Source organism: Bacillus sp. GW821-FHT11D08 (assembly GCF_058808515.1).
The window spans coordinates 399,474-514,816 of sequence record NZ_JBXARS010000003.1; the positions used below are offsets into that span (position 1 = coordinate 399,474).

The 115,343-nt window shown below is 46.6% G+C and carries 113 protein-coding genes, 2 pseudogenes and 2 other annotated features (2 of these 117 cut by a window edge); of the genes and pseudogenes, 35 read left to right on the forward strand and 80 right to left on the reverse strand.

Annotation, left to right across the window (positions count from 1 at the left end; all coding sequences use genetic code 11):
* A protein-coding gene (dnaE, locus tag AC1RRX_RS08900) for a DNA polymerase III subunit alpha (protein ID WP_119026854.1) crosses the window boundary here: on the reverse strand, positions 1 to 2,670 show its 5' portion. The gene continues 669 nt to the left of window position 1, outside the view; 2,670 of the gene's 3,339 nt are visible here — the first part of the coding sequence; its start codon is at positions 2,668 to 2,670; its stop codon lies beyond the left edge, outside the window.
* 142 nt (positions 2,671 to 2,812) lie between these two features.
* Between dnaE and ytrH the strand changes: the two genes are divergently transcribed.
* The 3 genes from ytrH to AC1RRX_RS08915 all read left to right on the forward strand — a co-directional run bounded on the left by ytrH (position 2,813) and on the right by AC1RRX_RS08915 (position 3,951).
* Positions 2,813 to 3,154, forward strand: coding sequence for a sporulation membrane protein YtrH (gene ytrH, locus AC1RRX_RS08905; protein WP_003152438.1), 342 nt, complete (start codon positions 2,813 to 2,815; stop codon positions 3,152 to 3,154).
* Complete coding sequence (gene ytrI / locus AC1RRX_RS08910; RefSeq protein WP_007408062.1) at positions 3,151 to 3,654, forward strand: sporulation membrane protein YtrI; 504 nt, start codon at positions 3,151 to 3,153, stop codon at positions 3,652 to 3,654. Before ytrH ends, ytrI begins: the two co-directional genes overlap by 4 nt.
* A 105-nt stretch (positions 3,655 to 3,759) precedes the next feature.
* The gene (locus tag AC1RRX_RS08915; RefSeq protein ID WP_007408061.1) at positions 3,760 to 3,951 is read left to right on the forward strand and encodes a YtzJ family protein; all 192 of its coding nucleotides are present in this window, start codon (positions 3,760 to 3,762) and stop codon (positions 3,949 to 3,951) included.
* Positions 3,952 to 3,968: 17 nt separating this feature from the next.
* Here AC1RRX_RS08915 and AC1RRX_RS08920 read toward each other — a convergent pair whose 3' ends face one another.
* Entirely contained in the window at positions 3,969 to 4,910 is a 942-nt protein-coding gene (locus tag AC1RRX_RS08920; RefSeq protein WP_003152435.1) for a DHH family phosphoesterase, read from the reverse strand.
* Between the two features lie 116 nt (positions 4,911 to 5,026).
* Between AC1RRX_RS08920 and AC1RRX_RS08925 the strand changes: the two genes are divergently transcribed.
* On the forward strand, positions 5,027 to 5,329 hold the full coding sequence (locus AC1RRX_RS08925) for a YtpI family protein (RefSeq protein ID WP_003152434.1): 303 nt from the start codon (positions 5,027 to 5,029) through the stop codon (positions 5,327 to 5,329).
* Positions 5,330 to 5,357: 28 nt separating this feature from the next.
* Here AC1RRX_RS08925 and AC1RRX_RS08930 read toward each other — a convergent pair whose 3' ends face one another.
* From AC1RRX_RS08930 to sppA, 14 genes are all read right to left on the reverse strand, one after another.
* Positions 5,358 to 6,674 carry a CBS domain-containing protein gene (locus tag AC1RRX_RS08930; RefSeq protein ID WP_012118175.1) on the reverse strand — a complete coding sequence of 439 codons (1,317 nt, stop codon included), beginning with the start codon at positions 6,672 to 6,674 and terminating at the stop codon, positions 5,358 to 5,360.
* Between the two features lie 138 nt (positions 6,675 to 6,812).
* Positions 6,813 to 7,499, reverse strand: a complete 687-nt coding sequence (locus AC1RRX_RS08935) for a metal-dependent hydrolase (protein ID WP_007613083.1) — start codon at positions 7,497 to 7,499, stop codon at positions 6,813 to 6,815.
* Positions 7,500 to 7,559: 60 nt separating this feature from the next.
* A complete protein-coding gene (locus tag AC1RRX_RS08940) occupies positions 7,560 to 8,327 on the reverse strand; it encodes an SDR family oxidoreductase (RefSeq protein WP_012118176.1) in 768 nt (255 codons plus the stop codon).
* A gap of 137 nt (positions 8,328 to 8,464) precedes the next feature.
* A complete protein-coding gene (locus AC1RRX_RS08945; RefSeq protein WP_007408056.1) occupies positions 8,465 to 8,593 on the reverse strand; it encodes a hypothetical protein in 129 nt (42 codons plus the stop codon).
* A gap of 73 nt (positions 8,594 to 8,666) precedes the next feature.
* Complete coding sequence (gene argH, locus AC1RRX_RS08950; RefSeq protein WP_020956195.1) at positions 8,667 to 10,043, reverse strand: argininosuccinate lyase; 1,377 nt, start codon at positions 10,041 to 10,043, stop codon at positions 8,667 to 8,669.
* Positions 10,040 to 11,251: an argininosuccinate synthase gene (locus AC1RRX_RS08955; protein WP_042635418.1), complete on the reverse strand. Its 1,212-nt coding sequence runs from the start codon at positions 11,249 to 11,251 to the stop codon at positions 10,040 to 10,042. The genes argH and AC1RRX_RS08955 overlap by 4 nt, the downstream gene beginning before the upstream one ends.
* Positions 11,252 to 11,403: 152 nt before the next feature.
* Positions 11,404 to 11,916 carry a MogA/MoaB family molybdenum cofactor biosynthesis protein gene (locus AC1RRX_RS08960; protein ID WP_007408054.1) on the reverse strand — a complete coding sequence of 171 codons (513 nt, stop codon included), beginning with the start codon at positions 11,914 to 11,916 and terminating at the stop codon, positions 11,404 to 11,406.
* A 100-nt stretch (positions 11,917 to 12,016) separates the two neighbouring features.
* The gene (locus tag AC1RRX_RS08965) at positions 12,017 to 13,204 is read right to left on the reverse strand and encodes an acetate kinase (protein ID WP_007408053.1); all 1,188 of its coding nucleotides are present in this window, start codon (positions 13,202 to 13,204) and stop codon (positions 12,017 to 12,019) included.
* 310 nt (positions 13,205 to 13,514) lie between these two features.
* On the reverse strand, positions 13,515 to 14,501 hold the full coding sequence (locus AC1RRX_RS08970; protein ID WP_144464205.1) for a class I SAM-dependent methyltransferase: 987 nt from the start codon (positions 14,499 to 14,501) through the stop codon (positions 13,515 to 13,517).
* A gap of 61 nt (positions 14,502 to 14,562) precedes the next feature.
* On the reverse strand, positions 14,563 to 15,066 hold the full coding sequence (gene tpx, locus AC1RRX_RS08975; RefSeq protein ID WP_007613091.1) for a thiol peroxidase: 504 nt from the start codon (positions 15,064 to 15,066) through the stop codon (positions 14,563 to 14,565).
* Positions 15,067 to 15,181: 115 nt separating this feature from the next.
* Complete coding sequence (gene ytfJ / locus AC1RRX_RS08980; protein WP_003152423.1) at positions 15,182 to 15,622, reverse strand: GerW family sporulation protein; 441 nt, start codon at positions 15,620 to 15,622, stop codon at positions 15,182 to 15,184.
* Positions 15,623 to 15,634: 12 nt separating this feature from the next.
* Positions 15,635 to 16,324, reverse strand: a complete 690-nt coding sequence (locus AC1RRX_RS08985; RefSeq protein ID WP_007408049.1) for a DUF2953 domain-containing protein — start codon at positions 16,322 to 16,324, stop codon at positions 15,635 to 15,637.
* A gap of 77 nt (positions 16,325 to 16,401) precedes the next feature.
* Positions 16,402 to 16,893 carry an RDD family protein gene (locus tag AC1RRX_RS08990; protein ID WP_007408048.1) on the reverse strand — a complete coding sequence of 164 codons (492 nt, stop codon included), beginning with the start codon at positions 16,891 to 16,893 and terminating at the stop codon, positions 16,402 to 16,404.
* A 13-nt stretch (positions 16,894 to 16,906) separates the two neighbouring features.
* Positions 16,907 to 17,914: a signal peptide peptidase SppA gene (sppA, locus tag AC1RRX_RS08995; RefSeq protein ID WP_053103928.1), complete on the reverse strand. Its 1,008-nt coding sequence runs from the start codon at positions 17,912 to 17,914 to the stop codon at positions 16,907 to 16,909.
* Between the two features lie 181 nt (positions 17,915 to 18,095).
* On the opposite strand from sppA, the gene AC1RRX_RS09000 reads away from it, so the two are divergent.
* Complete coding sequence (locus AC1RRX_RS09000) at positions 18,096 to 18,902, forward strand: NAD kinase (protein WP_017418362.1); 807 nt, start codon at positions 18,096 to 18,098, stop codon at positions 18,900 to 18,902.
* A 16-nt stretch (positions 18,903 to 18,918) separates the two neighbouring features.
* On the opposite strand, the gene AC1RRX_RS09005 is transcribed toward AC1RRX_RS09000, so the two are convergent.
* From AC1RRX_RS09005 to AC1RRX_RS09025, 5 genes are all read right to left on the reverse strand, one after another.
* Positions 18,919 to 20,514, reverse strand: a complete 1,596-nt coding sequence (locus AC1RRX_RS09005) for an amidohydrolase (protein ID WP_053103927.1) — start codon at positions 20,512 to 20,514, stop codon at positions 18,919 to 18,921.
* Between the two features lie 23 nt (positions 20,515 to 20,537).
* Positions 20,538 to 22,124, reverse strand: a complete 1,587-nt coding sequence (mbcS, locus tag AC1RRX_RS09010) for an acyl-CoA synthetase MbcS (protein ID WP_007408044.1) — start codon at positions 22,122 to 22,124, stop codon at positions 20,538 to 20,540.
* Between the two features lie 148 nt (positions 22,125 to 22,272).
* A complete protein-coding gene (locus AC1RRX_RS09015) occupies positions 22,273 to 22,494 on the reverse strand; it encodes an alpha/beta-type small acid-soluble spore protein (protein ID WP_007408043.1) in 222 nt (73 codons plus the stop codon).
* Between the two features lie 80 nt (positions 22,495 to 22,574).
* On the reverse strand, positions 22,575 to 23,780 hold the full coding sequence (gene thiI / locus AC1RRX_RS09020) for a tRNA uracil 4-sulfurtransferase ThiI (protein ID WP_007408042.1): 1,206 nt from the start codon (positions 23,778 to 23,780) through the stop codon (positions 22,575 to 22,577).
* Between the two features lie 3 nt (positions 23,781 to 23,783).
* Positions 23,784 to 24,929: a cysteine desulfurase family protein gene (locus AC1RRX_RS09025; protein ID WP_007408041.1), complete on the reverse strand. Its 1,146-nt coding sequence runs from the start codon at positions 24,927 to 24,929 to the stop codon at positions 23,784 to 23,786.
* Between the two features lie 193 nt (positions 24,930 to 25,122).
* On the opposite strand from AC1RRX_RS09025, the gene brnQ reads away from it, so the two are divergent.
* Positions 25,123 to 26,463 carry a branched-chain amino acid transport system II carrier protein gene (brnQ, locus tag AC1RRX_RS09030; protein ID WP_007408040.1) on the forward strand — a complete coding sequence of 447 codons (1,341 nt, stop codon included), beginning with the start codon at positions 25,123 to 25,125 and terminating at the stop codon, positions 26,461 to 26,463.
* 111 nt (positions 26,464 to 26,574) lie between these two features.
* Here brnQ and ezrA read toward each other — a convergent pair whose 3' ends face one another.
* Complete coding sequence (ezrA, locus tag AC1RRX_RS09035; protein WP_144464207.1) at positions 26,575 to 28,266, reverse strand: septation ring formation regulator EzrA; 1,692 nt, start codon at positions 28,264 to 28,266, stop codon at positions 26,575 to 26,577.
* Positions 28,267 to 28,461: 195 nt separating this feature from the next.
* On the opposite strand from ezrA, the gene hisJ reads away from it, so the two are divergent.
* Positions 28,462 to 29,274, forward strand: coding sequence for a histidinol-phosphatase HisJ (gene hisJ / locus AC1RRX_RS09040; protein WP_047936030.1), 813 nt, complete (start codon positions 28,462 to 28,464; stop codon positions 29,272 to 29,274).
* Here hisJ and refZ read toward each other — a convergent pair.
* The gene (gene refZ / locus AC1RRX_RS09045) at positions 29,264 to 29,887 is read right to left on the reverse strand and encodes a forespore capture DNA-binding protein RefZ (protein WP_007408038.1); all 624 of its coding nucleotides are present in this window, start codon (positions 29,885 to 29,887) and stop codon (positions 29,264 to 29,266) included. The genes hisJ and refZ overlap by 11 nt on opposite strands.
* A 125-nt stretch (positions 29,888 to 30,012) precedes the next feature.
* On the opposite strand from refZ, the gene AC1RRX_RS09050 reads away from it, so the two are divergent.
* Positions 30,013 to 30,495 carry a GAF domain-containing protein gene (locus AC1RRX_RS09050; RefSeq protein ID WP_007408037.1) on the forward strand — a complete coding sequence of 161 codons (483 nt, stop codon included), beginning with the start codon at positions 30,013 to 30,015 and terminating at the stop codon, positions 30,493 to 30,495.
* A gap of 34 nt (positions 30,496 to 30,529) precedes the next feature.
* Here the strand turns inward: AC1RRX_RS09050 and AC1RRX_RS09055 are convergent, their stop codons facing one another.
* Positions 30,530 to 32,278, reverse strand: a complete 1,749-nt coding sequence (locus tag AC1RRX_RS09055; protein WP_144464209.1) for a sensor domain-containing diguanylate cyclase — start codon at positions 32,276 to 32,278, stop codon at positions 30,530 to 30,532.
* Positions 32,279 to 32,568: 290 nt separating this feature from the next.
* Here AC1RRX_RS09055 and rpsD point away from each other — a divergent pair, with 290 nt between their 5' ends.
* Positions 32,569 to 33,171: a 30S ribosomal protein S4 gene (rpsD, locus tag AC1RRX_RS09060; RefSeq protein WP_003152406.1), complete on the forward strand. Its 603-nt coding sequence runs from the start codon at positions 32,569 to 32,571 to the stop codon at positions 33,169 to 33,171.
* A gap of 255 nt (positions 33,172 to 33,426) precedes the next feature.
* Complete coding sequence (locus tag AC1RRX_RS09065; RefSeq protein WP_144464211.1) at positions 33,427 to 34,797, forward strand: aldehyde dehydrogenase; 1,371 nt, start codon at positions 33,427 to 33,429, stop codon at positions 34,795 to 34,797.
* A gap of 136 nt (positions 34,798 to 34,933) precedes the next feature.
* Here AC1RRX_RS09065 and AC1RRX_RS09070 read toward each other — a convergent pair whose 3' ends face one another.
* The 4 genes from AC1RRX_RS09070 to hmpA form a co-directional block, all read right to left on the reverse strand.
* Positions 34,934 to 35,491, reverse strand: coding sequence for an SMI1/KNR4 family protein (locus tag AC1RRX_RS09070; protein ID WP_144464213.1), 558 nt, complete (start codon positions 35,489 to 35,491; stop codon positions 34,934 to 34,936).
* 336 nt (positions 35,492 to 35,827) lie between these two features.
* A complete protein-coding gene (locus AC1RRX_RS09075; protein WP_007408033.1) occupies positions 35,828 to 36,235 on the reverse strand; it encodes a hypothetical protein in 408 nt (135 codons plus the stop codon).
* Positions 36,236 to 37,088: 853 nt separating this feature from the next.
* A complete protein-coding gene (locus AC1RRX_RS09080; protein ID WP_492870897.1) occupies positions 37,089 to 38,192 on the reverse strand; it encodes a collagen-like protein in 1,104 nt (367 codons plus the stop codon).
* Positions 38,193 to 39,731: 1,539 nt separating this feature from the next.
* On the reverse strand, positions 39,732 to 40,922 hold the full coding sequence (hmpA, locus tag AC1RRX_RS09085) for an NO-inducible flavohemoprotein (RefSeq protein WP_085342258.1): 1,191 nt from the start codon (positions 40,920 to 40,922) through the stop codon (positions 39,732 to 39,734).
* 236 nt (positions 40,923 to 41,158) lie between these two features.
* On the opposite strand from hmpA, the gene AC1RRX_RS09090 reads away from it, so the two are divergent.
* The 3 genes from AC1RRX_RS09090 to AC1RRX_RS09100 all read left to right on the forward strand — a co-directional run bounded on the left by AC1RRX_RS09090 (position 41,159) and on the right by AC1RRX_RS09100 (position 42,345).
* Positions 41,159 to 41,386 carry a hypothetical protein gene (locus AC1RRX_RS09090; RefSeq protein ID WP_007408759.1) on the forward strand — a complete coding sequence of 76 codons (228 nt, stop codon included), beginning with the start codon at positions 41,159 to 41,161 and terminating at the stop codon, positions 41,384 to 41,386.
* Between the two features lie 169 nt (positions 41,387 to 41,555).
* Positions 41,556 to 42,065, forward strand: a complete 510-nt coding sequence (gene yraA, locus AC1RRX_RS09095; RefSeq protein ID WP_007408760.1) for a cysteine protease YraA — start codon at positions 41,556 to 41,558, stop codon at positions 42,063 to 42,065.
* A gap of 151 nt (positions 42,066 to 42,216) precedes the next feature.
* Positions 42,217 to 42,345: a hypothetical protein gene (locus AC1RRX_RS09100; RefSeq protein ID WP_007408761.1), complete on the forward strand. Its 129-nt coding sequence runs from the start codon at positions 42,217 to 42,219 to the stop codon at positions 42,343 to 42,345.
* A 15-nt stretch (positions 42,346 to 42,360) separates the two neighbouring features.
* Here AC1RRX_RS09100 and AC1RRX_RS09105 read toward each other — a convergent pair whose 3' ends face one another.
* The 4 genes and pseudogenes from AC1RRX_RS09105 to AC1RRX_RS09120 all read right to left on the reverse strand — a co-directional run bounded on the left by AC1RRX_RS09105 (position 42,361) and on the right by AC1RRX_RS09120 (position 44,677).
* Entirely contained in the window at positions 42,361 to 43,113 is a 753-nt protein-coding gene (locus tag AC1RRX_RS09105) for an SGNH/GDSL hydrolase family protein (protein ID WP_007408762.1), read from the reverse strand.
* A gap of 197 nt (positions 43,114 to 43,310) precedes the next feature.
* Entirely contained in the window at positions 43,311 to 43,538 is a 228-nt protein-coding gene (locus AC1RRX_RS09110) for a hypothetical protein (RefSeq protein WP_144464219.1), read from the reverse strand.
* A 47-nt stretch (positions 43,539 to 43,585) separates the two neighbouring features.
* Positions 43,586 to 43,636, reverse strand: a pseudogene (locus AC1RRX_RS09115) (hypothetical protein); the annotation flags it as partial.
* Positions 43,637 to 43,807: 171 nt separating this feature from the next.
* Entirely contained in the window at positions 43,808 to 44,677 is an 870-nt protein-coding gene (locus tag AC1RRX_RS09120; RefSeq protein WP_014418648.1) for a cation diffusion facilitator family transporter, read from the reverse strand.
* Between the two features lie 222 nt (positions 44,678 to 44,899).
* On the opposite strand from AC1RRX_RS09120, the gene AC1RRX_RS09125 reads away from it, so the two are divergent.
* From AC1RRX_RS09125 to AC1RRX_RS09135, 3 genes are all read left to right on the forward strand, one after another.
* The gene (locus AC1RRX_RS09125) at positions 44,900 to 45,706 is read left to right on the forward strand and encodes a TrmB family transcriptional regulator (RefSeq protein WP_007408765.1); all 807 of its coding nucleotides are present in this window, start codon (positions 44,900 to 44,902) and stop codon (positions 45,704 to 45,706) included.
* Positions 45,707 to 45,778: 72 nt separating this feature from the next.
* A complete protein-coding gene (locus AC1RRX_RS09130; RefSeq protein ID WP_003152395.1) occupies positions 45,779 to 46,510 on the forward strand; it encodes an AzlC family ABC transporter permease in 732 nt (243 codons plus the stop codon).
* Positions 46,507 to 46,830 (forward strand): AzlD domain-containing protein, encoded by a 324-nt coding sequence (locus AC1RRX_RS09135; RefSeq protein ID WP_007408767.1) that lies wholly within the window; start codon positions 46,507 to 46,509, stop codon positions 46,828 to 46,830. Before AC1RRX_RS09130 ends, AC1RRX_RS09135 begins: the two co-directional genes overlap by 4 nt.
* 40 nt (positions 46,831 to 46,870) lie before the next feature.
* Here AC1RRX_RS09135 and sr7p read toward each other — a convergent pair whose 3' ends face one another.
* From sr7p to acsA, 3 genes are all read right to left on the reverse strand, one after another.
* Complete coding sequence (gene sr7p / locus AC1RRX_RS09140; RefSeq protein ID WP_007408768.1) at positions 46,871 to 46,996, reverse strand: small protein SR7P; 126 nt, start codon at positions 46,994 to 46,996, stop codon at positions 46,871 to 46,873.
* 119 nt (positions 46,997 to 47,115) lie between these two features.
* The gene (gene tyrS, locus AC1RRX_RS09145; RefSeq protein ID WP_144464221.1) at positions 47,116 to 48,381 is read right to left on the reverse strand and encodes a tyrosine--tRNA ligase; all 1,266 of its coding nucleotides are present in this window, start codon (positions 48,379 to 48,381) and stop codon (positions 47,116 to 47,118) included.
* Between the two features lie 50 nt (positions 48,382 to 48,431).
* Positions 48,432 to 48,664, reverse strand: a binding site (T-box leader).
* A 53-nt stretch (positions 48,665 to 48,717) separates the two neighbouring features.
* Entirely contained in the window at positions 48,718 to 50,436 is a 1,719-nt protein-coding gene (acsA, locus tag AC1RRX_RS09150) for an acetate--CoA ligase (RefSeq protein ID WP_144464223.1), read from the reverse strand.
* A gap of 158 nt (positions 50,437 to 50,594) precedes the next feature.
* Here acsA and AC1RRX_RS09155 point away from each other — a divergent pair, with 158 nt between their 5' ends.
* Genes AC1RRX_RS09155 through AC1RRX_RS09165 form a run of 3 tightly spaced genes read left to right on the forward strand, consistent with a single transcriptional unit; the run spans position 50,595 to position 53,059 of the window.
* Positions 50,595 to 51,227 (forward strand): GNAT family N-acetyltransferase, encoded by a 633-nt coding sequence (locus AC1RRX_RS09155; RefSeq protein WP_007408771.1) that lies wholly within the window; start codon positions 50,595 to 50,597, stop codon positions 51,225 to 51,227.
* Between the two features lie 24 nt (positions 51,228 to 51,251).
* On the forward strand, positions 51,252 to 51,896 hold the full coding sequence (locus tag AC1RRX_RS09160) for an acetoin utilization AcuB family protein (RefSeq protein ID WP_144464225.1): 645 nt from the start codon (positions 51,252 to 51,254) through the stop codon (positions 51,894 to 51,896).
* Positions 51,893 to 53,059 carry an acetoin utilization protein AcuC gene (locus AC1RRX_RS09165; RefSeq protein WP_144464248.1) on the forward strand — a complete coding sequence of 389 codons (1,167 nt, stop codon included), beginning with the start codon at positions 51,893 to 51,895 and terminating at the stop codon, positions 53,057 to 53,059. The genes AC1RRX_RS09160 and AC1RRX_RS09165 overlap by 4 nt, the downstream gene beginning before the upstream one ends.
* A gap of 9 nt (positions 53,060 to 53,068) precedes the next feature.
* On the opposite strand, the gene motS is transcribed toward AC1RRX_RS09165, so the two are convergent.
* The 12 genes from motS to AC1RRX_RS09225 all read right to left on the reverse strand — a co-directional run bounded on the left by motS (position 53,069) and on the right by AC1RRX_RS09225 (position 64,682).
* Entirely contained in the window at positions 53,069 to 53,758 is a 690-nt protein-coding gene (gene motS / locus AC1RRX_RS09170) for a flagellar motor protein MotS (RefSeq protein ID WP_144464227.1), read from the reverse strand.
* A complete protein-coding gene (gene motP / locus AC1RRX_RS09175; RefSeq protein ID WP_007408775.1) occupies positions 53,748 to 54,563 on the reverse strand; it encodes a flagellar motor protein MotP in 816 nt (271 codons plus the stop codon). The genes motS and motP overlap by 11 nt, the downstream gene beginning before the upstream one ends.
* Before the next feature lie 68 nt (positions 54,564 to 54,631).
* Positions 54,632 to 55,636: a catabolite control protein A gene (ccpA, locus tag AC1RRX_RS09180; protein ID WP_012118209.1), complete on the reverse strand. Its 1,005-nt coding sequence runs from the start codon at positions 55,634 to 55,636 to the stop codon at positions 54,632 to 54,634.
* Between the two features lie 278 nt (positions 55,637 to 55,914).
* Positions 55,915 to 56,991 carry a bifunctional 3-deoxy-7-phosphoheptulonate synthase/chorismate mutase gene (locus tag AC1RRX_RS09185; RefSeq protein WP_003152383.1) on the reverse strand — a complete coding sequence of 359 codons (1,077 nt, stop codon included), beginning with the start codon at positions 56,989 to 56,991 and terminating at the stop codon, positions 55,915 to 55,917.
* 236 nt (positions 56,992 to 57,227) lie between these two features.
* Positions 57,228 to 57,554 (reverse strand): bacillithiol system redox-active protein YtxJ, encoded by a 327-nt coding sequence (gene ytxJ, locus AC1RRX_RS09190; protein WP_023357089.1) that lies wholly within the window; start codon positions 57,552 to 57,554, stop codon positions 57,228 to 57,230.
* A gap of 25 nt (positions 57,555 to 57,579) precedes the next feature.
* Positions 57,580 to 57,993: a YtxH domain-containing protein gene (locus AC1RRX_RS09195; RefSeq protein ID WP_003152380.1), complete on the reverse strand. Its 414-nt coding sequence runs from the start codon at positions 57,991 to 57,993 to the stop codon at positions 57,580 to 57,582.
* A 32-nt stretch (positions 57,994 to 58,025) separates the two neighbouring features.
* Entirely contained in the window at positions 58,026 to 58,448 is a 423-nt protein-coding gene (locus AC1RRX_RS09200) for a DUF948 domain-containing protein (RefSeq protein WP_007408777.1), read from the reverse strand.
* 155 nt (positions 58,449 to 58,603) lie between these two features.
* Positions 58,604 to 59,902 (reverse strand): UDP-N-acetylmuramate--L-alanine ligase, encoded by a 1,299-nt coding sequence (gene murC / locus AC1RRX_RS09205; RefSeq protein WP_144464229.1) that lies wholly within the window; start codon positions 59,900 to 59,902, stop codon positions 58,604 to 58,606.
* A gap of 240 nt (positions 59,903 to 60,142) precedes the next feature.
* The gene (locus AC1RRX_RS09210; protein ID WP_007408779.1) at positions 60,143 to 62,746 is read right to left on the reverse strand and encodes a DNA translocase FtsK; all 2,604 of its coding nucleotides are present in this window, start codon (positions 62,744 to 62,746) and stop codon (positions 60,143 to 60,145) included.
* Positions 62,747 to 62,913: 167 nt separating this feature from the next.
* On the reverse strand, positions 62,914 to 63,519 hold the full coding sequence (gene ytpR, locus AC1RRX_RS09215; protein ID WP_022552814.1) for a YtpR family tRNA-binding protein: 606 nt from the start codon (positions 63,517 to 63,519) through the stop codon (positions 62,914 to 62,916).
* 14 nt (positions 63,520 to 63,533) lie between these two features.
* The gene (locus AC1RRX_RS09220) at positions 63,534 to 64,343 is read right to left on the reverse strand and encodes a DUF1444 domain-containing protein (RefSeq protein WP_012118213.1); all 810 of its coding nucleotides are present in this window, start codon (positions 64,341 to 64,343) and stop codon (positions 63,534 to 63,536) included.
* A gap of 15 nt (positions 64,344 to 64,358) precedes the next feature.
* Positions 64,359 to 64,682, reverse strand: a complete 324-nt coding sequence (locus tag AC1RRX_RS09225; RefSeq protein ID WP_003152373.1) for a thioredoxin family protein — start codon at positions 64,680 to 64,682, stop codon at positions 64,359 to 64,361.
* Between the two features lie 197 nt (positions 64,683 to 64,879).
* Here AC1RRX_RS09225 and AC1RRX_RS09230 point away from each other — a divergent pair, with 197 nt between their 5' ends.
* On the forward strand, positions 64,880 to 65,326 hold the full coding sequence (locus tag AC1RRX_RS09230) for a YtoQ family protein (protein ID WP_014418659.1): 447 nt from the start codon (positions 64,880 to 64,882) through the stop codon (positions 65,324 to 65,326).
* Positions 65,327 to 65,359: 33 nt separating this feature from the next.
* On the opposite strand, the gene AC1RRX_RS09235 is transcribed toward AC1RRX_RS09230, so the two are convergent.
* Positions 65,360 to 66,433, reverse strand: coding sequence for a M42 family metallopeptidase (locus AC1RRX_RS09235; protein WP_003152370.1), 1,074 nt, complete (start codon positions 66,431 to 66,433; stop codon positions 65,360 to 65,362).
* A 158-nt stretch (positions 66,434 to 66,591) separates the two neighbouring features.
* On the opposite strand from AC1RRX_RS09235, the gene AC1RRX_RS09240 reads away from it, so the two are divergent.
* Entirely contained in the window at positions 66,592 to 66,909 is a 318-nt protein-coding gene (locus tag AC1RRX_RS09240) for a PepSY domain-containing protein (RefSeq protein WP_003152366.1), read from the forward strand.
* Between the two features lie 55 nt (positions 66,910 to 66,964).
* Here AC1RRX_RS09240 and AC1RRX_RS09245 read toward each other — a convergent pair whose 3' ends face one another.
* From AC1RRX_RS09245 to trmB, 3 genes are all read right to left on the reverse strand, one after another.
* A complete protein-coding gene (locus AC1RRX_RS09245; RefSeq protein ID WP_144464231.1) occupies positions 66,965 to 68,662 on the reverse strand; it encodes an NAD-dependent malic enzyme in 1,698 nt (565 codons plus the stop codon).
* Between the two features lie 78 nt (positions 68,663 to 68,740).
* Complete coding sequence (locus AC1RRX_RS09250) at positions 68,741 to 69,586, reverse strand: YtnP family quorum-quenching lactonase (protein ID WP_053103920.1); 846 nt, start codon at positions 69,584 to 69,586, stop codon at positions 68,741 to 68,743.
* A 58-nt stretch (positions 69,587 to 69,644) separates the two neighbouring features.
* Complete coding sequence (gene trmB / locus AC1RRX_RS09255; RefSeq protein ID WP_020956224.1) at positions 69,645 to 70,298, reverse strand: tRNA (guanosine(46)-N7)-methyltransferase TrmB; 654 nt, start codon at positions 70,296 to 70,298, stop codon at positions 69,645 to 69,647.
* A 185-nt stretch (positions 70,299 to 70,483) separates the two neighbouring features.
* On the opposite strand from trmB, the gene AC1RRX_RS09260 reads away from it, so the two are divergent.
* Positions 70,484 to 70,762 carry a YtzH-like family protein gene (locus tag AC1RRX_RS09260; RefSeq protein ID WP_003152357.1) on the forward strand — a complete coding sequence of 93 codons (279 nt, stop codon included), beginning with the start codon at positions 70,484 to 70,486 and terminating at the stop codon, positions 70,760 to 70,762.
* Here AC1RRX_RS09260 and AC1RRX_RS09265 read toward each other — a convergent pair whose 3' ends face one another.
* The 4 genes from AC1RRX_RS09265 to thpR all read right to left on the reverse strand — a co-directional run bounded on the left by AC1RRX_RS09265 (position 70,763) and on the right by thpR (position 74,323).
* Positions 70,763 to 71,560, reverse strand: coding sequence for a phosphotransferase family protein (locus tag AC1RRX_RS09265; protein ID WP_003152355.1), 798 nt, complete (start codon positions 71,558 to 71,560; stop codon positions 70,763 to 70,765).
* A gap of 270 nt (positions 71,561 to 71,830) precedes the next feature.
* Positions 71,831 to 72,760, reverse strand: a complete 930-nt coding sequence (locus AC1RRX_RS09270; RefSeq protein WP_020956225.1) for a YegS/Rv2252/BmrU family lipid kinase — start codon at positions 72,758 to 72,760, stop codon at positions 71,831 to 71,833.
* A gap of 52 nt (positions 72,761 to 72,812) precedes the next feature.
* Positions 72,813 to 73,745 (reverse strand): hypothetical protein, encoded by a 933-nt coding sequence (locus tag AC1RRX_RS09275; protein WP_144464233.1) that lies wholly within the window; start codon positions 73,743 to 73,745, stop codon positions 72,813 to 72,815.
* A 26-nt stretch (positions 73,746 to 73,771) separates the two neighbouring features.
* Entirely contained in the window at positions 73,772 to 74,323 is a 552-nt protein-coding gene (gene thpR, locus AC1RRX_RS09280; RefSeq protein WP_015418027.1) for an RNA 2',3'-cyclic phosphodiesterase, read from the reverse strand.
* Between the two features lie 89 nt (positions 74,324 to 74,412).
* Here thpR and cysK point away from each other — a divergent pair, with 89 nt between their 5' ends.
* Entirely contained in the window at positions 74,413 to 75,384 is a 972-nt protein-coding gene (gene cysK, locus AC1RRX_RS09285; RefSeq protein ID WP_020954278.1) for a cysteine synthase A, read from the forward strand.
* Between the two features lie 37 nt (positions 75,385 to 75,421).
* Here cysK and pepV read toward each other — a convergent pair whose 3' ends face one another.
* A complete protein-coding gene (pepV, locus tag AC1RRX_RS09290) occupies positions 75,422 to 76,813 on the reverse strand; it encodes a dipeptidase PepV (RefSeq protein WP_020956228.1) in 1,392 nt (463 codons plus the stop codon).
* Between the two features lie 95 nt (positions 76,814 to 76,908).
* Here pepV and AC1RRX_RS09295 point away from each other — a divergent pair, with 95 nt between their 5' ends.
* Positions 76,909 to 78,213 carry an NCS2 family permease gene (locus AC1RRX_RS09295; protein ID WP_014418668.1) on the forward strand — a complete coding sequence of 435 codons (1,305 nt, stop codon included), beginning with the start codon at positions 76,909 to 76,911 and terminating at the stop codon, positions 78,211 to 78,213.
* Positions 78,214 to 78,246: 33 nt separating this feature from the next.
* Here AC1RRX_RS09295 and AC1RRX_RS09300 read toward each other — a convergent pair whose 3' ends face one another.
* Positions 78,247 to 79,407 (reverse strand): ABC transporter permease, encoded by a 1,161-nt coding sequence (locus tag AC1RRX_RS09300; RefSeq protein ID WP_020956229.1) that lies wholly within the window; start codon positions 79,405 to 79,407, stop codon positions 78,247 to 78,249.
* Positions 79,404 to 80,108 carry an ABC transporter ATP-binding protein gene (locus AC1RRX_RS09305; protein ID WP_033574228.1) on the reverse strand — a complete coding sequence of 235 codons (705 nt, stop codon included), beginning with the start codon at positions 80,106 to 80,108 and terminating at the stop codon, positions 79,404 to 79,406. The genes AC1RRX_RS09300 and AC1RRX_RS09305 overlap by 4 nt, the downstream gene beginning before the upstream one ends.
* Positions 80,109 to 80,388: 280 nt before the next feature.
* Between AC1RRX_RS09305 and AC1RRX_RS09310 the strand changes: the two genes are divergently transcribed.
* Complete coding sequence (locus AC1RRX_RS09310; protein ID WP_003152337.1) at positions 80,389 to 80,610, forward strand: DeoR family transcriptional regulator; 222 nt, start codon at positions 80,389 to 80,391, stop codon at positions 80,608 to 80,610.
* 127 nt (positions 80,611 to 80,737) lie between these two features.
* Here the strand turns inward: AC1RRX_RS09310 and AC1RRX_RS09315 are convergent, their stop codons facing one another.
* Together AC1RRX_RS09315 and AC1RRX_RS09320 are read right to left on the reverse strand one after the other, a co-directional pair.
* Positions 80,738 to 81,457 carry a pseudouridine synthase gene (locus tag AC1RRX_RS09315; protein ID WP_007408795.1) on the reverse strand — a complete coding sequence of 240 codons (720 nt, stop codon included), beginning with the start codon at positions 81,455 to 81,457 and terminating at the stop codon, positions 80,738 to 80,740.
* A 56-nt stretch (positions 81,458 to 81,513) separates the two neighbouring features.
* Positions 81,514 to 83,151 (reverse strand): putative polysaccharide biosynthesis protein, encoded by a 1,638-nt coding sequence (locus AC1RRX_RS09320; protein WP_003152313.1) that lies wholly within the window; start codon positions 83,149 to 83,151, stop codon positions 81,514 to 81,516.
* 207 nt (positions 83,152 to 83,358) lie between these two features.
* On the opposite strand from AC1RRX_RS09320, the gene AC1RRX_RS09325 reads away from it, so the two are divergent.
* Both AC1RRX_RS09325 and opuD read left to right on the forward strand, forming a co-directional pair.
* Positions 83,359 to 84,624, forward strand: a complete 1,266-nt coding sequence (locus AC1RRX_RS09325) for a BaiN/RdsA family NAD(P)/FAD-dependent oxidoreductase (protein WP_007408798.1) — start codon at positions 83,359 to 83,361, stop codon at positions 84,622 to 84,624.
* A 179-nt stretch (positions 84,625 to 84,803) separates the two neighbouring features.
* The gene (opuD, locus tag AC1RRX_RS09330) at positions 84,804 to 86,339 is read left to right on the forward strand and encodes a glycine betaine transporter OpuD (RefSeq protein ID WP_007408799.1); all 1,536 of its coding nucleotides are present in this window, start codon (positions 84,804 to 84,806) and stop codon (positions 86,337 to 86,339) included.
* A 35-nt stretch (positions 86,340 to 86,374) separates the two neighbouring features.
* Here the strand turns inward: opuD and AC1RRX_RS09335 are convergent, their stop codons facing one another.
* Positions 86,375 to 86,557, reverse strand: coding sequence for a sporulation protein Cse60 (locus AC1RRX_RS09335; RefSeq protein ID WP_003152309.1), 183 nt, complete (start codon positions 86,555 to 86,557; stop codon positions 86,375 to 86,377).
* Between the two features lie 200 nt (positions 86,558 to 86,757).
* On the opposite strand from AC1RRX_RS09335, the gene AC1RRX_RS09340 reads away from it, so the two are divergent.
* The 5 genes from AC1RRX_RS09340 to melA are packed head-to-tail and all read left to right on the forward strand — an operon-like array spanning position 86,758 to position 92,152.
* Positions 86,758 to 87,783 carry a LacI family DNA-binding transcriptional regulator gene (locus tag AC1RRX_RS09340; protein ID WP_106080244.1) on the forward strand — a complete coding sequence of 342 codons (1,026 nt, stop codon included), beginning with the start codon at positions 86,758 to 86,760 and terminating at the stop codon, positions 87,781 to 87,783.
* A 41-nt stretch (positions 87,784 to 87,824) separates the two neighbouring features.
* Positions 87,825 to 89,102, forward strand: a complete 1,278-nt coding sequence (locus AC1RRX_RS09345) for an ABC transporter substrate-binding protein (protein ID WP_144464235.1) — start codon at positions 87,825 to 87,827, stop codon at positions 89,100 to 89,102.
* Positions 89,099 to 90,013: a carbohydrate ABC transporter permease gene (locus AC1RRX_RS09350; RefSeq protein WP_015240414.1), complete on the forward strand. Its 915-nt coding sequence runs from the start codon at positions 89,099 to 89,101 to the stop codon at positions 90,011 to 90,013. The genes AC1RRX_RS09345 and AC1RRX_RS09350 overlap by 4 nt, the downstream gene beginning before the upstream one ends.
* Complete coding sequence (locus AC1RRX_RS09355) at positions 90,010 to 90,831, forward strand: carbohydrate ABC transporter permease (RefSeq protein ID WP_007408803.1); 822 nt, start codon at positions 90,010 to 90,012, stop codon at positions 90,829 to 90,831. Before AC1RRX_RS09350 ends, AC1RRX_RS09355 begins: the two co-directional genes overlap by 4 nt.
* A gap of 22 nt (positions 90,832 to 90,853) precedes the next feature.
* Positions 90,854 to 92,152, forward strand: a complete 1,299-nt coding sequence (melA, locus tag AC1RRX_RS09360; RefSeq protein ID WP_007408804.1) for an alpha-galactosidase MelA — start codon at positions 90,854 to 90,856, stop codon at positions 92,150 to 92,152.
* Between the two features lie 36 nt (positions 92,153 to 92,188).
* Here the strand turns inward: melA and AC1RRX_RS09365 are convergent.
* From AC1RRX_RS09365 to AC1RRX_RS09380, 4 genes and pseudogenes are all read right to left on the reverse strand, one after another.
* A pseudogene (locus AC1RRX_RS09365) lies at positions 92,189 to 92,739 on the reverse strand (GNAT family N-acetyltransferase).
* Between the two features lie 9 nt (positions 92,740 to 92,748).
* Positions 92,749 to 93,060 (reverse strand): rhodanese-like domain-containing protein, encoded by a 312-nt coding sequence (locus AC1RRX_RS09370; protein WP_038464197.1) that lies wholly within the window; start codon positions 93,058 to 93,060, stop codon positions 92,749 to 92,751.
* Between the two features lie 116 nt (positions 93,061 to 93,176).
* Positions 93,177 to 95,591, reverse strand: a complete 2,415-nt coding sequence (gene leuS, locus AC1RRX_RS09375) for a leucine--tRNA ligase (protein ID WP_038459560.1) — start codon at positions 95,589 to 95,591, stop codon at positions 93,177 to 93,179.
* A gap of 108 nt (positions 95,592 to 95,699) precedes the next feature.
* Positions 95,700 to 95,913, reverse strand: a binding site (T-box leader).
* Between the two features lie 102 nt (positions 95,914 to 96,015).
* Positions 96,016 to 96,351 (reverse strand): DUF4257 domain-containing protein, encoded by a 336-nt coding sequence (locus AC1RRX_RS09380; protein ID WP_015418038.1) that lies wholly within the window; start codon positions 96,349 to 96,351, stop codon positions 96,016 to 96,018.
* Positions 96,352 to 96,739: 388 nt separating this feature from the next.
* Between AC1RRX_RS09380 and ytvA the strand changes: the two genes are divergently transcribed.
* Positions 96,740 to 97,525, forward strand: coding sequence for a YtvA family blue-light photoreceptor (gene ytvA / locus AC1RRX_RS09385; protein WP_007408808.1), 786 nt, complete (start codon positions 96,740 to 96,742; stop codon positions 97,523 to 97,525).
* Positions 97,526 to 97,566: 41 nt separating this feature from the next.
* Here ytvA and AC1RRX_RS09390 read toward each other — a convergent pair whose 3' ends face one another.
* The 15 genes from AC1RRX_RS09390 to AC1RRX_RS09460 form a co-directional block, all read right to left on the reverse strand.
* Positions 97,567 to 98,751, reverse strand: a complete 1,185-nt coding sequence (locus AC1RRX_RS09390) for an MDR family MFS transporter (protein WP_015240418.1) — start codon at positions 98,749 to 98,751, stop codon at positions 97,567 to 97,569.
* 195 nt (positions 98,752 to 98,946) lie between these two features.
* A complete protein-coding gene (locus tag AC1RRX_RS09395) occupies positions 98,947 to 99,666 on the reverse strand; it encodes a YwaF family protein (protein WP_032871662.1) in 720 nt (239 codons plus the stop codon).
* Positions 99,667 to 99,773: 107 nt separating this feature from the next.
* Positions 99,774 to 101,714 (reverse strand): FtsX-like permease family protein, encoded by a 1,941-nt coding sequence (locus AC1RRX_RS09400; protein ID WP_136803459.1) that lies wholly within the window; start codon positions 101,712 to 101,714, stop codon positions 99,774 to 99,776.
* On the reverse strand, positions 101,711 to 102,466 hold the full coding sequence (locus AC1RRX_RS09405; RefSeq protein ID WP_015240420.1) for an ABC transporter ATP-binding protein: 756 nt from the start codon (positions 102,464 to 102,466) through the stop codon (positions 101,711 to 101,713). The genes AC1RRX_RS09400 and AC1RRX_RS09405 overlap by 4 nt, the downstream gene beginning before the upstream one ends.
* Positions 102,467 to 102,568: 102 nt before the next feature.
* Entirely contained in the window at positions 102,569 to 103,573 is a 1,005-nt protein-coding gene (locus tag AC1RRX_RS09410) for a sensor histidine kinase (RefSeq protein WP_032871661.1), read from the reverse strand.
* Positions 103,566 to 104,261: a response regulator transcription factor gene (locus tag AC1RRX_RS09415; RefSeq protein ID WP_007408814.1), complete on the reverse strand. Its 696-nt coding sequence runs from the start codon at positions 104,259 to 104,261 to the stop codon at positions 103,566 to 103,568. Before AC1RRX_RS09415 ends, AC1RRX_RS09410 begins: the two co-directional genes overlap by 8 nt.
* A gap of 63 nt (positions 104,262 to 104,324) precedes the next feature.
* Positions 104,325 to 105,635 (reverse strand): ABC transporter permease, encoded by a 1,311-nt coding sequence (locus AC1RRX_RS09420; protein ID WP_015240422.1) that lies wholly within the window; start codon positions 105,633 to 105,635, stop codon positions 104,325 to 104,327.
* Positions 105,625 to 106,320: an ABC transporter ATP-binding protein gene (locus tag AC1RRX_RS09425; protein WP_007408816.1), complete on the reverse strand. Its 696-nt coding sequence runs from the start codon at positions 106,318 to 106,320 to the stop codon at positions 105,625 to 105,627. Before AC1RRX_RS09425 ends, AC1RRX_RS09420 begins: the two co-directional genes overlap by 11 nt.
* 15 nt (positions 106,321 to 106,335) lie before the next feature.
* Positions 106,336 to 107,316, reverse strand: coding sequence for an ABC transporter permease (locus AC1RRX_RS09430; protein ID WP_136803458.1), 981 nt, complete (start codon positions 107,314 to 107,316; stop codon positions 106,336 to 106,338).
* A gap of 36 nt (positions 107,317 to 107,352) precedes the next feature.
* Positions 107,353 to 108,339, reverse strand: a complete 987-nt coding sequence (locus AC1RRX_RS09435) for an ABC transporter permease (RefSeq protein WP_144464236.1) — start codon at positions 108,337 to 108,339, stop codon at positions 107,353 to 107,355.
* A gap of 15 nt (positions 108,340 to 108,354) precedes the next feature.
* A complete protein-coding gene (locus AC1RRX_RS09440) occupies positions 108,355 to 109,341 on the reverse strand; it encodes an ABC transporter permease subunit (protein ID WP_144464238.1) in 987 nt (328 codons plus the stop codon).
* Positions 109,335 to 110,213, reverse strand: a complete 879-nt coding sequence (locus AC1RRX_RS09445) for an ABC transporter ATP-binding protein (protein ID WP_007613240.1) — start codon at positions 110,211 to 110,213, stop codon at positions 109,335 to 109,337. Before AC1RRX_RS09445 ends, AC1RRX_RS09440 begins: the two co-directional genes overlap by 7 nt.
* Positions 110,206 to 110,598 carry a GntR family transcriptional regulator YtrA gene (gene ytrA, locus AC1RRX_RS09450; protein ID WP_003152275.1) on the reverse strand — a complete coding sequence of 131 codons (393 nt, stop codon included), beginning with the start codon at positions 110,596 to 110,598 and terminating at the stop codon, positions 110,206 to 110,208. Before ytrA ends, AC1RRX_RS09445 begins: the two co-directional genes overlap by 8 nt.
* A gap of 347 nt (positions 110,599 to 110,945) precedes the next feature.
* Positions 110,946 to 111,218, reverse strand: coding sequence for a YtzC family protein (locus AC1RRX_RS09455; RefSeq protein WP_003152272.1), 273 nt, complete (start codon positions 111,216 to 111,218; stop codon positions 110,946 to 110,948).
* A gap of 395 nt (positions 111,219 to 111,613) precedes the next feature.
* Positions 111,614 to 112,711: an ArsR/SmtB family transcription factor gene (locus AC1RRX_RS09460; RefSeq protein ID WP_144464240.1), complete on the reverse strand. Its 1,098-nt coding sequence runs from the start codon at positions 112,709 to 112,711 to the stop codon at positions 111,614 to 111,616.
* 455 nt (positions 112,712 to 113,166) lie between these two features.
* On the opposite strand from AC1RRX_RS09460, the gene AC1RRX_RS09465 reads away from it, so the two are divergent.
* Positions 113,167 to 114,834: an MFS transporter gene (locus AC1RRX_RS09465; RefSeq protein WP_007408821.1), complete on the forward strand. Its 1,668-nt coding sequence runs from the start codon at positions 113,167 to 113,169 to the stop codon at positions 114,832 to 114,834.
* A gap of 86 nt (positions 114,835 to 114,920) precedes the next feature.
* A protein-coding gene (gene mnmL, locus AC1RRX_RS09470; protein WP_007408822.1) for a tRNA modification radical SAM protein MnmL/YtqA crosses the window boundary here: on the forward strand, positions 114,921 to 115,343 show its beginning. Its footprint extends 546 nt past the window's final position; only the first 423 of its 969 coding nucleotides appear in the window; its start codon is at positions 114,921 to 114,923; the stop codon falls past the right edge of the window.

Here is a 115,343-nt window from a genome sequence, read left to right on the forward strand (position 1 = left end):
TTCCAAAAACAATCCCATTTGGTCATCGTCTGCACGAAAAAGTTCAGCGTGCTCTAAAGCCACATCAACGGAGGCCAGCAAGGCGGCGCGATTTTGATTGAATTCGTCCATGGCGCCAGAAAATATAAGGGCTTCGATGGTTTTCCGATTCACGCTTTTTGCAGGTACGCGAAAGCAGAAATCGAAAAGATCCTCGAACGGTTTATGTGTTCTTGCTTTATAAATATCTTTCACTGCCGAGACGCCTACGTTTTTAACGGCCCGCAAACTGTATCTGACGGCTCCGTTTTCCGGCGCAAACGGAAAACCGCTTTTGTTTATTGACGGCGGAAGGACTTGAATCCCGCTCCCCTTCGCTTCATGCAGATATTGCGATATTTTGTCCTCATTGCCGATGACGCTCGTCAACAGCCCGCACATAAAATATAACGGATAATGCGCTTTTAAATAGGCGAGCTGATAGCCGATCATGCTGTATGCGACAGCATGGCTTCTGTTGAATCCGTAGTTAGCGAATTTTACAATCAGATCGTAGACCTCGTTTGCAGTGACTACAGAATACTCCTTTTTTAAGCACCCTTCAACAAAATGGCTTCGCTCTCTGTCCAGAATGTCCTTTTGCTTTTTGCTGACAGCCCGTCTGAGCAGATCCGCTTCACCTAATGAAAACCCTGCCATGCGCGAGGCGATCATCATAATCTGCTCTTGATAGACGATGACGCCGTAAGTGTCACTGAGAATATTTCGTACGTCCTCGTGCGGCACTTCCACACGCGCCCGCCCGTGCTTCCGATCGATAAATAACGGAATATTTTCCATCGGTCCCGGCCTGTAAAGCGCGTTAACCGCGACAATGTCTTCCAGTCTTGACGGCTTCAGGCGCTTCAGCACGTTTCTCATTCCTGATGATTCCAGCTGGAAAATACCCGTCGTATCACCGTTTGACAATAGTGAGAACGTTTTTTCATCCTGATAAGAAATCTCGGAAAAATCAATTTTCGTATTCGTCTCTTTTTCAATCATCGTTTTAATGGATTCAATAAGCGTCAGGTTGCGCAAACCTAAAAAGTCCATTTTTAAAAGACCGAGATCTTCCAAGTGATCCATCGCATACTGCGTTAAATACACGCCGTCATGCCCCTCTTGAAGAGGGACAACTTCCGAAAGCGGCTCTTTACTGAGAACGACCCCCGCCGCGTGTGTTGACGTGTGCCGCGGAAGACCTTCAATTTTCCTTGCGATCTGAAACACTTTATGAAGAACGGCGGATTCGGACAGCCTCCTGTTCAGCTGAGCGGACTGCCGCCTCGCTTCCTCAAGCGTCATTCCCGGTTTTGACGGAATCAGGCGGGCAAGCTGGTCGGCTTCTTTCGGGCTGATTCCGAACACTCTCCCGGTATCCCTTAACGCCGCCTTTGCGGCCAATGTCCCGAAGGTGATAATCTGGGCGACGTGCATGGCCCCGTACTTATTTTGTACATACTGAATGACCTCATCCCTTCTCGTATCAGGGAAATCGATATCAATATCCGGCATGCTGATCCGCTCGGGATTAAGAAATCTCTCAAACAGCAGAGAATGTTTAAGCGGATCCACGTCGGTAATGAAAAGGGAGTAAGCGACAAGCGAGCCTGCCGCGGACCCCCTTCCCGGGCCTGTCACAATGCCCTTTTCATGCGCGTACTTCATAAAGTCCCATACGATGAGAAAATAATCACTGAATTTCATGCGCCTGATGACGTCCAGCTCATATTCAAGCCGGCGGACAGCGCGCTCATCAGGAGTGCCGAAACGGAGGCGCAGCCCCTCATGACAGATCTCCGCCAAATAGTCATCGGCTGATTTGCCGTCCGGCGCCGGAAAAGACGGAAGCTGTGTCTGTCCGAGGCTGACATCGACCCGGCATTGCCGGGCGATACGCGCGGCTGCTTCAATCGCTTCCGGATGCCGCGTGTAAAGCTCTGCCATTTCTTCAGGGGCCCTCAAGTATAAGTCCGGCAGATTCCCGCTCTGATCCTCCCACTTCTCTCCGGCTTTAATAGCGCACAGACAGCGGTACGCATCTTGATCTTCTTTCTTGATATAACGGACATCCCCCGCAGCGCAGACAGCGATTTCCGTCTCGGCTGACAGACGGAGAATCTCTTCTGATAACGTCTCATGTCCTTTAAACGGCTGATACCCTAAATAAAAACGGCCGTCTCCGAACAGCTCCCGGAATCCTTCGGCAGCCCGGACCGCTTCTTCAAACTTCCCGGCTTGAAGCAGGCTTTCAATGTAGCCATTTTCACCGGGCGTAATGGCGATCAGCCCCTCATGATAGCTCTTCATCCATTTTCGCTTCATGCCGCCCTTTGCCATGGATTGCAGCGCACTTGAGATTTTCACCAGGTTCTGATATCCGATGTTTGTCTCTGCTAAAAGAATGAGCGGATGTGCTTCAAGCTCCGTATCGTCCGTGTATATAGAAGCCGTCAGACCGATAATCGGCTTCATTCCGTTTGATTTGCATGCTTTATAAAACTCAATGGCGCCGTACATCACATTTTCGTCCGTCAGCGCCAATGATGAATATCCGAGTTCCTTCGCTTGTGTAACAAGCTCTTTTACAGAAGCGGCGCTGTTTAACAGACTGTAGCCGCTATGTACTTGCAGGTGAACAAAAGACAATGCCGCCACTCCTTTCCCATACGTTCATTTTGCCTTTCTACATTATAAGACGGGTTTTCTTAAGAAACAAATGTTCTTTTTTGACTCATCATCATACTTGTCCGTTTCGCTCAATATGATAGAAAAGTGAGGTGGTGTATATATGGATCAGGAAGCCGGATTTATGGCGAATTTCATCAGCAGTTATTTTATCGCCCTCGGTGTGTTGCTCGGCGGCGCGCTGATCGGCGGCCTCGGAGCTTATTTATCAGGCGAGCCTCCGCTGACGGCGATCACAAAATTGGCGAACAGGCTGAAGATCTGGGCGCTTGTCGCGGCCATCGGGGGAACATTTGACGCGGTATACAGTTTCGAGCGGGGGCTGTTCGAAGGCAACACGCGCGACATCTTCAAACAGCTTCTTTTAATTATTTCAGCAATGGGCGGCGCGCAGACCGGCTGGCTGATTATTTCATGGCTGACCCAGGAGAATATGTCATCATGAGAATTCCCGAGTATTATAAAAAACCGGGATGGCAGCGTTTTTTCGCGGGAATGATGTGCGGAGCCATCGTCAGCTGGCTGTTCTTTCTGTTTACATACGGAACGTTTCAGGAAGAACAAGTGACGTTAATTGAAAAGCAGCGTGAGCACGCGCGGGATTTAAAAAACCAAATCTCCATCTATCAGAAGGATCTTCATAAATTAAATGAGGATAATAAGCAAAGACTTCTCATCCAAAGTGTTGATGTGAAGCTGATCAATGGGGAAAAATACAGAATCGCCCAGCCTGACAAGATGAAATTTGAGGAACAAGTGAAAGATAATATTTCTGAAGTCATCACAAAAGATATTGAAAGCGTGTATAAAACAAAGGAGCTTTTAAAACGGACGATCGAAAACAAAATATACACCATAAATGAGAAGGAATTTAAAGCTGAAGTAAAGGAACTGACGATTTATACGAGATTGTCTGTCGAAATTCATATTTCTTTTGCGACGTAATTATGTCATTTTTAAAAATTTTCCATAGATCTGTCGCTTTTTTCTCCGCTTTTTTATAAACTGTAAATGAGACATTTTCAATGATTCTGAAGGGAGGAAGGGAAAATGGAGGTTTTTAGTGAACGACGCTTGGCAAAAGATCATGCAGCCCGAATCAGACAAGGCTATTCCGCATATGCAGAAACAGACACACTCGCTTCCCTCATAAAAAAAGAACTCCAAATCTGTAATCTCCGCGTCTACGAAGACCTGACTGATTTCGGCTGCTGGTTCATCCCCGTGACAGATGAACACTAAGAAAGAGGGTCTCCCCTCTACTTGTGTTCGTTACATACCTCTTCCAGATCAGCAAGAATCTGATCGGTTTCATCCCAGCTGAAGATGGATGCGCCGGCCGCAAGCGGATGTCCGCCGCCATTGTATTTCCGGGCAATTCCGTTGATGACCGGACCTTTTGAACGGAACCGGACTCTGATTTGATCGTCTTCTTCTACGAAAAACACCCAAGCGCGGATACCCGAAATATTTCCGAGTGTTCCGACAAGCTGCGACGCTTCAGAAGCGGTGGTTCCATATGTCTCCAAAATGTCTTTTTTAATGAACACGGAAGCGACGCCGTTTTCAGACAGTGACACATTTTGATAAATAAAGCCGTTAAGCTTCACCACATTTAATTTTGTTTCATACAATTGATTGAACAGCTCTGACGATGAAAATGGGAACTCAATGAGCTCTCCCGCGTATTTTAATGTCTTTTTTGTGGTGTTCGGGAATAAGAAGCGCCCCGTATCACCGACGATACCCGCGTAGATCAGCTCAGCTGCTTTCGTATTCAGTTTCCAGCCGTGCTGCTTTCCTTCCAGGTACAGCTCATAGATCATTTCGCTTACGGAGCTTGCATTCGTATCGACCCATAACAGATCGCCATACGGATCTTCATTTGGATGGTGGTCTATTTTCATGAGCTTTGCGCCGGAATGGTAGCGCTGATCGTCGACCCTGCCTTGGTTTGCGGTGTCGCACACGATGACAAGAGCATCTTTATAGGTTTCGTCATCCACCTCATCGAGGGAATATAAAAAAGACAAGGACGGCTCAGGCTGTCCGACGGCAAAAATATTTTTTTCGGGATACGTTTCCCGCAGGATTTCCGTAAGGCCGCACTGTGAACCGTAGGCGTCCGGGTCAGGCCTCACATGTCTATGTAAGATAATGGTGTCATATAATGATATGGTTCTGATCAGTTCGGATTTCATCGCTTTCTCCTTTTCGTTTTTATTCATTTAATCATACTCTTTATCCATGGAAAAGGAAAATCTTTCAGCAACGGTATAAACGGTTTTGCAAACTCATATAATGGAGGATTTCATTTATGCTGGTTTTTGTTTTTCTCATCGGGCTTTCTGCCTGCTTTTACGTGTATTACAAAGTAAAAGGAATCCAGACGAAACGGGCGCTGGAGAAGGAATGTTTTTCGGCTAAATCAAGTATGGCATTAGGCGCGCTGGTGCTTTTGTACGGAGTAAACCAAATGATTCTGTTTCACTCCGTCCTGACCCTGGTCATCGGCGGCGTCTTCATTTTAATCGGAGCAGGCAGCGCATGGGCCGGGTATAAAGCCTATAAGCATTATGAGCCCATCCATGCAAAGGAAGCGGAGAGGGACCACGCATAATGAATGCCAAGGGACCCGGGTGCGTCCCTTAACTTCTCTCCATCAGCTGCACCATGAGCATCGCTTTTGAAACGATGCCGCTTTGGCTTGACACTTCCACTTCCATTTTCCCGAATTTCCGGCCCGCCTCTAAAATGCGCGGTTTCACTTCAATGACCGACTCCATCTGTACGGGCTTCAGGAAGAAAATCGTAATGCTTTCAATGACCAGCTCGCCGCGTTTGCGGGAGCGTAAAAATCGGCTGGCGGCCTGGGTTAAAATCGTCGTAAACACCCCGTAAGAAATCGTGCCGAGCTGATTGGTCATTTGCGGCGTGACTTCATATTGATAAACGGCCGGCGTTTTGTCATCTTCGTCTTCTTTAAATCCCCTTGAAACAATATCATCCAGCTTTTCCCCGACCTGAGGCTGCTTTTGAACCATTTGAAGCGCTTTTAAGACATCCTGGCGGCTGATCATTCCGATCAGTTTGTGATGCCCGTCTGTCACCGGAAGCACTTCAATTCCTTCCCAAACCATCATTTGAGCCGCTGAGGCGACAGATGTTTTCCCGATCACCGTGACAGGGTTTTTGGTCATTACTTTTTCAATCGGAACTGACCGGTCATGCCCCGCGATATCTTTCGATGTGAGGATTCCGTGGATTTTCATCTGCTGATCGATCACCGGGAAGCGGCCGTGTCCGGTTTCATAGTTTTTTTCGTACCATTTCTCCAGCTTATCCTTAGGGGACAGCGTCACTGTCCGATCTGCGGGCGTCAAAATGTCTTCCACGAGCACAATCTCTTTTTTTATGAGCTGATCATAGATCGCCCGGTTGATCATCGCGGCTACCGTAAAGGTATCGTAACTCGTGGAGAGAATCGGAAGCTCAAGCATATCGGCCAGCTCGATAATGCTGTCGTCGGTATTAAACCCTCCCGTTACCAAAACAGCCGCGCCCGCTTCAAGCGCCTGGCGGTGGGCGTTGATTCGGTTCCCGACGATTAACAGGTTCCCCGCCGCCGTATAACGCATCATCGCGTCAAGCTCCATCGCGCCGATCACAAACTTATTCAACGTTTTATGCAGACCGGCTTTTCCGCCGAGCACCTGGCCGTCTATCACATTGACGACCTCGGCGTATGTCAGCTTTTCAATATTTTCTTTTTTCTTCTGTTCAATCCGGATGGTCCCCACACGTTCAATAGTGGAAACGAATCCTTTGTTCTCGGCTTCCTTAATGGCTCTGTAAGCCGTTCCTTCACTGACTTTCATTTCTTTCGCAATTCTTCTGACCGAAATTTTTTCACCGACAGGAAGCGAATCTATGTATGATAGGATTTGTTCATGCTTTGTTGCCAAGCGTTTCACCTCTAAGGACAGTCTTCTGCTTTTATTATAAGGGTACGGGGGATTCATTCGCAATGAGACGCCCGAAAAAAGGCGGCATCACAAAAAGACCTTCTGAATGCTTGATTCAGAAGGTCTTTGACACATATGTCAGGCAAGCTCAATGGTCTCGCCGGCCGCCATGACTTTGCCGACGCCTCCGGGCAGACTTTCGGCGAAAGCGTCAGGGTCCTGTTCAATGACAGGAAATGTATTGTAATGAACGGGAACGACCTGTTTCGCTCTCAGCCATTCAGCCGCGAGTTTCGCATCTTCAGGGCCCATGGTGAAGTTATCACCGATCGGCAGAAACGCCAGGTCAATGTGATTCAGTTCCCCGATCAGTTTCATATCAGAGAACAGCGCCGTGTCCCCGGCGTGGAAAATCGTTTTGCCGTCAATCGTCAATAAAATCCCGGCCGGCATCCCCGTGTACGTAATGGTTTTGTTTTCTTCATCAGTGACCGCCGATCCGTGGAATGCCTGTGTCAGTTTCACTTTACCGAAATCAAATTGGCGCGCCCCTCCGATATGCATCGGGTGGACCTTTAAACCTTTAAAGCCGAGATAAACGGCCAGCTCATTCGGCGCAATAACGAGCGCATCGTTTTGTTTAGCGATCTGCTCTGTATCTCCGACATGGTCATTGTGTCCGTGAGTAAGCAGGATGACATCCGCTTTCACTTCTTCCGGTTTCAAATTTGTCAGACTGTTTCCGGTCAGAAACGGATCAAAAATAATGTTATGGGTTTTCGTTTCCACTTGAATGACAGAATGTCCGTGATAAGTCACTTTCATCGTTTTCACCTCATAAAAAATTAATATTTATCAAGTTCCCTTTTTGACAAACGAAAAAACTTACAGGGATTGATGCCTGTTAATCACATTCAGCCCGCCTGTTGCTTCAATGACCGTTCCGGTTACAAGATCGGAATCATCTTCACATAAAAAGGCGATGATTCTCGCAATGTCCTCTCCGGTTCCGGACCTGCCGATCGGCGTCTTTTCTTTGCCGATTTTCCGTCTTGCTTCCTCTATAGACGCTTCTTTCATATCTCCTACAATATCACCCGGGCAGACCATATTGGCCGTAATGCCTGATTCAGCTTCTTCAATCGCAATGGTTTTCGTTAACGAAGCCAATCCGACTTTAGCCGCTCCGAAAGCGGAACGGTGAAGCCAGCCGGGGGCATGGTCCGCTCCTTGAAAACCGTATGTAATAATCCGGCCGAACCGCTGCTGTCTCATGACCGGGATAACCGCTTTAAACAGATGGAAAACGGCGCTTAAATTCCCTTCAAGCATGTCATACCATTCGTCATCGGAGTAATCGGCAAGCTTTTTGCGCTCAAATATGTACGGCCCGGCATTGTTAATCAGTATGTCAATCCTTCCAAACCGCTGAAGGGCTGCATCGGCGATCCGCATGAGATCTTCTTTCCGGGTTACATCGCCCTTAACGAATTGCAATCTGTCATGGCACCCGGGATAATCCGCCTTCAGACAGGCGACCGCTTCTTCGTCTTGTCTGTAATTCACTGTGACAGAAAAGCCTTTTTCCAGAAGCATTTCAGTCACTTTTCGGCCCAATCCCTTTGTACCGGCAGTGATTAGAGCATGTCGCACATTGAATACCCTCCCCAGGCAACGTTGCCGCTTCAATAAAATCAAGACGTTTCTCCCTCTACTTTACTATAAACAAACGGCAATATCACTTTTTTGCACTTCGTCCGCACGAAAAAAAAGCCGTCTTTACAGACAGCTTAATTTTCTGAAGGAGCAGAGGCTTCCTCCATGCCGACATAACCGCTTTCGTATGCCTCTGAGATGAGCCTGGCCGTTTCTTCACTTTCTTTTTCATCATAGATGTAACGGTCTTGTTCTTTGCGCATTCCTTCTACCTCCCATCTTTATAGATGTAGGGTGTCTGATATGACGGGAAAATATGAAGGAAATTTCAGCAAATTAAATGCCGGCGCAGGCTTTTGCTTTTACGAGCGCCTGTTCTACCTGCTGAAAACCCGTTCCGCCGGCGCTCATTCTTTTTTCAACCGCATGATGCGGATCGAGCATGGTATAGATATCTTCTTCAAAGAGACTGCTGGCTTGAAGGAATTCTTCAAATGCCATATCACTTAAATAGATTCCTTTTTCAATGCAGCTGTACACAAGCTTGCCGACCACTTCATGCGCTTCTCTGAACGGCATGCCTTTTTTAGCTAAATAATCGGCAAGTTCCGTCGCGTTTGAAAAATCTTGTTTTGTCGCTTGTTTCATGATGTCTTTGTTTACTTTCATCGTTTCAATCATGCCCGTGAAAATCTGAAGGCTTCCTTCAACGGTTTTCACCGTGTCAAACATGCCTTCTTTATCTTCCTGCAGGTCTTTGTTGTAAGCGAGCGGGAGCCCTTTCATAATCGTGAAAAGCCCCATCATATCACCGTATACGCGTCCGGTTTTACCGCGGATCAGCTCCGCCATGTCGGGGTTTTTCTTCTGCGGCATCATGCTGCTTCCCGTCGCGTACGTATCATCCAGTTCAATGAATCTGAATTCCTGCGAGCACCATAGAATGATTTCTTCTGATAAACGCGAAAGGTGCATCATCAGCATGCTGCTGCCGCTTAAAAACTCGAGAATAAAATCTCTGTCACTGACTCCGTCAAGACTGTTCTCATAAATGGAGTCAAAACCGAGCAGCTCCGCCGAATAGTTACGGTCTATCGGAAACGTAGTTCCGGCAAGCGCCCCGCATCCGAGCGGCGATATGTTAATCCGCTTCATAGCATCCCGAAAACGCTCTTTATCCCGTTCAAGCATCCAAAAATAAGCAAGCAGATGATGGGCGAAAGAAATCGGCTGGGCCCGCTGCAAATGGGTGTACCCCGGCAGAATGGTCTCGACATTGGCCTCCGCTTTTTCGATCAGCGCTTTTTGGAACTGTTCAATCAGCACGATGATATGTGAGACATGATCTTTCAAATACAAATGCATGTCGGTCGCCACCTGGTCATTCCGGCTTCTGCCGGTATGGAGCTTGCCGCCTAGCGGTCCGATTTCTTCGATCAGCATTTTTTCAATATTCAAATGGATATCTTCATAATCAACAGAGAATTCAAGCGTTCCTTCCTCTGCTTTTTGCAGGAGGGTCTGCAGCCCCTGTCGGATGGCGCCTTCTTCTTCTTCCGTCAGAATGCCGCATTTTTTCAGCATTGCCGCATGAGCGAGAGACCCTGTAATATCCTCTTTGACTAAGTTTTGGTCGAATGTGATGGATGCGCCGAACTCATCGACCCACTTTTCCGGTGTTTTTTGAAAACGGCCTCCCCAAAGCTTCTTCATGCTTCAATCTGCTCCTTCTTTTTCACAATGCTGTTTACTTTTGTCGGCAGCCCCCAAAGCTCAATGAAACCGATTGCCGCGTGATGGTCAAAAGCATCGTCTTTTGTATATGTCGCAAGTTTTTCGTCGTAGAGTGAATATTCCGACTTACGTCCTTCTACAATGGCATGGCCTTTAAACAGCTTGACGCGCACGACGCCGGTGACGTGTTTTTGGGTTTCTTTCAAGAATGCAAGCAGCGCGTCTTTTAACGGCGAGAACCATAAACCGTTATAGATGATTTCAGACAGTTTTTGTTCAATTGCCGGTTTGAAATGGGCCACTTCTTTCACTAAAGTCAGATCCTCAAGTTCTTTGTGAGCCGTAATCAAAGTCATGGCGCCCGGGCACTCATAAACTTCACGGGACTTAATGCCGACCAGGCGGTTTTCCACATGGTCAATCCGGCCGATGCCGTGTTTTCCGGCAGTCTCGTTCAGCTTGAGAATTAAATCAGCGAGCGGGTAGGTTACGCCGTCGATTGAAACCGGAACACCGGCTTCAAATGCGATTTCGATGATTTCCGGAACGTCCGGCGTGTTTTCAAGAGATGCTGTCAGGTCATATGCCCCTTCAGGCGGCGCCGCCCACGGGTCTTCTAATATACCGCATTCATTGGCGCGTCCCCATAGGTTCTGGTCGATGGAATACGGGCTGTCAAGATTGATCGGAATCGGTATGCCGCGGTTTGCAGCATATTCAATTTCTTCTTCACGCGACCATTGCCACTCACGGACCGGAGCAATGACCTCCAGATCAGGATTTAATGATTTAATGGATACTTCGAAACGCACCTGATCGTTGCCTTTTCCCGTGCAGCCGTGCGCTACGGCCACCGCGTTTTCCTTTTCCGCGACTTCAACGAGTTTTTTCGCGATTAACGGACGGGATAATGCAGATACGAGCGGATACTTGCCTTCATACATTGTATGGGCCTGCATAGAAATGAGCGCGTACTCCCGGGCGAATTCTTCTTTCGCATCAATCACATAGGAATTTACGGCGCCTACTTCCAGCGCTTTTTGCTGAACGAATGCCAAATCCTTTCCTTCACCTACGTCTAAGCAGCAGGCAACAACATCGTATCCCTGTTCTTGCAGCCATTTTATCGCTACAGAAGTATCAAGACCTCCTGAGTATGCCAATACAACCTTTTTTTGTTCTGCCATGTTAAAAGCTCCCTTTTGTATAAAAATTAGTTTTAATTAATAAAAATGCATTTTGTATGTATACACTGTAACAAGTAAATTCTGTTTTTTCAAGCCTTTTATAAAAAAAACCCCACCCAATTTTTTGAGCGGAGCAGAGCCTTTTTATACATTTATAAATCTTTTCGGATTTCCCGGAGCACATGAGGCAGTTCAGGAATAATCAGTTTACTCATTGCAAGCTTTACGGCGCCTGAGGAGCCGGGCGTGCAGAAGACTGCGGTATTTTGGATCACACCTGCTGCCGCTCTGGACAAAATGGCGGCGGAACCGATGTCCTCCGTATAGCTCAGCATGCGGAACAGCTCGCCGAATCCCGGAAGTTCTTTTGAAAACAGCGGCGTGACCGCTTCAATTGTGACATCCCTTTCGGCAATGCCCGTCCCTCCGTTTAACAGCACCGCATCTGTATATTCATCCATACAGCCGGATAAAACGGCTTTCTGCAATTCATCTTTTTCATCTTTAACAATGTCATAAGCGACCGTTTCAAATCCCGCTTCCCTGAGGAAGTCCATCATGACGCGCCCGCTTTTGTCGGTTTCTTTCGTTCTCGTGTCGCTGACTGTAATCACCTTGCAGCGCACGGCTGACGGGGCTTCTTGTTTATGTTCATGCACACTCATTGCTTCACCTCATCGTTTATGTATTAAACATATCGTAACGTTTGATCCTGGGGCATTCAATAAAAAAGCACACCCTAAAAGGATGTGCTTTTTTTGATCATTACTGTGCAAGGCGGACAACGTCGCGTGCGATCATGACCTCTTCGTCAGTCGGAATGATCATGACTTTGACAGGAGAGTGAGGGTAGCTGATAAACGCTTCCTCGCCGCGCACGTTGTTCAGCGCAGGATCCCAATATACACCCATGAATTCTAAGCCGCGAAGCACGCGTTCTCTGACTTCAACGCTGTTTTCACCGATACCCGCAGTGAAAATAATTGCGTCAACGCCGCTCATTCTCGCAGCGTAAGAACCGATGTATTTATGGATTCTGCTTGCAAACACTTCAAGAGCCGTTTCCGCTCTTTCGTTTCCTTCTTTTGAAGCTTCTACGATATCGCGAAGGTCGCTGGAGAAACCGGATACGCCAAGCAGTCCGCTCTTTTTATTTAACGTATTTAATACTTCATCTGCCGTCTGATCCGTTTTTTCCATAATGTACGGAATCAATGCAGGGTCGATGTTTCCTGAACGTGTTCCCATCGCAACACCCGCAAGCGGTGTGAAGCCCATTGACGTATCAATGGATTTTCCGCCTTCTACCGCCGCGATACTTGCGCCGTTACCGAGGTGGCAGGAAATCAGACGCAAATCTTCAAGCGGGCGGCCGAGAAGCTCAGCTGCGCGCTGTGTCACGTATTTATGAGATGTGCCGTGGAAACCGTATTTGCGAATGCCGTATTTCTCGTAGTATTCGTACGGTAGGCTGTACAGGTAAGATTGTTCAGGCATCGTTTGGTGGAACGCCGTATCAAACACTGCAACCGCAGGCACATTCGGAAGCACTTCTTTAAAGGCTTTAATGCCGACGATGTTAGCCGGGTTGTGAAGCGGCGCTAGTTCTGAAATCTCTTCAATCTCACGGATTGTTTCATCCGTAAGCAAAACAGAATCGCTGAATTTTTCTCCGCCGTGAACCACACGGTGGCCGATTCCGTCAATTTCATTTAAATCCTTTATAATACCGAATTCAGTCAGCTTGTGAAGCAGCATCTTCACCGCAACCGCATGATCCGGAATATCTGTCACTTCTGTATTTTTTTCGCCGTTAACAGAGATTGTGAAAACGCTGTCGGCGATACCGATCCGTTCTACTAAACCTTTTGTTAGCACCTTTTCTGAAGGCATTTCGAATAACTGAAATTTTAAAGATGAGCTTCCTGCGTTAATTGCAATAATTTTAGACATAAATGACGCTCCTATCAAAATTCTTCTTCGTTTGTTCGTTCTTTTTTCCCAGACCATAATTGCAGTCCAAAAAATATCTGACTTTTCCATTTAAACATTGTCAACTCAGCATTTCAAGTCAACATCCACATTGGTACCGCTTACAATATGAAGTCGATATTTTCTGATAAATCTTATTTGTGCCAAATGGACGGCACGGTCTTACGAAATGTTATTTTCTTTCCTTAATTTGTGTTATCGTCCTGATTTCCATTCATTTTAAAAAGCAAAAGCAGTGCGGGATTTTGCATCTCACACTGCTTCTTCGCCATTATTTTTCTTTTTGAATCCATTGATCCAATTTTGCCGTCATCTCCCGCATCGCCTGCTGGTTCGCAAAGGAAGGAAGATTCGCCAAAAGCGCTTGTTTCGGCGGCTTTGCGTCTTCGCCTTTTTTCTGCAAGATTAAAATGCTCTTTGCCTGCGCTTCGTCTTTAAACATAGTAGCCGGCAGCTGAAGAAGGGCGTTGATATACACTTTTTCCGCAAAAAACCGCTTCAGTTTATCGCTTTGCGCGCTGTCAAACAGATGGTTCGGAATCATAAAAAATAAGTATCCGCCCGGTTTTGTATGTTTGACGCTCTGCTCAATAAATAAGTGGTGAGCAAAAGAGTGGCCTTCATCCGCTTTCAGCTCAAACGCTTCAGCGCCTTCGTCATTCGGATAGTAGCCGACCGGCAAATCGCAGATGACCGCATCGGCCGGTTCGATAAATAACGGCTGAAGACTGTCCTGGCAGAACAGCTCCATTTCTTTTTCCTGCAGATTCGCTTGAGCATAAGCGATCTTCAGAAGGACATCGTCGATTTCAATGCCGAAGCTTTTTGCCGCTTTGTCAGAAAGCTGGTTTGCCGCGGTCAGCAGAAGATTTCCGGTGCCGCAGGCGGGGTCCAGCAATGTCAGGCCTTTTCGGCCGCCCGCAAATTTATTCACGAGGTAACTGATGAAAATGCCGATCGTATCAGGCGTCATCTGTCTGTTCGGATGGGACTTATCTTTCAGCCCTTTTAAAATGGCGAGCTGGAACGCCTTGCGGATCCATTCATGCTCCCACTTTCTGAAGTCTGCTTTCGCGAGCAGGCTGTTAAGCTCGCCGGTTTGCTTTTCCTGAAGCGGAAGCTGGTCGGCCTTTTCAAGAAAATACATTTCTCCCGCTTCCGCAAGCCCCTCAATATAAGAAATCTGAAGGCCTTCTGCTATCACTTGGGCGGCTTCATCTAAAAGTTCATAAATCTGACCGACATGGTCGTGTTGCATGCTGTTTCCTCCTTGCCATGAAAAGAGCTCCGCGGCAGCACCCGGAGCTCTTTTTCTCTCTTTACTTGATTAACGCTTTTGCAGCTTCGATAGGCTTTTCATAATTCGGGTGGTTTGTCGCTTCGCTTACGTATTCCGCGTAAACGACTTTTCCGTCCTGATCAAGGACAAATACGGAACGTGCCAAAAGACGAAGTTCTTTGATGTGAACACCGAATGCTTCACCAAATGACATCTCTTTATGATCCGATAATGTTTCCACTTTATCAATTCCGTTCGCTCCGCACCAGCGCGCTTGTGCAAACGGAAGGTCGGCGCTGATTGTATAAACGTTCACATCACCGAGTTTTGCGGCTTCTTCGTTGAAGCGGCGTGTCTGCGCGTCACATACGCCTGTGTCAATGGAAGGAATAACGGATATGATCGTTACTTTCCCTTTCATATCTGCTAATGTCTTCTCTTCTAATCCGTTTGTCAGAACCGTGAAGTCAGGAGCTTGGTCACCCGGTTTCACTTCTTGTCCGATCAGCGTCACGGCTCCGCCTTTAAATGTAATTTCAGCCATTTTGATTCCTCCCTTTATCTATGTATAGCTCTATCATAGTCGAGTTTTATGCAAACTGCAAAGGTTATGCCGCATCGTAAAAAAAGCTAACTGCGGGCGGCAGTTAACTTTTCTGTTATAAATCGATATCCGTTCTTTTTTGGTTCCGGCCTTTTTCATTCTTTTTAAACATATGCTGGATGCGTTCAATCGTTTGAGGCGCGGAGTCTAACAGTTTATCAATCAGATGGGTGTTTTCGTCTAAATGAAGCATGCGCACGCCGTTTGTTCCGACAATCAGAAACGCAATCGGCGTAATGGATACTCCGCCGCCGCTTCCGCCGCCGAACGGGAGCTTCTGCTCTTTTCTTTCATCATCATCGGTTCTTTTTTCAGCCGGCTTTCCTCCAAACTCGCTTCCGCCCGCCGCAAATCCGAAGCCGACCTTTGAAACCGTTAAGATTACGCTGCCGTCAGGCGTTTCAACAGGATCGCCGATGATTGTATTCACGTCAATCATTTCTTTTAAATTTTCCATAGCGGTTTTCATTAAACCTTGAATGGGATGGTCTGCCATATGCGCTCCTCCTTAAACTGATGAATCATTCTTTGAAGCAACCGGAACCGGCTGTTTCTTTCGTATGATAGAAAGTCCGTTCCGCCCGTATTTGAGCAATTTGAAAGCTGCACCTATAAGATGTCCAAAACGAAAAAAGAATATACACTGCAAATGCGTCTTGGATGCAGGCACTTGAAAAGACGGAATGACTTCGCACACCGGTTTATGTATGAAACGCAGATGATCATACAGCATCGCCGTAAGTCCTCCCTTTACGGCCCACAATCCGCCGGCGGCGATTCCAGTAACGGCGGCGTCCTTTATTCCGATAACCGTCACCCATTCGAACTTCGTAACACGGACTCCCGCAAGAAATGAAGCGGCGATTTGGCGCATCTGAAAGACTTGGTGCAGAATCATTTCTATTCTGTGAATGCTCTGTTTGACATCTTCATATGTGATTTTTTTCTTCTCTTTTTTCTGACCTTTCATTTCTGATTTTGTGTCCTGTTTGACATCAATTGACGCGTCTTCGCTGTTTACTTTAATGACGGGCAGCGTTTTTTTAATACGGATCAGCCCGTATAAGGCCGAGATTTTAAACGTCAGTTTGTCGTTATCTTTATCGTGAAGATATTCGAAAGTCAGGTGGATTTTCATCCTCATGAGCAGCCAGGCCAAAATGAGAATGAGAATAACAGCTGCTGCGGCATATCCCATAAGCTTCACTTCCTTAGCAGCATTATCGCCAAAACCAAAAAAAATAAACCCGGACGTTTATTCCGGGTTTACTGCTTTTATTTGCGGTACAGCGCTTCGTGAATCACCGTTGTGTCGGCGATCAGATCATGAATGCCCTGCTTTTTGGGCGTAAACGCAATGACGATATAGAGAATCCAGATTTTATCGATATAACGCCCCACCGCTTCTCTGAAAATGACGGTGCTCCAAGTCAGCGGCTTTCCGGGCGTCAAAGAAGTGACCTTTAACCCGAAGACCATCTTGCCGAGTGTCTGATGAAACCATTTCGTCATGAACACAAAATAGGCGAGGTAGACGATCAGGGTTGTGACGGAATAAGCTGAGATTGTAAACATTCCGCTTGTTGCCGGGAGCTTCATCAGCGTGAAAATCGGTGAAACGATGAGATGGTTAAGTCCCCAGACCACCAGCCAATCAAGAAGAAACGCCCAAAACCTGATCCAAAAGCCCGCATATGCCTGCTCGGGCGCCCTCTGTTGTTCGGCTTCCTCTTCTTTGCCGTGAAAGCCTTCGTAAGTCGCGTCCATTCTTTCTTCCCCCCTACTTTGCATAGAGATACATCATCCGCGGCGAACCGGATTGCGAAATGAGTTCTTTCATATTCAGAAAATCAATTTCGCTTTTAAACATTTTCGCTGCGCTCATGGAAAAGAGCGAGCCTAATCCGAATCCTTCCTCGTATGTGATGACTGAAGCGTTTTTCATATTTTTATGGTCCTTTTTCATCGCGCTGATCGTATCGTCGTAAAAACCGAGCTCATCAACGAGGCCGTTTTTTTTCGCTTGTCTGCCGTCGTAAACACGGCCGTCGGCAATTTTTTTCACATCCGCTTTTGACATGTGCCGGCCTTTTGAAATGACATTGACAAATCCTTCATAAGAATCGTTGACCATTGTCTGCATGATCTTTCTTTCTTCCTTCGTCATGTCGCGGGTCGGGGACATGATGTCTTTATGCGCGCCGCTTTTAATGGTTTCAAACTTGATGCCGAGTTCATCGGCGAGCTTGGAATAATTGACGCTTTCCATGATGACGCCCAGTGAACCCGTGAGCGTTTCCGGTGAAGCATAGATTTTATCGGCGGCCGTTGAAATATAGTAGCCTCCCGATGCCGCCATGGAGCCCATGGATACATAAATCGGTTTCTTGGTTTCTTTCTTTAGTTCTTCCAGTTTTTTATGTATTTCCGCGCTTTCGTACACGCCTCCGCCAGGGGAATTGATTTTCAGCACAATTCCTTTGACGCTTTTGTCTTCTTTCGCACGCTCAACCTGTTTTAAAAATGATCTGTGATCATACCCGCCTGAGCTGAGCAGGCCAGCGGACCCGCCGTTATCCTCAATCGTGCCGTCCACTTCAAGCACGGCGATTTTACTGCCGGGGCTGCCCTTATCCAGCGTCACTTCCTCTGTGTCATCTGTCAGTGATGCAAAGTCAGACCCTGTATCCCCGATATTCTTCAGCACCCCGACGGTCACACTTGCAATGACTGATACGCCGAAAATGCCGAGCGCGATGACGAGCGCAATCCATCTTTTTGCATTCATTTGTTCTCCTCCTTTTCTGTCAATATTCGTACGTTCCCCCGTAAAAAAAGATTCATTTTTTTCATGAAGCGCTTTCCCTTAACGGATAAACAGGAAACATGTTACACTATTGCCACAGGTATTTTAACACAATACCTGCTGGGAGAAAAACGTAAATATGACAGCAAAGGGGAATGGGGATATGACCGATCTTCGCCGCAATGTTTATTTTTTTCACAAACAAAACAACGAAACAAAAGAACAAGTCAGCTCTTTGAAGCAGCTTGCTGAATCGCACGGTTTTACAGTTGCGGCTCAACCGGAGGATGCCGGAATTATCGCCAGCATCGGCAGCGACGGCTCATTTCTGCAAGCCGTCAGAAAAACCGGATTCCGTGATGACTGCCTGTATGTCGGCATCGCTAAAAAAGGGAAAGCCCATTTGTACTGTGATTTTCACAGCGATGAACCTGAAAAAATGGCGGCCAGCATGACCGCGGAACAGCTTGAGGTCAGAAAATACCCGCTCATTCACGTAACGGTGGACGGCAGCAATCATTTTCACTGTTTAAACGAGGTTTCCATCCGTTCAAGCATTATTAAAACGTTTGTGATGGATGTGTTAATTGATGACCTTCATTTTGAGACGTTCAGAGGAGACGGGATGATCATTTCCACCCCGACGGGCAGCACTGCCTACAATAAATCTGTTTCAGGCGCCGTTGTTGATCCTTTGATTTCCTGCATGCAGGTATCCGAACTGGCGTCGTTGAACAACAACACATACCGTACACTCGGATCTCCGTTTATTTTAAGCTCAGACCGGAAGCTGACACTGCAGGTGGTGCAAGACGGCAATGAGCATCCGATTATCGGGCTTGATAATGAAGCGCTCAGCACGCGGAATGTCAAAAAGGTTGAGATTAGACTATCCGATAAAAAAATCAAAACGGTGAAACTGAAAGACAACTCTTTCTGGGAAAAAGTAAAACGATCATTTTTATCATAAAAAAAGAGGACGGGCATCACTGCCTGTCCTCTTTTTCATATACGATACGGCCGCCGACGACGGTTTTGACAGCTTCCAATTCATGAAGCTTTTTCGGGTCCGTCCTGAACGGATCACCGCTGAGTACGGTAAAGTCGGCATCATAGCCGGGGGCGATCCGTCCGCGGCTATGTTCTTTATGGATGATGGCCGCGCTTCCCTCCGTGTAAAGCTGAATGGCTTCGTACACGGTCAGACACTCTTTTTCATAATAGGCCGGACCTTCCGGGTGCTGCTTGCTCGTACGGAGCACAGCCGATTGAATGCCCAGAAGCGGATCGGCCGGCTCAATCGGGGCATCTGAACCTCCGGCGCACAGCAGCCCTTTTGACAGCAGTGTTTTCCAGGCGAAAGCCGTTTTCATCCGCTCTTCTCCGAGCCTGTCAATCACCCACGGAAAATCACTGGCCACAAAATGCGGCTGAAGATCAAGTCCGATCGGCAGCCGGGCGGCTCTTTCAATCAATCCGTCATCTAATACTTGCGCATGAATGAGCCTATCTAGCTGTCCGGGCTTTGCCGGGTATCTTTCGATAACATCCAGCACCTTTTCAAATGCAAGGTCGCCAATCGCGTGCACGGCGATCTCCAACCCTTTCTCTCTCGCTTTATAAACAAGAGCGGCAAGGATTTCGTCATCATGCACCTGAACGCCGGAAACTGACGGATCATCATGATAAGGCTTTTTCAATAGAGCGGTTCTGCCTCCGAGCGCGCCGTCAGCAAAAATTTTCATCGCTCCGTATTCCAGATAAGGTCCGGTCGATTTATCCAGAGCGCTCCAGCTGTCGACGGCTTCGTGATGTACGAGCAGATGGGCGCGAAAAGGATAAAGGCCGCTGCCGGTTAATGACTCGTACGCGGCAACGGGAACGGACGCGTCTCCGTAGTATGCCAGATCTTCTGAATGCCCGCCTGTCAGGCCTTTTGACCAGCAGTCCGTAATCGCCGTTTGAAGCGCGCGTTTGACATAGTGAAGTGAGACGGGCGGCAGGGCCTGTGTCACAAGCTCTTGGGCTTTATCCAGCAGGAGGCCTGTCGTACCGGTGCCGTCCCGGACGATAATCCCGCCGTTTGGATCAGGTGTTTCGTTTGTAATTCCCGCCGCGCGCAATGCGGCCGAATTAACCGCCGCGGCGTGCCGGCATACCCGCTTCAGCAGGACAGGGCGGTCGGGAAAGAGCGGGTCTAGGTCATGCTTCGTGACGTAATCCGGCTGTTCAAACAGATTTTCATCCCAGCCTTCGCCGATCAGCCATTCGCCATCTTCCAATTCACGCTCTGCTTCTTTTGCGGCCCGCAGTATCGCTTCTTTTGACGTCAGCTGCGACAAATCGAGGCGAAGCTGTTTTTCCCCGTGTCCGATTAAATGCATATGACTGTCCGTAAACCCCGGGAACATGACAGCCCCATGTAAATCGATTTCCTCCGTATCAGGCGAACCGTATGTTCCTTGGAGCTCCCGGAAGCTGCCCGTCTGCCTGACGACGCCTTCTTCGGTATAAACGGCTTCAGTGACATGATTCTTGTCCAGCATTGTATAGATGGTGCCGCCGTGCCAAATCGCTTTCATCCCCGCTCACCCTTTATCCTGTATTATGCTTTTTTATCAGCCTTCAGCCGTTCTTCACGCTGTCTCAGCTCCACACGTCTGATTTTTGCGGACGCCGTTTTCGGCAAGCTTTCGACAAATTCAATTTCTCTCGGATATTTGTAAGGCGCCGTAATCGTTTTTACGTGGTTTTGCAGTTCTTTGACAAGTTCATCACTGCGCTTTTCATCGTCTTGTAAAACGACATAGGCTTTTACGATTGAACCTCTGATTTCATCCGGGCTCGCCACGACGGCACATTCTTTCACTTCCGGATGCTTCACGAGCGCGTCCTCTACTTCAAAAGGCCCGATTGTATATCCGGAGCTGACGATGATGTCATCATTGCGGCTCTCAAACCAAAAGTAGCCGTCCTCGTCTTTTTTCGCGCGGTCTCCTGTAAGAAAGTAATCTCCGCGAATCTGCTTTTTCGTTCTTTCGGGATCTTTATAATATTCCTTGAATAAGGCCGGTGTGCTCAGATGCACGGCGATATCGCCCGTTTCGCCTGTTTCGCATATTTCGCCTTTATCGTTTATAATCTCCACTTGATTTCCAGGGGTCGGTTTGCCCATGCTTCCCGGCTTAATATCCATATCCTTCAGGACGCCGACTAACAGGGTGCTCTCCGTTTGGCCGTATCCGTCTCTCACTTTAATGCCGAAATGCTTCCGGAATACGTCAATGACTTCCCGGTTTAATGGCTCACCCGCAGAAACTGCGCTGTGAAGGGCAGAAAGATCATATTTGTCCAACTCCTCCACTTTTGCCATCAGGCGGTATTCCGTCGGGGTACAGCAGAAGACATTTACTTGATGGCGCTCCAGCAGCTCTAAATACGTCTTGGCGCTGAATCTGCCGTGATAAATGACTCCTGTCGCGCCGCTTCCCAGAATTGCGAGCAGCGGGCTCCACACCCATTTCTGCCAGCCGGGCGCCGCGGTGGCCCACACTGTATCGTCTTCAGAAATATCCAGCCATGCACCGGCTGATGTTTTTAAATGGGCAAAGGCCCAGCCGTGTGTATGTACAACGCCTTTAGGCTGGCCGGTCGTGCCTGAAGTATAGGACAAAAACGCCATGTCTTCTCTTGTTGTATCAGCTGTTTGAAAACTGTCTCCATCCGCTTCAATCGTTAGGAGGTTTTTCCAGCCGGCATCATTTTCACCGATTGACAATGTCACCAGCTGTTCGGTATTCACCTCGTCAAACGCGTTTATAAATGAAGGATAAACGATAGCGCCTTTCACTTCGGCGTGTTTGATCCGGTATTCAAGGTCTTTGGCGCGCAGCATTTCCGAGCAAGGAATGACGACCATCCCCGCTTTTAAGATCGCTAAATAAACGGCATACGCTTCAAGCACTCTCGGAACCATGACAATCAGCTTATCGCCTTTTTCAAATCCGAGACCTTTCAGGCGGGCTCCGATTTTATTCGTTTCTTCCATCAATTTTTCATACGTCCAGACTTTCTTGCCGCCTGTTTGATCTTCCCAAATAAGCGCGTTCTTCTCTTTGGAACGGCTGAACTTTTCGATTTCATTTACAAGGTTATAGTTCTTTGGGGCGATTAAATCTTCTCGTTTTAACACGAACAACTCCTCACTTTCTTTCCCCATTATACATAAACATAGGCCATTACAATAAAAATATGCATAAATTGCTTCCCGCCTTCTATCTATACTCATGAAAAAAGAGCGGGGAATTCCCCGCTCTCTTAGCCATTATGTGAAGTTGTGATTAAAACTGCTGCTGGCTGCTTCCGCCCATGCTTTGCTGAGCAAAAGAGACAAGACGTTTTGTGATTTCTCCACCGACAGAACCGTTGGCGCGAGAAGTTGTTTCCGGTCCAAGGTTTACACCGAATTCAGAAGCGATTTCATACTTCATTTGGTCGATAGCTTGAGCAGCGCCTGGCACTAAAAGCTGGTTGCTGTTTCCGCTGTTTGATTGTTGTGACATGTGTATCACCTCCTTGTGAGTATAGAATGTGATAAAACACATGTCTTCATTCAAAAAAACTTTGGTAATTGTATACAGTTTTAAAACAGGCCGGCAAACTTATCGTGAGCTTCCTGCTCTGAGTAAACAGTGATGGTTTCGATGCCGGCGGCCGCCTCTGCAATCAGCGGTTCAAAATCAACGAAGCTTTCGAAGTGCTCGATTTTTTCTTTTTTCGGGCGTGTTTTCGGACTTGGCGGCGTAAAGATGGTGCAGCAGTCCTCAAACGGCTGAATGCTTGTTTCATAAGTGCCGATTTCTTTTGATTTCTCGATGATTTCTGTTTTGTCCATTCCGATTAAAGGGCGCAAAATCGGCGTTGCCGTCACCGCATTGATCGCATACATGCTTTCAAGCGTCTGGCTCGCTACCTGCCCGAGGCTTTCTCCCGTAATGATCGCGAGCGCTTTCCGTTCTTCTCTGATTCTGTCCGCGATTTGCAGCATAAGACGCCGCGTCGCCGTCATCGTATAGTTCTCCGGGATTTGTTTTTGGATGAGTTCCTGCGTCTTTGTAAACGGCACGATATGAAGTGTCATACTGCCGCCGAACTTCGCGAGGCATCCCGCGAGATCCATGACTTTCTGCTTTGCCCGTTCACTCGTATACGGCGGACTGAAGAAATGTACGGCTTCAACTGATAATCCCCGTTTCATCGCGTAAAAACCGGCGACCGGACTGTCAAAACCGCCGGAAAGCATCAGCATCGCTTTACCCGCGGAACCGACAGGAAGGCCTCCGGCGCCTTTTTCGTTGCGAATCGTCAGGAATGTCGCTTCCTCCCTGATTTCAATCCGAAGCGGAATATCGGGATGTTTCACATCGACGGTTAATCCATCCGTGTTTTTCAAAATATGGCCGCCGATTTCAGCGTTCATCGCATTCGTATCTAATTCAAACTGTTTGTAAGCCCGTTTGGTCTCGACCTTAAACGTATTCCCCGGTTTATATTCGCCTTCTATCGCGGCTAAAGCCGTTTTTTTAATGTCTTCCAGCTTGCTTTCGCATTTAATTGCGAGACTAAAGCTTTGAATGCCGAATATATTCTTTAATAAGGAACAAATTTCCTCCGGGTTTTCTCCATTAAGTGTAATTGACATCCGGTCCCGGTTTGAAAAGTATTTTACTTTTTTATAATCCTTTAATACCAGGCGGATATTCTGTTTTAATCTTTCAATAAAACTGCGTCTGTTTTTTCCTTTTGTGGATATTTCACCAAAACGGATTAAAATATGATCGTAATTCATATGCTACCTCATCATTTTTTTTAGTTTTTGAACAGCCGGCACCAGCGCGGCCATAAACGGCTCCGTGATGTCAGCCGTATGGCTGAAGTTCAGGCTGACTCTTATGCTGCTTGATGCAATCTGTTCGCCTTTATTCATTTGCAGAAGAACACGGCTCGGTTTGTGCTCTCTTGCCGAACATGCCGCGGTTGTGGAGACATATATTCCTTTTTCCTCAAGCATGTGCAGCAGCACTTCCGCCTTCACGCCCGGAACGGAAAAATTAATGATATGCGGCGCGCTGCTTTCAGCGGGGGTGTTGATGACGACCCCGTCCGTCCCGCTCAGCCTTTCCATGAGCGCATTCTTGGCAGCCTCCACGGAAGAAAGCTGCTCGTTCATGTCACGCGCGGAAAGATTGATCGCTTTCGCAAGGGAAACGGCGCCTGCCGTGTGTTCCGTTCCGGCGCGGACGCCTTTTTGCTGCGAGCCGCCTGTTATAAGCGGAATGAGCCGCGTTCCTTTTTTGACGATAAGCGCTCCGGTCCCTTTTAAGCCGTGAAACTTATGCCCTGAAACGGTGCAAAGGTCAATGCCCGCTTCTTCTATAGACAGGGGAACTTTATGAATGCCCTGCACATGATCAACATGAAACAGAATATTCCGGTGCTGCTTTAAAAACCCGCCGATTTCCTTTACGGGCTGAATGGAGCCGACTTCGTTATTGACATGCATGACGCTGACGATTATCGTATCCGGCCTGATAGCCGATTTGACGTCTTTCAAAGAAACGAAGCCGTTTTGATCGGCCGGAAGATATGTGACTTCAAAGCCGAACAGCTCTGTCAGCTGATCAAGCGTCTCCGTCACAGAAGGATGCTCAATCGCCGAAGCAATGATATGTCTTCCTTTACTCATGTTTGCCCAGGCTGCTCCCTTTAACGCAGCGTTATTCGCTTCAGTCGCGCCTGATGTAAATACAATATCATAATTTTTTAAACGCAAGGTTTTTTTTATTTGCTGAGCGGCCGCTTCAAGGAGCTGTTCCGTCTCAGTTCCTAACCGGTGCAGAGACGAAGGATTGCCGAAATAACGGCTGCTCGTCTGTTTGTACACATCCAATACCTCTTCATACGGCTCGGTCGTTGAGCTGTTGTCTAAATATATCATTTTTTTTACTCCTTTAATGAAAACGGTACATCGTATGATATTTATGCTACCATAACAAAAGTAAATATAAATTCGCAATAAATCGAGTATTGACTTCTCTGTACATTGCCATATAATAAGTAATGTTCGTTTTGTTATATTATCTGACAATTAATTGACAGAATATTTCAACATAGTATTTAGGAGGATTTTTATGAAACACTCACTACCTGTCAAAGATACCGTTATTATCGGTTTCATGCTTTTCGCACTTTTTTTCGGGGCAGGAAATATGATATATCCGCCGGAGCTCGGGCAAGCGGCGGGGCATAATGTCTGGAAAGCGATGGGCGGTTTCTTACTGACCGGCGTTGGTCTGCCGCTTTTGGGTATTATCGCCATCGCATTAACGGGCAAAGACGCGAAAGGGCTTGCCGATAAAGCTCATCCGGTATTCGGGACTATTTTCACCGTTGTGCTTTATTTATCAATCGGGCCGCTTTTCGCGATTCCGAGAACCGGAACCGTTTCATATGAAATCGGTGCAGTTCCGTTTTTAAGCGGCATTCCGGAAAGATTATCTTTATTTGTTTTCACGTTGATCTTTTTTTCTATTACGTATTATTTAGCTCTTAACCCGTCCAAAATCGTGGACAGAGTCGGAAAGATTTTGACTCCTATTAAATTCGGTATTATTTTAATCATCGTCGTAAAAGCCATTGTCACTCCGATGGGCGGACTGGGCGCCGTACATCAGGCATATTCCGGAACGCCGGTGTTCAAAGGATTTTTGGAAGGCTATAAAACAATGGATGCGCTCGCCTCAATCGTCTTCGGCGTCGTTGTCGTCAACGCTGTTAAAAGCAGGGGCGTCACCCAGCGTAAAGCGCTCGCCGCCGCTTGTATTAAAGCGGGTCTGATTGCAGCGGCAGGTTTGACATTCATTTATTTATCTTTGGCCTATTTGGGAGCGACAAGCACGGATGCTGTGGGGCCGCTCGGCGAAGGCGCAAAGATTTTATCAGCTTCATCTGATTACCTGTTCGGTTCACTGGGAAACATCGTTCTCGGCGCCGCCATCACCGTTGCGTGTTTAACGACAAGCATCGGGCTTGTCACATCTTGCGGCGAATATTTTTCAAAATTGATTCCCGCTTTATCATACAAAATGGTGGTGACGATTGTCACGCTCTTCAGCCTGGCGATTTCAAATTTCGGACTTGCTGAAATTATTGCATTTTCAGTTCCTATTTTATCAGCCATTTACCCGCTGGCGATTGTCATTATCGTCCTTTCCTTTATTGATAAAATGTTCAAGGAAAGACGCGAAGTCTATATCGCCTGCCTGATCGGAACGGGGCTGTTCAGTATCCTGGACGGTTTGAAGGCAGCCGGCATTCCGCTCGGATCATTAGATTCATTCTTAAACGCAAATCTTCCGCTTTACAGCATGGGAATCGGCTGGGTGCTTCCGGGCATTGCCGGAGCGATCATCGGCTGCATCATCACATTTTTTACCAGCCCGCCCATCGAATTAAATAAAGCAAAATCGTAACATTCAGCGCCTGCGGTTTGATGTATATCAGCCGCAGGCTTTTTATATTCCGTGAGAAACTAAAAAACTGCACCTCTGATTTCCATCAGGGTGCAGTTTTTGCTTGTGCGTCTATGAAGCAGATTGATCAGCTTTAATTTTTTTCACGGCGCCGGGAGCTGCTTTTTCAACAGCATCTGCCGCCATCTCATAAGCTTCATTATAGCTGTAAGCGTAAAACAGCCGTTCCGCTTCTTTCAGCTGTTCGGATAAAATATGATTCTGGCTTCGGAAGCGGTTGCCGTACTGGATGATCCGCTCAATCAGCTTCACCTGAATCACAAGATCTTCCGCCTCTTCGCTGACTTCCTCAACCACCTTTTCGGCTTCGGCCAGATGTTTGGCGGCTTCCTCCATGTTCAGCGGCAGCTCTTCCAATTGGCTGACGGTTTCTTCTATATGATGATTTGCCGTCTCGAGCTTGTCCTTGACTTGTTCAGGAATTCCCGGCACGTTGCTTTTTTGCAGCATTCGGGCCGTGTCAGAAATGGTTTTCCGAAGATGCATCAGCGTTTCCCGCGCCTGCAGTTCTTCTTTTCTGAGCGCCTGCAGATTTTCACGGTATTCGGCATGTTCTTTCTGAGCCTCTTCCATCTGCTTTTCGATGGCCTCGACTTCTTCAATCAGCAGCGAGTAAGCTACATGCTCGCCGTCAAGCTTTTCTCTCGCCTGCTCAAGGAGCCGGCCGATCGTTTCCAGCTGTTTTTCGAAGGCATGCTGTCTGCTGATTTCTCCCGCCGTCAGCTGATAGCTTTCCTTGACGAGCTCCGTTTCGGTTTTTGTGCGGTCTTTTTCTTCCTCAAGCTTCTCATACGCGATGATCAGCTCAGGCATTTTGCCTAATACGGACTGTCCGGCTTCCACTTCGCCTTCCAGCTGTTCATACATCGATTGAATGGTTTCATCAATCAGCTGAAGAATGGCGGACGCTTCGTCAACATCCAATTCTTCCAAAAGCGCGTTTTCGGCCCGTTTCACTTGATTTGTGAGGGTCTCCAACTCTTTTTCGATTTGAATATGCTCCAATTTGTAGCCTTTTTCCGTCATTTCCCGGTAGCCGTCTTTCAGCTTGGCAATTTGGTTCGGCACGGTCTGTTTACAGTCGGCGAGCAGTTTCGGAACGTCATCTATGTATGTCTGAAGCTGATCCAGTCTGCGGTCCTGTTCAAGCAGCACTTTTCTCGCTTTGATGTAATTGCCGCTTTCCGTCTCTTCTTCGAACTCTTTTATGCCGCTCCAAATTTCGTCGAGATCCGTCTCCAGGCTGTTATAAAGCTCTCCGTAGAGATGGCTGTACGCCAGAAGGTTTTTTCGCGCTTTTGAATACCGCTCACGCACCTGTTCAATCTCTCCGCGGCTTTTTTCCTCGCTCGTCACAAGGTCGCTGATCTCACGCAGTATGCCTTCTATATTTGATTCGGCAGCAGTGAGGAGGTCGTCGATGTGGACAAGCACCTGATTCGCTTTTTTAAACCGGTATTTGTCGGCGTTCTCTTCGGCATCATAAAGGAGCTCTTCTACTTTCGGCAGATGGGCTGTGACAATTTCATCCCACTCTTCGCGCCATCTTTCAAAGAACTCTTCCGTCTCTCCGGTCATTTTCAGATGTTTGATCTTGGACATTTCTTCCACTATCGAACGGTTTAAAATTTCAATCTTCCATGACTCCAGCCGGTCAATTTCCGTATAAATTTTTTTCCTGAAAAAGTAGCCCGCCGCAAAGAGCGCGAGCAGTATAACCAATAATCCGATGACTAACTCCATAATGAGCCCCCTTGTTGTTCTCTTAATCTGTCAGGGTGTTTTATGTATTCAGAAAGATTTCAATATATGTATTGAGAAAATCTGTCGTTTTCATTGTTATTATGATACCATGTAACCAACATTTTTTGACCAGAAATCAAAAACTTTTTGCATAATTTCGGCAGGATTCTGCAATTTTTTAATGGAGTGACACAAATGGAAAAACGAGACGCTCATATCCACACCCCTTTTTGCCCTCACGGCTCGAAGGATGCGCTGAAACAATATGTCGAAAAGGCCCTGGAAAGAGGCTTTGACTCGATCACATTTACAGAGCACGCCCCCCTTCCTCCGTCATTTCAAGATCCCGTACCGCTTCAGGACAGCGCGATGGATCTCAGACAGATGGAGGTTTATTTGGAGCGGCTGTCACAGCTGAAAAAGGAATACGATGGACAAATCAGCATTCTGACTGGGTTAGAAACCGATTTTATCACAGGGTATGAAGAGGAAACCGCGGCGTTTCTGAACACGTACGGCCCCTCACTGGATGACGGCATTTTATCCGTTCATTTTTTGAAAACCGGTCCGTCTTATATATGCCTCGATTTTGACGAGCACGCCTTTCAGCAGCTTGCCGACCGCTTCGGAAGCGTTGAAGCCGTATATGAACAATACTATGAAACCGTGTATTCTTCCATTGTAACACCGCTCGGCCCCTTTAAGCCAAAACGGGTCGGCCATATCACGCTCGTCAAAAAATTCGCGCGCCTTTTCCCTTACAGCATGTCACCTCAAATAAGAGAGCTTGCGGCCCGCTGTCTTGACGCCGTGAAAGAACACGGAATGGAGCTGGATGTGAATACATCCGGGCTCAGAAAGAAGTTTGCCGGGGAAGTATACATGGAGGATTGGATGGCTAAGACGGCGAAGCAAAAAAAAATCCCGCTCATATTCGGGTCGGACGCCCATCAAGCGGAAGATGTCGGCAGTTCCTACGAAACGTACAAAAACATCATTACTTCATAAGCGCCGCATCAGGCCGTCGGAACACGCTTTCGATCCAGATCTTCACCTCTTCAAAATACCTTTTATAAAAGTACGGCTCATGAGGCTGCATATAGAGCACCTCCGTAATATATTGAGGCTGGAGATACGGCATCATCAAGAGGGATTTCAATTGCAGAATAAAATGCGGGACGGGCAGCGTCAGCCGTCTATGGCGTGACTGCCCTTCTTCAATCACCAGCTGGAAAATATATTTTTCTTTCATTAAGTAAGTAGACATAATTTCCCTGATAAGCACGGAATCAATCGTCACTTCCCGGTATACAAACCGCGTTAATTGACGGTTATCGTGCTGATAGGATAAAATATCGAAAATCACCCGCAGGATGCGTTCCTGCGCGTCTTCACCGTTCATACTGACGGCGGCTTTTTCCAGCGCTTCAGTATAGCCTTCGTAAAACTCGGAAACTAAATGTTCCATTAATCCGCCTTTCCCTTTAAAATAGTAGGAGATGTGCGCAACATTTACATCAGCTGACTTTGCGATTTCACGGACGGACGTGCCGGAATAACCTTTTTGGTTAAACAGCTGGACAGCGGCGTTAATAATTTTGTCTTTGGTGCTTACTTTCATACGGCTCACCCCTTTATGTGTAACAATTCAAGCAGAAAGGCGCCGTTCCTGTAAGAACTTCTCGACAAATGCCGGCAGAACGGCCGGAACTTTGTTTGATATTATAGAAAAAGTGAGGGTTTTCCATGTTTCATGTCGAAAAACAATCCGGAGATAAAGAAAAAAGTTATCAGCTTCTGCTTAAACAGCTCGAAGCCATGACAGAAGATGAAACGGATGCGATCGCAAATTACGCGAATGCGTCAGCGCTTTTATACCATTCATTACATGAAGTCAACTGGGCGGGGTTTTACTTCGCTAAAGAGGGCGAGCTCGTGCTCGGACCGTTTCAAGGACTTCCTGCCTGTGTGCGCATTCCGTTCGGCAGAGGCGTATGCGGCACTGCCTACTCTAATGGCGACGTGCAGCGGATTGCCGATGTGAATGCGTTCCCGGGACATATCGCCTGTGACGCGGCTTCCCAGTCAGAAATCGTCCTCCCGATCCGCGTAAACGGTGAAGTGATCGGTGTGCTGGACATTGACAGCCCCGTGAAAAACCGTTTTGATGAAACGGACGAAACCTATTTAGCAAAGTTTGTTGAAACGCTTGAAAAACGATTAGGATAAAAAAAGGAGCCCGGCCGGCAGGCCGGCTCCTTTTTTATGTCGTCGTGCTGTTTTGATGGATGATCAGCCGGTTTTTGCCGTTCCGTTTGGCGATATAAAGCGCCTCATCCGCTTGCTGAACGAGCAATTTCAACGGCATCGGGCCGGTCTTTGACCAGCAGGAAACGCCGCAGGAAATCGTCACGCGCGGCTCGGTATTTTCCCGGATGGCGCGAACCAGCCTTTTAGCGATGCGTTCTCCGGATGACACGTTGATATTCGGCAGATAGACAGCCAGCTCCTCGCCCCCCCACCTCGCAGCGACATCATGCTCACGAATATGGTTCTTCATAACGGAGGCCACCTGAATCAGGATCGAATCTCCCGTTTGATGACCGTATGTATCATTAATATTTTTGAAATTATCGATATCAACGAGGATGAATACACCCCGTTTATGAATTTTCATGCTGTATTGAATTTTCTCATCCAAATAGGTTCTTGAATACAGCTCCGTCAGCTGGTCTGTCTGAACAAGATGCTCAAGCCTGTCGCGCAGCATGGAGTTCGTAACCGCCAATGTCGCATGGTGAATGAGCGCTTGAAAAAGTTTATACATTTCAAACGTAAAAGCATACAAATCCTTTTTCAATAAAATCGCGAACCCGAAGACGGTGTCATTTTCGATCATCGGCACCGCCATCAGCGAGCCGAAACCGTTTTCGCCGAATACAGTCTTACCGCTGCCGATAAACACGCCCTTTTCTCCCTCGAACAGCTTTTCTTTCACAATGCTGATATAGGGGTTCGCACGTTCTGTCTTAAAAAAAGCGGTATGTCCCGGAAGCAGATTTTGCGTCTCAAAATGATCAATATGAAAAAAAGCCACTTCTTCCGCATGAAACGATTGGGTCATAATGGCGACGAGCTCCCGCATCGTATCAGTGAGTCTGAGGCGCTGATTCAGCTGGCGCGATGTTTCATTAATGAGCTCCAGATTCGCAATGCTTTTTTTCGATTGCTCATAGAGCTGCGCATTTTCAAATGCTTTTCCCGCTGCGCCCGCAAGCAGCAGCATTTCACTGAGAGTACTGCACGAAAGAACGGCATCCTGCAGCCCCTCCGTCTTCAGAACCCCGTAAGTCCCCTGCTGGCCTTTGATCGGCAGATAAGCAGATGACCTGCCTTTTCTGAGCAGTCTCCCCGATAAATAAACCTTCAGGGCAGACGGATCGGCATCTTTTCCGTCCATATGTAATTCTTTTGCGGGAAGCTGTCTGTCCGTATCCTGATCCTGCGTGATAAACAGTGAAAAACGGAAAGACCGGAAAGCCGTACTCAAACTTGCCTGCAGTTTTTCCAAAACCTCATTTTGGTCCAAAAGCGAATGGAACATTTCTGTCATTCTGTGAATTTTCCGCTGATGCTTCGTTTTGTCAAACAGCCCGCTTTGTCTCACAGATTGATTAATAAACTGAGTAACGATCTCAGGCAATGATTCCGGGATCGGCAGCCCGCCTTCCGAGCACAGATAAAAGGATCTGCCGGAGGTCTGATTCCTGATCATAAAACGGCCGTCACTCTCTTTCAGCGGAGCATAATGCGGTTCATCTTCTGTTTTTATGGTGAAACGTGTTGATTCTGCCGGTGAAAGGGTCAATGAAAGAGATGTAAAGCAGGATTCTAGAGCTGAGGCCAGCCATAACAGCGAGTCGGATAATGAGACGGATTCAGATTTCGTTAAGAAAAAAGAAAGCATTTTCTGATGAAAGGCCGTCACTTCATCAATTGTTTGTTTTTTCATTTTTATCACCTAAACATGTACTACTCATTTTTGTACATTATATCATAAACCGGCACTCTTCATGGAGAAATGGTTGACGGCGGCGGGGAAAAATCATATAATGTTCTTTGTGTGAAATATTGCAGCCTTTTTGTTCAGCTTCTGTGTTTGCATTTTGTTCCTTAGCTGTAAGGTGTATCGTGTAACTCTCTGCTGCTGGAGCGAGGATACATGAAAACAAAATGTGCACGGTCGGATCGAACAGACGGTTTTTATTTTCCACAAAATAAAACCAAAGGAGGAGTCACATTATGGCTCGCTATACAGGTCCATCTTGGAAACTGTCTCGCCGTTTAGGAATCTCTCTTAGCGGTACAGGTAAAGAATTAGAAAAACGCCCTTACGCACCAGGCCCCCACGGTCCGGGACAGCGTAAAAAACTATCAGAATACGGTTTGCAATTGCAAGAAAAGCAAAAACTTCGTCACATGTACGGTGTAAACGAACGTCAATTCCGCACATTGTTTGACAAAGCTGCAAAAATGACTGGTAAACACGGCGAAAACTTCATGATTCTTTTAGATGCACGTCTTGATAACGTTGTGTACAAGCTCGGTCTTGCACGCACTCGCCGTCAAGCTCGCCAATTAGTTAACCACGGTCACATCCTTGTTGACGGAAGCCGCGTTGACATTCCGTCTTACCAAGTAAAACCTGGTCAAACAATCGGTGTTCGCGAAAAATCAAGAAACCTTTCTATCATCAAAGAATCTGTAGAAGTAAACAACTTCGTTCCTGAGTACCTTACTTTCGACGCTGAAAAGCTTGAAGGTACATTCACTCGTCTTCCAGAGCGCTCTGAGCTTGCTCCGGAAATTAACGAAGCGCTTATCGTTGAGTTCTACTCCCGTTAAGTAAAACGCTCTTTAAAGAGCATTGGATTAAACCCCGGACATGTTGTGATGACAATGTTTCCGGGGTTTTTCTTTTGGGCTGTCAGAATAATGGACAGATGCTCCCTCTCTTTATTAAAAAAAGCCCCGGACAGGGGCTTTTTTTATGTGCCAACTGGCTTTTCAGCTACATGTACATTAGAAAAACCCATTTGACAAGCAGAAGCGATTTTTTACATAATGAATCATCATACCTTACAAAAAAGGAGCGACTGAATGAACAGCATCCCCTCTATCGTCAGCAAACACAAAGCCTATTTTGCGGCGGGGCATACGAGACAGCTAGAATCGAGACTGAACATGCTGCAAAAGCTGAAACAAGCCATCAAAACACAAGAAGCCGATATAACAGCCGCTCTCTATCAGGATCTCCACAAATCCGAACAGGAGTCGTACACGACAGAAATCGGAATTGTACTGGAGGAAATCAGTTTTGTGATGAAGCGGCTGGGAAAATGGGTCAAACCGAAACGAGTCAAAACGCCTCTGACTCACCTAGGCTCGAAAAGCATAATTATCCCTGAGCCATATGGAACCGTTTTGGTGATTGCGCCCTGGAACTATCCCTTGCAGCTGGCGCTTTCTCCGTTGATTGGAGCCATTGCAGCGGGAAACACGGTCGTTCTCAAACCGTCAGAATATACGCCAGCGGTTTCCGCTGTTCTTTCCAAACTCATCAGCAGCGTTTTTCCTAGTGACTATGTCGCTATGGCGGAGGGCGGGCCCGACGTCAGCACTGTGTTATTACAGCAGCCCTTTAACTATATTTTCTTCACTGGAAGCGTTGCCGTGGGAAAAATCGTCATGGAGGCCGCCGCCAAACAATTAATTCCCGTTACCTTGGAGCTCGGCGGCAAAAGTCCCTGCATTGTCCATAAGGATGCTGATATACAGCTTGCCGCCAAACGCATCGTCTTCGGGAAATTTACAAATGCAGGGCAAACCTGCATCGCACCGGATTATTTATTTGTCCACCAAGATATCAAAACGAAGCTCACAGAAGAAATGAAGCGTGCGATCAGCGAATTTTACGGCCCTCAGCCTGAACAAAATCCGCAGTACGGCAAAATCGTCAGTGAACGCCACTATCAGCGGCTGCTCAGCTTTCTGAATGATGGCATCCCGCTCACAGGCGGACAATCTGATCCCGCTCATCATAAAATTGCGCCGACCATTCTCGAACAAGTGAGGGATGACTCTCCAGTGATGCAGGAGGAGATTTTCGGGCCGATTCTTCCGCTCTTTACATACCGTGATATCGGGGAAGTCATTGAGAAAGTCCAATCGCGCCCAAAGCCGCTCGCTCTTTATGTCTTCACAACAAACAAAGAAACTGAGCGCACTGTTTTAGAGAATCTGTCGTTTGGCGGCGGCTGTGTCAATGATACGTTAATGCACGTCGCAACACCGTATTTGCCATTCGGCGGCGTCGGGGAAAGCGGCATCGGCAGCTATCACGGATTTGACAGCTTTAACACGTTTACGCACAAAAAAAGCGTCGTCAAACAAACGAACCGCTTCGACTTCGCTTTCCGTTATCCTTCTTCCAAAAACGGGCTGCGAATGATTCGGAAAATACTTAAATAAAAAAGCGCAGAGTATCTGCGCTTTTTATAAATCCTTATACACCAATTAATCGGTTCGTCTCCTAAATTAAACCTATTTTTAAAAGTTCAAATCGAAATCTAATAGTAAAGATGAACCAACCCAACTGTAGGAAAGGTTAATCCTCATCACCCTGGTGAGTCCTATAATAATTTTCAGCAGTATAGATATTCCACTCCCAAAAATTTGCTCCTTGAGACATGATATACCTATCTAAGAATATCTCAAAATTAAGTTGCATTGGTTCATACTCAATAAATCCGCGGAACCATAAATAGTTTGGATCTGTGGACATTTTGGTTTTGTGAATTAACAAATAACATCCGTCTAACAGATGTGCGACGGGAATAAACTGAGGCTCTAAAAAACCATTTTGCATATACTTTTCAATCTCTTCTAAATTAAGAATATGCAATCCCCCACCCACATTCTCACCGTAAATCAACAAATCAAATATTCTGGCTCCGTTATGCAATTTTAAAAAGGTTTTATAATCTTCAGGAAGTGAGACTTTTATTTTCTTCTCAAAACTCTCAATCTCCAGATCTGTTGCACCTTTAGAGAAAGTACATTCTGTCTCTAAAAGAGTTCCTTCATTCCCTAAAATTTTTAAGCGGCCTTTTTCATCAATTAATTCTTTTAGACCTTGGAGCGTTTTTTCAACAAAAACTGCCATTGAGCCACCTCTTACTTATTAATATTTATCCCACCAAGGATTTAATAGATTTTGGTGCATATCACGAGGGAGAGGATACAAATTATTAAAGTTATTTTTTCCCCATACTTTAGCGGAAGCACATGGTGAATATCGAATCAACTCCAATTCCACTTTGGATCAACTTTGTCTTTTTAGGATAATACGACTTTGAATATGATTTACCTACTTTAATGTCTTTTCCTAAAAATTCTCTGTTATGGAGAAAAACCCTTCCATATTTTCCGCTATAAGTGTTACTTTCATATAAATCGTTTCTTGCTTCGATAACTATCGGCTTTTCGCCAACTATGCTTGCTATTTTAATTGTGGTTGTGTGGATTTTTTGTTGGGGTCATATATTGTTGTGTAGGACATCGTAACTAAGCTAGCTGCTTTAGTGTGCGCTTTCTCTTCTTTTTTCTCAACGACTGGCACATTAACAATGTTGTTTTCTTCTTTAGCTAAGGGGCTCTTATAGGTTATTTCATTGTGGCTATCCTGTTTGGCAAGTTGTCGTGCCTCCTTAATGACGGAAGCCTGGCCATTATTATTGCTCTTAGCCACTCCATTCTTATTTACTGTTAAAGTTTCTTTTTCTTCAAAGGTTACTGGTTTTGCTAATCCAAACGAGTGCTCTTGTGTTGCTTTCGTTTGCGGCGAAAATCCAATAGCAAACAATAGAGTTGCGACAAGTAAACAGATTGAGTTTTTTAACAACCTCATACAAATCCTCCTTCATTTGTTTTCTGGTCTAACATACTATATTTTTACTTTTATTTAAACAATTTGAAAATTAACCCTGCTCCCTTTAATAGGAGTTCCTTTTTGAGAAGTCCTAAAGTAACTGTTTAGTAGAGATTCGCGCTTTGCTTTTGTTTTAACCCTAAATGCCGTCAGGAATCATGGATTGCATATGCCGTTTGTGAGCCATATACGCCGTTAATAAGTTCTTTACCTTTTTATCTAGGCAATGATGGAGATCTGCTGACAAGCCTAAATCCGAACTGAATTCCTGTAGTTGCGCTGCCATGTCTTTTTTATGGATAATAACAGGGTTGAGATTGGGCACCCTTTCAGCCGCACACCTCACATTCTTTCCTAATTCCTCTAAGGCTTGACTAATTATTTTATGTAATCCCTCCAATCATATTCTTTCTAAACTGCCCCCGTACTCAGTCGTTAACCGCCAATCGTTTATCCCGAGATTTACCGGACGCAGTTTACAGAGAACATAAAACTTTTTTCATTACTCGAGAGACGAATACTGCCATAACTTTCTGGGAATATTTGATTTGTAAGAGAATACTGCTGCTGTACCACCCATAAGAGAAAAGCCTCCTACTGTGTTGACTCGCTTAACAGTTGGAGGCTTTTGTCCTTAAATTTAAAGCACCCTCCCCTGCGGGAAAGCGCCTGCCTGTTTATTACCTATTACCATAATACCTTATATAAAAAAATTAGATGAGTTTGCTTATATTTTAAATTTCTTCATCCTTCTAAAGCTGTATATTAAGCTCTATAAGCTTTTTTAAGTCATTCGCATTTCTTGTTTAATATGGAGATTTAAACCACTTATCTAATTTAATTTTTTGAGAACAATAGAAGCGTTTACGTTTGTTTGCGTTCCCCCTGCTAAAGTTTGAAGAGTAACTGCTGCTGCAGAAGTATGATTTACAAGAGTAAGAATGTCACCTGCTGCTAGAGTAATTATGGCCTGACCATTGTTCTGTTGAGTACCAGCTCCTGAACCGTAAACTGTGTTCGTCACCGGCCCTCCATTTACAAATAAAGTGAATTGGTTAGGCTCTACACCCGAGACTGAAAAAGTGACCTCGTAATCTCCTGGAGTGGTTACTATAATTTGAGCTGTTCCAGGGGCATGTGTAATGCCAGCAGTAGTGATTCCAGTTGAGTCAAAAATTACCGGAGCCTCTATAGCTACCGTTTCTGCACTTAGATTGTACACATAAGCATATTCTGATAGCCCAGATCCTGTGGCTCCGGTCGCTCCAGTGACTCCCGCCGCTCCGGTGGCTCCGGTTGGACCGATATCTCCTGTGGCTCCGGTCACTCCAGTGACTCCCGTCGCTCCAGTTACCCCGGTCGCTCCCGTGGCTCCGGTAGCTCCGGTAGCTCCGGTAGCTCCGGCTGCTCCCGTGGCTCCGGTGGCTCCGGCTGGTCCGGTTGGACCGATATCTCCTGTGGCTCCGGTCACTCCTGTGACTCCCGTCGCTCCAGTTACCCCGGTCGCTCCCGTGGCTCCGGTGGCTCCGGCTGGTCCGGTTGGACCGATATCTCCTGTGGCTCCGGTCACTCCAGTGACTCCCGTCGCTCCAGTTACCCCGGTCGCTCCTGTGGCTCCGGTAGCTCCGGTAGCTCCGGCTGCTCCCGTGGCTCCGGTCGCTCCGGTTGGACCGATATCTCCTGTGGCTCCGGTCACTCCTGTGACTCCCGCCGCTCCAGTTACCCCGGTCGCTCCTGTGGCTCCGGTGGCTCCGGCTGGTCCGGTTGGACCGATAGCTCCGGTGGCTCCGGTCACTCCTGTGACTCCCGCCACTCCAGTTACCCCGGTCGCTCCTGTGGCTCCGGTCACTCCAGTGACTCCCGCCGCTCCAGTTACCCCGGTCGCTCCCGTGGCTCCGGCTGCTCCCGTGGCTCCGGCTGGTCCGGTTGGACCGATATCTCCGGTCGCTCCTGTGACTCCGGTTGGACCGATAGCTCCGGTGGCTCCGGTCGCTCCTGTGACTCCGGTTGGACCGATATCTCCTGTGGCCCCGGTCACTCCTGTGGCTCCGGCTGGTCCGGTTGGACCGATATCTCCGGTGGCCCCGGTCACTCCAGTGACTCCCGCCGCTCCAGTTACCCCGGTCGCTCCGGTGGCTCCCGCCGCTCCAGTTACCCCGGTCGCTCCTGTGACTCCCGCCGCTCCAGTTACCCCGGTTGCTCCTGTGGCTCCGGCTGGACCGATAGCTCCTGTGGCCCCGGTCGCTCCGGCTGGTCCGGCTGGTCCGGCTGGTCCTGTAACCCCTGGAATCCCTCGCACCCCTCGTAATCCTCGTTGTCCTACAATAACTTTTGTATAACAGATGGGACAGCACTTACAGCAGTTTGGTTTCGGTAGTTTTTGTTTACATTTAGGGCATCTTCTATGCTGATCATAACCCATCAGCTGCTCATCTCCCTTAATGATTAATATATCATTATAATATGTTTAATTTATAAATAAGTGAGCACTAGTTTGATCCTCATTAAGTTTGTCAGCTGATCTTATATTATTTATCAATTTCTGTTTATAAATAACTCTTCACATTATTGTAATCCCTATTTGAATCGATGGGGACGCAGAAATATTTTGCCTTCCAGTCTACACTGCGGATTTTATCTGTTTCAACAATAAAAATTACATATTTGGCAAAAAATCTTCTCTTTGATGCGTCTGACCGTTTCGCGGGAAACGCCAGAATGCAGAGCGATTTCACGATATTTCACCCCGTCTACTACAAAGACAGTCCGGTGTTTCTCGTCAACTATTTCTTCAGTAGCTCAATCAAGAAAATCAACAATAGATTCACATTTCCAGAGCCATTTTTCTCGGCGGTCCACTTGGCGTAATTCTGCCTGACGTTCGCCCTCTGATCCCCTCGGCATCCCCGCTTCATCTCAAATCGATTCTCAGATAAAAGAGCACCCCCAAACCTTTTGTTTAATATCAGTAAGCATAGATACAACCCCTCCCTGTACCGATTCCTCAAAAAAGTTACTCACTCTATTATTCCCCTCCCTATACTGCTATCACAAAACCCGAATATATAAATCCCATTGTATCCTGAAACTTTCATTTCTATCAGTTGTTATTTTTAATTTTAAAATACCGATTCCTCTTTTTGCTTTTGCCGCTCGTACACTAGCAAATAAGCGTTCATCCTGTCTTTAAACTTCTTTTACAAGTAAAAGGTCAGCGTCTCTTCCGGATTATGCAGCCGTACCGTTTTTTTCTCACACACCAAAAATCCGAGCAGCAGGATAAGTGAGCAATAAACTCGCGGGCCATGTGTTTTTAACATGCGGCACTTATTTCATTCGATAATTAAGCGAGTTGAGACAAAAAGTGGTTTTCCTCTACAGAGTGATTCCTCAGCAACCCTTCCTTGCAAGAGAATAAAAAAAGCACCCAGTCCGGATGCTTCATACATTAAAATCATCGTCCTTCCTTCTTCAATCACACCATACTCAGCTGCGGTTCAAATAATTCATAGTGAATGGATTCCGGCGGTGTATTGAATTCAGAAATCAGCTTTTTCATTTCTTTAATGAATGACGGTGATCCGCACAGGTAAAAATCAGCATCTTTATCTGTCATCACTTCTTCTAACAGCTGTTTGTCAATCCGGCCTTCCCGAAAACGAATGTTTTCTGAACGGTCTTGTTCGGACGGCTCGCTGTAAATAAAGAGGGTGTCAACGGATGAGTGTTCCGCGGCTTCTTCAGCTTCATGCCGCAACGCATGATACTCTCCGCTCCTTGCCGCATGGATAAAGAGAACGTTTCGCTGCGGCTGGGTTTTGGCAACCGTCTTTAACATGCTGATCATCGGGGTAATTCCGACACCGGCACTGATGAGAACCAGATTCTTTTTGGAATCAGGGTCTAATACGAAATCCCCGGCCGGAGCGCTGATCTCAATTGAATCCTTTTCGTGTAATTGGTCATGCAGATATGAAGAAACAATTCCGTCTTTTTTCACGGAAATCCTGTAATAATCCTTACCGGATACATCCGACAAACTGTACTGGCGGATATGCGTATAACCCGTGTCCGGAATGTATACTTTTACACTGATATACTGTCCCGCTTTGAACTCGGGAAGAACTTGTCCGTCTTCCGGTTTTAAATAAAACGACGTTATCTCCTTGCTTTCTTTTACCTTTTTATCAATTTTAAACGCCTTATAGTCTTTCCAGCCGCCTTTTTGCGTTTCCGCTTGTTCATACATGTCCTTCTCAATTCCGATAAAAGCGTCTGCAATGACGCCGTATGCTTTTTCCCATGCCTGAATGACCTCAGGAGCAGCCCCGTCTTTTAGCACATCCTTTATCGCGATTAACAAGTACTTTCCAACGATTGGGTAATGCTCGGGTTTAACACCGATACTCCGGTGTTTATGGCTGATTTGTTTGACGACGGGAACGATGTTTTCCAGCCGGTCAATATTGGCTGCGGCTACAATCACAGCATTCGACAAGGCCGTACGCTGTGTTTTTTTCTTTTGATTCGTCTGATTAAAGATATTCAGCAGCTCAGGGTGATGCTGAAACAGCAGGTCATAAAATCGGCCTGTGATTTCTTCACCATGCTCTTCTAAGACCGGCACTGTGCTTTTAATGATTTCAATCGTTTTTTCATCGAGGATTCTGAAATCCCCCTAAAGATGTATGCATCTCGATTGACCTGAGAAAAGAATCGTTTTTGAATTCTTTTTTATAGATTTCCCCGCTCAAAAAGGGTTAGCCATTCCAATATGAGGCGGATTCAGGAAAAACCAGAAAAACGAAATTGCATATGAAAAATTGTGGACTTGCCATGGTGTACTTGTCCGATGCAAAATCCTCCTTTTCAGCATTTAATAAAGTACGGGAGGTGAGATGAATGGGTAAAAAATCGAAAGTGTATTACTGTGACCCTAAGTATATTGTGACTGACAAGTATACTGACAAAGAAGTGGTTTACGTCCATCCCATCAAACACATTAACAGAGAGCATATCCGTTATGTTCCCCGCCACGTTTATAAGGAAGAAACAATTCACGAAGTCATTGATCCGGGCGATCCGGGGAAATGCGGGTGTAAAAAGCAGAAAAAAAGACGCAAAAAGTAATTGGTTCGATTTCTTGCCTTATCTCAGGTTAAACACGTAAGTTTAAACAGACCTCCGTACCTTTTGGCTCCTCTTTTTCAGAGGGGTCTTTTTTCATAAGCAAATACGTTGTGAGGCGGGAATCTGCCTGATATTCTTGTCATATACAAATTCACAGGAGGCATGATGTATGAGCAAAAAAATCGCAGTTCTGATGACAGATCAATTTGAGGATATTGAATATACAAGCCCGGCGGAAGCATTTAAAGAAGCGGGCCACAGTGTGGTGACAATAGATTTGGAAGCTGGGAAAGAAGTGACGGGCAAGCACGGTGAGAAAGTAAAGATCGATCAAGCGATCTCAGACGCAGACGCCAAGGAATTCGATGCGTTATTGATTCCCGGAGGCTTTTCACCGGATCTTCTGCGCGGAGATGACCGCCCGGGTGAATTCACTAAAGCATTCGTGGAAAATCAGAAACCCGTTTTCGCGATCTGCCACGGCCCGCAGCTGCTGATTGATACCGACCTTCTTAAAGGAAAAGATATCACGGGATTCCGCAGCATCCGCAAAGATTTAATCAATGCCGGCGCACATTATAAAGATGAGGAAGTCGTCGTGAGCCATAACATCGTAACAAGCAGAACACCTGACGATTTGGAAGCCTTTAATCGTGAATCATTGAACCTGCTGAAATAAGAGAAAAAAAGCACAGACCCGTTCAGTCTGTGCTTTTTTTATGGACTTTTCACCGGCTCTCAAAAAACACCATCAGTTAGACTATTCTCCGGCCCATCCATCATAAGTAAAATAAAAAGAGAATGTTTTAAAACCCGACAGGAGGTTCGCTATGTGGATGATCATTTTGCTGCTTATCATTTTAATCGGTTTTACCGGTAATATCGTCTCGCTTTTGAGAGCGCAAAAACACGCATCTCAAAGAATAATTGAGCTTTTAGAAAAGCAAAGCCGAAAATAATCTGTTAGCGCTGTGTTACCCATAATAGTAATAATAATTCCGGCAGATTTCCTGAAATATGATTTGATGCCCTTTCTCGTTCGGATGAAGACCTTCTGACATGCACATGCTGCGGAAAGCGGGATTATATGGGTCGATGAGATCAGTATCAAATAGATCGGCATATGGTACAGAGAGGAGTGTGCAGGCTTCTTTTTGGGCTTTCACATAGTCAGCCAGCTTCAGGCCCAGTTTATTTTTATCAGTATCACGGCGGACGATTTTTCCTTTTGACATTTTTGCTTGTCTCGTTGGGGTCACCACAATGATGCTCGCGCCTTTATTTCCGCTTCGCAGCTGCTGAATCACTTGGCAGAAGCCTCCGTAAAATGTGGTGATATCCTTTTCATCTGTGCCGATGGGAATGTGGTTGCACCAATCATCATCTGTTCCCTGGACAATGATGACATCATGTCCCTTTGTTTTAAGCGCTTGCTGATAAATGTTATCGCTTCCGTTGTTGCTCATATTAACGCCGCTGACAGACAGATTGGTTATTTCAGCGTTTGTCCGGTCTTTGAGAATGTCACCAAAGCCGTATTCCGCACGCAGCCCCCGGGCGACGCTGTCACCTAAGATCGCGATTTTCGAAGCCTTCCGCAGCCTGCTTATGCTGATAAAGTCAACGCTGATATGCCCGCTGTCCGTGATATGCAAAAGCTTGCTGCTGATGTTTGGCAAAGAGACTGTCTTTCCTTCAGAGTTATAAAAATCCTCATTCAGCTTCATTCGGCGTCATCCCTTCCTTTTTATTCTCCGGCATCTTTTTTGACATAAAAAACGGACACGAACAAACAGCGCCATGTTGTCAGTTCAGTGTCCGCAGATGATGATACTGGATCTTTTATGCAGTTCTCTTGCCATTATAGCAGATCCCCGTTACTTGTAATAGAGTCTGCAGTCAGCATTTAAAACAGCGTTTGCGGCTACGTTTTTGATGAGACCGTCTGCTGCGGGAACGGTGTGTCCGGCGATGCGTCCGTCTTCTGCTGCGGGAACGGTGTGTCCGGTGATGCGTCCGTCTTCTGCTGCGGGAACGGTGTGTCCGGTGATGCGTCCGTCTTCTGCTGCGGGAACGGTGTGTCCGATGATGCGTCCGTCTTCTGCTGCGAGAACGGTGTGTCCGTTTTCTGCTGCGGGAACGGCGCGAACATTTTTTAGAAACCGGTTCTTGGTATAAATACTCCCCTAAACCTTCTCTTTCCGCAACGGCAACTCCATGTTCAATTTCTTTAACAGAAATAGCGTTCAATTCTGTTCACCTCCCTTTTTCTTTACAACATAACGTATGAAATGAACCCCTCACGTGTATAAGCTTATCTCTCATATGAGCGAGAAATAGTCATTTATACAACAAAAAGACCCGTGGGAACGGGCCTTTTGCAGGCATTTTGCCGGGAACAAACGCAAACTTAAGATCGATTTATTTCTTCCTCTCGCTCTCCGGCTCGGGGTGAATCATTACCTGTGCTTGTTTGAATTCATTCGTAATATCTCTTTCAATGCGGTCACACAGGTCATGCACGTCTTTAATCGTCACGTGAGAGGCTACGACCAGGTGAAAATCAATATACTCCTGCGGGCCGGAGCGTCTTGTACGAAAATCGTGAATTTCAATAAATTCCTGTTGAAATGTTTCAATAATCTTTAAAATTGTTTTTTCTTCCTCTTCCGACAAACGGGTATCAATCAGCGGCGGGAATGCTTCTTTCATTAACTTAAACGCTTCATATATGATATACACCGCCAGCACCATACCTATAATGGGATCAAGTATGTACCACTCCGTTACGGTAACGACCAAAAGGCTTGCCGCTACGCCTAATGATGTGTACACGTCAGTCAGTAAATGCAGGGCATTTGATTTCATTGCCACGGAATTAACCTTTTCGGCTTCTCTTTTTACGAACTTCGAAACGATCAAATTAATGAGAGCCCCCGCAAGCATCACAACAATTCCCAATACAGGCAGATGAACCGGCGCCGGGTTCACCAGTTTTTGAACGCATTCATATATCATCCAAATCCCTGCCGCAAAAATCAGAATCGTCTCGATAGTCCCCGACAGATTCTCGACTTTTCCATGACCGTACGGATGCCCTGTATCAGCCGGCTTTTTTGAAATCCTGACGGAGATAAAGGCAATGAAGGCGGCGATCAAATCTAAAAAAGAATGAATGGCTTCAGAAAGTATCGCGACAGATCCGGTTATGATCCCCACCACTATTTTGAGCATGACGACCAGGGAATTGCTTATAACCGATAAAAAAGCGATTTTAGAGGTGTTTTCCACCGTGATCCTCCTCTTTTTAACTTCTTGAATTTATCGTATCAAACGGCATTCGTGTGGGTCTACGGCAACGTTTTTCACAAAAGCCATACATGTAACTCACCATAAACTAAGTTGGAAAGCGACAAAACAGGCGCACCTTTCTTTCAGCACTCAAGTCCCATTGACAAGATATAACCGCTTACATTATAGTAGTTTCATGAATAACCACTACGGAGGATGTTTATGGAGGATGTTCTGAAAGAATTACAGAAGTTTGGATTTTCTCAATATGAATGTAAAGCATATATCGGCTTGTTGAAACACTCGCCTGTTACCGGATATGAAATCAGCAAAAGGTCAGGCGTCCCCCGCTCAATGATCTATGAAGTATTGGGGAAATTAGTTGATAAAGGCGCTGTCCATATTGTGCCGTCTGATCCGGTTACATATGCTCCGCTTGCCGGAAAGGAATTAATCGACCGGCTCCGGCACGATTTCGAGAGCTCATTCGGCTACCTTGAGGAAAAGTTATTGGCACTGGAAAGCGAGCAGGAGATGAATGTCATCCGCCGCATCAGCACGAATGATCATGTCATCAATGAGATGAAGGATATGATTGAAAAAGCCGAGGAAGAGTTGTGGCTGTCTGTCTGGGAACAGCAGATTCCCTTTATTCAAGAAGCCGCTAACAAACGCGCCGCCGAACAATTGCCCGTCTTTTCGATTGTGTTCGGCCCTCCGGAAGTGAAGCTCGGAAATACGACAAATCATAATATGTCTCCTGAAGTGGCGGAGAAACGGATGGGCGGAAGATTAACGATAGCTGCCCGCGATAATAAAGAAGTCTTAATCGCCAATTTTTCTCCGCAGACGAATGCCTGGGCCATTAAATCAGAAGATCCCGCTCTCGTTCTCGTGGCCATGGAATATATGAGGCACGATCTGATGTTCGCGGAGCTTGTGAAAGAAGTCGGGGCTGAGAAAGTTGAAGGCCTGATGAAACAAAACCATTCGTTATTTCATGTCGTCACCGGAAATCGGTTCATATAAATGTGAACCGTATTTTCTTTGATTTTTTCATTAGTCGTTATCATTATAATCTCTATGAAAGGAGTATAAAAAATGATTAACACAGAAGTGCAAAAAACCGCCGTTTCCCGGGAAATGAACGATACGTTTTTACAGGGGGTGCGGGATTGTGTGCCTACGCTGCTGGGCTATATGAGCATCGGTTTTGCTTTCGGCATCGTTGGCGTTGCCTCTCATCTAAGCATTCTTGAAATTTGTTTGTTATCTTTGTGTGTCTATGCCGGCGCCGCCCAATTTATTATTTGCTCGCTCCTTGTTTCCGGGAGTCCGATTTCCGCCATTATTTTAACGACGTTTATCGTCAATCTGCGGCACCTTCTGCTGAGCCTGACCATCGCGCCGTATTTCACGAAATACTCTTTGGCGAAAAATATCGGCTTCGGGGCTTTGCTTACTGACGAATCTTTCGGAGTAGCGGTGAACAAAGCGGCTCAGAACGGCAGGTTATACGATAAGTGGATGAACGGCCTCAATATAACCGCTTACATGTGCTGGGTTATTTCCTGCGTGATGGGCGGGCTTCTCGGACAATGGATATCTGATCCTTACGCGCTCGGCCTGGACTTTGCTTTGCCCGCTATGTTTGCGGCGCTGCTTGTGCTGCAATTGCAATCGTCCGCTTCGGAAAAGCTGAAGCACAGCCTCTCCTTAATTCTCTATATGATCATTTTTATGGTCTTGTTATCGTATTTCGTCCCGTCACACATCGCGGTCATCGTCTCAACCGTGATTGTGGCAACGATCGGGGTGGTGACGGACAAATGAGCATCAGCACACAAATGATCTGGATTATACTCGGCTGCATGATTGTTACACTTGTGCCGCGCATTGTTCCGTTTATATTTGTCCGGAACATTCAGATGCCTGAGTTGGCTTTAAAATGGCTCTCCTTTATTCCGCTTTGCATTTTGACGGCTCTGGTAACGGAAAGCATGATTGTGAAAACAAACAGCGCTTTGACCTTTGATTGGAAAGCAATGATCGTTCTCATCCCGACATTGCTTTGCGCGATGCGGACAAAAAGCTTATCCATCACGGTCATCACAGGAGTCGTGCTGATGGCCGCCGTCAGGCTGATATGGTGACAATCAAAAGCCTCCATTCCGCAGAATGGAGGCTTTCCCTTTATGATGTCGGATTTTCTTCTTCCGTCTCTGATTCCTCGGCTTTGGCTTCGGCGTTTATGCTTTGCTGCTGTTCCCAATGATCCCGCTGCAATCTTTCTTTTGCGATGGTAAACATGAAATTCACGGCGCAGCACCCCTTCCCTGTTTTGCTTATACTATGTACTGTACTCATTTCCCCGTGCAGTATTCACAAAACATAAAAAAGCAGCCTGCCGCATTGAGCGGCCGGACTGCTTTTTATTTTCAGTACGTGATCAGGAAGTATTTTTTCTTTCCGCGGCGCAGTACGGTAAATTGATCTTCAATGCGGTCTTCCGCAGTCAGAAGATGCCCGATGTCCCTCTGGCGCTCGCCGTTAATGTAAACAGCTCCGTTTTGAATGTCTTCGCGGGCCTGCCGTTTTGAAGGCGACAATTTAGATTCCACAAGCACGTCTACTAAAGACAGTTCTTCAGAGCGGTCTTTTTCAAACGAAGGTACATCTTTAAATCCTACCTTGACGTCTTGAGCGGAAAGCTCTTTAATATTGCCGCTGAACAGCGACTGGGAGATATGAACGGCCTGCTCAAGCGCTTCGCGGCCGTGTACAAGAACAGTCACCTCTTCAGCGAGACGTTTCTGCGCTTCTCTTTTCTCAGGAGCCGTCTCCGTTTTTTCAGCATAAGCTTCAATTTCCTCTTTTGATAAGAAAGTAAAGTATTTTAAGTATTTGACGACGTCACGGTCATCTGTATTGATCCAGAACTGGTAGAATTCGTACGGCGATGTTTTTTCTTTATCAAGCCAAATGGCGCCGCCTTCCGTTTTGCCGAATTTCGTGCCGTCAGCTTTTGTGACGAGCGGAATGGTAAGACCGAAAGCTTTCGCCCCTTCTTCTTCTGATTTTCTGATCAGTTCAAGACCGGCCGTGATGTTGCCCCACTGGTCACTGCCTCCGATTTGGAGTTTGCAGTTCTTTTCTCTGTACAGATTCAGAAAATCGTAGGATTGCAGGATCATGTAGCTGAATTCCGTGTAAGAAATTCCGGTTTCAATTCTTGAGCTTACAGTATCTTTCGCAAGCATGTAGTTAATTCCGAAGTTCTTTCCGACGTCACGGAGAAATTCAATAATGCTCAGCTTTCCGATCCAATCAAAGTTGTTCGCTATGACAGCGGGGTTTTCTCCGGCCTCGAAATCTAAAAATCGGGAAAGCTGATTTTTAATTTTTTGCGACCATTCGACAACGATATCCTGAGTATTTAACGTACGTTCCGCTTTTTTGCCGCTCGGATCGCCGATCAGTCCCGTCGCGCCGCCTACAAGCGCAATCGGATGGTGGCCTGCAAGCTGGAAACGGCGCAGTGTCAATATCGGCAGAAGGTGTCCGATGTGCAGGCTGTCAGCCGTCGGGTCAAACCCTGAGTATAAACGGATTTTTTCTTCGTTCAGCTGTTTATTCAGTCCTTCTTCATCCGTCATTTGCTGGATTAAGCCGCGGAATGATAAATCCTCTAATAAATTAGTCATTTTGTCTGCTCCTTTGTTTATGAAAATAAAAAACGCCCCTTCGTTTAAAACGAAGGGACGATATAATCGCGGTACCACCCTACTAATAAAAGCATAAAAAAGCTTTTATCACTCTTTTTGATAACGGACCGTGTCCGTTCTTTCACTACTGAAAGCCTTGGAATGGCTTTGTTCGCAAAAGCGGTTCATGAGTGTATTCGGCATATCTTATGTGCTGATTTTCACCGGCCATCAGCTCTCTTGAACAATCAGATACCCTACTTGTCTCAATCAAAACCTTTTCGTATGAAGCTTACTCATTTTTAACATAAATAAGATACGATGTCAACGCCGTCTTTAATCTTCCATTGTGGACAGGTCGCCTGCCGGCAGGTTCAGCTCCCACGCCTTTAGCACACGTCTCATGATTTTTCCGCTCCGTGTTTTCGGAAGTTTATCTTTGAATTCAATTTCCCGCGGTGCGGCATGCGCGGCAAGCCCCTGTTTTACAAAGAGGCGAATGTCCTCCTTCAGCTGATCGGATGGCTCATGCCCTTCTCTGAGCGCGATAAACGCTTTAATAATTTCTCCCCGGACAGGGTCCGGCTTTCCGATGACGCCGGCTTCGGCAATCGCCGGATGTTCAACAAGTTTGCTTTCGACTTCAAACGGGCCGACGCGCTCGCCGGATGTCATGATGACATCATCGACTCTGCCTTGGAACCAGAAATAACCATCTTCATCCATATAAGCAGAATCTCCGGAAACATACCAGCCGCCCGGCATGAAATAAGAATCATATTTCTCTTTGTTGTTCCAAATGGAATCCATCATCGACGGCCAGCCCTTTTTAATGGCGAGATTTCCCATTCGGTACGACGGAAGCTCATTTCCCTGATTGTCAACGATCGCCGCTTCCACTCCCGGAATCGGTTTCCCCATTGAACCCGGCTTGATCTCCATGCAAGGATAATTGCAAATGAGCTGTCCGCCCGTTTCTGTCATCCACCACGTGTCGTGGATGCGCTTGCCGAATACTTTATGTCCCCACTTGATGACCTCGGGGTTCAAAGGTTCTCCGACACTCAGGACGTGACGAAGTGAAGTAAGGTCAAATCTGGATGCCATTTCATCTCCGGCGCCCATAAGCATTCTGAAAGCTGTCGGAGCGCTGTACCAGACGCTGACACCGAGCTTCTCAATCGTGCCGTACCAGTTTTCCGGACTGAATCTGCCGCCGACGATCACATTCGCCGCTCCGTTCAGCCACGGCGCAAATATCCCGTACACCGTCCCGGTCACCCAGCCCGGGTCCGCAGTGCACCAGTAAATATCGTCTTCTTTAAGATCAAGCACCCACTTGCCGGTCTGGTATTGCTGAATCATGGCTTCATGAACGTGGAGCACACCTTTAGGCGTTCCGGTAGATCCTGATGTGTAGTGAAGCAGGTAGCCGTCTCTTCTGTCCATCCATTCAATATCAAGTCTCGTGCTTTCTCCCTCAGCCGCTTTATCATAATGAATGATTTTATCTCCCGTTTCTTTGCTGCCGCCGACAATGAAAATATGCTCGAGGTCGGGCAGGCTGTCCGCCGGAATCCGTTCGGCCAGTTCAGGTGTCGTCACGACAACCTTTGCCTGGCTGTTCAAGAGGCGGTCTTTGACGGCGCCTTCCATAAATGCTTCAAATAAAGGACCGGCGATCGCACCGATTTTAATTGCGCCGAGCATGATAAAGTAAAGCTCCGGCGAACGCGGCATGAAAATAAAAACGCGGTCCCCTTTTTCCACGTTTCCATACCGTCTCAGTACATTTCCCGCCCGGTTCGATTCCTCCATCATTTCTTTAAATGTGTATTTTTCATCCCGGTTTGCGTCCTTGTAATATAGCGCTACTTTGTTTTTTCGAAATGATTCGGCATGACGGTCAATCGCTTCGTACGCCGCATTCAGCTTCCCCGTCTGATGCCAGGAAAATGCCGCTTCGACCTCTTTCCAATCGAAGCTGCGGTACGTTTCCTCATAATTTCGCAGATGATAATTCCCCTTTTCCGCCGGCAACGCTTTCAAATTCATGCAACATCCCCCTTTGCTTATCTATAGACTAATTATAGTAGATGTTCACAGTTTTCTCAATTTTTAAAATATAAATTACAACACTATTGAAAACGCTTTATATTTTGTTATGCTTAAAAGAGATGTGTTTTTATTAAGAACCGACAGGCGGTGAATCAGTGAAACATCATAAAACGTACCATTCTTCATCAATTCAGACAGCAGCCGGCCCTCTTTTAGTAGAAGGGCCCGTTCCTCCAGGGGATCTAGCACAGTATGAGTTTCATGAAGGCCTGACAGCCTTTCGCCTTCCTCATGAACAGCACAAAGCGTTAATCGAGATCGCCGGGCTTCCTGAAGGTCGGATCATTATTGCCAGGGACGGACAGACGATTATCGGCTATGTGACGTATTTATATCCTGATCCGCTTGAACGATGGTCTGACGGAAATATGGAAGACCTCCTTGAACTCGGGGCGATCGAGGTCGCTCCCGGCTACAGGGGCTGTTCTGTCGGAAAAACTTTGCTGACAGTCAGCATGATGGATGAACAGATGGAACGGTACATCATCATGACGACGGAATATTACTGGCATTGGGATTTAAAAGGAATGAAAAAAGATGTGTGGGAATACAGAAAGATCATGGAAAAGATGATGAATGCCGGGGGTCTTGTCTGGTTCGCAACGGATGAACCGGAAATCAGCTCTCATCCGGCCAATTGTCTGATGGCCCGCATCGGCAGGCACGTCAGTCAGGAGTCAATTGAACAGTTCGACAGGCTTCGTTTTTATCAGCGATTTATGTATTGACTGACATACAAAGGGGATAAAAAGATGATTGCAGAACAAATCATGAAACGGGACGTCATCACCGTCTCAAAACACGACTCCATTGAAACAGCCGTCCGTAAAATGAAGATATATCATATCCGCCATCTCCCTGTCATCGACGACGAGCTGCACGTCATCGGTATTGTCACAGACAGAGACATTAAACAGGCCGGCCCCGGCAGCTTTGAACAAAAGGAACGCGGCGCGTTTCTGACAAACAAAGTGGAGACCATTATGAAGCGCAATGTCATCTGCGCCCATCCGCTTGACTTTGTGGAAGAAATATCCGCTTCCTTTTATGAGCACGGCATCGGCTGTCTGCCGATTACGGTAAACCATAAGCTGACGGGCATTTTAACGAAAACCGACGTGCTCCGGACTTTCGTCAGCCTGACAGGCGCGGCCCAGCCGGGATCACAGGTGGAAATCCTGGTGACGGATATGACAAAAAGCCTTGCTGATCTCAGCTGCATGTGCCGTGATCTTCAGCTGCAAATCCTGAGTGTGCTCGTCTATCCCCATGATTCCGCCGGGTCGAACATTCTCGTCTTTCGGGTGAAGACGATGAATCCGCTCCCTTTTATCCGTGCCGTTCATGAAGCCGGATACAATGTCTTATGGCCGAAACATTTGAGGGATCAGCCATGAGAGACAGCGTTTTTGTTTACTCGCCTTCTTATCAGACGTATCAATTTCATCAGGAACATCCGTTCAATCAGCGTCGTGTGCTTTTAACATACGATCTGCTTCAGGCGGCGGATGCGTTTGACGAAGGAGATATCGTCACACCGCGCACGGCCGCTAAAGAAGAGCTGGCTCTCGTTCATACGGAGGATTATATACAGGCGGTGGAACTAGCGGGTGCGGGCCGGCTCCCTGCCGCAGAAGGAGAAAGCTACGGTCTCGGAACGGAAGACACCCCCGTTTTTGCCGGCATGCATGAAGCCGCGTCACTTCTGGTGGGCGGCACCTTAACGGCGGCTGATTATGTCATGACGGGACAAGCCAGGCACGCCTGCAATTTAGGAGGCGGCCTTCACCACGGCTTCCGCGGCAGGGCCTCAGGCTTTTGTATCTATAATGACAGCGCCGTGGCCATCCAATACATCCAGAAGAACTACGGGGCAAAAGTGTTATACATTGATACAGACGCCCATCACGGCGACGGCGTTCAATTTACGTTTTACGACAGGTCTGATGTCTGCACTGTTTCTTTTCACGAGACCGGGCGTTATTTATTTCCCGGGACGGGACAGGTACTGGAAAAAGGAAGCGGGCAAGGCTACGGCTATTCTTTTAACATTCCGCTGGACGCTTTCACAGAGGACGATTCCTTTCTTCACGCTTACAATACGGCCGCCTCAGAAATCGCGGCTTTTTTCAAGCCGGATGTGATTCTTACCCAAAACGGTGCGGACGCCCATTATTACGACCCATTGACACACCTGTCCAATACAATCTCCATTTATCAGGAGATCCCGCGGCTCGCTCATTCATTAGCCCATCAATATTGCAGCGGCAGATGGATCGCGGTCGGCGGCGGAGGATACGATATTTGGAGAGTCGTCCCGAGAGCATGGAGCCGCATTTGGCTTGAGATGAAAGGGATTGATCCCGGGGAACGCATACCGCAGAGATGGATTGATAAATGGCAGAAGCACTCCCCCTGCACGTTGCCCGCTTTTTGGAGTGATCCTGAACAATTATATCCTCCGATTCCCCGCAAAGAAGAAATTTCAGAAAAAAATGCCCAAACCGTGGAAAAAGCACTTTTTGCCATCCGGTCTGAGCAGCGGTATAAAACAAAATAAAAAACGACCTTATGAGGAGGTCGTTTTTTTGATCACAATTTCTACACGGCGGTTTTCTTTCATATGTCCGGGACTTTTGTTGTCCTTCACAGGTTTCGTATCCGCATACCCGGCAGAGATAAACCGTTTGGCGGAAAAGTCTTCATTCGCGGTAAAATACCGGATCACACTCGCCGCTCTTGCAGACGACAGCTCCCAATTTGACGGAAATTGATAGGTGGAAATCCGGCGGCTGTCCGTATGGCCTTCTACCTGTATGTCATTCGGAATTGTTTTTAAAAGCACCGCGATCTGATGCAGAACCGGCTCGGCGTTTTTCAGCACATCCGCTTTTCCTGTCTGAAACAGAACGGCCTCCTGCAGCACCAGAACCACTCCGCGCTCATCGCGCTTCGCCGTCAATTTCGAACTCAAATGATGCGCTTTTATGTATGTCTTCACGTTTTGCAGGAGCAAATCCTGTTCTTTATGTTCATTTGCTTTGTCTGATGACGCCGGTTCACCCCCGCTGCCTTTTGTATGAATCGATGAAACGGCAGATTGAAATTTTTCCGCGTCTATTTGCGACATCGAAAAAAGCAATATAAAGAACACGAGAATGAGCGTGATCAAGTCAGCGAACGTCACCATCCATCTCGGTGAACCGCCGGAATGTTCCGCTTTGTTTCTTCTTTCAAAACGCTCTTTTCTAAGCTTCATGGACAGCGCCCTTTTTCTTGTTCGCAGGCTGTCCTTTACGCCAGTCTTCTCTTGAGCTGAAGACGACGAGCTGACTTTCGAGGTTGCGGGGATTTTTGCCCGATTGGATGCCGACAACCCCTTCGATCATGACCTGTTTGATGAAAATTTCACTTTCCGTTTTTTCTTCAAGCTTTGCCGCGATTGGGATAAATACCAAGTTGGCAAGCAGCGCTCCGTACAGCGTCGTCAATAGCGCAACGGCCATGTTCGGTCCGAGGGTATGCGGGTCATTTAAGTTTTTGAGCATGAGAACGAGTCCGACGAGCGTCCCGATCATTCCCCAGGCGGGTGCGAAATCACCGGCTTTTTCAAAAACGCGTCTTCCTTTTCTGTGTCTTTCTTCCATTGCGGCGATCTCAGAATCCATCACCAGCCGGATCGTTTCCTCGTCCCAGCCGTCAATCGCAAGCAAAAGGCCTTTTTTTAAAAACGGATCCTTGATCTCACGCGCCTGGTCATCCAGAGACAGAAGCCCCTGCCTGCGCGCCTGCTCCGAAAGGCTGACAAATACTCTGACAAGCTCTTTCACATTGTCATCCTGACGGGAGAATACCTGTTTCAGAACAGAAGGGGTTTTCTTTAAATCCCTCGGCGGAAAGCTGATAAAGATCGCCGCAGCAAGGCCGCCTGTGACGATTAAAAAAGAAGTCAGATCTAAAAATGAACTGATTCCCGCCAGTCCCGTCCCTGACAGAATACCGATTGCGACAATAATACAGCCTAACATAAAGCCAACGGGCGTCAGATAATCAAAACGTTTCATATCTTCTCCTTACTCAAGTAAAAAAGCAAGATTCCACCCCTCAGAGTGAAGCTTGCTTTTCCGTTTTTTTATGACTTGGTTGATTGTCTTAATTCGATGCGGTGAGGCAATTCGACGATCTGCTCTTCAACCGGCTCTTTGTTCATCAGTTTTGTCAAAAGTCTCATCGCCACGGCGCCGATATCGTACGTAGGCTGCACGACTGTTGAAAGCTGAGGGCGGACCATCAGGCTCAATCTCGTATTGTCAAAACCGATAATATCAAGATCATCAGGAATCGAAAGACCTTGATCTTGGGCCGCATGGATAATGCCGAGGGCCATTTCATCCGTCGCAGAAAGAATCGCCGTCGGTTTCCGGTCAAGGCCCATCAAGCTTTGAAGCGCCTCCATACCGGAATCATAGGTGTAATCGCCTTCCGCTACGAATTGCTCATTAAACGGAATCGCCGCTTCTTCAAGCGCCCGTTTGTACCCTTGCAGTTTTTTCGAACGGTTGATCGGCTCTTGCATCGGTCCGGAGACGAATGCAATATCGCGATGCCCTTTATCAATGAAAAGCTTAACGGCATCATAAATCGCCTGTTCGTAATCAATGGCGACAGAAGGCGTCTCGCCCTGTTCTTCCACTGATGCCGCCAAGACGATCGGCACAGGAGAGCGCTTAAATTCTTCGACATGCTCGTCCGTAATGTTGCCGCCCATAAATACGATACCGTCCACTTGTTTGCCAAGCATCGTATTTAACAGATGCAGTTCTTTCTCAAGATTTTGGTCCGAGTTGCTTAAAATAATATTATATTTGTACATCGTCGCGATATCTTCAATTCCACGCGCAAGTTCAGAGTAGAAAATGCTTGAGATATCAGGGATGATGACGCCGACCGTAGTCGTTTTTTTGCTTGCAAGCCCTCTTGCCACCGCATTCGGGCGATAGCCGAGCCGATCAATGGCTTCCAATACTTTTTTTCTGGTCGTCGGTTTTACATTCGGGTTGCCGTTCACGACGCGGGAAACAGTCGCCATACTGACATTTGCTTCTCTGGCCACATCGTATATCGTAATGTTGCTCACTGAAACCACTCCTTTTACTGGATACACTTATCCTTATCTATAGCATAAACACTTTATGTAAAGAAATGTCGTACGATTTCGCATTCTGTCGTTTATGATTGTAAGCGTAAGTCAGTAGTGTACATTATTTTTCATTATTCATCAAATTTAAATATCTCTCATGAAATTATACACGTTTTTCCCAGTGATGAAAACGTTCACTTTCATTTTATAATTAAATAAAATGAAGATACGAAAAAAAGCCGCGCGTGGCGGCCTTTAAAGAGCGGAACGTTGTATTATGCTTTTACTTTCAGCATTGGCTTTAATTCGTTCAGCCATTTCTCGAATTCAGGTATATCCATCTGCTGCGCAGAGTCTGAAAGGGCAACGGAAGGATCAGGGTGAACTTCGGCCATCACGCCGTCAGCGCCGATCGCAAGCGCCGCTTTTGCTGTCGGAAGCAGGAGATCGCGGCGGCCTGTTGAATGTGTGACGTCAACAAACACCGGCAAGTGAGTTTCCTGTTTCAAAATCGGCACGGCAGAAATGTCGAGTGTGTTTCTCGTTGCCGTTTCGTACGTTCTGATACCGCGCTCACAAAGAATGATTTGGTCGTTTCCTTGTGACATGATGTATTCAGCTGCATTGATGAACTCTGAAATTGTTGCGGCAAGACCGCGTTTTAACAATACCGGCTTTTTAACGGAACCGGCGGCTTTCAGCAATTCAAAGTTTTGCATGTTCCGCGCGCCGATCTGAATGACGTCAATGTAATCAATCGCTTGCTCAATGTGGGCGGGCGTTACGATTTCACTGATCACCGCGAGGTCATATTCATCAGCGACACGTTTAAGAATTTGCAGGCCTTCTACGCCGAGACCTTGGAAATCATACGGACTTGTGCGGGGTTTAAACGCGCCCCCGCGCAGGATTTTAATGCCTTGTTTTTTCGCTGCGGCCGCTACTTCGGCAACCTGCTCATAGCTTTCTACGGCACAAGGTCCGACGATGAATCTCTGATCGCCGTCACCGATTTTTTCACCTTTAATGTCAACGATCGTATCTTCTGCTTTTTTCTTCCGGGAGACGAGCAACGCTTTGCTGTGATCCTCTTCTTGAAGTTCAAGTCCGGCTTTGAAAATTTCTTTGAAAATATGCTGGATCGTTGAGTTTTCAAATGGGCCGTCATTGCTTTCAATAATGCGGTTAAGCATTGTACGCTCTCTGACAGGGTCAAATCGGTTGACACCCTGTGCTTCCTTTGCTTTACCGATTTCTTTTACAACGGCTCCGCGTTCATTGATTAATTTAAGGATTTCTAAGTTTAGTGCGTCTGCCTGCTGTCTTAGGCTCTCTAATTCCTTGTTGCTCATCTTTTTCATCCCTTCTATGCTATGTTTTATTTTAATGGTTAACATGCATCTTACTACAGTTATGCGAAAATAGGAATATGAAATAATAAATTTTTTCACATTCGACTTTATCACCAAAACGCTTTTAAGCTTTTATGCGTTGAAGCAGTATATATTGATATCCTACATGATCCGGCTGAAATGATCAATAGTTTTTTTCAAAAAAAAAACCGCCGGTATCAACCGGCGGCCAGCAATTATGAAAGGTGCTGCTCTATTGCGTTTTTTGTGATTTGTGAATGAGACGCGTGCCATTTCACTTCGCCGTTTGCAATGACGAATACTTGCGGGCTTTCATGTTTCACGCCGTATGTCTCGGCGATATAGTTTGAAAGCGGCCGGCTGTCCTGCACCTGCAGGTAATAAGAAGGCACTTCCGAATGCTCCGATGCAAAGGCGTCAAACTCCTGAAACGCGGCTTGGCTGATCGGGCAGGTTGTGCTGTGTTTCAAAAACACGAGCGTGTTTTCTTTCTCAGCGGCATTTTTGAACTCTTCTTCAGACGATATCAGCTGTTTTGTCATGTCGGTTATCTCTCCTTATTGAAGATCAGCGATTTGCCTGACCGGCTTTTTCCCCGGCGTCTTCCGCTTCGGCCTTGATGCTTTGGGCCGTGTCCTGCATTTCGCTTCTCGTCTCTTCGGCTTTCTCGGTTAGTGTGCTCTTAGAACGGTCTTTTAAATCCTTCACTTTATTCATAATCTGGCCTGACTGATCAGCTACCAGCTGGGTGATATTAGATGTTTTGTCTTTGGCGATGCTGACATATTGAGAGCCTTTTTCTTTCGCGTCGGCCGTCATTCTGTCCGTCTTATCCTTTAACGCAGAAGCCTGACTGCCGAGATCGTCGCGCAGCTCCTTACCTGATTTAGGCGCCAGAAACAACGCCGTTGTCGCGCCGATAATTCCCCCGATCAGCGTTCCGATTAAAAAATCCTTACTATTGATTCCATCTTTGCTCATTATGATTCCTCCTTAGTGGATTTTTCTTATGATTAAAGCGATGTTTTTTTCTTTTGCTTCCACTTGTCCCATATTTCCATAGCGGCCTGGCTCCAGGTGACAACCTGACTGATCTTATCCTGATTCTCTCTTACAGAGGCCGTAACGGAACCTGCTGCCTGCTTTATGGATGTATTAAACTGCTGGACGGAAGTTCCCACTTCCTGGACAGCATGGACAACCGTATTTAATTTCTCTGACTTTTCCTGAATGTCTTCCGCGAGACGGTTTGTCTTATGTAACAGCTCGGTTGTCTCTGCGGTAATGCCTTTCATCTGCCCTTCAAGGCCGTCTAAAGTCGAGGCAACGTTTGTTAAAGTCATCTGCACGGACTTTAATGTTTTGGACAGATAGATGACGAGGATGAGAAATGCAACGGCAATGAGTGCAACGCTTAAGTAAAGAATGATGATCATCTAATACCTCCTTAATGCAGGATATAGTGGTATATACCCAATTCTTAAAATGATAAACATATATGAAAGATCTGTATGTATACTATTTCTCCGTTTCTCGGTAAATCCCTTTGCAGCACGCGCAAAAAAGCAGTGAGAGCCCCACTGCTTTTTCGTTACGCTATGACGTTTTCATAGGCTCTCATATATTTTTGAATGTCTCCGGCGCCCATGAAGATCAGGACTGCACCTTCATGCGCTTTTAACACGGATGTGTCATTTTCTTCAATGAGTTCTGAGTTATCGATTTTTTCCTGAAGATCCGTGATCGTGAGCTTGCCGACGTTCTCGCGGGCAGAGCCGAAAATGTCGCACAGATACACGCGATCGGCCGCGCTTAAACTTTCTGCGAATTCATCAAGGAATGATTGCGTCCGTGTAAACGTATGCGGCTGAAATACCGCGATGATTTCACGTTCGGGATATTTTTGGCGCGCCGCCTCAATCGTGACTTTGATTTCAGTCGGATGGTGGGCGTAGTCGTCGATCAATACCTGGCTGCCGATCACTTTTTCATTGAATCTGCGTTTGACGCCGCCGAATGATTCAAGTCCGCGCTTAATCATGTTCACGTCTATCTCTTCATAGTGGCAGATTGCAATGACCGCTAAGGAATTGAGGACATTGTGATGCCCGTATGCCGGGATGTAGAACGTATCGTAAAACGTATTGCGGACAAAGACGTCAAATGTCGTGCCTTCCGTATTTTTCACGATGTTTCTCGCTTGAAAATCATTTTCTTCTCCCGTGCCGTAATACACGACAGGCACATTGGCGTGAATTTTCGGCAGGTACTCGTCATCACCGCAGGCAATGATGCCTTTGTTGACTTGAAGCGCCATGTTTTGGAAAGCATCAAACACATCGTCAATGTTGGCGAAATAATCAGGGTGGTCAAAATCAATATTCGTCATAATCGCATAATCAGGCTGATAGCTTAAGAAATGACGGCGGTACTCGCAGGCTTCAAATACAAAGTATTCGCTGCTTTCATTTCCTCTGCCCGTTCCGTCCCCGATAAGAAACGAAGTCGGCTTCGCCTGCTGCATCACGTGTGCCAAGAGGCCCGTTGTGGACGTCTTGCCGTGTGCGCCCGTTACCGCGACACTTGTGTATTTTTTCATATATTCAGCTAAAAATTTATGATATCTGATGACAGGAATCCCTTCAGCGAGCGCCTTTGCGATTTCCGGATGAGAATCAGGGAATGCGTTTCCGGCGATTACCGTTAAGCCCGGTTTGATGTTATCGGCGCTGAACGGATAGATCGGGATATTTCTTTTTTCAAGGGCAGCCTGAGTGAAAATCTGCTTCTCGATATCCGATCCCTGCACCTGATACCCTGTATCATGCAGGATTTGAGCAAGCGGGCTCATACCTGTCCCTTTTATTCCAACAAAATGATAAACAGTCATAATCGTACCTCCAACAAACGTCTATCTGTTCCCCAGTATATGACGCTCATTTCATTTTGCGACCGCCGCGGGCAAAAAGCCCGCACAGCGGCGCTTCCATTTATTTTTACGTTATCGTCAGTATCTGTAACTTTCTTTTTGATTAAACCTGCCGCATGATATTTCAGCGCGTGACAGTGATGCAGTTTTGATGGTCCATCCACTATCATACCATGTTTGTGAGAAAAATGAACGATATTCTTATTCTTGAGCAATGTCAGCGGCCGTAATCAGCACTTCACGGGGTTTGCTGCCCTTCGCTTCTGAGATCATGCCTTCGGCTTCCATCATGTCAATCAGCCTCGCGGCGCGGTTATAACCGATTCTGAACCTTCTTTGAAGGCTTGAGGTGCTGGCGCTGTTTTGCTCCACGACGAATTGGCACGCCTCAGGAAACAGTTCGTCTTCTTCCTTGAGGGCGGTTCCCTGCCTGATCAGTTCTTCCTGTTCAAACAAATAAGAAGGCGGCAGCTGCTTTCTGACATGAGAGACGACGCGGTCAATTTCTCTGTCGGATACAAAGTTGCCTTGCAGGCGCACCGGTTTTCCGGTACCGTTTTCCCAGTACAGCATGTCGCCTTTTCCAAGCAGCTTTTCCGCTCCCGCCATGTCGATGATTGTTCTGGAATCTACCTGGCTTGAGACGGAGAATGCAATCCTCGTCGGTATGTTTGCCTTGATCATTCCGGTAATGACATCGACAGACGGACGCTGTGTCGCGACAAGCAGATGAATGCCGCAGGCTCTCGCTTTCTGCGCGATTCTGGCAATGCTTTCTTCCACATCGTTCGGCGCAACCATCATTAAATCAGCAAGCTCATCAATGACCACTACGAGGTACGGAAGCTTTTCGCCTGTCTTATGATCGGCGGTTAATTCATTAAAGCGGCCGATATCTCTCACACCCGAATGGGCAAACAGTTCATATCGCCGTTCCATCTCTTCCACAACCCATTTTAACGCGGCGGTCGCGGCTTTGGCGTCCGTGATGACGGGGCTGACCAAATGCGGAATTTGGTTATAAGGCGCAAGCTCGACCATTTTCGGATCAATCAGAAGCATTTTGACATCACTCGGATCCGCCTTATAAAGCAGACTGACCAAAATGGTATTGATGCAGACGCTTTTTCCCGATCCTGTCGCACCCGCTATCAACCCGTGCGGCATCTTTTTCAAATCAATGACGACCGGGTTTCCGGAAATATCGACACCGAGCGCGGCTGTAAGCGGAGACGGATTCGTCCTGAAAGCGGCGCTTCTGATCATCTGCCTTAAATCAACGACTTTGCTTACGCGGTTCGGAACTTCAATGCCGATCGTGTTTTTACCGGGGATCGGCGCCTCAATCCGAATATCCTTGGCAGACAGGCTCAGTTTAATATCATCTGCTAAGTTTGTAATTTTGTTTACTTTCACTCCGGGCTCAGGATGCACTTCAAAACGTGTGACGGACGGGCCTTGTGTGACATGAACGACTTGGGCGCGCACATTAAAGTTTTTCAGTGTAACGTTTAAAAGCTCGCGCTGTTCTTCAATCCAGGATTGGTCGTCATGTCTTTGCGCCGGCGGTACGTCCAAAAGCGACAGATTCGGAAAGGCATAGCTCGCTCCGCCCTCTGACGTCTTCGTCTGCTTGTGTTTATCACTTTTAAGCATCATGACGTTAAACGGAACATTGCGCTCTTTCGGCCGCTCCGCTTTTTTCACAGGCTGAGGCTGTCCGTGATGCTCCGTTTTTTCTTCGGCAGGCCGGGACGGGGCATCGGCAGTCTCGATGCTTGCAGGTTCAGGCTCGGGGTCTGAATGCCGCGTGACTTCATTGTACTCAGGCTGCGAGTCTGTTTCCTGTTCCGCGTCGGTTTCAGCTGATTCGGGCTTGTCTTCAGACTGCGGCTGAACTTCCTCATCGTATCCGGGTTCTGTGTATGTATACACCGGTTCTTCTGCGGTTTCAAAAGGCGGTGCTTTTTCCGGCTCAGGCTCCTGATATTCCTCCTGCGGCGCCGCTTGTTCCTCTGTGTTTTCAGCCGTTCGGGATACTTCATACTCAGGCTCTTTAATAGGCTGCGGGCGGGTTTGTTCATGCTCTTGTTCTTCTGTAAAGCCGGCAGACTCCGCGCTTTCCGTGTGCTCCCGCTCTTCAGTCTGCTGCGGTTCTGCTGCTGCAAACACTTGCTCTTTTGCATTCTCAGCCTCGGTGTGAAGCTCCTCTTTTTTAAAGACCGGGATTTCTTCCGTTTCTTGTTTCGCAAACGGTTCTGGCCGGTCATTCGTCTGTTTTGTTATGCCGGATGTTGTGAAGACGGGCTCTTTTTCCGTTTCCTGACCGGCTTTTGGCGGAACAAATTGCTCCTCTGACAGCAATGTTACGTTCTCTTCACGCCGCTTTTCGGATATAGGCGCTTTTTTTATGCTGTGCTGAGATTGAAAGCCGTAAACCGGTGAAGGAATGGATGACGGTTTAAAGGGCTTTTTCACCGTATCAGGCTCTTTATGTGTATGCTGTTTCCGCTCGGTTTGCTCCTTCCCGGCGGCATAATCCCGGGACGGCTGGCGGCGTTCGTGCCTTTCCCGCTGTCTTTGGTTTTGCTCCGTTCGCTTATAGCCGTCCGGAACGACAGGGAAGCGGAAATTCCCTTTCGGATATTCGTAATATATTTTAGGATCTTCCATGCGCGTGAATTTGCCTTCTGGCTGATCCGGTATCTGCTGTTTCGGGATTTGGGCATGCGTGTTTGGTTCACGTTCATGCTCTTCTTCTTTTTCACCTAAAAATAAGTCAAAAAATTTATTCAGCCAACTCATGTTTAATCACTCTCTAACTCCCTTTTTAGTAGTCTGGGACGATATTTAGTATACCATTGCCGGGCGGCTCAGAAAAGATTAAGCTCCCAACTGAAGAAAGCCGTTAAGCAGGCCTGCTTAACGGCTTTCTCTCACATCATTCGATTCTGTGCGCTTATTTATGGGAGTTAGAATTGAAATGCTTCGCCGGCCTCGCGGCTGTCTTCAAGAACAAGAATCCCTTTTTCCGCCGGCGCATCCGGCAAAGCGAGTTCTTTCGCGGAGCAGATCATGCCGCTTGACGGAACGCCTCTTAATTCAGCGTCTTTAATCACAAGTCCGCTCGGCATCACCGCGCCGACTTTAGCGACGACGACTTTTTGCCCTTTGTCCACGTTCGGCGCGCCGCAAACGATTTGGAGGGTTTCCTCTCCCACATTCACTTGGCAGATATTCAGTTTATCCGCATTCGGATGTTTTTCTTTCGATTCAACGTGACCGACAACAAATTTCGGAGAAAGGTCAACCGTCAGCGTTTCTGAAACGCCGTTTCTGTTCAGTATTTCATTCACATCCTGAACGAATGTCTCAGACAAAGCGACGGGGCCGTTGTCCTCAATCTGTAGATAAGAAGACACATTAAAAATGTTAAAGCCCGTCGTTTCTTTTGTTTCTTTGTTAAAGATTCTGATGACATCGCCTTCTCTTTCATAGGCAATTTCTTCGCGTGCCGCATCTTTAAGAGAGATCAGAAGCGTATCTCCCACACCTTCTTTATTGTAAAAAGCGTTCATAAGAAAAATCCTTTCTAATCCTTTTTCGGCCGGCTTTTCGCCATGATAAACACAGGTTCCAGTCTGCCTTCATTATACAGAAATGAAAGGGCCGTAATCGGCACCGTGCCGCTTGCAAAGAAGCTCATGGACATTTGCCCTAAAATATCATAACCCGATTCATTTCGAATGTCAGCAAGTATTAATACATCCTGATGCGGGACGGAAATCGCCAATTCGCCTTCAGCGGCCTGCTTGTATTCATGAAGAATCGAATCATTGAGAATCCGGCTGGCGTCATAGCCGTCATTCGCCCTGAAAAAATAAAAATAATTGTCCGCAACCGTATCCTGTTTCACTACTGAAGGAAGAGAGCGGAGATTGAATGACGCCGTCTCCCTGATCCGTTCTTTTGTCCAGTTTTCTTTCTCGAGCATACGGCTGTCAATTAAGCGGTACGTCTTGCCGAGGTCAAGCGCGTAGTAGATTCTCGTTTCGGCCGTATGGTCATCATACACGAGGGGAATGCCGTCGCTCGTTTGATCGGGAAATGATGTGGAGCGGATGACCGGATAGATACCGGCTTCCTTTCCGGACATCTCCTGTCCGCTGCCTTCCATCGCCTCCATTGCTTCTGACACATAGTAGACGATTTCGTCGATCGCTTCTTCTTTTTTCGTCTCCCACTTCGCAATGATCGGCGGGAGCTCCAATGTGATGCCTTTTTTGGTCGTTTGATCCTCAACACGGAGGGTGTCTTTTTCTCTGTCAAAAAAGAAGGATCGGTTCTCGTGCTGCAGGCGCTGTTTTAATAAATCCGCCAGCTTCCTTGACGTCATTTTCAAAGCCCGTGGCCTCCTTTATGCTTTAGCAAGGGAATCGGTTAAAAATTGCTCAATTTCTTCTTTTGTTTTACGGTCTTTGCTGACGAAGCGGTTCACTTCTTTTCCTCCGTTAAACACAACAAAGCTCGGAATGCCGTAAATTTCCCATTCCGCGCATGTATCAATAAATTGATCGCGGTCTACGTAGTAATAAGTGAATTCAGGAAAGTCCGCTTCCAGCTCAGGGAGAAACGGCTCCACAAAGCGGCAGTCCGGGCACCAATCCGCTGAAAACATAAATACCGCCCAATCGTCTTGTACCGCTTTTTGCAATTCTTCCGTGCTTTCAATCTTTTTCATTGTCATTCCTCCATCTGGATTATGAGTTTTTTATATGCTGATGTTTGTCCAATTGGATCATACCAGACTGTTTACGGCAAGACCAACTATATGCAATATCATTATCATATTTCATTTGCATTATCAAGCAAGTTTCGTTTACCATTTTGCTTGTAGCCGTACGAAAATATGAATATGTACATAAGGAGGGGCAAAAGATGCAGTTTGTCGTGTATTTAGCGGGTGAAATCCACAGTGATTGGCGGGACGAGATCAAACAAAAAGCAACAGCGCTGGACCTGCCGATTACGTTTGTCGGCCCGATGGAAAACCATGAACGCTCAGACAATATCGGAGAAGAGATTATGGGCGTGCAGCCCGATTCTGTTTTAAAAGACGCCAGAGCTTCTGATATCAACAATTTCCGTACAGAGGTGCTGATGGAAAAAGCCGATTTTGTAATCGCCTTGTTTGGCGAGAAATATAAGCAGTGGAATACCGCGATGGATGCTTCTTATGCCATCGCAAAAGGAAAGCCGCTCATTCTCATCCGTCCGAAAGAACTTCATCATCCGCTGAAAGAGCTTTCCGGAAAAGCGAATATCACGGTCGAAACCGTCAATCAAGCGATGAAAGCACTCTCTTATTTATTTGAAACAGAATAAGCAGGCCGCCTTTATGCGGTCCTGCTTATTTTTTTACACATTTTCTCTGATCGTTTCGACCGTCTGTTTGTCACTCGCCATGACCAGCTTAATGAGCATTTCTTTCGCCGCGGCATAATCATCGACATGGATGATGGCGGCATTTGTATGAATGTATCTTGAACAAATGCCGATGACGGCAGACGGAACCCCGCTGTTTGATATGTGGACCCGTCCGGCATCCGTTCCCCCGCCTGAAGCGAAATATTGATAAGGGATATTGTGCGTTTCCGCCATATCAAGGACGAACTCTCTCATCCCGCGGTGCATGACCGTCGTTCTGTCGAGAATGCGGAGCAGCACCCCCTCGCCGAGACGGCCGAACAGCTCCTTATCGCCGCTCATATCATTTGCCGGGCTGGCATCAAGCGCGAAAAAGAGATCAGGCTGAATCATGTTGGCCGCTGTCTGCGCCCCTCTCAAGCCGACTTCCTCCTGAACGGTGGCCCCGGCGTACAGATTGTTCGGCAGGTCTTTTCCGTGCAGCTCTTTTAATAGTTCAATGCTTAACCCGCAGCCGTAGCGGTTATCCCACGCTTTGGACAATATTTTCTTCTCGTTGGCCATCGGGGTGAACGGGCAGACAGGCACGACCTGCTGTCCCGGTCTGATCCCCATTTTGACCGCGTCCTCTCTGTCATCGGCACCGATATCAATCATCATATTTTTGATCTCCATCGGCTTTGCGCGCTGGGCATCCGTTAAAATGTGGGGCGGGATGCTTGAGATGACGCCGATAATCGGTCCGTTATCCGTCTGCACCTCGACGCGCTGGGCAAGCAGCACCTGACTCCACCAGCCGCCGAGCGTCTGAAATCTCAGCATGCCGTTATCCGTAATCTGCGTTACCATAAACCCGACTTCGTCCATATGGCCGGCTACCATAACGGTCGGCGCATCTTCAGCGCCGCGCCTTACTCCGAAAACACTTCCGAGTCTGTCCTGCACGATGTCATCCGCATATTTCGCAAGCTCCCGTTTCATAAAGGAGCGGACCTGATGTTCATTTCCCGGTGCGCCGGGAAGCTGCGTCAGCGTCCGGAAAAGCGTTTTCGTTTCCTCATTCATATTTTCCCCTCATTTCTATGTAATGCTTTTATTTTATTAGAAAAACAACCGTTTTCCAAGCGCTCAGATTGAATGGGCTGGAAAACCGACGCTTTACTTAACACCGTCTGGCATCTTCTGTATAATAAAAACTACGACATAATTGGAGGTGCTTCATATTGAAATTACGTCATTTTCTCTTAGGTGCAGGAGTCGGATTATGCGCTGCCATCGCAGTGAAAAAGTATGCGATGAAACCTTATATCTCTTCAGAAAAAGCGCTCCGTATCGTGAAAGCGGCTTTTAAACAGCGCGGGCCGATAGACGGATCATGGATTTACACAGAGCCGGAGCCCTACCAGGTAAACGGAGAAACCATCCAGGTATACAAGACCGGCGTGACACGTTCGGCATTCGGCGAACTGGAGCAATATGAAGTTATGGTCAATGCAAAAACAGGCCAGATTGTCGATGTCATTGATTCTGTCGCCTCATAATTCGGACAAGCAAAAAATAAAGCCCAAAACCATCAGCGTTTTGGGCTTTATTCGGTTACATCGGCCGAATTCGTTTATATACGGGGTGCCACATCGCGTCCTGCACCGCTTGGATCAGATCCTCGGGTTCCGTTTCCGCTACACCGTCCTGAATCGCAGCTTTTGCTACAGCTACCGCCACAGTTGCCGATACCGTCCTGAGATCCTCCACTTTTGGAAGCATCGGCGCCCCCGGCTTGCCGACGTCCACCATACCGGCGATGGCATTCGCGCAGGCAACGAACATATTGTCCGTAATGAGCCTTGCTTTTGTCACAATCGTGCCGAGTCCGAGTCCCGGGAATACGAGCGCGTTGTTCGCCTGTCCGATATGGTAGGTAACGCCGTTATACGCAACAGGCGGAAACGGACTACCCGTAGTGACAAGCGCGCGGCCTTCTGTCCATTTAATCAAATCTTCAGGTTTTGCTTCTGATAATGTCGTCGGGTTTGACATCGGCAAAATAGCGGGCCGTTTGACATGCGAGGCCATTTCTTTGACGATTTCTTCCGTAAATGCGCCTGATACGGTGGATGTGCCGATCAGAATCGTCGGCTTGGCCTGACGCACCGTCTCCGCCAGATCAATTGATCCGCCTTCACCGCTGCGGCCGTACTCTTTCACTTCATCAGCAGGGCGCGCGTACGGAACCTGAAAATCACGCAAGTCCTTCATATCATCCGTTAACAATCCGTTTCTGTCGATACACCAAAAATGGCTGTAGGATTCTTCTTCGCTTAATCCGTCATGCACCATGGCTTCGCGCAGCTGCTCAGCAATTCCGATACCGGCCGTTCCCGCGCCGAAGACGACGACTTTATGCTCTTTTAAAGGCACTTTTGATGCTTTTGCACACGCTAAAACAGATGCAAGCGATACCGCGCCCGTTCCTTGAATGTCATCGTTAAACGTACAGACTTTATCTTTATACCGTTTTAATATGCCGCGGGCGTTAGCCGTACCGAAATCCTCCCAATGAAGCAGCGCATTCGGGAATGTTTCCCGGGCAAGCGAGACATACTCATCAATAAAGCGGTCATATTTCTCGCCGCGCACTCTTGAATGCTGGTTTCCGACATACAGCGGGTCATTTAAGAGGCTTTCCTGATTTGTCCCCGCGTCCAATACGACCGCAAGCACTCGTGACGGATCAATTCCTGCCGCCGCCGTATACACCGCAAGTTTTCCGACAGAAATGGCGATGCCGCCGACGCCCCAGTCACCGATTCCCAGAATGCCCTCGGCATCTGTCGCAACGATTAAGTCAATGTTTTCATTTTTTCCGAACTGCTGAAATGCGGCGCGCATTCCTTCAGGGTCATCTATTGACAAATACAGACCGCGGGGTTTTCTGTACTCATGGCTGTAACGCTGGATCGCAGTGCCGACGGTCGGCGTATATACGATCGGCAGCATTTCGCCTAAATGATCATTTAACAGCCTGTAAAATAACGTTTCATTCCGATCATGGAGAGCGGTCAAGTACACATTTTTGCTCAGCTCATCAGGCTGCGAACTGAATTGTTCGTAGGCACGCCTCGCCTGCTCTTCGATTGTCAATACTTTCGGCGGCAGAAACCCCTCGAGCCCGAGTTCCTTTCTTTCCTCCTGTGTAAAGGCCACCCCTTTATTTAAAAAAGGCGTAGAAAGCACTTCTAATCCGCGCAGAGTTGTTTTGATTTCTCCATCTTTGGTCACTTGAAATTGATTCACCTGTCTCTTCCTTTCAAAGCAATTTGTCTTAGGTTTGCTTTTATTCCCGAAATTCATACAGGTAAATCATCGATCCGCTTATTTTCTCTCCCGTTTGACAGATGCAGCCACTTCGCCGTCTTCTCCCCATTTTACCGCTCTGTAAATCGCGTCGTGATAGAAAATCAGCCAGGCGTCTTTTTCTGCCGCGAACGTCTGCCATTTCTGCTTTTCTGGAATAGAGGTCATCGGATAATCATCATAGGCCAGCACCCATAACGGATTTTTATGCGCATTCGTCGGCATCAGGTCGGCAAAATGCACAGCCGTCTCCCCACCGTCTTCTAAGACGATGACGCTGTGGCCGTCGCTGTGGCCGCCGGTGTGGTGCATCGTAATGCCTTCTGTCAGCTGATACTCGTTCTCAAAGGTTTCAACCTGATCTTGTATCGCCTCCCAATTTTCTCTCCAATATGTATTTTTCGATCTGATATTAGGGTTTCTCATTTCGCGCCACTCTGTTGCAGAAGTGATAATGCGGGCATTCGGGAAAACAGAGACAAGCTCCTCTCCGCTGTACTCCGTCAGGCCGCATGCATGGTCAAAATGAAGATGGGTCATCGCGGCGATATGAATGTCCTCACAGGAAAGCCCGAGGTCACGAAGAGATTGTTTCAGATTGGATTCCTGTGTTACGCCGTAATTCCTTTTTTGTTTATCTGAGAATTTCCCTCGGCCGATACCCGCGTCAACCAATATATTCAGGCCGTTTTTTCTGATCAGAATCGGGTCTGTTCTTAATTCAATCTGGTTTTTGTCATTTACGGGGTATTTTCTCGACCATAAAGGTTTCGGAACAACGCCGAACATCGCTCCGCCGTCCATATGCGTTACACCGCCGTCCAGCCATGTTAATGAAATATTCCCAATATTCAATGTCTCCATCTTGATCCCTCCTGATGTAATGGTAGCAAATGGCGGCATAAAAAAACAGACTCCCGCATCAGAGTCTGCCTTTTGTTCTCCATTCAACTTCGGCCCGATAAATCGGCTGGCCGAGCGCGGAGAATTTTTCTTCGTATTCTGTCATAATATTGCCCTTCGGATCGCTGTTGTGCAGATCAAGGCTGACTTCCGTCAGAAGCAGGCCGTATTCGGAAAAGCTTTTCAGAGAGTATTCGAATAAACCGCGGTTATCGGTTTTAAAATGAATCTCACCTGTTTCGCCCATCACTTCTTCGTATTTTTTCAAGAACGTTTTAAATGTTAAACGGCGCTTTTCGTGACGGTTTTTCGGCCACGGGTCAGAAAAGTTTAGATATACGCGCTTGATTTCTCCCCGTTCAAATACGTCATTCAGTGTTTCCGCGTCTATATTTAACAAACGGACATTGTGAGCCCCGCTGTCCTTAACTTTTTGGACGGCAGTGACGATGACGCTTTTAAACAGCTCAATCCCGATATAGTTGATATCCGGATTCTGCTTGGCCATTCCTGAAATGAACTGCCCTTTTCCCGTACCGACTTCAATGTGGATCGGGTTGTCATTGCCAAAGACCGTGTTCCATCGCCCTTTATACTGGGCCGGATCACTGATGGCGATGTCAGCGTTTTCTGCCAGAAAATCATTCGCCCAAGGTTTATGGCGCATTCTCATATGATTGACACCTCTATCTATAATTTCGAGTAACAACATACCATGAAACATAAAGAGCCGCAAGCGCCTTTTAAAGGCGCCGGCTGCATAAAAAAAGAGGCTCCCCGGTCCGGAACACTCATGTGATGCATAAAACCGCACCGCTTTGCACAATGTATGACACAGAAAGGATGTGTATATGAATCATGGGCTTAACAAGCGAACATCAGGTCCGGTTATTAAAGGACATATTGGCCGACCATCAATTGGATTGTTGCGGCACGGTTGCCGAGTATGAACAGCTGGAGCGCGTCATCAAATCACTGATGGCCAACACCGGGCTTGATTCAAATATAAAAAACGTGCTCGAGGATGTCTACCGCTACAGCCAGTCCGGCATCACGGCCGATTCCATCGACACGCATATTCAGGAGCACCAAAACCATTTGTCCCAATGGGTGGAGCAGATGGATTCGTACTCCTGACTACTTGACAATCCGCTTCATCAGGGCATGAAGCTCTTCCATGGCATCATGATACGCTTTGTCGTTTCCTTTTGATTTGTGCCAGGCGATGAAGGTGATGGTCTCCGATAACATGTACCACGCCATCCTCAGCCGAAGCCCTTCCGTGAGCTTCATGCCGTACATCCCAAGCCAGCTGTCCCACGCTGGCTCTTCGACGTAATGATACAATAAAGGGCCGAGATCCATGGCCGGATCAGCTATCATGGCGCCGTCCCAATCTATTAAATACAGCTGGTTGTCTTCAGACAGAAGCCAGTTATTATGATTCACATCACAATGGCAAACGACTTTTTCACCGAATTGCACCTGATCCACATGAGCTTCCAAATAAGCAAGGCCTTCCTGAATAAGCGGCGAAAATTGCCGCACGGCAAAGACGGCCTGCTTCAGCTGCGACAAAAGGGCGCCCGGATCAAGCGGTTCTTTTCCCAATCTTTTCAGCATGTCGAGCAAAGCTTTTGATGTGTGGATTTTGCGGAGCAGCTCAGCCACCGGGCGTCCGCTCATATCCTTTGCCTTCAGCTCCCTGCCCGCCATCCAATGCTGAGCCGTAATGACGTCTCCGTTTTCCATCCGTTTTGTCCAAACCAGCTTCGGAACAATGCCTTCGGCGGATAACACGGCTAAAAAGGGCGAGCTATTACGTTTTAAAAAAAGCTGTTGGCCGTTATGTTTCGCATAATATGCATCTCCTGTAGCTCCTCCGGCGGGGAAGATCTCCCAATCGCTACCTAGTAATTGTCCCAACCAGTTCATATCAATGTTCAACCCATCATTTCTTAAAATATTTTAGAATAGGCCTCCAGCCTTTCTCTATTGGCGGAGCGGCCTGTCATAAACAATTTCATGAGAATAAAAAAGACAGCTATTGAGAGTCTCATATGCTAATCAATAGCCGTCCTATAAATTTTAGCGCTACAGCACAAACTTCGTCAAGCAAAACTAGCAAGAACACCTGTGAATTCTGAAGATTTATGCCGCGAACCGCTCTTTGCCGTGAAACATTTGACGGGTTTCATTTGTTTATTATGTTTTTATTTTCAACGGCGTACCGCCCGGCATAAGCCGAAACGGCGTCGTTCCGATCAGCTCGCCGTCAGCGTGAAACGGAATTTTCCCATCTGTTTCAAAAACGAATTCCTTCCCCTTTATCATCGTCACTCCGTCCATTTTGATATGCCGGCCGAAGCTCATCGCCCATAAAAAACGATACAGCGAGAAAAAGGACAGGTTTTCTGCAATGACAATATCAAAATGGTTTTGACGGGGATTTGCTGAAGGCGCCGCTTTCATGCCGCCTCCGTAATAAGGGTGATTAGCCGCAATGACAAACCAGACATTGCGGAATTCACGCTTCTGGCCGTCTGCCGTGCAAACAAATCTGAACGGCTGAAACCCCGAGGCCGTATGTAAATGCGCGAGCGGGTAAATCACAAAGCCGAGACGCAAAAACCGAAGAACGCGCGATAACGGAAAATTCGCGGCTGCCTTCAAAACTGAGGCATCGAAGCCGACAGACAGGTGGTTAATAAAATAAAGTGATTGCGCTTTGTCATGAAAAAAGTTGATGTTTCCCGCAAAAAATTTCCGTGTGAGCGGGCGGTGCAGACTTTTGATTTCTTGGAGGAGCGCCGACTTCTTAATACCGAGCCCTTTGGAAAAGTCATTGTACGAACCGGCGGGCACAAAGGTCAGCTCAATCTGATCCGTTCCTTTCAGTCCGTTAATGACTTCATGCATCGTCCCGTCACCGCCGATCACGAACAGCCGCTTAAGCTTATGATCCTGCATCATTGAAATCTGTCTCGCCAGCACCTCCGCATGTCCGGGATGCCCGGTCAAAAAAGAGCGGTGGCTGACCCCGCGCCTGGTCAGCTCTTTTTGAACTGATTTCCAGACACGCCGGCCCCGCCCGCCTCCTGAGACCGGATTAATAATAAAAAACCATTGACTCATCGTTTGTTTTCACCTGCTTCATAGATGAAGAGACAGCCGGCAAACGTCCGCTTTAATCAAGCCATTCCTGTCTCCGGCTTGAATCGCTCAAGCCGTAAGACAAAAGAGCCTTCGCCGCCTTCAGCTGGTGGTGCTTGATCGGCGCCGTATTTTTCTGCTGCTTTTCCAGCCACCCTGCGGCAGTCCGTTTATCAGCTATTTCCAGCCCGTACGGCGGCTCCGGGTAATCAATATAAGACGTTCTGCTGAGTAAAAGCTTCCGCACGGGAATGTCGGCCTGCTTTTCTTTTACGATTTGCGAAACGACCGAGCCCGTCCGCTGCAGGCTGAGAGCCGGATTCAATACTTGGCGTGTGCTGCCGGAGCCTCTTTCTTCCCAAAAACGGTGTTTTGATCCGATATATACGCTGTCCTCTTCCGCTTCCATAAAAGCAGCGCAGAAAATCTCCAGCGGCGAGATGATGATAATGCTCAGTTCGACGGACGCCTGCTGAATTTGCAGAACCGGATGATACATCACAAAATAGGAATCGGGCAGCTTTTGAGCCAGCATTTTTAACATCCTGTCCCCTTTGACCGCCTGCGAAAGCTCAGACTTTTGAGAAAGCGTGGAGCTCGCCCATTTTAATTGAAAGTCATACAGCTGATCTTTGAAAAAAGGCGCGAGCTCAGACTTTTGAGACGGAAGATTCCCGAACAGCGCCTCTTCTCCCTCCGGCTCATCAAACCATTGGTGCCTCTTTTCATTTATATCGGCCGTATTTTCTTCTTTTCTCTTTTTTAAGGAAAATTTTTTCCTGCCCGGCGCTTGATCGGTTTCCCCGCCTGCAGCCGTTTCCGTTTCTTTTTCTTCCGTCATCCGGTCAAACGCTTCAAGAAGCGCCTCAAAGCGTTCTTTCTTCAGCCGGATAAACTGGTTCATATAATGATATGGATCAAGTTCATATCTGGATATGCAGTCGTGAATTTTGATGATCTGTGCCATGTGATTTCTCCACTCCGAATATTTGTTTATGTCAATTGAAACTGTGCGATTTCTTCGTATTTAGGCGACCGGTCAAGATGGGTCTGAAACAGGGAAAACCGGCTGACGGCACTTTGCACCCTGCCGCTTTCAAACGGCACATCGTCAGGAAACGGCCGGTCTCCCGCCCACTTCCGCGCCATCGTCATATGAGGGTGATAAGGCCGTTTTTCCACTTGAAAACCGGCTTTCAAAACAGCCTGTTTTGTTTTTTCCCGCAAATCAAAGAGCAGTTCATTCCGTTCGGGCTCAAGGTGAAGCACTCTCGGCTGTCTGCGGTCGCCGAAAATATCCAGATGCTGAAACTGTACGGTAAACGGCTGCGCTGCCGACGCAGCATCTGCGAGCAGAGACGATAATTTCGCAAGCCGTTCTTCATCCGCGGCTCCGAGAAAAATGAGTGTAATATGATAGTCATGCGGGTGCACCCATTTTTTGAATGTTAACGCCGGCTCCTTTTTGGCTGCTTCCCAAATCGGTTCAGCAATGTCAGCCGGAATCGGAATGCCGATAAAATAATGCGGCAATGAAGCTTTCATACGAGGATCTCCCCCTCTTTGGTTATGGTGTTATTATAAAACGGATAAGCGGAGAGGAGAACCCTGTCCGCTCATTATGATAGGATATTATGTACCGAACGTTTTATACAGAAAGGAATGAGCCGGCCTTGAAAATCGTAAACAGCACGGCGGAGCTGATCGGCGGCACACCGATCGTAAAGCTCAACCGCCTTCAGCCAGAACATGCAGCACAGGTCTATTTAAAATTAGAATCGTTTAACCCTAGCGGCAGTGTCAAAGACAGAGCGGCTTACAATATGATCATTGAGGCGGAAAACAGCGGGCATTTAAAACCCGGCTCTGTCATCATCGAACCGACAAGCGGCAACACAGGCATCGGCCTGGCGATGAACGCGGCGGCGCGCGGCTACAAGGCAATCCTCGTCATGCCTGACACGATGACGAAAGAACGCATCAACCTCCTGAAAGCGTACGGAGCGGAGGTTGTGTTAACACCGGGGGCGGAAAGAATGCCCGGAAGCATCAAAAAAGCGAAAGAACTCGCCGAACAGATTCCGGGAAGTTTTATCCCGATGCAATTCGATAACGGCGCAAATCCAGATGCCCACCGAAAAACGACCGCCATTGAAATCTATCAGGCCGTTCAGCAGCTCAACAGACCGCTCGGTGCTTTTGTGGCAACGGCGGGAACGGGCGGAACCATTACCGGAACCGGAGAAACGCTGAAGGAGCTTTTCCCGGATATGATTGTTCATGTCGCCGAGCCCGCGGGATCTCCCGTCCTGTCTGGCGGAAAACCCGGAGCCCATAAGCTTGTCGGGACAAGCCCCGGATTTATTCCCGGCATACTGAATCAGGACGTTTACGATGAAATCATGAAAATATCTGATGAAGATGCGTATACGACAACACGCCGTCTGGCCCGGGAAGAAGGTATACTCGTCGGCCCGTCTTCAGGCGCCGCCTGCTTCGCCGCCATTGAAACCGCAAAACGCCTCCCTTCCGAACAGATCGTCATCTGTATGACGGCCGATACGGGAGAACGTTATTTATCAACGGATTTATGGTCATTTGAATGATAAAAAGGGATGCCGCTTTCGGCGTCCCTTTTTATTATCACTTGGCAAGCTCATAAATGGCTTCGGCGTATAAAGCGGTTGACCGGAGAAGGTCATCGATTTCAATGTACTCATCCTTTTGATGCGCGCTGTCAGGCCGGCCGGGGAACAGCGGCCCGAACGCGACGCCCGCCGAAAGGGATCTCGCATACGTTCCTCCGCCGATTGAAATCAGATCCGCTTTCTTTCCCGTCTGTCCTTCGTAAACCTTTTGAAGCGTCTTTACGAGCGGATGATCGGCAGAAACGTGGTGCGGTTTGCTGTCTTTAAATTCTTCAAGCCGGAATTCTTCAGCAGACGTAAAAGCATCACGGATGACTTTGCTGTCTGAAGTGACGGGATAACGGATGTTGATGCCGAGTTCTCCTTCCTCACCCTTTCTGTATGTAAAGGTGCCGACATTCAATGTAAGCTCTCCGCTGATGTCATCCCTGCAATCAATTTTCAGTTTTTTGCCTCGTGTATCATTTAAAAAATAGTCACTGACGGTTTTGACAAAGTGCTTTCCGGCTTCATCCAGCTCTGTTCCGTTAAGGCATTCAGCAAGCTTTAAGCCGGCATTGACACCATTATCCGGTTCCATCGCGTGGCATGATTTTCCGTATACCCGAAGCGTCAGTTTTCCATTTTCCGAAATTGCTTCACCTTGTGTTTTTGACTGCTCAAGCCATTTGCTGAAATATGCGTGCACGGCATCAAGACCGTCCCCTTCAATAACCGCTTCAGCCGCATCCGGCACCATGTTCAAGCGCAGTCCTGAACGGAATGACAGAAGCCCGTTTTTTGCGTCTTTGTCAGAAGCGCTTTTTACAATGCGCAGTGATGCATCTATAATTCCTTTTTCCGCGTTAATGATCGGAAAATCCGCGTCAGGAGCAAAGCCGATGTCAGGCATTTTTTCGTGTTTGAAGTAGTGATCCACGCATCTCCAATCACTTTCTTCATCCGTTCCGATGATGATTCTCACGCGTTTGGATAAAGGGAGCTGCATGTCTTTGACGATTTTCAGCGCATAAAACGCCGCCATTGTCGGCCCTTTATCATCTATGGCGCCTCTGGCATATATCCGGCCGTCCCTGATATCGGCTGAAAACGGATCGCTCGTCCAGCCGTCTCCGGGCGGAACGACATCGACGTGGCACAAAACGCCGACGATTTCGTCACCCGTTCCCCATTCAATATGGCCCGCATAGCCATCAAGATTCTTTACGGTGAAGCCTTCTTTTTCACCGAATTCCAGCAGTGACGTCAGGCTGGCATTGACGCCTTCTCCAAACGGCCGGCCGGGACCGGCTGTTGATTCGTCCATTACGCTGTTGATCTGCAAAAACTTCTGCGTGTCACGGATCAGATCTTCTTTGTTTCTGATGACTTCAACTTCCCAGTTCATCACAAATCCCCTTTCTTGATAAAGACTTGCAAAATGTCGTTAAAACGAATAATATAGATGATGTTTTGAAAAAATGTTCGTCATTGGAGGTACTTATGTTTCATCTCGACAAGCATCAAACGACAATAAAAAGAGAAATTACCGCGGGATTGACCACCTTTTTCACAATGGTGTATATCATTGTCGTCAATCCGGTGATCCTTTCCAATGCGGGAATTCCGTTTGACCAGGTGTTCACCGCGACGATTATCGCTTCCATTGTCGGAACTTTATGGATGGCTCTCGCTGCGAATTTTCCGATCGCCATTGCCCCCGGCATGGGCTTAAACGCGTATCTCGCCTTTCACGTTGTCGGCACAGGCAGCGGCATTACGTATCAGACGGCTTTCAGCGCCGTTTTTATCGCGGGAGTCATCTTTATTATTTTATCGTTAACGCCTTTAAGAAAACAACTTATAGAAGCGATTCCGGACAATTTAAAATACGGAATTACGACCGGCATCGGCTTATTTATCGCTTTTATCGGCTTACGCCAATCCGGAATCATCACGGCTGATAAATCTAATCTGGTCGCACTCGGCGATCTTCATTCGCCCGCCGTCATTTTAACGCTTATCGGGCTTATCATCAGTATTGTACTGATGGTGCTGAATGTTAACGGGGCTCTGTTCATCGGCATGGCGCTGACCGCTATCATTGCCTTTTTGACCGGACAGATCCATTTCGCGAAAGGATTCATGTCCTTCCCGCACCTGCCGGAGGGGCTTTTGATCACAAATCCGTTCGGAGCCCTCGGGGATGTCGTGCATCACGGTCTGTACGCTGTTGTGTTTTCTTTTCTTCTCGTTACGATTTTTGACACGACCGGCACCATGATCGGTGTCGCCGAACAAGCGGGACTGATCAAAAACAATCAGCTGCCGAATGCCAGAAGAGCGCTTTTGGCTGATTCGACCGCTACGACGGTGGGAAGCATCTTCGGCACCAGCCCGACGACCGCGTTCGTTGAATCTTCAGCAGGTGTGGCGGCCGGCGGAAGAACGGGTCTGACGGCGCTGACGATTGCCGTTATGTTTGCCGTTTCCATGTTTTTCAGCCCGCTTGTCAGCGTCTTATCGGAAGTGTCCGCGATTACGTCACCGGCTCTGATTATTGTCGGCAGCCTGATGATGGGTGCTGTGTCGAATATCCGCTGGAATGAGCTTGATGAAGCGTTCCCGGCCTTTCTCGTCATTTTGGCGATGCCTTTAACGTCCAGTATTTCAACCGGAATCGCACTCGGCTTCATTTCATATCCGCTTGTTAAAGCAGCTAAGAAAAAATGGCGCGAAATCCATCCTTTAGTCATCATCTTCGCCGTGCTGTTTTTTATTCAGCTTTTTATTTTGAACGGACATTAAGAAAAATCCCTTTCCTTTTTCGGAAAGGGATTTTCACATATAAAGAACGGAAAGAATCGCGGCAATGAGACACCAGGCGGAACAGATGACTTGGATGACGGTTAATGCGCTGTTTCGCGCCCTGAAATAGTCATCACTGTCTCTCTTGATACCGCTTAAAACCGGTTTATCCGTGATCCGGTCAAATAAAAGTGACGCGGCATAGCGGCTGACGATTGCAAACAAAATGAGGACTGCCGGCTTCACTAAGAGCGGAAGAACGAGAATAAGAGCCGTAAAAGCCGCGGTTAAAAGGTAAAGCTGCCGGAGATACCCGCCGTTTCGGATCAGCACTTTAAAGAACAATTCTTTCCACGCCGTATACGCCGACCGTTTTGTAAAGATGTGCTTTGAGCCGGGATATAAAAACGGCTTGCTCCGCCCTTTATGTTTACCATTCGGGAGCTGCACATCATGGCTGAGCATCAAAACAGAGGCCGCGAATGAAAGCTTGCGCCTGTTCTCCTCAAGCACTTCTTCCTCAAAGGCCGATAATGTCTCCGTCCCTTTCCAAGTCAAAAGAGCGGAACAGATGAACAATATACATCCCGCCGGCCAAAGCCAATACCATTCGGCGGCAAAGACGATCATAAAAAACGCACCCGCCATCAGAACCATCACTTTCAGCCAGCCTGCCGCCTGATTCCCGAATGTCCGCCTGCTGTTTTTTCTGTGTCGGTGCACCGCTAATATTGCAGTATGGAAGCCGAACAGACAGCAAAACATACCCGAATATGCCGGTAAGGGACAGTCACCGTACTGGCGCCATAAGGGAAATAACAATATGGCAAGCGCACCCCATTTGATAAGGGAAAGGAACATCGAATACAAAAGCGCGTACCGTTTCAGCTTTTGCATCAGATGTTTTGCATGCACCAAAAATACGTGATCCGCTTCCAGCAAAAAGGTATGAATAAAACCCGTGCACAATAGCAGGGCACTGAATACATACAGCCAGCCCCATCCTAATACTCCTGCCGCTCCATTAAGAAGCCCCCTGCCGTTCAGCCATTCAGCATATTGATAAACGGCAAATGCGGCAGCGGGAAGAACGATATACAGCGCGACCGTCCAATCAATGACCGTCTGAAACACCTTCCATTGATACCGCCAATAATGAAACAGCCTTTGAAAAAACAAAGCCCGCCCGGTCATCGCTGACTGCTCCGAACCGCTGAATAAAAGCAATCCAGCAGTGAACGGCTCCCCGTTTTTTCCTGAAGCTCCTCTAACGTGCCTTGAAGAAGCAGAGCTCCCTGATCCAGCAAATAAAACCGGTCGCAGATTTTTTCCGCCGTATCCAGAACATGAGTGCACATCAAAATTCCCGCGCCCCTTTCTTTCTCAGCAATCAGCATGTCGGTAAACAGCTTCGTTGAGATCGGATCAAGTCCGATAAAAGGCTCATCAATGATGTAAATATCCGGCTTCGCCAAAAATGCCTGTATGAGCATCAATTTTTGCTGCATCCCTTTTGAAAAACCGGAAGGCAAATCATGTGTTACAGACGTCAGCGAAAACTCTTCAAGCAGCCGCCCTGCCCGCTCACGGCACTCTTCCCCTTTCATGCCCCGCAATGACCCGGTCAGCTCGAGATGCTCCCAAAGCGTCAGTTCATCATAAAAACTCGGACGCTCCGGTATGTAAGCATAAGATGAATCATTCCACTCAATACCGCCTTCTATATCCCGGGACAGCCCGAGAACCGCCTTTATCACTGTGCTTTTCCCCGCGCCGTTCGCTCCGATTAAACCGGCAATTTCACCAGCGTTGACTGACAGAGATACATCAGAAATCACCTTCGGCCTGTCAGCATAACCGGCGCAGACAATGTTTGCATTCAATAATTCTCCCAAACTTCTCACTCCCCCGTTTTCATACGGACATGTATAAAAAAAGTTTCAGTTTCCATAATATTAAAAGCGGACCGGGCATAGTAATGCACCAAGGCGGCACCCATTTGGAAAAAATTATCTGCGCTTATTCCTAGATTCATGTTGTCCATATCGTGTATAATGGAGGCAGTTAAAAGAGAAAAAACAGAATGTCATCCTTTGTTGCTTATTCGTACGAAGTTTTAGAGTCGAAAGTTGTGGTATATCAAGTCCATCCGATCTTATGATAGGGAGTGGTTTTTTGAAACCTTCAACAAATCGTATGCTGACTCGGATTAAATCAGTTTACATGTTCATCCAGGAAAAAGGCCTTGTGACAACACAGGAACTGGTTGATGAATTCGGCATTACACCTAGAACCATTCAGCGAGACTTAAATGTGTTAGCATACAATGATCTTGTTCATAGTCCTAGCCGAGGCAAGTGGGAGACAACACGAAAAAAAGTGAAAATTACATCTTAAGCGAACAATTACATAAGGCCCTTTTCGGCCTGACATGCTGCAAGGCAAAGCAGCGTCTTTGCCTTGTTTTTTGTTCCTCTATATAAAAAGCCCAAAACAAATCTGTTTTGGGCTTTTCTGATATCGATTACACTTCAGCGCCTCTCAGCGTTTCGAGCTCCTCTTCAGTCAGCTCGCGGAATTCTCCCGGTTTAAGATCCGGGTCAAGAGAAACAGCCCCCATCGAAAGCCGCTTCAAATAAGCCACTTCATTTCCGACAGCCTTTGCCATCAGCTTCACCTGATGATATTTGCCTTCTGTAATGGTCAAGTGAATCACCGTTTCATCCGGGCTTTCTGTAATGATTTCAACGGCTGCCGGCTTCGTCTTATAGCCTCCTTCAATGACGACGCCTCTTTCCAGATGAACGATGTCTTCCGGTGACAGAGGCGAGGTTAACCGGACCTCATATGTTTTGGGCACATGCTTTTTCGGAGAAAGCAGGCGATGAGCGAGCTGCCCGTCATTGGTCAGAAGCAAAAAGCCTTCCGTATCCTTATCAAGACGTCCCGCCGGAAACGGTTCAAATCGCTGTTCTTCAGGCGTCAGCAGATCAACCACCGTTTGCTGGCGGCTGTCTTCGGTAGCGGACAGCACTCCTTGCGGCTTATTCATCATGACATAAATAAATTCACGATAGTCTGCCGGCTCTCCGTATACCGTGATGTCCTGTTTTTCCGGATCGACATGGGTTTTCACATCTTTCGCCGGCTCTCCGTCAATCATGACAGCCCCAGCCTTGACGATTTTTTTCACATCTTTTCTTGAGCCGAATCCGCTGTTGGCAAGCAGCTTATCAAGTCTCATCCTGATCCTCTCCTTTAAAAAGAAAAGCCCGCGATAAGCGGACTATTCATTATTTCTCAATGGGCGGAATGCCTGCCTCTCCTCAAAACGCGGGGCAGACGGTTTCCAAACATTTTCTGTAAAAATCCGATTCGGTACGCGGCAAACATGTACACCGCACCGCCGACAGCGGCGCAGACAAAGACGACAATCGCCGCATGCACCTGGCCGCTTTGGTATGTTACAAAGAAGCTGAGCAGCCATTGAGTCAGCTTGACCGCGACTCCCATCACGACGGACAGGACCGCGATTAAAATGACCCGTTTTATAAGTACCGTATACGAATAGCCCGCATGGCGCTTAATCATAATAAAACCGTACAGAAGAGAAGCGATATAACCGAGCGCCGTTGCCAAGATGGCCCCGTCTCCCTGAAACAGCTTGATCAGCGGCACGTTCAGCACCACTTTTATAATAACGCCGATGAAAAGACTCACGACAGCAAATTTCTGCTTATTAATCCCTTGCAGGATCGCGGCGTTTACGGTAAACAGAGAAAACAGTATCGCGACAGGCGCGTACCAGAACAATATATCCTGTCCGATATCCGGGCGAAGACTTTCAGAGCCGTAGAAAAACGTATAGGCCGGACCCGATAACACGGACATCCCGACAACGGCGGGAATAACCAAAAACAGAATGATTTGCATCGTCTGGTTAATCTGCTGGTTCAAAAGCTTATAATTCCTGCTCGTAAACGATTCAGTAATCGTCGGAATCAGCGTCAGACCGAAAGCGGTCGCCAGAGAAACCGGGATCATCACAAGCTTCGGCACATAAAGGGTGACAATCGCAAGCATGTCCTGGCTGATATCCTTATGGCCCGCCGCAATCATCGCTTTATTAAACGTATTCGTATCGATATACGAATACAAAGGAATCGCCAGTCCGACAAATACGTAAGGAGCGGCATAACTGAAAAGCTCAATGAACATTTTTTTATAACTTAAGTTCGCAGACGGGACGAGATTCGGCTTCATCGCCAGAAGATCGCCCTTCCGCTTATTCCAGTAAATATAAAGGACGACAAGCCCTCCGAATGATCCGATCAGCGCCGCGAAAGTCGCGTATCCGACTGCGATGACAAGGCCGCCGTTGATCACTCTTAAAATCAAATACGTTGCGCCCAATAAAAAGATGATCCGGGCAAGCTGCTCCACAACCTGTGAAACGGCTGTCGGCCCCATCATCTGATGACCTTGGAAAAAACCGCGCACAAGACTCATAATCGGCACGACCAAAAGTGCCAGACTGACCATCCGGATGACATAAACGACGTGGTCAATCGTAAGTCCGTTGTTACTCGTGCCGCCGAGAGATGTTTCCGCAAAAAACGGCGCCGAAATATAAAGAATTGAAAAAGCGATCATCCCGGTTACGAGCATAACCGACATTCCCGCTCTCAGCATCCGCCTGCTTGTCTCATAGTCTCCCTTGGAATTATATTTCGAGACAAATTTTGAAACCGCGGCGGGAAATCCCATCGTGGCAATGTTTAAAAACAGTGTATATTGATTATATCCGTATTGAAACAAAGCTCCGCCCGTCGCTCCGACCATCGCTCCGAACGGGATCAGATAAATCATCCCTAAAATCCGCGATATATAGGTGCCGAGCGTCAGCACGAACGTGCCCCTTAACAATTTGCTTGACATGTTTCCTCATCACCATTTTCTACGAAGATTCAACTTTTCTATTTTAACACAACTGGGCAATTAGACGGTAATAATTACAGCGGGAAACTTTTTGGGAAAACTCTTTAAAAAACAAAATACGTTTAAGGATTCCCTTTCTTTCGCTATAATAGCAGAAAGCGGACATTTCCGCCTATTATACGTGAAAAAGAAAGTTGTTGATGAAAGATGAAACATTATGACGTGATTGTGATCGGCGGCGGCCCGTCCGGTTTAATGGCTGCGATTGCGGCAGGCGAAGAAGGGGCGGACGTATTATTAATCGATAAAGGAAACAAGCTGGGACGGAAGCTGGCGATTTCCGGCGGCGGGCGCTGCAACGTGACCAACCGCCTCCCCGTTGAAGAAATCATCAAACACATCCCCGGCAACGGCCGCTTTTTATACAGCGCGTTTTCCGAATTTAATAATGAAGATATCATCGCCTTTTTTGAAAAACTCGGCATTCAGCTGAAAGAAGAAGACCACGGGCGCATGTTCCCGGTGACGGACAAAGCGCAAAGCGTTGTCGATGCGCTTTTAAACCGATTAAAACAACTGAATGTCACCATCCGCACAAATGAAAAAATCAAAGAAGTGCGGTACGAGAACGGCAGGACAGCAGGCATTACGACAAACAATGACGAACACATTAACGCAGACGCCGTTATTATCGCGGTCGGCGGAAAATCAGTCCCGCATACCGGCAGCACCGGAGACGGCTATGCATGGGCGGAAGCGGCCGGTCATACCGTGACCGAACTCTTTCCGACGGAAGTGCCGGTTACGTCGTCAGAACCGTTTATTAAACAAAAAACACTTCAGGGGCTGTCTCTTAGAAACGCGGCCGTCAGCGTCCTGAATAAAAAAGGCAAACCAATCGTCACACACGTGATGGACATGCTGTTCACCCATTTCGGCTTGTCAGGCCCCGCCATTCTCCGCTGCAGCCAGTTTGTCGTCAAAGAACTGAAAAAGCAGCCAGAGGTCAAACTCCGCATCGATCTGTTTCCCGGCATCAACGAGGAAGAGTTATTTCAAAAGATGCACAAGGAACTGAAAGACGCACCGAAAAAAGCGCTCAAAAATGCGCTGAAGCCGTGGATGCAGGAACGGTACCTGCTTTTTCTTCTGGAACGGAACGGTCTTGATCCGCAGACAAGCTTTACGGAACTGCCGAAGGATCAATTCAGGGCTTTTGTCAAAGACTGCAAACAATTTACGGTTGCCGCTGACGGAACGCTTTCTTTGGACAAAGCGTTTGTCACAGGCGGAGGTGTTTCCGTAAAAGAGATTGAGCCGAAACAAATGGCGTCAAAAAAAATGGAAGGCTTATATTTTTGCGGAGAAATACTCGACATTCACGGCTATACCGGGGGCTACAATATCACTTCAGCCTTTGTCACAGGGCGTCTCGCCGGTTTGAATGCAGGACGTTTCTCACGCTCGCTCTAAATGGTTTAAAGCGCATTTACCTGAGCGTCCCCATTGATAATTGACCAAAAACATGATAGAGTTTTCTGCGTTTTGTTTCACCTGATTGAGGGAATAGGAAGAAAGGATTGATCTGCAATCGTACGACCATACTAAAACAAAATGGCGTATTGAAAAAAATAGTCAGAGGGTGAGAACGTTTGAAGAAGAACATCTCCAGTGTTTTTTGGATTGTGATTGTCATCACAGCCGCTGCGGTTTTATGGGGGGCCATTTCTCCTGACAGCCTGCAGCAAGTCACTGATACGGCACAAAAATTTATTACGGATTCTTTCGGCTGGTATTATCTGCTGGTCGTTTCTATATTTGTCGGTTTCTGTCTCTTTCTCATTGTAAGTCCGATCGGCACAATAAAACTCGGAAAACCCGGGGAAAAACCGGAATTCGGCTTATTATCATGGTTTGCCATGCTTTTCAGCGCAGGCATGGGAATCGGTTTGGTATTTTACGGGGCTGCGGAACCGATCAGCCATTACGCCATCAGCTCTCCCTCAGGTGAAACAGAAACGCCCCAAGCATTTCGTGATGCGCTCCGGTACACATTTTTCCACTGGGGGCTGCACGCTTGGGCCATCTATGCGGTTGTCGCTTTATGTATCGCATATTTTCAATTCAGAAAAGACGCGCCCGGTTTGATCAGCAGCACACTGACACCGCTTTTGGGCGATAAAGTAAACGGCCCGATCGGCAAAGCGATTGACTGTATCGCCGTGTTTGCGACCGTTGTCGGTGTGGCGACAAGCTTAGGGCTCGGAGCGACTCAGATCAACGGCGGTTTGCATTATTTATTCGGCATTCCGAAAACATTTTCCGTTCAGCTGATCCTGATCGCTGTCGTGACCGTGTTATTTTTGATTTCTGCGTGGAGCGGAATCGGCAAAGGGATTAAATACTTAAGCAATACCAACATGGCGCTCGCGGCTATTTTAATGATCTTTATGCTCATTGCAGGTCCGACGGTGCTGATTATGAACTCATTTACCGATTCTATCGGCCAATACATCCAAAATATCGTGCAGATGAGCTTTCGCTTGTCTCCGAATGATCCCCAAAAACGCGAATGGATTAACAGCTGGACCATTTTCTATTGGGCCTGGTGGATATCCTGGTCGCCGTTTGTCGGCATTTTTATCGCCCGTGTATCAAGGGGCCGGACGATCCGGGAATTTTTAATCGGGGTATTGGTGACACCTTGTATATTGGCTTTCTTATGGTTTGCGATCTTCGGTGTATCCGCGATGGATCTTCAGCAGAAAGGCGTATTCAATGTCGCGGGAATGTCAACGGATACGATGCTGTTCGGCGCACTCAGCCACTATCCGCTGACAATGGTGACATCCGTATTAACGCTTGTTCTGATCGCTGTATTCTTTATTACATCAGCGGATTCAGCGACATTTGTGCTTGGAATGCAAACGTCTTACGGCTCTTTAGACCCGTCAAACCGGGTGAAAATCATCTGGGGCGTCATCCAGTCCGCCGTGGCAGCGGTTTTGTTATATTCCGGCGGTCTGGCCGCACTGCAAAACACGGCCATTCTCGCCGCGGTTCCGTTTTCAGTCGTGATCCTTCTGATGATCGTGTCTCTGTACAAGTCATTAGCGAGCGAGAGAAAAGGAATCAAACAAGCGGAGAAATACCAAAAACCAAGAAGTCCCCGCGTCAAAAAAGCATAATGAACAACGAAGCCCGGCATTTCGTCCGGGCTTTTTTATTTTCGGTATAAAATGAGAGCGGAAAAACAATAAAGCTGCTCACCTTCAGGATCACAGGCCGCCGCTACCGTATATTTAATATCAACGAGCTGTTCATCAGAAATCCCCTTTAAAAATGTATTGACTTCAGTCTGCAGATCCTTTTCATGCTCCTCATCAAAAACAGCTATCTTCAGCACATCACCCTCTCCTTTCTCTATCAATTTATTCCGGTTCAATTGAAATATGATAGAGAAAAACAGATTTTCTTTTTTACTGATTTTTACTAAAAGTAACCAAAAATAGTTATTGAAAACGCTTACTCTCGTATGATAATATCATTTTAACAATAACCAGGTCATTTCTGTTTAGTAAATATTTAGTAAAAAGGAGATGCGAAATGGTCCGTCTCAAAGATATTGCCTTACAGGCATCTGTATCCAGCGCGACAGTATCGAGAATTTTGAATAAGGATGACTCTTTGGCTGTGACTGATGAAACAAGAGAAAAAGTTCTGAGGATCGCCGATGAGCTGGGCTATCAGCCGTCGGCAAAAAAACGGAAGAACCGCAGCCGCAGCGATTCAGCGCCCCTGATCGGCGTTGTCAGCTGCCTGTCACCGGAAGAAGAACGGCAGGATCCTTATTTTTCGGCGATCCGAAAAGGCATTGAAGAAGAATGCTTTCGGCAAAAAATTTTTATCACATCTTCTATCCATCTCGGTTCTTTTCAAGAGCATATGTTTCACGAACTGGACGGCGTCATCGTCATCGGCAGCCTGCAAGACGAGGCGCTTACGAATATCAGCGCCGCTTTCAGGCACGCGGTATTTGTTAACGGCACCCCCGATCCCGCCCGCTACGATTCCGTCAGCGTGGATTTTTATGCCGCAGCGCAAAAGGCGATAGAACATCTTCTGTCGCTCGGTTACCAGCGGCTCGGTTATATCGGCGGCCGGGAGCGGGAGCATACCGTCATAGACGGTGTAAACAGCAATAAAACGATTGAGGATAAGCGTCTGACCGCTTTCTTACAAATGGCCGGCGCCGAGCCGGAGCATGTACTGATCGGCGAATACAGCATGCACGAAGGGTTCCGGCTGATGAATGAAGCCATCAAAGGCGGAAGTCTCCCCGATGCCTTTTTTATCGCAAGTGATTCGATGGCTGTCGGCGCTTTAAAAGCCTTGCAGGAAGCCGGCCTTCAAGTCCCGCGCGATACGGCGGTTGTCAGCTTCAACGGAATTGATGAGGCAGAATACGCCAGCACGCCGTTATCAACGGTAAAAGTATACACGGAAGAGATGGGCCGGACGGGTGTCAAATTGCTTCTCGACCGTTTAAACGGCAGAACCGTCCCGCTGGCCGTGACGCTCCCCACTTCATTGATTGTCAGACAAAGCTGCGGCTCACAAGAAAGGAGGTGACGTGTCCCGCAGCGTTTATATCATATTTAAAGGAGGAAAAGATGAAACGCTTACTGGCTTTGTTTCTTTCTTTTACTTGCATGATACTTCCCGGCTGCTCAGCAGAACAGAGCGGCGCCGGAGAAAAGCAGAAAACATTGACAGTCTATTCCACCATATCCTCAGACAGCGAACGCGCCGTATTCAGAAAGTTGGCTGATTCATTCCAAAAAGAACATCCGGACATTCAAGTAAACGTTCATTTCCCAGGCAATGACTACGAAAATATGATGAGGGTCAGGATGGCGGCCGGTGATATGCCCGATCTTTTCGACACACACGGCTGGGCCAAAATCCGCTACGGAGAATATACCGCCGACCTCAGCGGCATGTCTTGGACGAGGCGGCTCGATCCGAATTTAAACAGCATGCTCAAAGACGCCAAAGGCAGAATATACGCCTTCCCTCTGAATCAGGCAAAGGACGGACTGGCCTACAATCGCACGTTGTTGGAAGAATACGGAATCAAACCGCCGGAAACAATGGATGATTTTATGAAGGCATTGAGACAGATTAAAGAAAAAAGCGGCGGAACAGTCACCCCCTTCTGGTTTGCCGGCTATGAGAAAAGCTCATTTGCCCAATATTACGATCAATTCGCCGCACCGCTTCTCATCACAGATCCCGCACACCGTTACAAAAAACAATTGTTAAACGGAACCTTCCGCTGGACACACTTCACCTATTTATCTGACAAACTGAAAGAGATGCAAAAGGAAAACCTGCTCAATATAGATGCCGTGACGGCAAAACGGTCCCAGCTCATTGAACTGATGGCGCAAAACAAAATCGCCTTTACGCTGCAGGGCGGCACCCTCGGCCAAGACGTCGCTCAAATCAATCCGAAGGTAAAAGTCGGCATCATACCGACCCCGGCCGTCCATAAGGGAGACGCGCCGGTTTGGATCGGAGGCGAACGTTACACGCTGGCGGCATTCAAGGATTCCCCGCGGCTTGAAGAAGCGAAACAGTTTATCGCATTTATGGCCCGACCCGAGCATGCAAAATCAATTGCCGAAGCGACCTCGCTTCCGGCCGGATTAGTGAATGTGCAAACGGACATTTTCTACGCAAATGACTATAAGCGCTATCAGCATATTAAGGTGCAGCCTTATTTTGACCGCCTTTATTTGCCGAACGGAATGTGGGATGTGATGGGAACAGCCGGGCAGGAGCTGATGGCCGATATCTTAACCCCCGCTGAAATTTCAGCGAAACTCGGCAGGGAATATAAGCGGCTCCGGCTTCAATCTGATTCACAGGGAGCTGAAAAAGAATGAGTGATCTTGCAAAAGAAACCCAAGGATTTCAACATCAAAAGCCGGTAAAACCCGCGTCACTATGGTGGATGTACGTTCCCGCTCTTGCCACGGTTTTTATTTTCATGATTTTTCCGTTTGTCAAAGGCGCTTTTATCACATTTACAAACTGGAACGGCTTCTCACAGACGTATCAATGGGTGGGGGTTACTCAATATAAAAGGCTTTTTACAGATCCGGACACGTGGCTTGTTGTGAAAAACACTTTGCTTTACGGCATCGGAAGCACTTTTTTTCAGAATATGCTCGGACTTTTATATGCGCTGCTTTTGAATCAGAGCTTAAAAATGAAGGCGCTCACAAGAACGATCGTCTACCTGCCCGTCATTATCAGTCCGCTGATCATGGGATACATTTGGTATTTTATTTTCTCATATGACGGGGGTGCGCTGAATGATGTACTTGGCGCACTGGGAATCGGTCCTGTCAACGCCTTGGCAAGCCCTGCGGCAAACCCGTGGATTATCGTCATGATTAACACGTATCAATACGCAGGCATTGCGATGATTGTATATTTGGCGGGGCTGCAAAGCATTCCAAAAGATTATTACGAAGCCGCAAAAATGGATGGCGCGGGAGGTCTTCAGCCGTTTTTCACCATCACCCTGCCTTTATTAATGCCGGCTGTCACCATCAACATGGTCATCAATATCATCGGCGGGCTGAAGCTGTTTGATGTCATTTTCGCGCTGACCGCAGGCGGGCCGGGCAATTCCTCTCAATCGATGTCAACGTTTATGTATGATTTATATTTTAAACGGCAGGATGCGGGATATGCCGCCGCCCAAGGCGTGTTTATGTCCGTCATTATTCTTGTCATCAGCTTTTCGGCTCTCGTGTATTTCAAGCGAAAGGAGACGGAAATGTCATGAAAACAGCCCGAATGCGGATTTTTACGCTGTTGGCAGCCGTTATCTCGTGCGTTCATATTGTCCCCTTTTATATTTTGCTGACCACGTCATTAAAAGCAAAAGGTGACTACAGTTCAAAATGGTCGCTGCCATCCGCCTTTTCATTTCAGAATTTTCGTGAAGCATGGGAACGTGCCTCTCTCGGGCAATCCTTTCTGAACACGATCATCATTACAGCCGTTTCCGCCGCTTTATTAATTTTCATGGGTTCGCTTGCCGCATACCCGCTCGCTAGAAGAAATACAAAGCTGAATAAAATCGTCTTCGGCCTTTTGATTTCAATCATGATCATCCCGCCTTTGACTTCCATGGTTCCTTTATACAAGATGGTCGCTGATGCGGGGCTGATCAATACGCATGCCGCAGCCATTCTCATTAATACGGCTGCATATATGCCGCTGACCGTTTTCTTATATTCGGGGTTTATCCGCTCTTCCATTCCGAAAGAGCTTGAGGAAGCCGCCAGGATGGACGGCGCGGGATTGATCAGGACTTTTTATACAATCGTGTTTCCTTTGTTGAAACCGATTACCGCAACGGTCTGCATTATTTCCTGTGTGTTTATCTGGAACGATTACCAATTTGCGATTTTCTTTTTACAAGATCAAAAGGTGCAGACATTGACCGTGGCCATGGCGGGATTTTTCGGCGAAAACGCGAACAATCTTCACTTAGTCGCCGCAGCCGCAATTATGGCGATGCTGCCGATGGTCGTATTGTTTTTGGCGCTTCAAAAATATTTTATCTCAGGGCTGTCCTCCGGGGCGGTCAAAGGCTGAGAAGAAAAGGGAGGAATTTCTGTTGAAGAAAATTACGTTTATCGGAGCGGGGAGCACGATTTTCGCAAAAAATGTACTGGGGGACTGCTTACTGACTGAAGCATTAAACGGGTTTGAATTCGCGCTTTATGATATTGACGCTGTACGGCTGAAAGAATCCCAGCTCATGCTGGAAAACATGAGAGACCGCTACAATACGAGTATATCCATCATCTCCTACGATGACCGAAAACAGGCGCTGAAACACGCCGGCTATGTGATAAACGCCATTCAGGTCGGAGGCTATAAACCCGCGACGGTCATTGACTTTGACATCCCGAAGCGGTACGGTCTCCGCCAGACGATTGCCGATACCGTCGGAATAGGCGGCATTTTCCGTTCCCTTCGCACCATCCCCGTTTTATTTGACATCGCAAAAGACATGGAAGAGGTCTGCCCGGATGCGTGGCTGTTAAACTATACAAATCCGATGGCCTCTCTGACCGGAGCGATGCTCAGACATACGAATGTCAAAACGGTCGGCCTGTGCCACAGCGTCCAGGTATGTACCAAAGATCTGTTTGACTCACTCGGCATGGATCACGAAGGTACGGAAGAACGCATTGCCGGCATTAACCATATGGCTTGGCTTTTGGAGATTAAAAAAGACGGAATTGATTTATATCCTGAAATTAAAAGACGGGCACGCGAAAAACAAAAGACGAAACATAAGGACATGGTGCGGTTTGAGCTGATGGATAAATTCGGCTGCTACGTAACGGAATCATCTGAGCATAATGCCGAATATCACCCGTATTTTATAAAAAGCCGGTATCCGGAGCTGATAGATGAACTCCAAATTCCGCTTGATGAATATCCGAGGAGATGCGCGGAACAAATCAACAATTGGGAAACGATGAGAGACGGCATCATCAACAACCAAAACCTGACGCATGAACGCTCAAAAGAATACGGTTCGAGAATTATTGAAGCGATGGAGACGGGCAAACCGTTCACATTCGGCGGCAATGTGCTGAATACCGGGCTGATACCGAATCTGCCGGCGAAAGCGGTCGTTGAAGTGCCTTGCACAGCCGTCAAAAACCACATTATGCCATGCTATTCGGGCGAACTTCCCGAGCAGCTCGCGGCGCTCAACAGAACAAACATTAACACACAGCTTTTAACCATCGAAGCGGCCGTTACATTAAAAAAGGAAGCCGTATATCAGGCGGCCATGCTTGACCCGCATACAAGCGCCGAGCTTTCCATGAATGACATCATATCTTTGTGCGATGACTTATTTGAAGCGCACAAAGACCGGCTTCCGGCTTATCACTGATCATTCGCGTTCCGGTCCTGGGCGGGCCGGACGCTTTTATATGTTCAGTACCAGTTTGACCGTCTGTAAAGTGTGTCCTTTAAAATCTTCTTCAAATTCACATACCCATTGAAACCCTTTCGCTTGATAAAAGGATAAGGCAATGCGGTTCTCTTTTTCTGCATGGACATAAAGCTTTTTTACCCCGCCGGACTGCCTGATGCTTCTTTAAGGAGTGCCGTGCCTATCCCGCTTCCCTGGCAATCCGGGTCAATATAGATGGCGGTCAGCTCCGCATTTCCGTCTTTTTGAACCGGGGTGGCATTTGCAAAACCGAGCACTCGCCCCTCTTCTTCTGCCACAAAGAACAGAGAATGCAAGAGCCGGCGTTCCATCATCTCATCCTGATAGGCGGATTCGAGAAACTGATCCTGAATGTGTCTGGGAATAATCCCTTCATACGTATGATGCCAGCTTCGTTCTGCGACTTGCCGGACCTGTTTGATATCGTTTGTTTTCATCGCGCGGATCATCGGTTTCACCTGATTCGCCTCCCGTTTTTTTATAAAAAAAGAAGAAAAAGACGCACGTCCCTTTTCTTCTTTCACTTCAAAGCGTTATTTCTTCGGCTTTGTTTCGCCTTCCCACTCCAGCATGCCGCCTTCAACATTAACCGTACGGAAGCCCTGCTCATGTAAATACATACAAACGTTCATGCTTCTTTTTCCGGAACGGCAGATAAATACATATTCCTTGTCCTTGTCTAACGCATCCATCTTCTCAGGGATGTCCCCCATGCGGATGTGAACGGCCTCCGGAATCATTCCTTCGGCAACTTCTTCGTCTTCTCTGACATCAATCAGATACAGCTCTTCTCCCGCTTTTAATTTTTCTTCCAGTACGGCTGTGCTGATTTCATTTATTTTCAATGTGTGACACTCCCATTCATCTTTATGGTGTTAAGTATACCAAAGCCCGCGGTGCAATTTCTATGATAGAGGCCTGATAAAAAAGCCCCTCTCTGTAGGAGAGGGGCTTCGTCCGGTCAGTTTGCCACGATATTGACAAGCTTGCCCGGTACGGCAATGATTTTTCGGATCGTTTTTCCTTCAAGCTGCTCTTTTACTTTTTCGTCAGCTTGTGCGAGCTGTTCTAACGCTGCTTTATCAGCATCAGCCGGAACCATTAATTTCGCTTTTACTTTTCCGTTCAGCTGGACGACGATTTCAACTTCATCATCCACCAGTTTTGATTCGTCATATGCAGGCCAAGCCTCGTATGCAATCGAACCTTCGTGGCCAAGTTTTTCCCACAGTTCTTCAGCCAAATGCGGCGCAATAGGAGAAAGCAGCTTCACAAAACCTTCAATATATTCTTTCGGCAGTTCATTCGCTTTGTAAGCTTCATTAATGAAGACCATCAGCTGAGAAATGCCCGTGTTAAAACGAAGGGCTTCGAAGTTTTCTGTCACTTTCATGACCGTTTCATGATAGACGCGCTCAAGAGTTTCGCCTGCGCCTTCTGTCACTTTGCCCGTCAGCTCGCCGTTTTCCTCGATAAACAAACGCCATACGCGGTCAAGGAAGCGGCGCGCTCCGTCAAGACCTGATTCAGACCAGGCGATAGATGCATCAAGCGGCCCCATAAACATTTCGTACAGGCGGAGCGTATCTGCTCCGTGAGACGCCACAATTTCATCCGGATTGACGACGTTTCCGCGGGATTTACTCATTTTTTCATTATTTTCCCCGAGAATCATTCCTTGGTTATACAGCTTTTGGAACGGTTCTTTCGTCGGCACGACACCGATATCGTAGAGGAATTTATGCCAGAAACGCGCGTACAGAAGGTGAAGCACGGCATGCTCCGCTCCTCCAATGTAAATATCAACGGGCAGCCATTTATCCAGTTTCTCAGGTGAAGCGAGCTGATCCGGATTTTTCGGGTCGATAAAGCGGAGGAAATACCAGCAGCTTCCCGCCCATTGCGGCATCGTGTTCGTTTCTCTTCTGCCTTTTTTGCCCGTTTCAGGATCAGTGACTTCCACCCACTCTTTAATGTTGGCAAGCGGTGATTCACCTGTTCCGCTCGGTTTGATTTCATCGGTTTTCGGCAGAATCAGCGGCAGCTCTTCCGCCGGAACGGCTGTTGACGTGCCGTCTTCCCAATGAATAACCGGAATCGGCTCGCCCCAATAGCGCTGGCGGCTGAACAGCCAATCACGCAGACGGTATGTCACTTTTTTCTCACCGTTTTTCGTTTCTTCAAGCCAGGCGATCATTTTTTCAATCGCTTCCGCTTTATTCAGTCCGTTCAGAAAGCCGGAATTGACATGCTCTCCGTCCCCCGTGTACGCTTCTTCTTCCGTGTTTCCGCCTTTTACGACTTCTTTGACAGGCAGGCTGAACACTTTTGCGAATTCAAAATCACGTTCATCATGCGCCGGCACGGCCATTACAGCGCCTGTTCCGTAAGAGGCGAGGACATAATCCGCTATCCAGATCGGCAGCTTTTCCCCGTTTGCAGGGTTTACGGCATATGCGCCCGTGAAGACGCCCGTTTTTGTTTTCGCAAGATCCGTCCGTTCCAGGTCACTTTTCGCCTGAACTTCTTTAACATAAGCGTCTACCGCTTCTTTTTGTTCAGGCGTCGTGATGGCCTCCACAAGCTCATGCTCAGGAGCCAGTACGGCATAAGCCGCGCCGAACAGCGTGTCCGGTCTTGTCGTAAACACGGTAAACGTGTCATCAGTGCCGTCGATCGCGAAATGCACGTTTGCGCCTTCTGAGCGTCCGATCCAGTTGCGCTGCATGTCTTTAATGCTTTCCGGCCAGTCAAGGTCTTCTAAATCTTCAAGAAGCCTGTCCGCATAAGCGGTGATTTTCAGCATCCATTGTCTCATCGGGCGGCGTTCAACCGGATGGCCGCCCCGCTCGCTTTTGCCGTCAATGACTTCTTCGTTCGCAAGCACCGTTCCGAGCGCCGGGCACCAGTTGACCGGCACTTCGTCTACGTAAGCGAGCCCTTTTTCGTACAGCTTGGTGAAGATCCACTGCGTCCACTTGTAATAGTCCGGATCAGTCGTATTGATTTCACGATCCCAATCATATGAAAATCCGAGCGATTGAATCTGGCGGCGGAAATTATCTATATTTTGTTTTGTGAACTCGGCCGGATCATTCCCCGTGTCAAGCGCGTATTGCTCGGCAGGAAGCCCGAACGCGTCCCATCCCATCGGATGAAGCACATTGTATCCTTGCATGCGTCTCATGCGCGAAAGGATATCGGTTGCCGTATAGCCTTCCGGATGTCCGACATGAAGGCCGGCTCCTGAAGGATACGGGAACATGTCAAGCGCGTAAAACTTCGGCTTGTCATTCTCTTCACTGACGGCGAACGTTTTATGATCCAACCAGTAATTCTGCCATTTCTTTTCTATTTTTTCATGCTGAAAACTCAACGTAAAAACCTCCTTCTGATTGAATACGGCGTATGTAGTCCAAGTATTGACGGGATGAGAAAGATTATATTCAGATTATTCTAAAACTAAAAAAACTCCCTCATCCCAAAAAGGGACGAGAGATTTTTATTTCCCGCGGTACCACCCTCGTTAGCGCGGTTTTAAGCCGCACTCACTTGATACTTTTAACGCAGTTATGCGTCAGCGGTTTTGCCGCTGCAACTCTGAGGCGAGTTCGGAAACAGACTTGATTGACTTGCACCGGCCGTCAACTCTCTGATTGCAAAATCTGCTTCTTACTGCTCCTCTTCACTGTTCTTATCGCTACCGTAATCTTACCTGTATTTTATAGAATTCTGTTCATAAGTGCAAGCAGGTTTGTATACAATGGGAATGTACCCGGAACGGGTCATGAGCGGGGATATTATTTTGATGGAGGATTTTTTTGCTGGTGTGGTTTTGCTTCGGCCGAATCACTGTTTTGTTCTCTGACAAAATCAAAGCTCCTGAGAACAGCTTCTCCGCCGTAGCCTGCGATTATGGATAAGATGACGAGTTGAATTCCTGAATCGGGGTCAGCGGATAAGACAAGTAAGATGGAAGCAGCCATTCCGATAAAACCATCTTCCAAAAAACCGAGATAGATAAACCGCTTTGTCATTCTGGGTTTCTCCAGCCTGCCTCTCTTTTTCACATGACCGAGAACCCCCATGATTCCTCCAATTACACAAGCAATTATTACCTGATGCAGCATCTTCATCACCTTCCTAAAGCCCTTATTTAGTAAAGCGACTTCAGGCCATCCAGCCCCCTTACGAATACGATGATTTTCGATATCTACATACCGGCGATTGAGCAGGAAAGTAAAAAGCTTGTTTCTTCCATTATATGTGAACACATGATCGGTAAGCTTGATGCATTAGATTCATTTTTCACCCAGTGACAATGACCTAGTCACTTACTTAGCGATGATGTGCCTTCCCCTTATATATTCAGTGTATATGAGGACAAGCCCGAATGACAAATTGCAAACTTCGGCTGCTTGAATCAGAACATATGTTATGCTACGGTTACTGTAGATTCATTTAAAAAGGGGAGAAACAATGGCTGAAAAAGCGCGCAGCTTTACGGCCAAAAGGGGGTTTTACATGGCTGACTCAAATGTATTCGGAAAACTGGAGCAGCTGGAGCTTATCAAAAAGGCGCTTGATCACGCACGCATCGGCGTGGTGATTACAGACCCCTCTCTTGAGGACAATCCCATCATATATACAAATCAGGGATTTATGGATATGACAGGCTACTCTTCCGAAGAGATATTAGGTAAGAACTGCAGATTTCTGCAAAGCAAAGAAACCGACCGTCAACAAGTCGCGAAAATCAGAAAGAGCTTAACCCAGAAAGAAAAGATCACGGTGCGGCTGAAAAATGTCAAAAAAGACGGCACCCCGTTTTGGAATGAACTCAACATTGATCCTCTTTATGTTGAAGACAAGCTCTATTTTGTCGGTTTTCAAAAAGACATTACAGAGCAGAAAGAATACGAAAAGCTCCTTGAGGATTCCCTCACAGAAATCACGACGCTGTCTACACCGATTGTTCCGATCCGAAACGGCATCTCCGCCTTGCCGTTAGTGGGAAACTTAACGGAAGAACGATTTGATTCAATTGTGACAACTTTGACGGACATATTAACCGCATCTAAAGATGATTACTTAATTATAGACTTATCAGGTCTGGCCGAGGTAAACGAACAGACCGCAGACCGGATTTTCAAATTGCACCACCTGCTTAAATTAATCGGCACGGAATTGATTATCACCGGGATCAAGCCTACCCTCGCCATGAGAATGAATCAGCTTGATGCCAGCTTTTCTTCATTAAAGACGTATTTAAACGTTAAGGACGCGGTCAACGTGCTTCCGGTCGTATAAACAAAAAAATCCCGCCGAAACAGCGGGATTTTTTTATGTCGTCATCGCACTTGGACGTTTTGTTTATTAACGGTTTTCAGGCGTTTGTCGTACAGCACCGTCGCTGCGATGCTGACAACAAGAAGCACCATCAGGATCAACAGCAGCACGCTCATTCCGTACTGATCAACCAGCACGCCGCCAAGGAGCGGCCCGATCATTCTGCCGCCCGTCGCCGCACTGTTGACGAATCCTTGGTAAAATCCTTCTTTCCCCTTAGGCGCAAGCTGATTGGCAATGGTAGGCACGGCAGGCCAGACAAGCATTTCTCCGACGGTTAAAATCACCATTGCGGTGAGGTACATCGGAAATTGCTTGGCGCTGAGAAGCACGCCGAACGAGACGATAAAAATACAAAAGCCGATGACCATCTGCGTTTTTAACGCACCGGACCATTTTTTCAGAACAGCTCCCATGAGAGGCTGTCCGGCGACAATTAATATTCCGTTTACGGTCCAGAGCACACTGTATAATGAAAGCGGCATACCGATGCTTTGAGTATGTGACGCAACGGTTGTGGACCACTGCGAATAGGCGATCCACCCGAGAACATACCCGCCGCTCAATATGAGAAGCGCCGTAAATTTCGTTCTGCTGCTGACAGGCTCGTAGTCCAGAACAGAAACCTGGCTCGCATTTTGGGTTTTGATATTTCGAAACCCGAAAAATACGATAAGGAAAAACAGCACATACAGCATAGCATTGGCTAAAAACACGTACGTAAACGAGTACGCCGCAACCATCCCGCCGAGTGCCGAGCCCACGGCGACACCTGCGTTCTGAGCTACATAAATCGCATTAAAAGCTCTCCGCCCGCCTTCTTTCCATACCGCTCCCGCCATGGCGTAACTGGCCGGAAACACGATACCGGAACCGAAGCCGACAATGATGAGCAGCCAAATATAAACGGGCCATTGATGAAACAGAACGAGTCCGAGAAGACTTGCCAATGTGATCATAATGCCCAGCATAATGGATTTGAATCCGCCGATTTTATCAAACAAAAATCCGCCGCATAAATTCCCCGCCACACTGGCCCCGGAATTCAGCATCAGAACAACCCCCGCAACAGTCAGCGATTTCCCTAAATGATTATGAATATAGATCGTATTCAGCGGCCACAAAAAAGATGCGCCCGTCACATTGATAAACATTCCGATGATTAATATCTTCAAAGCGCGCGGCATACCGATCCCCCTCTCTCTATAAAAAACCCCATGAAAAAACGGAAACCGCAAGCCGCGGCTCCGTATCGAACACGTTATCATAGCACATTCATTCTATCGCCGCGGACGTCTTTTTTCAACATCAGAATCTGAAAAAAATAATGCCGGAATGTTGAAAAAATTACAAATGATTGGATTCACAAAAACAGGCCGGCCTCATGCTCTTTTCCTCAGCAGCCAAAACAGAATATACAGAATGAAAAAGCTCAATATCACCGCCGCTTCCATTGATAGAAGATACCACGGCCAAGGTCCGAAAACGTTCAGAAGCGAAGCGGTCTTCGGTTTTTTCATTAAATATAAGTAATTTGCATTCAGCACACGATCAATAAAAAAGACACACGCCCCGTACAGATTTACGATCAGCACCGATACCCACAGTCCGCGCGCCGACGGTCTGTACTTTTCTGCAGCGGCCATGAATAGACAGGTAAGAAAAACACAGCCGTGGGAGATGAAAAACACGATGTACCGAAAATGAGGGAAAGAATACGCCCCTAAATCAGGTGTTGCCATCGCCTGTACGGCGCTGCCCAAACCGGCAAAATAGAGGAAGGCGAACAGTTTTTTGCTTTTTGTCATGACCATCAGCATTGCCAAATAGACGGAAAGGTCGCTCAGCTGCAGCGGCAGAGCTGTTTTCAGCGACCAGGCATGATGACAAAGCAGCCATATATGATAGCTGATCTGCGACACGGCAAGGAGAATGAACAGTACATAGCGGAAAACGCGATTCGACCGGCCGTAGTTGAGCTTTTTCCGGAATACGATCACGCCCGCCCCCAGCAATCCGATGATCAACAGCGTGAAAATGTGTTCCTTGGAAAAAAGATGAAAGGCTCCTGTTTCAGATTTCAATTGAAAATACTTCTGCATAAGGCTCCCCCGCGCGAGAAAATGACGTATGTCTATTCTTTTAAAAATCGCTTTCTTCTATTCATACAAAAAAAGCCTCCGCTTATGCGGAGGCTCCTCAACTTGTTTTACAATGCGGATTGAATGACCTTTTTATAGTATAGCACCGACAGCATGCCGAAGATGGAGTACAGCAGCGTATACAGCGCCATGACGATGATCATCGGCGTCCACACTTCCGTTCCGAATAAAAACCATCCTGACTGAACAGCAAAATAGCTGTGGAACAGCCCGAGAACGAGCGGGATGCCGAAATGATACGCCTGCTTCCGGCGGATGCCTTTCAGCAGATCTCCCGTTGTGAAGCCGAGCTTCCGCAATATCGTGTAATCAGCCTTCTCATCCTCACACTCGCCCATTTGTTTAAAATAAAGGATACAGCCTGAGGTGATCAGAAAGGTTAACCCCAAAAAGCCGACAATAAACATGATCAGCCCCATGTTTTTCTTTTGGGTGTCAGCCGTTTCAAATTGTGAAAGCGCACCGTCTGAATAGTGCTGCGCCTGAAACAGACCATCAGCTTTTTGGATGTCCTCTTCACGTTTGAGTGTAATGCCGAAAAACCGATTTGATTTTCCCTGAATGGACGGGTCGATATCTTTCTCGATCCGGTCGAATACCTGCTGCGTGACGATAACGGTCGGCAGCCCTCCGCTTGTAAATGTATATGACAGAAGGAAGTCGTTCTTCAAGCCCTTATACGCCAGCGGTATTTTATCCGTTTTGCCGTTTATATCAATGGAACCCGACGTTTTCAGGTCGAGAAATTTTTTCATCATATCATTATATCCGGTAAACACGGCTTCTCCGTCAGAAAGCTCCGTCCCTTCCGCGTCTTTCTCGCTTATAATCGGCAGCGCCAAGCTGGACGGGTCTTGTTGAAAGCTTTTCATGTCTCCGTTTATGATGTTCTTCATATTGACACCGGCTTGAATGGTCTTGATTGTTTTCACTTTGTGTTCAATTCCGTTTTTCTTCAATAAAGCGGTAAATGAGTCAGTCTCCTTTTGGTTATCAAACGCAAAGTCCGCGGCTGTATTTTGCTCAGCCGATTTTTCCGCGGAATAGTACGAGATATAGCTTAAAGACAGCAAACCGATTGCCAGCGCCGAAAGAGTCGTAATAATCGTCAGCAGGACGGCGTTTGACTTCATCCGGAACATGATGGATGACAAAGAGAGCACTTCACTGACATTCAGATACCCGCCTTTTGATTTCCGGATGAGATTTGCCAGAAAGCTGACCGAACCTTTATAAAACAGATAGGTTCCGATAATGACCGAGCCGAGAATAAACACCATGGCCGAAAACAGTTCATTCATGCTCGTAAAACTGCCTCCGAATAAATCCGCGGACACGGCATAGCCGGCGATAATGGCCGCAATACCGACAACACCGATCGACATCTGCACCCAAGAAAGCCGTCTTATGCCGCTTTCTGACGATGACGCGGTTTTAAATAAAGACAAAATGCTTTGCCGTTTAATAAATAAGTAATTCATCATCATAATCAGCACGTAAATCGCCCCGAACACAATTAACGTCTGAACGAGCGCCTTGCTTGAAAAAAACAGTGAGACAGAGGCTTTCACACCGACTGTATGAAACAGCATCATCATACATAATTTCGAGAGAGAAAAGCCGGCAAAAATACCGATCCAAATCGATCCGAAATACAAAATGAAATTTTCTGTGCTGAGTATGCGGAAAATGTGCATTTTCGTCATGCCGATTAATCGGAATAAGCCGATTTCCCGGCCGCGCCGTTTAATAAAAATGGTGTTGGCGTATAAAAGAAATACCGACACGATCGCCACAAGCAGTACAGAGGCGGCCCGGATTGCCGCCGCTCCTTTTATGGAGCTTTTCATTTCATCAAGCGCCGGATCGTATTGCATCGTGACAAACGCGAAATAAAGGGCGGCGCTGAACACCAGCGCAAAAACGTAAAGGTAATAGTTTTTCATATTCTTTTTCAGGTTCTGGAAGATCAAATGATGAATACTCATGCCTGAATCCCGCCCAATACACTTTGCGTTTTCATAATATCCTGAAAAAAGTCCGGTCTGTCCTGGCCGCCTTTATTCAGCTGTGTATACACACGGCCGTCTTTAATGAAAACCACACGTCCGGAATAGCTGGCGGCAACCGGATCATGCGTCACCATCACAATGGTGGCGCGGCGTTTTTGATTCAGACGGCTGAGTTTATTCAGTAAATCCATGGCAGCCTTTGAATCGAGCGCTCCGGTCGGCTCATCAGCAAAAATAATGCCCGGCTCGTGAATAACAGCTCTTGCGGCAGACGTCCGCTGTTTTTGCCCGCCGGAAATTTCACTCGGATACTTATGTCGCAAATCATAGATCCCAAGCTCCTCTGCCGTCTCGGCAAATCGCAGGTCCGCCTCTTTCTTAGACATTTTCGTAATGGATAACGGCAGGAGTATGTTTTCTTTCACGGTCAGGGTGTCCAATAAATTATAATCCTGAAAAATAAAGCCGAGATGCCGTTTTCTGAATTCGGCAAGCTGCTTTTCTTTCATGGATGTAATCTCCGTCTCATTCAGTTTAATGGTGCCCGCGCTCACTTTATCAATGGAGGAAAGCACATTCAAAAGGGTCGTTTTCCCTGATCCCGACGGGCCCATAATGCTGACGAATTCCCCTTTGTGAATCTGAAGATCAATTCCTTTCAGCACCTCTTGTTTATTCAGCTTGTTTCCGTAGCTTTTTTGGATATTGCCTGCTTCTAAAATCATCACGTTCTGATTCTCCTTTTACATTGGTTATCTTTATTTTAAAAACAGAAGCCGTTTTTTTCGTTTGATTAAGCGAACAAAAGAGAAAAGCATGTGACACTTTTGTCACACGCTGAACATGCTGACGGCATCGTTCTGTTTCGGAAACACCAAGGTAAAAACCGTGCCGCTTTCCGGCTCAGAGCGCACGCTGATCTGGATAAGAAGCGGAGCCGCGGCTTTTTGAGCCAAATACAGGCCCATCCCCGTTGACGCGTGATCACGCCTCATTCGCGTCGAGGTAAATCCCTTTTCAAAAATGCGCGGAAGATCTTTGGGCTCGATGCCGATGCCGCGGTCTTCGATATCCACATGCACCCGGCCGTTTTGTTCATAGCTTTTTACGGTAATGTCATCCGCCTCACTGTATTTGACGGCATTGCTTAACAGCTGCCTGATGATGAAGGAAAGCCATTTTCCGTCACTGTGAACGTCTGGTGAATCAAGCTGAATGTCAAACCCGATCCCTTTTTGTATACACCATGATTGCAGATTTTTAATTTCTTTGAAAACGAGCGGTCTAAGCTGAATTCGCTGGAATGATAAATCATTTTCAATAAAGGACAATCGTTTCTGATGAAGCTGCTGGTCCAGGAGATGGTGAATCCGCAGCCATTCATACAGCAAAGGGGCTTTCAGCGGCTGTTCATCAAGGCGCTCGATCATGAGATGCATCGCTGTCAGCGGTGTTTTGACCTCGTGAATCCATGACATCAGATCGTCCTTTTCATGCTCTGACGCCGCCTGAAGGTGAAGTGAGCTTTTTCTTAACTGCTCTGTCTGCCCTTCAATGCTTTCTTCAACGATAGACTCAAACGGACTGTCAGGCGCTTTAAGGTAAGACATGTCTAAATTGGCGTCCCACTCTCTTAAGCTTTTATAATAGGCGGTCTCTTTACGATAGCGGAACAAGAGAAATACAAGAAACACAAGAAGAGACAGGTAAACGAAATACAGCACCGAAAAAAACGGAATAGACGGATCAATATATGCCGCAAAAAGAAGCACAGCCTGCTGCAAAAGAAACATCGCGATCCAGCTCTTTCTTTCGAGCAGAAATGATTTAATCATAAAGACCGTCTTCTTCCTTTGCGATGTATCCCTGCCCCACCTTGGTTTCAATCATTTTCCCGATGCCTAATTGATCGAGTTTTTTCCGCAGCCGGTTGACATTCACCGTCAGCGTATTATCACTGACGAAACGCTCATCATTCCATAGGCTTCTGATGAGTTCTTCCCGGCTGACGATTTTATTTTTCTGCTCAGCCAGCAGTTTTAAGATCAGCATTTCGTTTTTGGTCAGCTCGACCGAACCGTTTTTACGGCTTACCGTGTTGGTTTCTGTGTCAATGACCGCCCCGCACCATCTTTTCATCAGCGCAGGTTCTGTACCGTATTGATGCACACGGCGGAACACCGCCTGTATTTTCGCGATTAACACATCAAAGTGAAAAGGCTTCTGAATAAAATCATCTGCCCCGAGCTGCATCGACATGACCATATCCGCGGGATGATCGCGCGAGGACAAAAAGAGAATCGGCACGTTTGATAGGGAGCGTATCATTCTGCACCAATGAAAGCCGTCAAATTTCGGCAGCTGTACATCAATGATCACCAAATCAGGCTTAATTTCGGAAAACTCCCGGATGACCCGGCTGAAATCTTTTATTCCGTGCACCGCAAATGACCAGCCCGTTAATCTCTCTTTCATCTCATGAAACAAAGTGTTATCATCTTCTATTAACAAAATGTGAAACATGGTATCCGCCCTTTTCTGATAGATAGAGGAAAAACCGGCTGATGTCCAGCCGGCTTTTTTCCTTTACAGTTCTCTTCTTAATGCAGTCAGAACGTTGGTTTTTGTCGCTTTGCGGGCCGGATTCATACCGGAAATCACCGCGACCCCCGCACAAATGACAACTGCGATCACAACGAGGCTGAGCGGGATATAGGAGAAGGTATAATGAAGATCTTCGGCTCCGGTGTTTCCCCCTACCGCTTTCAAAATAACCGGCACAGCCAGATTGACGGCAAAACTCACTCCGTAAGAAATGATAATCCCGATGACAGAACCTAATATCCCGATATAGGCGCTTTCCATCAGGAACATTCTGCGGATGATGGACGGGCTTGCGCCAATTGCTTTCATAATCCCGATTTCCTGCGTTCGTTCCGTCACCGCCATCGTCATCGTATTGAAAATACCGATGGCAGAAATCACGACGGCGATAAAGCCGACAAAGATCAGGCCGATTTTAAAGACAAGGAAAAAGGTGTTGACGCCCTTCAGCTCGGTAGTGACAGATCTGACATAAAAGCCGTCATCCGTGAGGTCATGGGTAAGCTGATCGACATGATCGAATTTGTCCGCATACACATTGATGCTTTTTTCCGCATTTCCATTCTTCAGATCCAAGAATGTTGAGAAGTCTTTCTTGAATTGATCACTCACAAAAATATTTGTATCCTCCATCCAATCTTGGGACGGTTTTTTTGTAATTCCGACTACTTTGAAGTCGTATGTTTTCGTTTTCTCAACGTCTCCGTCTTTGTTTGTTTTGGAGATGCTCAGCTGTATCGTTTTATTAAGCAGGTCTTTCGTATAGCCTTTTGGTTTTTTCACCTCCGACATGTCGCCTTGGTGATCATTTAACTCTTTGTCGTAAGCGTCAGCCTCTTTTTTCGTCAATAGGTTCTTCGCAAAATCATAGCCGACCACGATTTCATTCTCTGTACGGGCGACTCTTCCCTGATCAAGCTCCATATTGGCTTTGACTTCATCGTTCATGTTTGTCAGCACAATGGCTGAATCTTCATTTGTTCGGTTTCCCAATGACGCTTTGTTCGGTTCATACACTTGTGTTCTTTCAACGACAGACTTGACATTTTTATACTTTTCCAAGTCTGATTTCTTCACGGCTTTTCCGTTCTCTTGGCCGAGCACATTGATTTCCGTAACAATCTGCTGGCTCATCGTAATGTCTGTAATCGTTTTTTGGATGCCGAATCCGACGGAAGCCAGCACCACTAAAAACGCGCACGCCATTGTCGTCGCCAGCACCGTCATGAAAACACGCAGCCGGTTTTTCTTCATATTTCTTCTGATAAAGTGAATCTGATCCTTAAATCTCAACAGTAACGCCCCCTTTTAATACACCGTCATGCAGCTGGAATTTTGAATGCGCGATCGAAGCGACTTCATCGTCATGCGTAATGATGACAAATGTAATCCCGCGCTCCCGGTTCAGCTGCTGAATTAATGCAAGCACCTCAAGTTCCGTTTCTGAATCAAGGCTTCCCGTCGGCTCATCAGCTAAAATAATTGACGGATTTAAAATCAGGGCTCTTGCGATACTGACACGCTGCTGCTGGCCGCCTGACAGCTCATTCGGATAATGATTCGCATGATTCTCAAGTCCGACCCGTTTCAGCATGTCCGCGACTTTCTGCTTGCGTTCAGACGGTTTGACGCCTTTTAAGGCAAGCGGCATTTCAACATTTTCATAGGTTGTCAGACTCGGAATGAGCTGAAAACTTTGAAAAATAAAGCCGAAATGCCCAAGGCGGAACTGCGCCCACTCTTTTTCACTGAAGCCCGTCACATCAGTGCCGTTAATGACGATACGGCCCTTCGTCGGCGCTATGTATCCGGATATTAAATTCAGAAGCGTTGATTTTCCTGAACCGCTCCGACCGACGATACAGGCAATTTCCCCTTTTTCAACGGTCAAAGAGACATCCTTCAATACCGGAACCTCACTCTCTCTGCCTTTCCTGCCGATTTTAAATGAATGATCAATATGCTGTACTTCTATCACGTACACCACTCCCCCTTATATCTGTTTCGTTTTTTTATAGATGAAGTAATAACTGATGAAAAACCCGATAACCGCGCCGATAAGCATGCCGAATATGTAACCGGTATACGAACCGTTATAAGCATATCCGCATACCCCCGCACTTCCCAGCATACTGAGCACCATGACGAGCACTTGAATGGTGCGTTCAATGTGTTTGCTTAGGATAAAATGTCCGCTTCGTTCACTCGGCATTTTCAGGAAATTCACATAGCCGAATAGATAGAAACAACATCCCATTAATGCGGAGATTAACAATGCGTGTTTCATGTAATACATCCATGATGTATGGATGTAAGCGGCAGGCATGAAATAGATCAGAAATCCGCTCCAAGGGAAATCAATATCCGGCACAGCCTGCCTGCCAAAAAGGAACTCAGCGTTTAACAGGTAAATCGTCATAACCACGATCGGAAAGACGGAAACCGTGAACGCTGTGATCAGCTGCGCCGCTAAATTGCCCGTTATCGTGCCGGCAGCTGTCACTAATGCATAAATCATCAAGCTGATGACCAGCACCCCTGCGCTGAATGATTGAAAATGATGGACAGCGTCAGGTTTAAGCACTAGAAACAATATGTCAGATACTCCGCAAGAAACAAATTGCGAGCCGGCTAACACGGCTGCTCCCAAGAAAAACTTCGTATGAAATATCCGGCTTCTTGAATACGGAAGACTCAGTGTAAACATCCTTTCAGCCCGGCCTCCTCTTATCAGAAAAAGCCCCATCATAACCGGAGGAATGAAATGAAGCCCAATCAAATTCCGATTGCTGTAATCAATGCTGAACGTACAAACTGAACCTGAATATTGATGAAGCGCACTCAAACAATCCTTATAGTGAAAATACTCATTTATAATTGCCAAAGGGCCTAAAATAGCTAAGAACCCCGCTGTAAGGAGCAGCAGCGTCTGCCGCTGCTTCCATTCTTTATAAAGCAAACCGCTAATCGGCACCTTGCCTTCCTCCAAACTGTTCATTTTCAAACAGATCTACATATGCTTTGACTTCCTGTAAACCGTAAAATAACTGATGAAAAACCCGATAATCGCGCCGAAGATAATGCCGGCTAAATAGCCGAACATCGTGTCTGTGACCCCATATCCGAAAACGCCGAAACCCATAACAGCAAAGGCAATCACCAAGATCTGCACCGGCCGGTCCAATTTTCTCCAAAGAAAGAATCTGCCGTTCCGTTCATTCGGATGTTTCAGAAAGCTGACATAACCGATCAGATAAAAGACAAGGCTCATCACAATCGGAATGATTAAAATCAAATCCCTTTCTCTGATCCAGTCGTTAAACACATATCCAATAGGGGTTACAAATATAAAAAGACGGGATTCGATATAACTGCTGATAAAAGAAAATTGATCTCCGACACTAAAATCGAATACGACCTCCAAATTCGCGGCCGGCAGACCGATGAGTAAAAAGGGCAGAACCGTTACTGTAAACGCCGTTAACAGCTGGGCGAATATCTGTCCCGTTAATGCGCCGGATGCCATTAACAAGGCGTAAGCCATAAAACTGATGACAATCATTCCGATTGAAAAATGATCAAAATCGTACGTATGGCTCGGTTTCAGCAAAGATATCAGCAATGACGCCGCTCCATAGCCTATCGCCTGAGGAACAACAATGACTGCCCCGCCGAGCCAAAATTTCGTCTGAAAGATTTGGCCTCTGCTGTAAGGCATGCTTAACAAGGCATCCATCGTTCCCTTTGTCCGTTCCAAGCCTAATAAGAAGACAGCAATGATGACACTTACACTCCAGCTGAAGGAAAGAGGCGACCCATTCGTATAATTGACAACGAATTCACAATCTTGAAGAGCTGGGTTATTCAAACATTCTTGATATGTTGAGTAGTTGTTATAAACCATAAAAGGGTTTGCCGCCATTAAAAGAATGCCGCTGCATAAAAACAACCACTGATTTTTTTTCCATTCTGTGTACAACAATCCCCGCGGTATCATTCCGGTCCTCCTCTCTTACACATGCTTCGTTTTTTTATAAATCACAAAATAACTGACCAAAAATCCGATCGCTCCTCCGACCAGCATCCCGGCCACATACCCTGTCATCGTCTGTCCCGTCGAGTACCCCGCCAGGCCAAAACCGAGAACGGCGATTATGATCACCACAATCTGAATGGGCCGGTCAAGCTGTCTCCAGAGAAAAAAACGGCCGTTCCGTTCCACCGGCTGCCTGACATAGCAAAAGTACCCGATGGCATAAAATACAATGCTCATCACTGCCGGGATGATTAATATATACTTGCTGGCAGATACCCAATCTGTATCAATGTACATGATCGGATTCAAGTATTGAAAAAGATTGTATACTTTGATATAAGCATCGACTGACGGCATCAGCTCATACATGCCGGCTCCGAAGATGACTTCTACATTGGACAGCGGCAGCGTAATAATCAAGTAAGGCGCTATCGACACGGCAAACGCCGTTAACAGCTGGGCGAACGTATTCCCCGTTAAGCAGCCTGCGCTCGCAACCAATGTAAAAGCCAAAACACTCACAATAATCTCTCCGACGCTGTAATGGTGGAAGAAATATACGCGCTCAGGCTTTAACAGAAGAATAAGCAGCTCAGCCAGCCCGTAGCCGATCACCTGAGCGCCGGTAATGACCGCCGCCCCGAGCCAAAATTTAGTGCGGAACACCTGAGCGCGGGAATAAGGCAGACTGAAAAGCGTATCAATCGTTCCTTTTGTGCGCTCCAGTCCGAATAAGCAAACCGCCAAAATGACAGCGGGCGCCCAGTTTAAGTTCAGCATTCCGCTATCCAAAGAATTCACATAAAAGTTACAATATGCTTCCGGGGTGTCCAGACAGCCTTGATAAACCAGATAGGTATTTAACACTTCAAATGGATTGACCGCCGCTAAAAAAATGCCGACCATCACAAGAACAGTTCGATTCTGCATCCATTCCCTGTACAGCAATCCCCTGTCTACCATCTCCGGTTCCCTCCAAACTTCGCGATGAAAACTTCTTCTAAGTTCACAGGAAGCTCGTTCCATACTTTCGGCTGCAGCTCTTGCAGAAAATTCTTTTTCTTTTCATCGTTCTTTTGAATCAGCACCGTATAAAACACACCGGCATGGTCGAGAATCGGTATGTTTTGTTCTCTGATCTTCAAGGCGACGTTTTCTTCAAATGCCATTTGGATTTTCATGTACTCTTCCTTCATATCATCCAAGTCCATCACATTCGTCAGCTGATTTCCTTCCAAAAACCCGATCCGGTTGCACATTCGCTCAATATCTTCTAAACGGTGTGAGGTAATCAGAATGCTCGTTTCCCGTTCAGCCACTTCATCCACCATAAGCTGAAGCACATCATGACGCGTTACGGCGTCAATTCCGTCCGTCGGTTCATCCAAAAGGATAAGAGCCGGGCGTGAAGCAAAGGCAAGGACGAGCGCAAGTTGTTTTTTCAGGCCTGTCGATAATTCACGGTATTTCTTCGTTTCCGGAATGCCGTACCTGTTCATCAGCTCATTGGCGTAAGTCACATCAAAATTCGGATAGATTCTGCTTACAATCGCAACAAGCTGTTTATATGTATACTTGTCATAAAAAGGATTTTCAACAGGCATATAAATGATGTTCTGTTTTACTTTCGGATGCCGCTTTATTTCCACCTGATTAAATAAAACCGTCCCTTGATCCGGCAGCAGAATCTGCTGAATGAGCCGGAGCAGTGTTGTTTTCCCTGATCCGTTTCGTCCGAGCAGCCCGAAAATTTCCCCTTTTCCGATGGTGAGCGAAATATCCTTGAGCACTTCTTTACCGTCTATCGTTTTTGAGAGATTCCGCAATTCAATCATGATCCTTGCCTCCTTTCACATCAGCGCTGATTTCCTTTATCCATTCCTGCAGCTTCTCCAGCTCAACTCCCGCGTAATGGGCATCGATGATGAGCTGTTTCAATTGCTCTTTTATCATCGTCATCTTCCCTTCAACCAATGTCGTTTTTGCATTCTCCGATATATACGTTCCTCTTCCCCTCAGCGTTTCAATGACACCATCGCGTTCGAGCTCCTTGTACGCTTTGCTGACTGTGTTCGGATTGGCGATAATGATCGTTGCCAATTCCCTGACAGAAGGAAGTTTATCCCCCGGCTTCATGATCCCTTTTAAACAAAGCTCTTTCAGTTGCTGTATGATCTGCTCATAAATCGGAGTTGAGCTTCTCGGATCGATTTGAATCATTTACTTCCCTTCTTTCTTTTACGAGCTGCTCTCTTTCTTTAAATGTTCTGCCATTGAAATCCGATGACGACAAGAACGACAAACAGACTGCTGGCCAAAACCGAGGCGGCGATAATAAGAGGCACATCTTGTTTTACGGATCTTTTGTTTTTCATGAAAGTTCCCCTTCCCTATGCTTAACATTTATATGTCGATTTCATTTTTTGAGTGTTTTATGTGTATTACATCAAGTAGTACACGTAATACAATAAACACACTCCGCCCTATTGTCAATTCTTTTTTAAAAAAAATACAAAAAAACCCGCCGGGATTCCGGCAGGTTTGCTGAACCATTTGAAACGGCGCGGTCAGTAATCAAAATTACGCTGCAAAATCATATTGTTTTGCAAGGTCTGCAGCTGCAATCTCATTCGATAAAGCTGCTCTCTTTGCTGATCATTCGCAGATAATGACAGCTTGTTTAATTCATTCACCGCGTTTTCAAGCATCATTTGCGCTTCACTGTACTCATTATCATTATAATGCTCTTGTTTTGAAGCGGTCATAAATTGCTCATTCGCAAATTCATACGCCTGTTCGCTTCTTTGGAGATGTTCATCTACTGATTGTCTTGTTGCCATTAAACAGTCCTCCTATTGATAATGTCATATCAATAGTATTTCTTATTCCAAATAAATTCTCACAAGAAATATCAGGTAATTCATACACAAGACAGAGATGGTATAAAATACGATTAAATGTAAAACTTAATCAAGACAGAATTAACTCTTTATAAAAATCCTTCATTTTAGAACGATAACTTAATTCTTCTTTTATTAAAAACATTAAAATTTTCCCACATCACTCACAAGATTTTCGGTTCGCTTTAAATTGTTCACCATCAAATTATCTTTTTTGTGTAAAACACCCAGGATTCATCATATTTTTTAGGGTATCCAATTCATTAGACGATCTGTTTTTATTAGCTTTAATTATCATCCCGAAACTAACACCAACTATAAAACCAAAACCTTTTTTACTCATCCCCGTCTAAGCCTGGAACAGCTTTAAATTTTTTCAACAAACCGTTCAAAAGAGAATCGAATTTTGAAGAATTAAGATAATAGTATGTTTTATTTTGATTTCTCGTACTCTCAACTAAACCTTGCAACGTCAAAATTCTCATATGGTGTGAAATCGTTGCGTTGGTTAAATTTAGCTGTTCAGCAATCTCATTAGCATACATTTTTTTATGACTAAGTAAGATTAATATCTTGAACTTACTTTTATCCGATAAAAGCTTCAAAAAATCAATGATGTGATTAATCTCAGCTTTCTCTAATGTATTTTCAAAAATTTTATCAACTTTATAACCAAGTCCAACATAAATGTTATCTTCACTTTTCGTAATAGTTGCAGTGTAAGGTAAAAGCGTTGGATATATATTAATATAATCACAAGATAAGTATTCCTTACCTTTTAACGAACTGATTATCTTTTTTGGAAAATCCATATTTATGTTTTTTACTTGATTCATCCACTCATCTCTAAATTTAATTAAATTATAAATCGCCTCGTTAAGATAACCATTCACCGACATTAATTTGCTGCAAAATTGATCTACATAATTTTTAGGAGATTTCATTACCTTAAATATAATCCACTTGTATTCGGGCTTTATATTAAGATTATTAAGTAGCTCAAATAAACTTTCCCTGTCATTTAAATACTGTTGGGTAGATGTTTCGGTTTTAAGATCTCCTTGTAAATAAATTAGAGACTCTAAAATATTTTTTCTTATCTCTTCTTCTGTAACTGCAGACAAATAATCAATAATTTCAAAAAAATCTTTCGTATAAATTTGTGGTATTTTAAAAAAGGTTGTGGCTAAACAAAAAATATTTGCATTCCTAACATCTTTGTAGTCGCAAAAGCTGCCAAAATAAAAATTTAAAAACTCACTATCTAACTCTTTTATTCTTTTAAGATCATCTAGTAATACAAAATATTCATTATCTAAATTTAACCCCAATTTGGTTGTATAATCTTTGAAAAATTCCTCGTGTTTCAAGAATAGAATAGAGGATATCTTGTCAAAGAATTCTGAAACACTGTTATTAATTATTAACCGCACTTTTTCACATCCCCTAAAGTCTTTTTCCACAAGGAAAACGTTGTACTATCTTCATGCCAGACATTTTACATTTTTAATATTATCAATTAAAAGGGAACTTTCAAAGAATAATCATTTCTAATTTTAAAGAATTTTCCTTTAAGCACATACCTGACTGAGCATTATCATGAGCAGTCCTAGATTTATTAGACTTGCCTCACCTTTTGCTAAGTGTTCTCCTCATGTCACACTCTTCAGAAATCCTTCATCATCTCAGCTAGTTTACAGGTCAATTTTAGCTCTTATTGAGTTATTTCAAGTTACAAAATTGTTGAATTATAAAAATATGATTTCGAGAAAAGTGGATGAAAAAACAATTTATGAATAATATTGACACCTCTTAAGATTACATTTATCATGTTTTTAGATATATATCGAATTTAAATTTAGATTAATATCTAATGGGGGTTGTAGTATTGAATTTTCAAAAATTAATTATGCTATCTGCATTATTATTAGGTACATTCATTTCAGTAATGGACACCACTATAGTAAATATCGCCTTACCTAAGATGCTGGATTATTTTTCGAGTAACCTTTCTCAAGTAGCATGGGTGGCTACAGGTTATACTTTAGCTTTTGCGGTTTTATTAGTAGGTGCATCAAAGCTGGCAGACCATTTTGGAAGAAAAAAAGCTTTTATGTTTGGATTAGCACTTTTTATTTTGACATCAGTTATTGCATGTTTGAGCACTTCAATTGAAATGCTTGTCACAATTAGAGTGATTCAGGGATTATCTGCTGCTTTCATTGTACCTGTTACAATGCCTATAGCTTTAGCTATCGTACCTCAAAATAAAAAAGGAATGATCATTGGAATCTGGGGTGCTTTCTCAGGATTAGCAGCTACATTAGGACCTGTACTTGGAGGATTATTAACTGAAAATTTTAATTGGCAAGCTATCTTCTTCATAAATATTCCTTTAGGTCTGATTTCTCTTTTTTTAGCAGCATTTTTTATTACTGAGAGTTATGATGAAACAGTGAGTAAAAAAATTGATTACATGGGGATTCTTATTTTATCCGGAGCTCTCTTCTGTTTAACCTTTGGTTTTGCAAAAGTATCTGACTTAGGCTGGTCATCACCATTAATTATCTCTCTTTTTGTAATCTCTGTATTATTATTCTGTTTGTTTTTCTTTATTGAATCTAAAATTAAAAACCCGATGATTCCCTTATCCATGCTGAAGATACGTACGTTTAGTTTCAGTTCTTTCACCCTCTTTATGCAGGGCCTTGGATTAACAAGCGGTACCCTTATTATTACTTTACTCCTCACTAATTTAATGGGAAAAACTGAATTAGAAGCGGGGTTAATTGTTTCTACATTAGCTCTATCATCTATGTTTACCTCTGTACTTTCTGGAAAGCTATCTGATAAACTCGGGGGCATTTGGCTTTCGGGTCTAGGTATGCTCGGTTTAACAATCACAACATATTTATATGGATACATACGATACGACAGTTCTATAACGTCAGTAATTATTCTGTTATGTTTGACCGGCTTAGCTTTAGGGCTTGTAATAGGACCAGCAATGAGTTCAGGGATACGGCTTATTCCTCCTGAGAAAGTAGGAATTGCCTCAGGTATTCTTAATATGATGCGGACAGTTGGACAAGCGCTAGGAATTGCCATACTTACATCTGTGCTTACAATGAATATAAATGATCACACAGCTACTGCGAAAAAAGAAGCCATTAAAATTGTGGAAAGCAATCAGGTTTTTGATAAAAATGCAAAGAACGAGATAATAACTCACTTAAAGCATTCAGACAGTAAAGGTTTCGATCGAAGCAAAAGTATTGCTGAATTAAACAAAAAAGAGGAAGAAATTCTCTCTATAACCCCGGATCCGTATAAAGAAAAAGTACAAAAAAGCTTCAATATTCAAAAGAAGGAAGTTATGGCTATCCAGAAAAAAATTTCAAATTTATATAATGAAAAAATAAGTGACAGTTTTAATAATACATTCAAAGTAGGCAGTGTAATTCTTATTTTAGGAATTATTTTTGCATTGTTCAGTGATATTTCTCCAAAACGTTTAAAACAACAACAGAAAAACCAGGTAGATATTACGTCCTGACCGTTCCATAATTGTTTCATTGTTCCGCTCCATCATTCATGCTACAATTTTAGGATGCATCTGATGTGAGGGAGGCTTTTTAAACATTGAACGAGAATAACCCTTTTCCTTATTCAAATACGGAAAAACGGTACCATACATTAAATTATCATCTGCGGGAGCATTTCGGGCATAAAGTGTTTAAAGTCGCGCTTGACGGCGGTTTTGACTGCCCGAATCGGGACGGCACGGTTGCACACGGAGGCTGCACATTCTGCAGCGCGGCGGGCTCCGGCGATTTTGCCGGCAATCGGGCCGATGACTTACTCACGCAATTTCACGATATCAAAAACCGCATGCACGAAAAGTGGAAAGACGGCAAATATATCGCATATTTCCAAGCGTTCACGAATACGCATGCTCCGGTAGAGGAGCTGCGAGAAAAATTCGAATCCGTCCTCAAGCTTGACGGCGTTGTCGGCATGTCGATCGCGACCCGTCCGGACTGCCTTCCGGACGATGTCGTGGAA

Bases quoted from the DNA above. Each gene is read 5' to 3' on its own strand.
- AC1RRX_RS09390 (WP_015240418.1), bottom strand. From the start codon at position 98,751: ATGCCGCGCGCTTTGAAGATATTAATCATCGGAATGTTTATCAATGTG.
- tpx (WP_007613091.1), bottom strand. From the start codon at position 15,066: ATGGCTGAAATTACATTTAAAGGCGGAGCCGTGACGCTGATCGGACAA.
- AC1RRX_RS08990 (WP_007408048.1), bottom strand. From the start codon at position 16,893: ATGGACGCGACTTACGAAGGCTTTCACGGCAAAGAAGAGGAAGCCGAA.
- thpR (WP_015418027.1), bottom strand. From the start codon at position 74,323: ATGAAAGCTTCATTGCCGCATTATTTTATCGGCATTCCGATTCCGGCT.
- tyrS (WP_144464221.1), bottom strand. From the start codon at position 48,381: ATGACTAATTTATTAGAGGATTTATCATTCCGCGGCTTAATCCAGCAA.
- AC1RRX_RS09050 (WP_007408037.1), top strand. From the start codon at position 30,013: ATGTTTCATGTCGAAAAACAATCCGGAGATAAAGAAAAAAGTTATCAG.
- AC1RRX_RS09230 (WP_014418659.1), top strand. From the start codon at position 64,880: ATGCAGTTTGTCGTGTATTTAGCGGGTGAAATCCACAGTGATTGGCGG.
- AC1RRX_RS09105 (WP_007408762.1), bottom strand. From the start codon at position 43,113: ATGAAGCTGAATGAGGATTTTTATAACTCTGAAGGAAAGACAGTCTCT.
- murC (WP_144464229.1), bottom strand. From the start codon at position 59,902: ATGACTGTTTATCATTTTGTTGGAATAAAAGGGACAGGTATGAGCCCG.
- AC1RRX_RS09455 (WP_003152272.1), bottom strand. From the start codon at position 111,218: ATGGCAACAAGACAATCAGTAGATGAACATCTCCAAAGAAGCGAACAG.
- AC1RRX_RS09295 (WP_014418668.1), top strand. From the start codon at position 76,909: ATGTTTCATCTCGACAAGCATCAAACGACAATAAAAAGAGAAATTACC.
- hisJ (WP_047936030.1), top strand. From the start codon at position 28,462: ATGGAAAAACGAGACGCTCATATCCACACCCCTTTTTGCCCTCACGGC.
- ytrI (WP_007408062.1), top strand. From the start codon at position 3,151: ATGAGAATTCCCGAGTATTATAAAAAACCGGGATGGCAGCGTTTTTTC.
- AC1RRX_RS08920 (WP_003152435.1), bottom strand. From the start codon at position 4,910: ATGAAATCCGAACTGATCAGAACCATATCATTATATGACACCATTATC.
- AC1RRX_RS09015 (WP_007408043.1), bottom strand. From the start codon at position 22,494: ATGTCACAACAATCAAACAGCGGAAACAGCAACCAGCTTTTAGTGCCA.
- motS (WP_144464227.1), bottom strand. From the start codon at position 53,758: ATGAAGCTTAGAAAAGAGCGTTTTGAAAGAAGAAACAAAGCGGAACAT.
- AC1RRX_RS09070 (WP_144464213.1), bottom strand. From the start codon at position 35,491: ATGGCAGTTTTTGTTGAAAAAACGCTCCAAGGTCTAAAAGAATTAATT.
- ezrA (WP_144464207.1), bottom strand. From the start codon at position 28,266: ATGGAGTTAGTCATCGGATTATTGGTTATACTGCTCGCGCTCTTTGCG.
- AC1RRX_RS09355 (WP_007408803.1), top strand. From the start codon at position 90,010: ATGAAAACAGCCCGAATGCGGATTTTTACGCTGTTGGCAGCCGTTATC.
- AC1RRX_RS09100 (WP_007408761.1), top strand. From the start codon at position 42,217: ATGTGGATGATCATTTTGCTGCTTATCATTTTAATCGGTTTTACCGGT.
- AC1RRX_RS09250 (WP_053103920.1), bottom strand. From the start codon at position 69,586: ATGGAGACATTGAATATTGGGAATATTTCATTAACATGGCTGGACGGC.
- AC1RRX_RS08915 (WP_007408061.1), top strand. From the start codon at position 3,760: ATGGAGGTTTTTAGTGAACGACGCTTGGCAAAAGATCATGCAGCCCGA.
- AC1RRX_RS08985 (WP_007408049.1), bottom strand. From the start codon at position 16,324: ATGGGATATGCCGCAGCAGCTGTTATTCTCATTCTCATTTTGGCCTGG.
- AC1RRX_RS09055 (WP_144464209.1), bottom strand. From the start codon at position 32,278: ATGAAAAAACAAACAATTGATGAAGTGACGGCCTTTCATCAGAAAATG.
- AC1RRX_RS09300 (WP_020956229.1), bottom strand. From the start codon at position 79,407: ATGACCGGGCGGGCTTTGTTTTTTCAAAGGCTGTTTCATTATTGGCGG.
- AC1RRX_RS08955 (WP_042635418.1), bottom strand. From the start codon at position 11,251: ATGGCAGAACAAAAAAAGGTTGTATTGGCATACTCAGGAGGTCTTGAT.
- AC1RRX_RS09320 (WP_003152313.1), bottom strand. From the start codon at position 83,151: ATGTCAAGCAAATTGTTAAGGGGCACGTTCGTGCTGACGCTCGGCACC.
- AC1RRX_RS09445 (WP_007613240.1), bottom strand. From the start codon at position 110,213: ATGATTGAATTGCGGAATCTCTCAAAAACGATAGACGGTAAAGAAGTG.
- AC1RRX_RS09160 (WP_144464225.1), top strand. From the start codon at position 51,252: ATGATTGCAGAACAAATCATGAAACGGGACGTCATCACCGTCTCAAAA.
- argH (WP_020956195.1), bottom strand. From the start codon at position 10,043: ATGAAGAAGCTTTGGGGAGGCCGTTTTCAAAAAACACCGGAAAAGTGG.
- AC1RRX_RS09435 (WP_144464236.1), bottom strand. From the start codon at position 108,339: ATGATACCGCGGGGATTGTTGTACACAGAATGGAAAAAAAATCAGTGG.
- AC1RRX_RS09000 (WP_017418362.1), top strand. From the start codon at position 18,096: ATGACCGATCTTCGCCGCAATGTTTATTTTTTTCACAAACAAAACAAC.
- thiI (WP_007408042.1), bottom strand. From the start codon at position 23,780: ATGAATTACGATCATATTTTAATCCGTTTTGGTGAAATATCCACAAAA.
- ytfJ (WP_003152423.1), bottom strand. From the start codon at position 15,622: ATGGCAGACCATCCCATTCAAGGTTTAATGAAAACCGCTATGGAAAAT.
- AC1RRX_RS09400 (WP_136803459.1), bottom strand. From the start codon at position 101,714: ATGAGTATTCATCATTTGATCTTCCAGAACCTGAAAAAGAATATGAAA.
- AC1RRX_RS09075 (WP_007408033.1), bottom strand. From the start codon at position 36,235: ATGAGGTTGTTAAAAAACTCAATCTGTTTACTTGTCGCAACTCTATTG.
- AC1RRX_RS09195 (WP_003152380.1), bottom strand. From the start codon at position 57,993: ATGAGCAAAGATGGAATCAATAGTAAGGATTTTTTAATCGGAACGCTG.
- AC1RRX_RS08965 (WP_007408053.1), bottom strand. From the start codon at position 13,204: ATGTCTAAAATTATTGCAATTAACGCAGGAAGCTCATCTTTAAAATTT.
- AC1RRX_RS09110 (WP_144464219.1), bottom strand. From the start codon at position 43,538: ATGTTCGCGCCGTTCCCGCAGCAGAAAACGGACACACCGTTCTCGCAG.
- AC1RRX_RS09265 (WP_003152355.1), bottom strand. From the start codon at position 71,560: ATGAACTGGTTGGGACAATTACTAGGTAGCGATTGGGAGATCTTCCCC.
- yraA (WP_007408760.1), top strand. From the start codon at position 41,556: ATGAGCAAAAAAATCGCAGTTCTGATGACAGATCAATTTGAGGATATT.
- AC1RRX_RS09345 (WP_144464235.1), top strand. From the start codon at position 87,825: ATGAAACGCTTACTGGCTTTGTTTCTTTCTTTTACTTGCATGATACTT.
- ytrH (WP_003152438.1), top strand. From the start codon at position 2,813: ATGGATCAGGAAGCCGGATTTATGGCGAATTTCATCAGCAGTTATTTT.
- brnQ (WP_007408040.1), top strand. From the start codon at position 25,123: ATGAAACACTCACTACCTGTCAAAGATACCGTTATTATCGGTTTCATG.
- AC1RRX_RS09225 (WP_003152373.1), bottom strand. From the start codon at position 64,682: ATGAAAAAGATTGAAAGCACGGAAGAATTGCAAAAAGCGGTACAAGAC.
- AC1RRX_RS09210 (WP_007408779.1), bottom strand. From the start codon at position 62,746: ATGAGTTGGCTGAATAAATTTTTTGACTTATTTTTAGGTGAAAAAGAA.
- AC1RRX_RS09350 (WP_015240414.1), top strand. From the start codon at position 89,099: ATGAGTGATCTTGCAAAAGAAACCCAAGGATTTCAACATCAAAAGCCG.
- AC1RRX_RS08935 (WP_007613083.1), bottom strand. From the start codon at position 7,499: ATGAAAGTGACTTATCACGGACATTCTGTCATTCAAGTGGAAACGAAA.
- AC1RRX_RS09065 (WP_144464211.1), top strand. From the start codon at position 33,427: ATGAACAGCATCCCCTCTATCGTCAGCAAACACAAAGCCTATTTTGCG.
- AC1RRX_RS09325 (WP_007408798.1), top strand. From the start codon at position 83,359: ATGAAACATTATGACGTGATTGTGATCGGCGGCGGCCCGTCCGGTTTA.
- AC1RRX_RS09125 (WP_007408765.1), top strand. From the start codon at position 44,900: ATGGAGGATGTTCTGAAAGAATTACAGAAGTTTGGATTTTCTCAATAT.
- AC1RRX_RS09315 (WP_007408795.1), bottom strand. From the start codon at position 81,457: ATGAGACTTGATAAGCTGCTTGCCAACAGCGGATTCGGCTCAAGAAAA.
- acsA (WP_144464223.1), bottom strand. From the start codon at position 50,436: ATGAATTTGAAAGCGTTGCCGGCGGAAAAGGGGAATTATCATCTGCGA.
- ytvA (WP_007408808.1), top strand. From the start codon at position 96,740: ATGGCTGACTCAAATGTATTCGGAAAACTGGAGCAGCTGGAGCTTATC.
- pepV (WP_020956228.1), bottom strand. From the start codon at position 76,813: ATGAACTGGGAAGTTGAAGTCATCAGAAACAAAGAAGATCTGATCCGT.
- AC1RRX_RS09005 (WP_053103927.1), bottom strand. From the start codon at position 20,514: ATGAAAGCGATTTGGCACGGCGGCACCATCTATACAATGCTGGACAAG.
- AC1RRX_RS09440 (WP_144464238.1), bottom strand. From the start codon at position 109,341: ATGGTAGACAGGGGATTGCTGTACAGGGAATGGATGCAGAATCGAACT.
- AC1RRX_RS08945 (WP_007408056.1), bottom strand. From the start codon at position 8,593: ATGCGCAAAGAACAAGACCGTTACATCTATGATGAAAAAGAAAGTGAA.
- AC1RRX_RS09380 (WP_015418038.1), bottom strand. From the start codon at position 96,351: ATGAAGATGCTGCATCAGGTAATAATTGCTTGTGTAATTGGAGGAATC.
- AC1RRX_RS09135 (WP_007408767.1), top strand. From the start codon at position 46,507: ATGAGCATCAGCACACAAATGATCTGGATTATACTCGGCTGCATGATT.
- ytrA (WP_003152275.1), bottom strand. From the start codon at position 110,598: ATGATTCAAATCGATCCGAGAAGCTCAACTCCGATTTATGAGCAGATC.
- AC1RRX_RS09340 (WP_106080244.1), top strand. From the start codon at position 86,758: ATGGTCCGTCTCAAAGATATTGCCTTACAGGCATCTGTATCCAGCGCG.
- AC1RRX_RS09025 (WP_007408041.1), bottom strand. From the start codon at position 24,929: ATGATATATTTAGACAACAGCTCAACGACCGAGCCGTATGAAGAGGTA.
- sppA (WP_053103928.1), bottom strand. From the start codon at position 17,914: ATGAATGCAAAAAGATGGATTGCGCTCGTCATCGCGCTCGGCATTTTC.
- AC1RRX_RS09275 (WP_144464233.1), bottom strand. From the start codon at position 73,745: ATGGCACAGATCATCAAAATTCACGACTGCATATCCAGATATGAACTT.
- AC1RRX_RS09410 (WP_032871661.1), bottom strand. From the start codon at position 103,573: ATGATTAAATCATTTCTGCTCGAAAGAAAGAGCTGGATCGCGATGTTT.
- AC1RRX_RS08925 (WP_003152434.1), top strand. From the start codon at position 5,027: ATGCTGGTTTTTGTTTTTCTCATCGGGCTTTCTGCCTGCTTTTACGTG.
- AC1RRX_RS09200 (WP_007408777.1), bottom strand. From the start codon at position 58,448: ATGATCATCATTCTTTACTTAAGCGTTGCACTCATTGCCGTTGCATTT.
- AC1RRX_RS09165 (WP_144464248.1), top strand. From the start codon at position 51,893: ATGAGAGACAGCGTTTTTGTTTACTCGCCTTCTTATCAGACGTATCAA.
- AC1RRX_RS08960 (WP_007408054.1), bottom strand. From the start codon at position 11,916: ATGAGTGTGCATGAACATAAACAAGAAGCCCCGTCAGCCGTGCGCTGC.
- refZ (WP_007408038.1), bottom strand. From the start codon at position 29,887: ATGAAAGTAAGCACCAAAGACAAAATTATTAACGCCGCTGTCCAGCTG.
- trmB (WP_020956224.1), bottom strand. From the start codon at position 70,298: ATGAGAATGCGCCATAAACCTTGGGCGAATGATTTTCTGGCAGAAAAC.
- AC1RRX_RS09270 (WP_020956225.1), bottom strand. From the start codon at position 72,760: ATGAGTCAATGGTTTTTTATTATTAATCCGGTCTCAGGAGGCGGGCGG.
- ytxJ (WP_023357089.1), bottom strand. From the start codon at position 57,554: ATGACAAAACAGCTGATATCGTCTGAAGAAGAGTTCAAAAATGCCGCT.
- ytpR (WP_022552814.1), bottom strand. From the start codon at position 63,519: ATGAACGCTTTTTACAATAAAGAAGGTGTGGGAGATACGCTTCTGATC.
- AC1RRX_RS09090 (WP_007408759.1), top strand. From the start codon at position 41,159: ATGGGTAAAAAATCGAAAGTGTATTACTGTGACCCTAAGTATATTGTG.
- AC1RRX_RS09260 (WP_003152357.1), top strand. From the start codon at position 70,484: ATGGGCTTAACAAGCGAACATCAGGTCCGGTTATTAAAGGACATATTG.
- rpsD (WP_003152406.1), top strand. From the start codon at position 32,569: ATGGCTCGCTATACAGGTCCATCTTGGAAACTGTCTCGCCGTTTAGGA.
- AC1RRX_RS09415 (WP_007408814.1), bottom strand. From the start codon at position 104,261: ATGTTTCACATTTTGTTAATAGAAGATGATAACACTTTGTTTCATGAG.
- motP (WP_007408775.1), bottom strand. From the start codon at position 54,563: ATGAAACGTTTTGATTATCTGACGCCCGTTGGCTTTATGTTAGGCTGT.
- AC1RRX_RS09235 (WP_003152370.1), bottom strand. From the start codon at position 66,433: ATGAATGAGGAAACGAAAACGCTTTTCCGGACGCTGACGCAGCTTCCC.
- cysK (WP_020954278.1), top strand. From the start codon at position 74,413: ATGTACCGAACGTTTTATACAGAAAGGAATGAGCCGGCCTTGAAAATC.
- AC1RRX_RS09185 (WP_003152383.1), bottom strand. From the start codon at position 56,991: ATGAGCAACAAGGAATTAGAGAGCCTAAGACAGCAGGCAGACGCACTA.
- AC1RRX_RS09395 (WP_032871662.1), bottom strand. From the start codon at position 99,666: ATGCAGAAGTATTTTCAATTGAAATCTGAAACAGGAGCCTTTCATCTT.
- AC1RRX_RS08970 (WP_144464205.1), bottom strand. From the start codon at position 14,501: ATGCAACACGACCATGTCGGTCAGATTTATGAACTTTTAGATGAAGCC.
- AC1RRX_RS09130 (WP_003152395.1), top strand. From the start codon at position 45,779: ATGATTAACACAGAAGTGCAAAAAACCGCCGTTTCCCGGGAAATGAAC.